This window comes from Nonomuraea sp. NBC_00507, from assembly GCF_036013525.1.
GTDB lineage: Bacteria > Actinomycetota > Actinomycetes > Streptosporangiales > Streptosporangiaceae > Nonomuraea.
In genome coordinates, this window is record NZ_CP107853.1 from 11,383,631 (window position 1) to 11,496,424 (window position 112,794).

Sequence of the window (112,794 nt, forward strand, 5' to 3'; positions counted from 1 at the left end):
GCGCACGCCAAGTGGTTCAAGGAGCAGGGAGCCTGGGGCAAGAAGCCCAAGCCCGGCGCATTCGTCTACTACGACTGGAGCGGGTCGAACGACGTCGACAACATCGACCACGTCGGTGTTGTCACCAGGGTCGAAGGCGACACGATCTTCACCATCGAGGGGAACATCGACGGAGGCGTCGCCAAACGCAAGGAACGTGACACCAGCAAGGTCGTCGGCTACGGGTATCCGGAGCAGATCAAGGCCCGCCTGGACGAGGACGCGGCCCGGGAGGCCTCGGAGGCCAAGAAGAAGGCTGAGGAGCAGGCGTCGCTGCCGCCCGGGCCCGGCACCGACGTGGGCGTGCTGCAGCTGCCGGGGGGCTCGCTCACGTCCCACCTCCCCCAAGGCGAGCGCGAAGAAGCCGCCAAGCCTCCGCTCGCGGCCCGCCCCGAGCCCACCCGGACCTCCGCCGAGAAGACCCAGGAGGCGGCTCCGGCACCTGCCGCGACCTCTTCCTCGTCCGCCGCGGGCAAGGGCGTCGCGAAGGGCAAGCACGCCAAGCCGTCCACCGCCGACACCACGTCGGCCACCGCCGAGCCACTCCCCACGCACGTCGACACCTCCGTCACCAGTTCGCTGCCCACGGTGGACTCCCCGACGCTGATCGGCTCGGCCCTGATCGCCGCACTGGCCCTGCTCGCCGTCGCCAAGACCCGCCATTCCCGGGTACGCCTGGCCACCGCCACGGCCGCCGACGCGGCCGCCCGCCCGGCCGCGAACCATCGACGCCGCCGCCGCAGGCGCCGTGCGAGCTCCGGCGCGCCCGCCGACGCCCCTCTGTGGACCACGCAGCTCCGTGACCCCCTCGAGCCCACCGCCGCCCCCGAACGACCTGCCGTCGCCGCCGACGCCGAGCTGATCGCCGGGCTCACTGTCTCAGGCGCCGAAGCACACGTGGCCGGCCGCGTCTCCGTGCCGTCGGGTGCCGGTCAGGCGTCCGAGCAGGTGCGGCGGCTGCTCGGCACCCGGCCCTTCGACCCGTTCGCGGACGCCGCGCCGCGCCGGACCGCCGACCGCCCCGCCGCCGACACGCGTCCACTCACGCATGCCTTCGACGCGCCCCTCGACACCGGCCCCTTCGAGCCCTGCTGGGAAACCGGCCCCATGCGGCGCATCCGCGACGCCGATCCGGTCGAGCCCGACTTCGACAGGAGCCGGTTCGAGTTCACCGACGAGACGGGGCCGTTGCAGCGCATCCGCGACGTCGACCCGTTCGCGCCGGCTCCTGGCGCGGGCCCGATCGGACGCGATGGGTGGCCGGGCCACGCCGTACGGCCCGATCGCGACGCCGGTCCGGTCATCGTCGACGCCGGGCCGTTCCAGCGGGTCGTCATTCCGGGGGCGACCAGCGCGTTCGACGCCTTCACGCCGGTCGGGAGCGCCGTCCCTGTCGGGGACATCCTCAACTCCTCGGACATCGGCACGGCGTCCTACCGAGGGCGTCGCCGGCGTCAGGGTCCCTCCTCCGAGGAGCGGTTCACCGCCCTCCCCACCGACCTCCCCCCGCGCGGCCGCCGCCACCGCACGACCGGGTTCCCACCGGCCTCTCCCCGGCACCACGACCGCGAGCTGGTAGGCGCGATCAGCGCCACCTCCTCCGGACGCCCCAGCAGGGGCCGCCATCGCGCCTGAGCCCCGGGCATGCCGTATCAGCCGTCGCCGCCGACCCCGTACCGCTCGGCAAAGGTGATCAGGCCGGCCACGGCGTCGCGGCCGCGGGTCCAGGGGCGGACGATGAGGCGTTCGACGCCCAGCGCCGCCCAGGCGGGCACCTCCTCGGGCGAGGCCAGCGCATAGGCGTGCGCGGTCACGGGAACGCCGGCCCCGAGCCGGTCGAGCTGAGGCTTGATCGACTCGAGGGTGTGCGGCATGCTGATCCACCCGTCGCAGAGCCGCGCCGCCCGGCGCAGCGCGGCCGGCGACTCGCCGCCCGCGAGCACGGGCAGCCGCCGCTGCACCGGCTTCGGCTCGAAGGCGACCTCGGGGAAGGAGTAGAACCTCCCGGAATGGGCGACCACGGGCTCGGTCCAGAGGCGCCTGACCACCTCGATCGCCTCGTCCAGCCGCGCCCCCCGCGTGCCGAAGGGAATCCCGGCCGCCTCCCACTCCCCCCGGTACCAGCCGGCCCCGACCCCGCAGACGGCCCGCCCGCCCGAGACCACGTCCAGGGTCGCGAAGGCGCGCGCGGACACGAACGGGTGGCGCAGGGCGAGCAGTTGCACCGCCGTTCCGAGTCTGACGCGCGAGGTGAACGCGGCCAGCCAGCACAGGTACGCAGGCGCGTCGAACAGCGGCGTCGCGGGCTTGATCGCCGGCGCGGACGTGCCCGGGTAGGCGGCCAGCGACAGATCCGTGGCGAAGACGAGGTGCTCGGGCAGCCACACCGACTCGAACCCCAGCTCGTCGGCGGCCACCGCGACGTCCTTCCACGCGGCGGGGTGCAGCAGCCCGAGCGGCACACCGAACTTCACCAAAGCCTCCCCGCACCGCCGCCGCGCCTCACCGGCACCTCAGCACACCGCCGGCCCCGCCTCACGGGTATCTCCGCACGTTGCCGTCCAGTACGGCGGCGCGTATGCACTCGCGGTGAGCGGCCGTGGTGCCGTACGCGGCCGACAGCGACCAGGCCCGGGCGATCCAGAACCGGAGATCCAACTCCTCGGTGTACCCGATGGCCCCGTGCACCTGCAGCGCCACCCGGGCGGCGAACGTGGCGGCCTCCCCAGCGGCGGCCTTGGCGGCGCTCACGTCCCGCTCGACGGTGGCGACGTCCCCATCCACCGCCAGCGCGGCCCGGTACACCAGCGGCGCCGCGAACTCCACGGCCACGGCCACATCGGCGAGCTGGTGCTTGACCGCCTGGAACGACCCGATCGCGGCCCCGAACTGCCGCCGCACCCGGGCATAGGCCACCGAGACCGCCAGCAGCTCCCTGGCGACCCCGATGAGCTGCGCGGCGGTCGCCACCGTGGCCCGCCGCAGCGCCGGTACCGCCGATCCGCCCAGCCGTTCGGAGTCCTCGAAGGCCACGTCGAACAGCGGCCGGCACGGATCGACGCCGGGCCGGGGCGTGAGGCGGGCCGACTCCCTGGTGACCAGCCGCAGGCCGTCGCTCCCGGCCACGACGATCAGGTCGGCGAGATCGGCGTCCGGCGCGTACACCTGCCCGGGCAACAGCACGCTCACGCACACGGCCCCTGAGGCCAGCTTCGGGGCCCCCGCCAGCAGGGACGGCGCCGCGACGGCGGTCTCCACGACAGGCCCGGGAAGGCACGCGCGCCCGGTCTCCTCCAGTGCGGGCACCAGGTCGGCCAGGCCGAGCCCCAGCCCGTCGCTCTCCGGCGGCAGGAGCAGCCCGAAGAATCCCAGCGCGGCCAGCTGCTCCCACCCCGGCCGCCGCTCCGACCGCAACGCGGCCGGCGGGCAGTGCGCCCGGAGCACGTCACGCACGGTCGCGGCGAGCGCGAGCTGCTCGTCGGTGAAGCCGAAGGTCATGGTCATCGCGGCAACCCCAGAACCCGCTCGGCGATGATGTTGCGCTGGATCTCGTTCGTGCCCGCGTAAATGGGCCCGGCGAGCGAGAACAGGAACCCGTCCAGCCACGGCGTCTCCCCCGCCCGCTCCCCCAGCAGCTCCATGGCCAGCGCGTGCATCCGCAGGTCCAGCTCGGACCAGAAGACCTTGCCCATGCTGGCCGCCGTGCCGACCTCCGCCCCCGCCATGATCGTGCGTGCGGTCCCGAAGGTGTGCAGCCGGTACGCCTCCGCCTCCACCCAGCACCGGGCGGCGCGATCGGCGAGCGCCGGGTCGCCGGCGTCCCGGGCCAGCGTGACGAGCCGGTCGGCCGTGGCCAGGAAGCGGCCGGGGCTGCGCAGCGTCAGTCCGCGTTCGGAGGAGGTCGTGGCCATGGCGATCCGCCACCCCTCTCCGACCTCGCCCAGCACCATCGACTCGTCGGCGAACACGCCGTCGAAGTGCAGCTCGGCGAAGCCGGGCAGGCCGTCGAGCTGCGCGACGGGCCGGACCGCGACGTCGTCCAGGTGGAACATGAAGTACGTCAGCCCCTTGTGCCGCGTCCCCGACGTGCGGAAGAGGCCGAACCCGTGGCTGGCGTACGCGGCCCGCGAGCTCCACGTCTTGTGCCCGTACAGCCGCCAGCCGCCGGGCACGGGCTCCGCCCGGGACGTCAGCGCGGCGAGGTCGCTGCCCGCCTCCGGCTCGGACCACGCCTGCGCCCACACGTCGTCACCCCTGGCCATCCGCGGCAGCCAGCGCGCACGCTGCTCCGGCGTGCCGAACCGCATCAGGCACGGCGCCAGCAGGAAGATCCCGTTCTGGGTGACGCGGGCGGGGGCGCCGGCGGCCCAGTACTCCTCCTCGAAGATCAGCCATTCGATCAGGGAGGCGCCGCGCCCGCCGTGCTCTTCGGGCCAGGAGACGACGGACAGCCGCGCGTCGGCCAGCCGCGCCTCCCACGCGCGGTGCGCCGCGAAGCCCTCGGGGGTGTCCATGGACGGGAGCGGTCCCGGCGCGTGCGTGCTCAGCCAGTCGCGAACCTCGGCGCGGAAGTCCCGTTCGGCCGGGGAGAAGTCGAGATCCACGACTACCAACCTAGCGCACGCTTGGTTTGCTCGCCAGGCCGCCGTTCACCGAACTACTCTGGTGGCTGTGCAGGGACTACTGCTGCGGCTGTCCACGCTGGACGCCGACGCGGAGAGCGCGGTGCGGGTCATCGCGTACTTCGACTCGCTGCTACGCGACCATGTGAGCGTGCCCGTGCTGCTGGCCGCCACGGCGCGGCTGGCGCAGTGCCCGGTCGGCCTGTTCGACGCGGCCACCGGCCGGCGCACCCGCACGTCGCCCGGAGGCGCCGTGGACACGCCCGCGACGTCCCCCGCCGAGGTCAGAGAGCTGAGCTCCGGGCTCGGGTCGGTCTGGATGGAACGCGAGGGCGCGGCGCACGGGCTCGACGAGATCGTGCTCGAACGGTACGCGGCCGCCGCCGAGGTCACGCTGGAACGAGCCGCCGCCCTGGCGCAGGCGGGTCAGGACCCGGCGCTGGTCGAGCTGGTGTTGTCGGCCGAGACCGGCGAGGCGGAGCGGGCCCGGGCGCTGCGCCTGCTCGGTTTCAGCCCTTCCGCCCCGCTGCAGGCCTTGGCGATCGCGCTGCCCTCCGGCAACGGGCTGGCGGCCGGGCTGCGCACGATGGGCCACCAGGTGCGCGAGGCCAGGATCGGAGACACCGAGGCCGTCCTGGTGGCGACCAACCTGTCGGATTCCGCGCTGCCCGACGGGGCACGGGTGGGCATCGGACCAGCGCTGCCCGGCACGCGGGCGGCCGAGTCGTGGGCCGGCGCGCGTACGGCACTGCGTTTCACCGGCCCGCACGACCGGGTGATGCGCTGGTCGGAGCTGGGCGCGCTGGCGTTGTTCGCCGACCTGCCGGAGGCGGCGCCAGCCGGGCTGGCCGACGTCCGGGCGATGGAACGGCTCGGCGACGAGGCGACGGCCGCGGTGCGGGCACTGTGCCTGGCCGGCTCGATCCGCGGCGCGGCCACCGCCATGCACCTGCACCACAGCTCGATGGCCGCCCGCATCGCCCGCGCCGAGGCGGCGCTGGGCTTCTCGCTCGCCGACGCGCCCGGACGCCTGCGCGCCCACCTGGCCCTCGCCCTGGTCCGGCTCCGCGCGAACTCCGCTACAGGCCGTACGCCCGCTTGAGCGCGGCCAGCCTGGCCGCCTTGGCCCGCTTGCTGAGCTCGGCGTCCGGCACCATGCCGTCGAACCCGTGGAAGGCGCCCGGGTAGAGGTGGAACTCGGTGGACACGCCGGCCTGCGACAACCGCAGCGCGTAGTCGAGGTCCTCGTCCCTGAACACCTCCAGCTCACCGACGTCGATGAACGCCGGCGGCAGCCCGGACAGGTCGGTGGCGCGGGCCGGAGCCGCGTACGGGGGCACGTCGTCGGTGCCGACCCGGTCGCCGAGCAGCGCGGTCCAGCCGAAGAGGTTCGCCGACCTGTCCCAGACGATGGCCTCGGCGAACTCGTGGCTGGACGGGGTGATGTTGCGGTCGTCCAGCATCGGGCACACCAGCAGCTGGAACGCCACGCCGGGGCCGCCCCGGTCGCGGGCCAGCAACACGGTCGCCGCGGCGAGCCCGCCGCCCGCGCTGGCGCCGCCGACGGCGATCCTCGCCGGGTCGATGCCCAGCTCGCCCGCCGCCTTGGCGGTCCACACCAGGCCCGCGTAGCAGTCCTCGACCGGGGCGGGATGGGGATTCTCCGGCGCCAGACGGTAGTCCACCGAGACCACGACGACGCCGAGCTGCTCGACGTAGCCGATCATCATCGCGTCGTCGATCTCCGGCACCCCGATGATCATTCCACCGCCGTGGATCCAGTAGAGCCCCGGCCGGTCGGCCCTGTCTCGGCCCTCGCCCGCCGGGCGGTAGATCCGGACCCGGACATCGGGCGCGCCGTCGGGTCCCGGCACGTGCCGGTCCTCGATCACCACGTCGGCGTCGACCGGCGGCGCGGCGGCCAGGAACGCGTTGATCTGCGCCCGGAACCCGTCGAGCTCCTCGTACGTCATGCTCGGCATGTCGAGCGCCGGCAGCGGCGTCCGCTCGATCGCGGCACGGATTTCCGGATCCAGGTTGGGGTGGTATGCCATGCGCTGCACCTTTCCACGGGGTCACGGAGCGCTACTCCTCGATAGTCGGAGCCCGTACCCGTGGTTCACAACCGCCATCCGGCGGTGTTTGTTCTCCTCACGCCCGCCGTTCGGCGAGGAGCTCGAGAACCCGCTCGGCGAGCGGGGCGGCGCTGGCGGGATTCTGGCCGGTGACGAGGCGGTCATCCACGACGACCTGGGCCTGCCAGTTCGGTCCCGGCTCGTGCCGGGCGCCCCGGTCCACCAGCTCGTCCGCCAGCAGGAACGGCACCACGTGCGCCACGCCGCGCAACTCTTCCTCCTCGTTGGTGAAGGCCGCCACCCGCTTGCCCGCCACCAGGTAGGAGCCGTCGGACAGCGTGAGGTTCACCAGCGCGGCGGGACCGTGGCAGACGGCGGCCACCACGCCGCCCTGCTCGTACACCGCCCTCCCGACGCGGATGACGCCGGGATCGCCGGGGAAGTCCCACATGGTGCCGTGGCCGCCGGCGTAGAGAACGGCGTCGTAACGTGCGGGGTCCACGTCCGCCAGGCATGCGGTGTCGCGTGCGTCCGGCGAGGCGAGGAAGGCCACCTGGGCGGGGTCTTCGGGGTCGAACCCGTCCTGCGGCGGCTCGCCGCCGCGCACGCTGGCGACGTCGACCGCGTGTCCGGCCTTACGGAAGATCTCCCAGGGGTGCGCCGCCTCGGGCACGTAGTATCCGGTCTTCTCCACGCCGCCGAGGTCGTCGTGGCGGGTCAATACGATCAGGATGCGCTTGCTCATGCCTGACAGCATCGCTCCCCGCGGCCATCAGCCACAAATAACCGGCCATGCGTCGAGCCATCAGAATAGTGATATGTCGCATCTCTCGCTCGACCTGCTCCGCACCTTCCTCGCGGTGCACAGGACCGGCTCCATCACGGCCGCGGCGCAGACGCTCAGCCTGTCGCAGCCGGCGGTGACCGCGCAGGTCAAGGCCCTGGAGTCGGCGCTGGACCGGCCGCTGTTCGACCGGCTGCCGCGCGGCGTCGCGCCCACGCCGGCGGCCGACGAGCTGGCCCGCAGGGTGGCGGCCGCACTCGACGCGCTGGACGAGGTGGTGGGGTCCGAGCTGCCCTCGGGCGAAGCCGTTCATCTGGGCGGCCCGGCCGAGCTCCTGTGCGAGGTGGTCATGCCGATGCTCGCCCCTCTGGTACGGGACGGCCTCCGCCTCCGCACGACCCTCGGCCTGGCCGACGACCTCCTCGCCGACCTGGCCGCCGGGCGCCTGGACCTGGTGGTGTCCACGATCCGCCCCCGGATGCGCGGCGTCCACGCGGATCCCCTCTACGACGAGGAGTTCGTCCTGGTCGCCGCCCCATCCCTGGGGGAGGCGTTGCGGGCGGCCGGGAGCGAGGTCGGCCCTCGCGCGCTGGCCGGGGTGCCGCTGGTGGCGTATGCGGAGGATCTGCCCATCGTGCGGCGTTACTGGCGGAGCGTGTTCGGCAGGCGGCCCACGATGGCCGCCCAGATCGTCATCCCCGACCTGCGCGGCGTGCTCAGCGCGGTCAAGGCAGGCATGGGCGTCTCGGTCCTGCCCGCCTACCTGTGCCGCGGCGACCTGGACGCGGGCACCCTGGTCACGCTCGCCGACCCGGAGGAGCCGCCGATCAATACCGGGTACCTCGCCGTCCGCTCAGGCGCCCAGTCCAGGCCCGCCGTGGCCAGAACGCGAGCCCACCTGCTCAAAGCCTTCCGGGCGAACCCGCTCTCCTAAGCGGGTGCCGAAGGTTCGAATCCTGCCGGGGGCACGCTTCTGACCAGGCGTTTCAGTCTCTGATGGCCTGCGGTTTTCCTGCCGCAGGTCTTTAGCTCGGTGGACCTTGATAGGCAGCCGAGGGCTTCCGTATGCAGCCGTAGGACCATGATCCGGGGATTCGGTCGGGATGATCTTGACGGTGTTTCCCCAGGTCGTGAAGGCTCTACCGCTGTAAACATGCATCGGGTCCTGGCAAGGGGCATACTCCCTCTCCTGAAGCGCCTAGCCCAACGCGCGACCTTCTCGACGTCGATAGACGCTCGATGATCTGGACGTGCCGTGCTCGGTGCCGCGGCGGGTTCGACCGGAGACGGCCTGTCTGTGGCCTCTCGATCACACCTCGGTTGCGCCAGCGCGCCCGTCCGGTGGAGCGTGCGCCGTTCCGCCTCGATCGTCGCCGCCCGCGTGCCATCGCCCCTCTCAAGGGCGTGCAGGAGGGCGGCGCGGGAGGCATCCAACTCATGCAGCAGATCGTCCTGCTCATCGTCATCCCGGCCGGCCATGCGTGACACGGAACACGATGAAAGCCCCCGATGCGGCGCACAACCCTGCTGAGCAGGCTTCGGGCATCGGCTCGGCCATGTCGCCGGGTTCCTCGGGCCTTGGCGAGACCACCGGCAAGGGCGCCGAGACGGACGTCGGCAAGGACGACGGGTCGGATGAGACGTGATCGGTTGGCTGAGAACGCAGATCGAGGCTGACAGGGCGACCGCGGACGAGGCGGGCGCACGTACTTGGCGCTATGTGCCCACGCTGAACGCCGAGGGAAAGCCGACCGCACACGGACTGGACCTGGACGAGCTGCTGATCATCACGGACGTCGGGCCCCAGGATGACGCTCTGCTCCAGCCCGCTGAGGCAATCCGCATCGCCCTGCACGATCCAGCAGACGTGCTCGCCCGCTGTGAGGCCGAGCTGGCCCTGCTCGATGCGCACGACCCGAAGGGTGGCGATGGGCTCCACTGCCCCGTGTTCATTGAGCAGACCGTCGATCCGGCGTCACCGTACCAGCCCGCAGTGCCGCCGTGCCGGACGCTGCGACTGCTGGCGTACGGCTACCGCCACCGGCCGGGTTGGGATGCGGCCTGGGTGCCTGACTGATGGGCGTCTGTGGCGGCACCCCACAACGAGCCTCCAACGAGGGCTGCCCGCCTGCGGCACGCGCAATTCATCCGCCGGACGCGCACTGATCAGCAGACTGGCCTCTGCCCAGGTGAGTCAGCCGCAGGCCTGCCGCAGATCCGTGTACGGAGGGAAGGCGTCGAGGAGGTCGGTGAGCGTGAGCAGCCGAGCCAGTGATCCGTGCACCCCGAGCAGGCGCAGGTAGCCGCCACGCCGCTCAGCCTCCCGCTGCTCGGCGATGAACGCGCTCAGGCCGCTGCAGTCGCAGAAGCCGAGCCCACTCACGTCCACCACGATCTTGACCTGGTCGCGGACGAGCAATTGGGCGCAGGCGCGTGTGAAAGCCTCCCCTGTCCCCAGGTCGAGCTCGCCGTTCAGGCGTAGGACGGTCACGCCGTGATAGTCATCGACCTGCAGCGCCAACCGCGGGTCCGACATCCTGCCTCCAACCACGAACCGAAATAGATGAACTTATCCTGTGCAGACCACCACAGAAGCGGACAAAAAGGTCTCCATACCTTATCCGCCTCCCTTTACCGGATCAGTCAACTCCTCACATGGGAATTGTTAAATACCTGCCTGCCTCATCTCTGTTCGGTCATGAGAGCAGAATGACGGACCACGAACAGCGTCTCGGCGATCAAAGCGGACGGGCATGGTGCATCGTGTGGAACCGCCTCGGATCCGTGGTCGCGGCCACGGGCAGGCGCGGCGGTCGAGTGCAGACTCAGGTGATCTTGGCCATCTGCAAGCCGCAGCAACAGGTCGGATCGTGGTCTCCGCCTTTGCCGGAGCGGCTCTCGACGTTGGGTCAGATTGCCATAAAACCGCAACAGCAGAATATTCTGCTCCCTGGCCGGAAGCGCATTGAGAAGTGGCTTGAGGGCGTGTTTGGCGACCAGCGCGGTCAGCGGGTCATCTTCGTCGGCCAGGAACTCCACCCAGGAGCCCTCATCTTCTTCAAACGGGAGCGTCCAGGGACTGGGCCCCGCTCACCGGGGTCATCTGCTGGGCCGTTCGTGTTCTCGGCGGACCGTCGGCTTCCTTCCCTTGATGGTGCTCCGCCGCAGAGCCCTGATCACCTCATCGGCGGCGTCTTCGGGCACCTCGACCAGAGAGAAACGGTCAGCGATCTGGATCGTCCCGATGTCACGCCCACTCATGCGGGATTCGCCCGCGATCGCACCGACCAGATCCTGCGGCCGCACTCCGGCCGTGCGCCCAAGACCGAAGAAGAGACGGGTCATCCCCCTTGCGGGCATGCGGCCACGCCGCTCCCGGCCTCCGGCCACCTCACGACGTCCCTGCCTGTCTGCCCCGGTCCGCAGAATGACCTCGGGAATCTCCTCCTCCTCAGCCACGGCGCCACCGGACTCATGCGCGAGCTTGACCGCGGCGAGAGCCACCTCCATGACCTCGAACTCATCCGTGAGCGACTCCACCACGACGCGGAAGGGCTCCAGGTCGTCTTGGAGAAGGCTCTCCTCCAATGCGCCGCGGGTCAGCTCAAGGCGGCGTGCGCGCAGGTCGGCGACGGTCGGCAGCCTTTCCACGCCGATCCGCTGCCCCGTCACCCGCTCGATCGACTTGAGCATGCGATGCTCACGCGGCTCGGCCAGAGTGAGGGCCACCCCCTCCCGGCCGGCCCGGCCCACCCTGCCGATGCGGTGGACGTACGACTCGGGTGCGGAGGGTACGTCGTAGTTGACGACGTGCGAGAGTTGCTCGATGTCGAGGCCACGTGCGGCCACATCGGTCGCGACGAGCAGCTCCGCCGTCCCGCTCCGCAGCCGCCCCAACACGCGATCGCGCTGCTCCTGGTCCATCCCCCCGTGCAGCGCCTCGGCACGGTAGCCGCGGCCGTTCAAGGTCTCGGTGAGCCGGTCCACCTCCTCGCGGGTGCGGCAGAAGACGATCGCGGCTGCGGGCGCTTCCACATCCAGCAGGCGCCCTAGCGCCGCGGGCTTGTGCGCCCGGGCGACCACATAGGCGCTCTGCCGCACCAATGGGGCCTCCCCGGGGGCCGCCGCCTCTCGCGCTATCTCGATCCGGACCGGGTCGCGCAGATGACGGCGAGCGATGCCGGTGATGCGCGGCGGAACCGTCGCGGAGAAGAGCACCGTCTGGCGATCCTCTGGAGTCGCCTGGAAGATCGCCTCGATGTCATCGGCGAACCCCATGTCGAGCATCTCGTCCGCCTCGTCCAGCACGACGGTCTGCACACCATGCAGGCGAAGCGTCTCCCGGCTGATGTGGTCGAGTACGCGTCCAGGGGTCGCGACCACGACATCGACCCCGCGCCTGAGCGCCTGCAGCTGTCGGCCGATCGGTGCTCCACCGTAGATCGGGAGGACGCGAGTGCCCATGTTGCGGCCGTAGCGATGGAAGGCCTCCGAAACCTGGATGGCCAGCTCCCGTGTGGGCACGAGCACGAGCGCCACCGGCTCACCGTCGTGAGCTTGGGGCATGCGCTGGAGCACCGGCAGCGCGAACGCCGCCGTCTTCCCCGTACCGGTCGCAGCCTGCCCGAGCAGGTCGCGGCCCTCCAGCAACGGCGGGATCGCCTCGCACTGGATCGGGGTGGGCTCTTCATATCCCAGATCGGACAGCGCACGCAGAAGCTCGGGCCGCAGCCCCAGGTCGGCGAAGCTCGACGCACCATCAGACGTGTTCAAGGCCATCGTCGGCGCCTCCTCCAGCACCCCCTACCTCCGGACGCAACCGGAAAACGCACTCCCCTCTGGTCGCGGGGGCCACGCTCGGCCCTCGTCCAGATATTCCTGCGCACGGGCGTGGGCCGCCTCGTTCTCAACAGGAGCGACGCGAGGTTACCCGCCACCGAGCCCGGCCGACGTGTCTAGTGACCCATCGCCGGTCTTGCCCCGGTGGCGGGGATCGGCAGATGCTCTCGGATGAGGAACCAGCTTGCGGCCAGCACCCACAACGCCGTGAGCACGCCGAGCACAATTGCCACCGGGCCGCCGGGCACCACGGCGCCGCCCGTGTTGACGATCGTGAACGCGCCCAGGACAGCGACCACAGCCACGACTATGGCGAGCCAGGCCATCCACAGTGGGAATATGTTCGTGCGCATGATGGCGGCGGCCGAGGCCCCGAATGGCACGGTCATCGCGATCCCGGTGATGGCATCCATCACGGTCAGCACGGTGTACGGCCCGGCGGCGATGGCCAGCAGAGGCGGATGCGTGGTGATCGCGTAGGTCATCCCGGCGAACATGGATATGCCGATGAATCCGATGGCAGCGAGGAGGACGTATCCCGCGAGAACCAGCGCCGGTGCGTCACTCGTCTCGTCCGCTCGGCGCATAGCGGTGGCCAGCGCCACGCCGAACCACAGGAGCAGCGCTGCCGCGACGGCGTAGAGCAACGCCGCCGCGAGGACTTGGACCCGGCGCTCGGTCAGGAATCCGGAGATCGTCATCGCGGGCTCCGTGAGCTGCGGCGCGCTCCCCATCACCAGGCGCCCGATGAGGGCCGCCAGTATGGAGGCGACGCCGGCCAGCCCGCCCCATCGGAGCTCATGGCTCTGTTTCATCGCCGCTCCCCTCCTCTTCCCATTCCGATAATTCGCTGTCCTTCGCGCTGGCCTCGTCAAGCGCCGAAGGTCCCGACTGTGAATCACACATAAGGGGTGACAAAGAGTGCTGCTGCCCAGCGTGGGCCATTCACCCCTTCAAGACGCTCATCTTCCCAGGACGTCGGTCGTTGAACGATTGCGCAGCGCGAATAGTGGGATAGACGGGAGACGTAACTCAGGCCTTGGACGCGCCCGAAGCGGCCTGCTAGCGGACCTGCGGACACAAACGGGCTCCGCCATTTGTCAGACCCGCCTGTCGCGGTGAAGGCATGCAGGACTGCGTGCCAGGGGTACGCCTACGCCTCGTGCACGGACGTGCTGTCACGGCGCTCGGGTCGGCGGCAATCCGTGTCCTGAAGCGGAGCAGACGCAGCCGGGCAACCGCGGGATGGCGGTTGCCCGGCCCTGGCATCAGCGTTTCATGATGGCGAACACGCCCCAGCCGAGCAGGGGCCGCTGGAACCTCGTATAGCGCAGAGGCTCGCGCGACAACTCGGCCCGCATCTCGGGCGCTAGCTCATCGTTGGGGTTGGCATCCAGCCAGGTCCGGATGTTCAGCCACTGGGCGGCGACGTACCGGTCCCAGCTGTCCTCATCGGCCAGGACCATCTCGACGACGTCGTAGCCCAAGCCGTCGAACAGAGTCACGAGGCCGGGCAACGTCTCGTGGTCCTCCCTCGTCCGCGCGTGGCAGGCCTCGATGGCTTCCTGACTGGGCGGCTCCGCGCGCCAGAACGGCTCGCCGATGAGGATCATGCCGCCTGGCCGCAGGCTGCGTTCCAGTAGCCTGACGGTCCCGGCGACGCCCTGACCGATCCAGGTCGCCCCGACGCATGCCGCGACGTCGACGGGCTCGGCCGCCACGTGCGTGGAGGCGTCGCCGTGCACGAACGTCACCTGGTCGGCGACGCCGAGCTCGGCCGCCCGCTTGCGCGCGGCGGCGAGGAAGACCGTGCTGATGTCCACGCCAGTGCCGGTGATGGCGTGATCGCGGGCCCAGGTGGCCAGCATCTCGCCTTTACCGCAGCACAGATCGAGCACGGAAGCACCCGGGCGCAAGCCGATCGCGGCGCCCAGGGTGGCGAGCTTTTCCGGCGTGTACGGGTCGAGAATCCGGTGGCTGCTCTCCCGGATGGTGAAACTACGTGGCAGATCCAAGGGAATGAGTCCTCACGTGCGATGGCCGAATAACCGAGCTGGGGAGATTACGCACGCGATCGACCCACATATAAAGCAACTCCTCCGTCACGAGATCGTGATCCGCGACCCTAGCCCGCGCTCAAGCGCGCGGTAAACCGAATTTGTGGCGGATGAGATCCAGGTCATACCTGGCGGCCGGCTACCGCGGGCGATGTCACACTCCCCGAGATGAGGGCTCTCTCAGAGCAACAACCAGGTGCCGACGAGTCACGCCGCCACCGGACGATTTCCCTGGAGCTCTCATGTCCACCGCCTACGCCGCCACCGCCCTGGTGACGATCGCCGCCAACACCTTTTCCGGCTTCGCCGCCATGACCCGCCTCAAGCCGATCATGCGTACCCTCGGTCCCGCGCTCGACCGGGCCGGGGTGCCGGAATCGTGGCTGGTCTTCCCCATCGGCGCGCTGAAGGCCGCGGGCGCCCTCGGGCTGGCGCTCGGTCTTCTCGGCGTGCCCTTGATCGGTACGGCTGCCGCGGCCGGTCTCATCCTCTACTTCGTCTGCGCCCTCTACACGCACCTGCGGGTCTACGACTTCTCACCGCAGTTCTTCCTGGCAATCGTGTTCCTCGGACTGGCAGTGGGCACCCTGGCTTTGGATCCCACACTGGCGCTGAACGTCGCCGGGTGACTGCGCCCTGTGCGGTCACCGCGGGAGCGCCGCCCGCGGTGACTGCGGCATGTCAGGCAGAGAAGGCGCCGGCCTGCTCGGCAGCCCATTGCGCGAAGGTGAGCGCGGGGCGGCCGAGGATGTTCTCGGTCGCCTGGGAGACCAGACCTGCCTGCAGGTAGGAGCTGGCCTGCAGCTTGAGGTAGCCGTCGAGGAGGTGCACCGGGAGACCTCCCCGCGCCATGGCCTCACGGGCGACCTCGTGCGGGACCTCTTCGAAACGCAGCGGTCGGCCGATGGCCTTGCCGATGGCGTTGACCATGTCGCTTTGGGTCATGATCTCTGGGCCGGTGAGCACGGGCTTCTGCCCGGCCAGATCGTCATGCAGGAGGGCGTGTGCGGCCACGGCCGCGATGTCGCGCTCGTGCAGAGGAGCCCATGCGGCAGCGCCGTACGCGCTGCGCACCACGTCGCCGTGACGGATCTGTGCAGCCCAGGACGAGACGGTGTTGGTCGCGAAGTAGCCGGGCCGGACCGCTGTCCACTGAAGACCGGACTCCTCGGTCGCGGCTTCCACCTCCTTGTTGTATTCGCCGCGCAGCCGAGACGGCTGCTGGTCGAAGGGGTGGTCGACGTTCAGAGCGGACATGACGACGGCCTTGGTCGCCCCGGAGTTCTGGGCGAGCCTGAGCAATTCACCGGTGGATTCACGGACGAGGCTCGGCTCGTGGCCCTGCCCCATGGCGCGCGGGTGGACGAACACGGCGTGAACGCCCTTCATGGCATCGGCGATGGAGTCCGGGTGGGAGGGGTCGCCTACTGCTCGTTCCACTCCCGCGGGGAGTGGGGCATCTGGATTGCGCGTGACCGCGCGGATCGGCACGCCGTCGGCGAGGAGCAGCTCGACCAGGTGACGACCGACGAGACCGGTTGCTCCAGTGACGAGAATCATGATCTTCCCTTCATGACGCCTGTCCAGGTAATATGAGTTTCGTAACGTATGGACAGCGTACCATGTGCTTTGTGATGGATAAAATATGAGTCTCATAACAGATGGCGACGGGCGTCAGCGGCGACGGCTGGCCAGTGCGGTGAAGGAGGAGCTGCGCGACCTGAACATTCAGTTGTCGCTGCTCAACCGGCGATTCGGGACGTCCGTGGATCTCAAGGACGTCGACTGGGACTGCTTGGACTTGATCAACAGGTCCGGCCCGCTCACCCCCAGCGCGTTGGCGGCCCGTGCCGGCCTGCATCCCGCTACGCTCACCGGAATCCTCGACCGTCTGCAACGCGCCGGCTGGATCACGCGCGAGCGGGACCCGGAAGCTGCCGACCGCCGGGCCGTGACCGTCCGGGCCAACCGTGACCGCAACGCTGAACTCTTCCGGCTCTTCGCGCCGATGAACGAGCGTATGGACGTCCTGTGCGCTGACTACAGCGAGGCCGAGCTCGAGCTGCTCGCGGATTTCCTCCGGCGGGTCACCGACGCGGGGCGCGAGGCCACGAGAGAGCTCGCCGGAGACTAGGACTACATCGATCCGCGCTGTCCTCGGCCGGGGCGCTGGGCCTCCCGGGCCCGGCGGGTCGAACGGGAAGCCCGTTACGCCGGTCGGCGAGCTCACGGGGCGGTGGTACGGAGGAATTCCTCGGCGAAGGCCTACGTAGCCTCGTCAACCGGGGGAAGTGCGTTCCCCAGCGAGTCCTGCAGGACGGGGCGCAGCAGCATGTGTCCTGCCATGAGGCCGATCATGAGCTGGATGAGGAGCGGCGGCGGGAGTGGCCGCAGCAGACCGGCTTGGATCTGCACGGTGCAGCAGGGCACCGAGGCTGGCCACCATCCTGGGCAGGTTGGCCTCCAGCATCCGGGCGGCCGGCGGCCAGCGCCTCCACGACTTGCCCCGACGGGCTGGTCACCCAGCCCTGCTCATGGCGGGTGATGTAGTCCACAGAGATCCCCGCCAGCAGTGCCAGCTCCTCCCGGCGAAGCCCTGGTGCCCGTCTGTGGCCACCTGCGGGAAGCCCGGCCGACTCCGGGCGACGTGCAGGGCCTGCCAGGCCGGGCAGGGGCGACGCCGCCAGCCTGATGGCCGTACCGTCAGCAGCGTACGCCTACCCGGGCATCGCGTATCCCGCCTGGATCAAGACGCCGCACTTAACTGGACAGGAGAACAATGCGCGCTGTGATGAACACCGACGACGGCATCCGCACTGTCGAGGTCGAGGAGCCGGGTGGAGCAGGGGTCCGGCTCTCGGTGGCCGCTGTGGGAATCTGCGGCACCGATGTCATGTTCGTTGGCGCCGGCGTGACCGGATTCATCTATGGGCACGAGTTCGCCGGAGTCGACGGCACCGGCAACCGCTATTTCGTCGAACCGACCATCCGTGGCGGGGAATGCGCGGAATGCCGCGCCGGTAACCCACAGCGGTGCACCGAAGCCGGCCACGGAACCCTCGGGATTTACCGCGACGGCGGCCTGGCCGAAGCGGTCGTGGTGCCGGAATACACGTTGTTGGCTCTGCCCTCGCAGCTGGACGTGAAGGACGCCTGCTTGATCGAACCTGGCGCCGTCGCCTGGCACGCGGTGCGCCGCGCGCAGGCGCAACCAGGAGAGCGCATTCTCGTGGTCGGTGGGGGGTCGATCGGGCTGCTGGCAGCCGCCGCGGCCCAGCACCAAGGATTGGACGTCGATGTGGACACCCGGCACAGCCATCAGCTGACCGCCGCCGAGCGACTGGGATTCGGCGGACCGAGCGGAACCTACGACGTGGTGATCGATGCGGCCGGCAGTGAGTCGAGCCTGGATCGATCCGCGGACGCCGCACGCCCGGGAGGCCGGATCATCTCCTTGGGCGTGTACCGGACCACGATGCCGATCCCGGCGACCAAGAGCCTGGTCAAGGAGCTGACCTACATCACCAGCATCGCCTACGGCAGGCACGAAGGGGTCCGCGAAGTCGAGGAAGTCGCCTCCATGTTGGCCAAGAAACCCGAAATCGCGCAGACGGTCATCACGCACCGGTTCCCGCTCGAAGAGGCACGGGAAGCGTTTCGCGTCGCGGCCGACCGCGGAGCCGGTGTGATCAAAGTGGTCATCGAGCCCTGATCAGGCGCCATGCCGAAGGCCGTCAGCGCGCTGACGGCCTTCGGCTCGAGGGCGGGCCGGCTGACCGTCACATGCCGGTGGTGAGGACCATGCGGTAGCGGGCGTCGCCGGACAGCATGCGCTTGTAGGCCGCCTCGACCTCGTCCAGAGGGCGGGTCTCGGTCATGGGGCGGACGCCGGTCAGCGCGGCGAAGCGCAGGGTCTCCTCGACATCGCGTGCGGTGCCGGACGGGTGGCCGTGCACGGTCCTGCTGGTCGCGATGAGCTGGAACGGGCTGACCTGGATGGGTTCCGGCGTGGCGCCCAGCACGATGAGCTCGCCGTTGTGACGCAGTCCGTCGATGGTGGCGCTCATGGCCTCGGAGCTGGCCGCGGTGGCGAGCACAACCTTCGCGCCACCCAGGGCCTGCAGCCGGTCGGCCACGTCACCGGCGTTGCCGTCGATGTAGTGGTGGGCGCCGAAGCTCTTGGCCGCCTCGGCCTTGTCCTCGCCCCGCGCAATGGACACGGTCTCAAATCCGAGCTTGGCGGCGAACTGCACGCCCAGGTGGCCGAGGCCGCCCAGGCCGAGCACGGCGACGAGGTCACCCGGCTTGGCCGGGCTGCGCCGCAACGCGTTGAACGTGGTCACCCCGGCGCAGCCCATGGGCGCGGCCTCGACGGCGGTGATCTCATCGGGGATGCGGGCCAGCGCGGACGCGGGAACGACCACGGCCTCGGCGTAGCCGCCCGGGTAGGCCCAGCCGGGAACCTGGATGCGCGTGCAGTGGATGAAGTCGCCTTCGCGGCAGGCCAGGCAGGCTCCGCAGTTGCCGCCGAACCAGCCGACGGCCACCCGGTCGCCGGCATCCCAGCCTTCGACACCGTCACCGACCGCGTCGATGCGTCCGGCGATCTCGTGCCCGGTCACCAGCGGGAACGGCACATGGGGGAAGGCGGCGTTGACGAACGCCGAGTCCGAACGGCAGACGCCACAGGCCTCGACCGTCAGGCGGACGTGGCCGGGGTGTGGCTCTGGCAGCTCGCGCTCGACCACGCTGAACGGACCGCCGGCCTCGGTGACCTGGGCGGCGCGGAAGGTCAGCGGCTTGGCAGAGGTTTCCGTGGACATCATGAACTCCTTCGAAGGAGGTGGATGGCGAAGGGGAACCGGTCGCGCCGGACCCCTTTCAAGTAGACGTGTCCTGTACCCTCCACAACCGCTCTGAGCAGGCCCTGAACGGGCAGGTACGGTGAAGGCAGGTACTGACAGGGCCACCCTCCTGCGGGCGCGTCGCCCGCAGCCGGATCACACTGGTGCTATGGACCGTAGGAGCGAACTCGCCGGCTTTCTGCGCTCCCGGCGCGCCCGGATCACCCCCGACCGGGCAGGACTGCCGGAGGACGCCCGCGCCCGGCGAGTGCCCGGACTTCGCCGCGACGAGGTCGCCCGCCTCGCCGGCGTGAGCACCGAGTACTACACCCGTCTCGAACAGGGCCGCGCCGGCACCCCGTCCCCGGAGGTCGTCGAGGCCCTCGCCCGCACCCTCCAACTCGATCCCGCCGAGCGCGAGCACCTCATCGACCTGCTGGCACGGCCCACACCCGCGCGCCGTGCCCCGTCCGCTCCGCAACGGGTCCGCCCGGGCCTGTATCTCACGCTTCAGACCCTGGAGCACGTCCCCGCCTTCATCGTCGGCCGACGCACCGACATGCTGGCCACCAACCGCCTGGCGCGCGAGGTCCTGACCGACTTCGACGCCCTCCCCGCCCCGCAGCGCAACCTCGCCCGCTACTACCTCCTGGACCCCGACGCCCGCGACCGCGTCGGAGACTGGGAGCAGATCGCCGCCGAGACCGTCGCCATGCTCCGCCTCGAAGCCGGCCGCTACCCGAACGACCGGCGGCTCGCCGATCTCGTCGGCGAGCTCACCCTGCGTTGTCCCGAATTCAGCACCTGGTGGAACGACCACCGCGTCCTGCGCCGCACCCACGGCACCAAGTGCTACCACCACCCCGAAGTCGGGGAACTCCACTTCTCCTACGAGAGTTTCCAGCCCCCCGGCGACCCCGACCAGGTGCTGTGCGTCTACAACGTCGAACCCGGCTCCCCCACCGCCGACGCGCTACGGCTGCTGAGCAGCTGGGCCGCCCCAGGCGCCCCTCCCCCTCCGCGGAGGCACGGTGACCGCCATGCTGATCGGTGAGTCGGCCTCGATACGCTCCGCGTGACGCAACAGCAGATCACGCTTCCCGCCCAAGTGGGCCCGGCCAGAAACGTGGCTTGATCTGCGCTGGTCCCGGCACTTGCGCGCCTCTGCGCGGCACACGACGCGATCGTGGTGCACCCCGCTCCGCGCATGGCGTCTGGCGCGTGGTGCTTCGACGCTCACTGACTTGTCAGGCATGAAGGTCAGTGCGCTGTGCACGATCAACGGAATGCGGCCAACGCGACCGGCTGCCACTTCCGCCATGTGGCAAGCCGTTCCTCGTACTCGGCCGCAACCTCTTCGAACGACGTGCCGAAGAAGATCCGCGCCGGCGGGTCGTCGGTGTCGGCCAACTCCAGGATCGGTCCGCGCGTCGCCTTCGGGTCGCCGAGATCCCACGCGATTTCGGCGGACGCGCGGACCTCGGCGTAGTCCGGGTGCTCGGCACTGATGCGGAGGCTGCCGCCCCCGAAGTCGGTCGAGTACGGCCCAGGCTCCAGGCAGATCACGTCGATGCCGAAGTGCGCGACCTCCTTGCGCAGCGACTCCGACAGCCCTTCCACCGCCCACTTCGACGCGTGGTAGGCGCCGATGCCGGGGAACGCCCGGACGCCGCCCTCGCTGGTGACCTGAATGATCCGGCCGTGCCCCTGCGCGCGCAGCACGGGCACGACCGCCTGCGTCACCCACAGCGTGCCGAAGAAGTTGGTCTCCATCATGGCGCGGATCTCGGACTCGGTCAGCTCCTCGACCATGCCGAACTGACCATAGCCCGCGTTGTTGACCACCACGTCCAGTGCGCCGAAGTGCTCGGCCGCCTGCCGTACGGCCGCGAACACGGCTGCGCGGTCGGTGATGTCGAGTCGCAGGGGCAGGACGGCGTCGCCGTGCTTCTCGGTGAGAGGACGCAGGTGGTCGAGGTCGCGTGCGGTGGCGGCGACCCGGTCGCCGCGCTCGAGCGCGGCCTCCGCCCACTCGCGGCCGAACCCCTTCGATGTGCCGGTGATGAACCACGTCTTGGACATCGTCTTCACCTCTCTTTGATCGATGCCTTTCATAGCAACAGTAGCATGGGCTGCATTAATTGCATGCGTGGTATCCTTGTCGCATGGAGGGCAGGCGAGATCGGAAGAAGCGGCAGACCCGCGAACGGATCCAGACTTCGGCGCTGGAGCTGTTCACGTCACGCGGCTACCGCAACACGACCATCGCGGCGATCGCCGAGCACGCCGACGTCGCGACGCGGACCGTCACGCTGCACTTCCCCACCAAGGAAGACCTGCTGTTCGCCGACGACCCGTTCGCCCCCGAGTCATTGGCCGCCCGCCTCGACACCCGGCACGGCACCGCCCTCGACGCCTTCGGCGAGTGGATGCGCGCCACGATGCGCGCGCTCGACGAACGCGACGCCGACCAGGGCCGCAAGCCCGGCGAGACCTGGTCCCTTCGCACCAAGCGCGCCACCCTGATAGCCGAGGACGAGGACCTCCGCGGGCGCGCCCGCGCGAGCTACTACGAGCTGGAGCGCCTGATCGCCGCCGCCATCGGCAAGGACCTCGGCCTGCCGCCCAACGCACTGGCCCCGCGCCTGACCGCGTACACCGTGGTGGGCGGCCTGCGCGAGCTGTACATGACCCATGAGGCCCGCCACCGCGAGGCCGCTACCGAAGAGCTGCTGCCGCTGGTCGACCGCGTGCTCGACTTCGCCCGCGCGGGCCTGGCGGAGCTCACGGCCGAACCCCCGCGCGTTCGGCACGAAGTGGCGCACGCAGGCCCCGAAGGTGGATCACATGGTCTCCAGGGCGGCCATCATGAGCAGCACGGAGAACGAGCACCCGCCGAGAAGAAGGACCCCCGAGGCGGCGAGCGCGATCCTGGCCGAGAACAGGCGCCGCAAGATCAGATAGGCCACTACGGTACCTAAGAAGGCGAACACGGGGAGATAGGGGACAAACAGGCAGGTAGCGCCCACAAGGAGGGCGCAGGCCAGAGGAACCACCGCCCTGCTTCCACCCCGTAGATCACGACGCGTGGCCACAAAGGCGACACCCCCGGCGAGTACGGCGCACACCGCGATCATCACGATGACGAAGTAGTCCACGAATAGCCTCCGACTCGGCGGACTTCACCACAAGGCATTGGTCACCACGTCTGATCCCGCCCGGAGCCAAAAGGTTCGATCTTGCGGACGTCGTCGGCTCGTTCCTGGGCGTCGCCCACGAGCACGTGGGTGTTGTCGCGGACGCCACCAGCATCTTCAGATGCCTGGATGACGGCCTTACCCGTCGGTGGCCAGGCGGTCGAGCCACTCGTCGAGGAGATGTCCCTCCGCCTCGCTGAGCGTTGTCTGCTGGGGCAGGACAGCGCGGAGTGCCCGGGCGGCACCGGCGGGGCCCGGGTCCTGCACGGCCGGCTTCTCTGTGGTGACGGCGGTGACCATGGACTCGCGCATGGCGGTCAGCAAGGCCGGGTCGCGCCGGTCCTCGGGGAGTGACAACCAGGTGAGCACGGCACCGCGCGCCGTGGCGTGGATGAGGGCGGCGGCGAGCGGTTCGTCGACGCGTAGCCTGCCCGCGGCGGCGAGGCGGCGGATGCGCCCGAGGAGGATCTCCATGCCGGTCCTGAACGCGGCCGAGTCCGTGCCGCGCCGGGGCTCGCCGTACATCATCGCGTAGAGCGCGGGGTTGGCGAGCCCGAATTCGACGGCGAGGTCCCAGCCCGCCCGCAGATCCTCCACAGGGTCGTCCGGGACGGGGACGGCGCGCTTGGCCTCGAGGAACTTGGCGTAGCCGTGCTCGGCCACCGCGCCCAGCAGCCCGTCCATGTCGTCGAAGTGACGGTAGATCGCCGGGGGCTGCACCCCGGCCGCGGCAGCGACCGCGCGGGTGGTGACCGCGTCGCGCCCCTCGCGCGCCAGGAGGTCGGCCGCGGCCTCGATCACCCGCTGGCGGGTCAGCTCTCGCCCGCCGGCCGCCCCCTCCGGCATGGAGCCGGAGGTGGTGTCCACCCTTGTTCTAGGCATGGATGCAATGATACGACCGAGACCGGATCGATGTGAGTATCGCTGATATCAGCTGCCAGGGCTCAGGGGCTTACCAGGGCAAGGGTCGTTGAGGTCCGTCTTGGTGAAATCGGGCTCCACCGCGTTGATCCGCAGGTTCGGGAACGCCTTCGCGTACTGCACGGTGATCATGTTGACCAGGGAAGCGGAGCGCTGCAGCAGCGCCGGCGTTGTTGATCAGCACGTCCAGCCCACCGTCGGTCTCGATGGTCTTGGCCGCGGCGGCGACGGAGGCGTCGTCGGTGACATCGAGCTGTACGGTCCGCTCGCCCGCTCCGCCGTCCCCATCGGAGTTCGACAACGTCAACGCCGGGTCACACGGTCTCGGCATGTGTCAGGTCGCTGATCGCTGCGAGTTCTTCGTGTTGCAGTTCGACCAGATCACGGGTCTCACTGGGCGCGTCGACCCACCGGACGAAGGCCGTTTTGAACACCAGAACGACCAGTTCACCGGCCAGGCAAGCGGTCACCTCGGCGACGCCGCGTGCGACGAGCGCGGCGGTCACGGCGTGGGAGAGCTTGGCCAGCTTGAGCAACTCGCGCTCGCGCAACTGCTCGTTCGCCGTGATGATCTCGTTCCGCACGCGGGCGAAATCCCGGCCCCGCATGTCCTGCAGGGTCCCGCCCCCGGCATCGAGTGCCGCGACGAGCAGGCCGGCCACGGACGCGTCCGGTGGCGCGTCGGCGATCGCGTCCACGAAGACAGCCTCGAGCTGCTCCTCGCCGGCGAACAGCACCTCGCGCTTGTCCGCGAAATGCCGGAAAAACGTCCGCTCGGTCACCCCGGCCCGCTCGGCGATCCCGGCCACGGTCGTCGCCTCGAAGCCGTCCTCGGCGAACAGCTCCATCGCCGCCCGCTGCAGGCGATCCGACGCCCCAGGTGCCCAACGTGCCATGTCCGGATCGTAGCCGGAAACAGAGTGATGACATAGCCTGACATCAGCGCTAAGCTGAGTGATGTCAGCATCTGACATCACTCAGTGGAAGCGAGCACACCATGCACGTCTTCGTCACCGGAGCGTCCGGATTCATCGGCCGCGCCGTCGTCGCCGAGCTCATCGCCGCCGGTCACGAGGTGACCGGCCTGGCCCGTTCCGAGGCATCCGCATCCGTCGTCAAGGAACTCGGGGCGGACGTCCACCGCGGCGACCTCGACGACCTCGAGCAGATCCGCCAGGGCGCGAACGCGGCCGACGGCGTCGTCCACCTCGCCAACAAGCACGACTGGGCCAACATCGAGGTCTCCAACCGCGCCGAACGGGCAGCCGTCCAGACCATCAGCGACACGCTCGCGGGGTCCGATCGGCCGTTCGTGCTCGCGTCCGGCCTCGCCATGGCGACCGGCCTCGGACGGCCGTTGACAGAGCAGGATCCCAATCCCGCCGCCGGCCCGGACTCACCGCGCGGCGGCGCCGAGAACCTCGCGCTGACCTACGCCGACCGTGGCGTACGCGTCATCCCCGTCCGCTTCGCCCCGACCGTCCACGGCGAAGGCGACCACGGCTTCATCTCCATCGTCGCCCAAGCCGCCCGGCAACGCGGAGCCTCCCTCTACCCCGGCGAGGGAGGCAATCACTGGCCCGCCGTCCACCGGTCCGACGCCGCACGCCTCGTCCGGCTCGGGCTCGAGAACGCCCCCGCGGGCACGATCCTGCACGCCGCCGCAGAGGAGGGCGTGCCCATCCGGCGGATCGCCGAAGCACTCGCCGACCGTCTCGGCGTGCCGGCGACGTCCGCCCCGGCAAAGCAGATCGCCGACGAGATCCCATTCGTCGGCTGGTTCCTGGGCGCCGACATCGTCGCCACGAGCAAGATCACGCAGGACCTGCTCGGCTGGCGACCCACCGGCCCCACCCTTCTGGAGGACATCGCCGCGGGCCACTACGACCAACCCTGAACCGCCATCGTTTCGACAACACATCCAAGCGGGATCCACCATGAGCAAGTACGACGGCAAGAGCGCCGTGATCACCGGAGGCAGCAGTGGGTTCGGCCTGGCCACCGCGCTTTCTGGCCGACGCAGGCGCACGGCATCGGCGCCCTCGCCGACCTGGTGAAGGCGGAGCTGGGCACCACCGGCGCCGAGCTGGTCGTCGACGGCGGGGCCCGCAGCTCTGACGCCGCGCCAACGCGGCGGCACCCACTCCCGGGTGCCGCCCGTCGGTGTCAGGTGTCGAAGCGGCGGCGGGCGCCCTCGACGTGACCGAAGTATTGGTGGGTCCAGCCGCAGATCAGATCGACCGTTGCGCGCAGGGCTTGGCCCGGCTCGGTCAGGGTGTACTCGACCCGCGGCGGCACGGTGGGGTGCACCTTTCGCTCGGCCAGGCCGTTGCGCTCCAGCATGCGCAGGTTCTGGGTGAGCATCTTGTGGCTGATGCCCTCGACCTCGTTCCGCAGCTCGCTGAAGCGCAGGGTGCGCTCACCGAGAGCCTCGATGATCAGGAGGGCCCACTTGTTGGCGACATCCGAGAAGATCTCCCGCGCCAAGGAGTCCGCGCGCCTCAGGTCCGCGTCGTCGGCTGATCCCCTGAACTGCTTGGTCACCATCAGGTTCCCCAGTCACTAAAAAGTGCGTTCTTCCACGTCAGCGAACACTCTCCTATGGTTTCTGAGTAACTGCAAGAGAGCACGGGTGTCGTGGTTCGGCAGAACGCGGGCCCACAGCTACCTGGACAAGGAGGTACGCGGCATGGCCATCACCCTGGTGAACCCCAGCGGATTGCCGGAAATCGAGGTTTACCGGCAGGTGTCGATCGCATCGGGATCGCGGCTCGTCTTCATCGCCGGGCAGGTCGCCTGGGACGCCGAGGGGGTCACGGTCGGCGAAGGCGACCTCGCCGCGCAGGTCGAGCAGTGCTACCTCAACATCGGCACCGCCCTGGCCGAGGTCGGCGCTTCCTTCGACGACGTGGCGAAACTGACCGTCCACGTCGTCGACTGGACCCCTGACAAGATGCCCTCGCTCCTGGAGGGGATCTCGCGGGCGGCGGCGAAGCTGGGGGTTACTCCGGTTCCCCCGGCCACGCTGCTCGGTGTTGCGGCACTCGACGTCCCCGACCACCTGGTCGAGATCGAAGCCATCGCGATCCTCGACTGAACAGAGCGCTCACCCCATCCAGACGGAAGACTGATCAGGAAATCTCATGGCTGTTTCGCTCATCAACCCTGACGGGCATGTCCGAGTCCCGATCTACCACCACGTCGCGGTGGCCACGGGGAGCAGACAGGTCCACATCGCGGGACAAGTCGCCTGGGACGAGAACGGCGACCTCGTGGCACCGGGCGACCTCGCCGGACAGGTTGCCCAGGTCTACCGCAACGTCGCCAAATCACTCGACGCGGTAGGAGCGACGTTCCACGACGTCGTCCGCTTCACCTGGTACGCCGCGGGCTGGAAGAGAAAAATGTACGACGCCTTCAACGCGGGCATTGAACAGGCGGCGCGCGAGTTCGATCTCGCTACGCCGCCGCTCGCGCTGATCGGGGTCGACATCCTCTTTGAGCCCGGCATTCTCATTGAGGCCGAGGTCACCGCAATCATCGATTGAGGCCTGGCGTCGGCGGGTGCGTCAGCCCGCGGCCTTGGCGTAGCGGCGGGCCAGGTGCGCGAAGGCGTCCTTGAGCTCGGCCGGCCCGACGACCTCGATGTCGGCGTCGAACTTACCGATGCCGGCGGCCAGACCAGGCCATGACCAGGAGCCCAGGAGGAGGCGGCAGCGGTTCGGCCCGAGTTCCTCGACGACTCCGTCGCGGGTGTGGCGGGACACGACGGCGGCGGGGAGGTCGAGGATCACCTCGCCGCGGCAGGGCCAGTCTCCAGAGTCGTGGGAGCCGCGGAACCTGCCGGCCACGAAGGCGGCCACATCGCCGCCGGGCAGCTCGCGCGGCGTGAAGCGGGGCCCGTTGGGGGTGCGCGGGGTGATCCGATCGGCACGGAAGGTACGCCAGTCCTCGCGGTCGAGGTCCCAGCCGACGAGGTACCAGCGCCCTCTCCAGGTGACGAGGTGGTGGGGCTGCACCCGGCGGGGCGGGGTACGCACGCCGTCGTCGTCCGCCTCTGGCGGGGCGGCGGGGGTGTAGTCGAAGCGCAGCACTTCGCGGGCGTGGACGGCGGCGCTGACGGCCACGAGCACGCTGCTGTCGACCTGTGGATCGGGCCGGGTCGCGGGCGGCTCGACGGCGGTGACCTGGAGGGTGTCGATGCGGCGGCGCAGCCGCGCGGGCATGACCTGCCGGACGGTGGCCAGCGCGCGTGCCGCGGCTTCCTCGATCCCGGCGCCGGTGGTGGTGGCCATCTGGAGCGCGACGGCCAGGGCGACGGCCTGCTCGTCGTCGAACAGCAACGGGGGCAGCTCCGTGCCGGCGTCGAGCCGGTATCCGCCGTCGGGCCCTTTGAAGGCCACGATGGGGTAGCCGAGCTCGCGCAGCCGGTCGACATCGCGGCGTACGGTGCGCGGGCTGACCTCCAGCCGCTCGGCCAGCAGCGCCCCGGGCCAGTCCCGTCGCGCCTGGAGCAGCGAGAGCAACGCCAGCAGTCGCGCTGATGTCTTCGGCATGACTCCATAGTGCCTGGAGAAGAGGACACATCCTGGCCGCTTCAGCTGCGATCGTCCTCCCGTACCCGAGAACAACCACCGGAAGGACCTTGAAGGCGATGACCACCACCACCGGCACTGCGACGTCCCCGACCCTCGACGCCGAGCGGGCCGACCTGCTCGACCAGCTCGGGGCCGCGCGGTCCGCCCTGCTCACCACCGTGCGCGGGCTCGGCGACGAGCAGGCCGGCGAGCGCCCGACGGTCAGCGCGCTGTGCCTGGGCGGCCTGATCAAGCACGTCGCGTCCATGGAGGAGGACTGGCTGAGGTTCGTGGTCGAGGGCCGCTCGGCCATGCGCTATGACCTGCCGGAAGGGGTGACCTGGGAGGACTTCGCGGCAGGCACCGCCCGTCAGTATCCGCAGTGGGCGATCGACCACCAGAACGGCTTCCAGATGCTGCCCGGCGAGACGCTGACCGGCATCCTCGAGCACTACGAGCGGGTCGCCGCCCGGACCGCGGAGATCATCGCGGCCGTCCCCGACCTGTCGGCCACCCATCCGCTGCCGGAGGCGCCGTGGAACGAGCCGGGGGCGGTGCGCAGCGTACGACGCGTGCTCACGCATCTCATCGCCGAGACCGCCCAGCACGCCGGGCACGCCGACATCCTGCGGGAGACGCTCGATGGGCAGAAGTCGACGTGACGGGCCTCCCCGCGGGCAGCCGACGAGCGCGCGGCGGGGTGACCCGATGACCGTCCTCGGCGCCAAGGCGCTCAACCGCGCGACACTCGCCCGGCAACTGCTGCTCGACCGCGCCGCCACCCCGGTTCTCGACGCCGTCGCCCACCTGTGCGGCCTGCAAGCGCAGGAGCCGCAGGAACCGTTCGTCGGGCTCTGGTCCCGGCTGCGCGCGTTCGACCCGGCGGTGCTGGACGACCTGCTGACCGGGCGGCGCGTGGTGCGGACCCACCTCATGCGCCGCACCGTCCACCTCCTCACCGCCGACGACGCCCTGGCCTGGCGGTCCCGCCACGACACCATGCTGCGCCAGCGGGTGCTGAGCACCTACCGCCGCGAGCTCGCCGAGATAGATCTCGACGAGCTCGCCGCGGCGGCCCGCGCCGTGCTGGCCGACGGCGAGCCCCGCTCGATGGCCGAGATCGCCCGGGCGCTCGCCGGCCGCTGGCCGGCGCCGGGCCTGCGGGCGCTGGGCGAGCTGGTGGTCGCCGCCCTCGTCCCGATGGTGCAGTTACCGCCACGCGGGATGTGGCGCGTGCGGTCGGGGGTGCGCAACACCCCGCTCTCCCTGTGGCTGAGCCGTGACATCGACCCGCCCGTCCCGCAGGGGACCGACCCGGTCGGCGAGGCGCTGGTGCGCCGCTACCTGGCCGCATTCGGGCCCGCGGCCTCCGCCGACCTGCGCGCCTGGTGCGGCCTGGCGGGACTGCCCGCCGCGGTGGCCGCCGTCCGCGGAGAGCTGGTCACCTTCCGCGACGAGCGCGGCCGCGAACTGCTCGACCTGCCGGACGCGCCGCGCCCCGACCCCGGCACACCCGCCCCGGTACGGTTCCTGCCGGCGTTCGACAACGCGATCCTCGGCTACCTCGACCGCAACCGGATCATCGACGACGCCCACCGCGGCCTGTCCGTCGCAGGCGCGCGGGTCGTGCTGGTGGACGGCCGGGTCGCCGCGACCTGGATCGTCGAGGCGGACATCGTGGTCGTCACCCCGCTGCGCGACTTCACCCGAGCCGAGCACACCGCCGTCACCGAGGAGGGCCAGTGCCTGGCGTCGTTCCTGTCCGGCAACGACAGCGACGGCGTACAGATCGCCGTGCCTTTCCGCTGAGCAAGGCCGCCAACCCGGCTAGTGCGTGTGCGAGCTGTTCGTGGTGACCGGCGGACCGGCGATCGCGGCGAGCCGCAGCTTGGTCTCGTCCTCGCTGCCGGGCACGGCAGACATGATCACAATCTTGAGCTCGGAGTCACCGTCGGTCAGCACGTCACAGTCCACCGTGACGGGCCCCCCGAGGGATGCTCGATCGTTTTGTGGTCCTCACGGTGGGCGGCCACCGTGCCGCTCGCCCACAGCTCGGCGAAGCGTTGGTTGCCCGCGCTCAGCACGCGGACCAGCTCCGCCAGGCGTGCGTCACGGGGGAAGCGGCCGGTGGCGCGGCGCAGGTCGGACACCACCGCGGCGTCGGTGGCGTCCCTGTCCACTTCGGTCACAGGCCACCGTGCGAGGCGAGCATGACCGGTATCGACCGGGAACCTGTCGCGGGCGAAATTGCGCAGCTGCGGGGCCGAGGAGGAGGGATCGCCCAGCAGCGCAGCCCAGCTGTGGTTCCACCAGATCAGCCGCCAATCCGCCGCGAACACGGCGACCGCGACGTCCCCGAGCCGGGAGAGCACACGGTGAACACCGGGTGGGATGTGATCGGAGACCGCGCCGTCCGCCGGCGGGATGAGGTGGGCCAGCCGGTAAAGATGATCCCGCTCGGCGGCCGACAGCTGCAGGGCGCGTGCCAAAGACGCCACCACCTGCGCCGAGGGGGTCGTGGCCCGCCCCTGCTCCAGACGCACGATGTAGTCGACCGACACACCGGCGAGTTCGGCGAGCTCCTCGCGGCGCAGCCCGGCCGCGCGGCGTGCCCGGCCCACCGGCAGCGCCGCGGCCGACGGGGGCAGCCGATCCCGCCACGTACGGATCATCGCACCCAGCCCGGCCCCGGGTGTCGTCGTCATGACGCCCATCCTCCCGCATCTTCGCTCATCAGAGGCGACGTGATGGTGGTACTGCTGCTCCTATGGCCAAGGCGTCCTGGTTCGGGAGTCACGGGCGGACGAACAATGAACGCGTGACGGCGAGGGCCGGCGGCGGGTGCTCTTCGGCCAGGAACTGGACAGCGAATGGTCTGGGAACTGGTCAGGCGAAGAACTGACAATCGGCAGGCTGGTCCTGCGACGGCGGACACCGCGCCGCCGGCGGCGCCGTCTCCGTGCCACTGAGGAAGGCTGATCGATTCGTGACTGAACGCGTGCGCGTGGCTGTGCTGGCGGGTGGGCCATCCGCCGAGCACGAGGTGTCGCTGCAGTCGGCGCAGGCCGTGCTCGATGCTCTGCCGAGGGATCTGTACGAGCCCGTCGCCATCATCATCGACCGGCAGGGCAGGTGGCCGGTGGAGCTGCGACGCGATCTGGCGGACGTGGTCTTCCCCGTGCTGCACGGGCCGTTCGGCGAGGACGGCGTCGTCCAGGGACACCTGGAGACGCTGGGCATCCCGTACGTGGGGTGCGGCGTCCTGGCCTCGGCCGTGGCCATGAACAAGGTCGCGATGCGGCGCGCGTTCCTGGCGGAGAACATTCCCGTCACCCCACATGTGTGGTTCACCGAGCACGAATGGCGCACCACCACCGACCACTGGGGTCTGGTGAAGTCGCTCGACTGGCCGATGTACGTCAAACCGGCCAACATGGGCTCCTCCATCGGCATCTCACGGGTCACCTCCATGGAGGAACTGCGCGCGGGCGTGGATCTGGCGCTGGCCTACGACCGGGTGGTCGTCGTCGAGCAGGGCGTGACCGCGCGCGAGGTCATCTGCGGTGTGCTCGGCGGCTATGACACGCCGGATGCTTCGGCGCCCGGCGAGCTCATCGTGCCCGGCGACTGGCTCGACTACGAGGCCAAATACCTCAGCCAGGCCGAGATCGCCACCATCCCTACCGTGCTGCCGGAACGGGTGGCCGAGGACGTGCGCGAGCTGTCCTTGCGCGCGTTCCGGGCGATCGGCGGCTACGGCCTGTCCCGTGTCGACTTCCTCTATGAGGAGGACACAGGACGCCTGTACGTGCTGGAGATCAACACCATGCCCGGTTTCACCTCCCGCTCCGTCTACGCCAGGGCCTGGGCCGCAAGCGGCGTCCCGTACCCGGATCTGCTGCGCCGCCTCATCGACCTGGCGCTGGCCAGGAGCGGCTCATGATCCCTCTGACGCTCAACGAGATCGCGCAGGTCGTCGGCGCGAGCCTGCATGACGTGCGCGACCCGCAGGCACTGGTGACGGCGCCCTCAGCGGTCGACTCCCGCGAGGTGGTGCCCGGCGGCCTGTTCGCCGCGACGGCCGGTGCCAACGTCGACGGGCACGACTACGCGGAGGCTGCCATCGCGCGCGGCGCCGTCGCCGTGCTGGCCTCAAGGCCCGTCGGCGTGCCCGCCCTCGTGGTCGAGGACGTCCAGTTCGCGCTCGGCCTGCTGGCCGGGCACGTGCTCGAACACATCAGCCCGACCGTGATCGGCCTGACCGGCTCCGTGGGCAAGACCACGACCAAGGACCTCCTGGCCCAGGTGCTCGAACGACACGCGGCGACGGTGGCCACCGACAGGTCGTTCAACAACGAGTTCGGGCTGCCGCTCACCGTGCTGCGGGCCGATGCCGGCACCCGATACCTGGTGCTGGAGATGGGTGCGAGCCGGAAGGGCGACCTGACGTATCTGACCGGACTCGCACCGCCCCAGGTCGGGCTGGTGCTCAATGTCGGCACCGCGCACGTGGAGCGTATGGGAGGCGGGCTGGCCGACGTGGCCGAGGCCAAAGGCGAGCTGGTCGAGGCACTGCCGCCGGACGGGTTCGCCCTGCTCAACGCCGACGACCCGTACGTCACCGGCATGGTCGGCCGCACCAAGGCCCAGATCCTGTTGTACGGCAGGTCGGCGATGGCGCCGGTGCGAGCCGAAGACGTGCGGATGGACGACCGGGCGCGGCCCGCGTTCGTGCTGGTGACGCCCTCCGGCCGTGCCCCGGTCGAGCTCGACCTCATAGGCGAGCACCAGGTGAGCAACGCCCTGGCCGCCGCCGCCGTCGCCACCGCACTCGGCCTGAGCGCGGCCGAGATCGCCGATGGGCTGAACGCCGCACAGCGGCGCTCCGCGGGCCGGCTCGAGATCGTCGAACGACCTGACGGCATCACCATCGTCAACGACGCCTACAACGCCAATCCCGAATCCATGCGGGCCGGGCTGCGGGCGGTGAAGGCCCTGGCCGGCACCCGTCGTACCGTCGCCGTGCTGGGCGCGATGGGGCAGCAGGCGGACGCCTCGCGCGCCCGGCACGCGGAGATGGGCCGGCTCGTCGCCAACCTCCGCTTCGACGTGCTGATCGCGGTCGGAGCAGGGGATCCGCTCGCGATGGCGGAGGCGGCGGAGTCCTCGAACCAGGGCGTGGCCGTCCACGCCGTCGAGGACGTGGCCGGGGCCCTCACGCTGGCCACGGCGCTTCTCGAGCCGGGAGACGTGGTGCTCGTCAAGGCCTCCAGCGAGATCGGGCTCAGTGCCTGCGCCCGCGCGCTGGCCGGCGCCTGACCGTATCGCCGAGGGGGCCGTACAACCGATGCAAGATCCCGGGGAGCAGATGGAGGCAACGGCGTGACGGCGACGTTCGACTACCGGTGGCATCTGCGCGCCGTGATGGCGAGCCGCGGCATGTATGCCACCACCGACCTGCGACCGCTCCTGGCCGAACGCGGTTTCAAGCTGTCGCAGAGCCAGGTCTACCGGCTGGTCGCCGAGCGGCCTGAACGGCTGAATCTGCGCCTGCTGATGGCCCTCCTGGACATTCTCGACTGCACGATGGAGGACCTGATCGAGCCGGTCCAGAATGCGGGCGGCCGGGAAGCCGCCGAGCGGCGTTCCGGTGCGGAGACCCGATTCGGCTCGCGGCCGACCCGGGCGCGCGTCCTGCCCGACTAGGTCTTCGTACGCCCCGGACAACTGAACAGTTTTTGGTCTCCGAAATGAGCAGGCACTCCGTCTAGCCTGCCGGAACAAGGCTGGCGAAACGGAGTTCCATGCGTACTATCGGGCTCATCGGCGGGTTGAGCTGGGAATCGACCGTGATCTACTACCAGATCATCAACCAGCGCGTACGCGAGAGACTCGGCGGCAGCCATTCCGCCAACAGCCTCATCTGGTCGGTCGACTACACGACCGTCGAGGACCTCATCTTCGCCGACCGCTGGGACGAGGTGAGCAGGCTGCTGGCCGGTGCCGGCGGGAAACTGGAGGATCTCGGCGCCGAGGTTCTGCTCATTTGCAGCAACACCTTCAGCCGGGTGAGCGACGACGTGGCGCGGGCGGCGAGCGTGCCCGTGCTGCACATCGCGGACGCCGTGGGCGCCGAGGTCCGCGCCAGGGGAATGCGCAAGGTCGGTCTGCTGGGCACTCAGTTCACCATGGAGCAGTCCTTCTACCGGGATCGGCTGGCCGCCCACGGCTTCGACGTGGTGGTCCCGCGGCGCGAGCAGCGGGAACTGGTCCATCACGTGATCTTCGACGAACTGATACGCGGGGTGCTCCGGGAATCGTCCAGGGACGCCTACGCCCAGATCATCGCCGATCTCGCGGACGACGGCGCCGAAGGCGTCATCCTCGGCTGCACGGAGATCGAGCTCCTGATCAGTGAGAAGGACACCGCCATCCCGGTGCTGCCGAGCGCCCGGCTGCACGCGGAGGCGGCGGCCGGCTTCGCGCTGGCCGACTGAGTCACCTCAGGCCGCTGGGTTGGCGCCATACAGCTCCCGGTGCCACAGGTCGGCGCAGACACGTTTGATGCCGGATGTCAGGTGGCGGCGGTAGGTGGTGAAAGGCAGGCCGAGGTGTTCGGCGGCCAGCTCCTGGGTGGGCGTGCCGCGCAGGAACGTGACCGACAGCACCCGGTGAAACTTGACCGCGCGTGGATCCTCACGCAGGTCCTCGATCGCCTGGCGGAGCAGGTCACCCAGTGCGGTGGCCGGATCCTGCCCGGCCCGCTCGGCCACCAGCCTGGTGCGGGTCAGGGGGGATGCGGCCAGCGCGTCCAGCCGTGACAGCTGGCGTAGCGCCGTGCGCACCGCCTCGGCGAACTCCGCCTCGGACAGCACCGCGAGTCCCGCCGTCGTGGCACTCGGGCCGTCGGCGGAACCCGCGACGAGCAGGCGGTTCATCCGCTCCAGCCACGCCTGCGCCGGCACCGCGCGCCAGTCGTGAGCGAACAAGGTGTAGGCGTCGTCCCCCAGCCGCGGCTGGGCGGAGATGTCACGCATCCCGTAATGCCGTAAACGCTCCACCCACCCGTGGTTCGGACGCCGGATCGCGATATAGGACCAGGCCATCCGCTCGGACCGCAAACAATTGCCGATCACCCGCCACTGGATCAAATCCATCACCGGCGAATTCCCGCAATACGGCGGCAGCGCCCAGAGCCGGCTGACCGCCAAATGTTCGCCGGCCCGCAACGGCGTGGTGGCACGCGCATGCGCCCACGCCTCGGCCACGATGGGATCGGCCGCCAGCTCCTCCTCATCGAGCTCCGTCAGACGCAACCACGCGGAGAAAGCCACGGGCTCGCCGGTCTCGGTCCGTCGATACACCCGGAACGCCTCCGGCTGACGCTCCGCCCAGAAGGCGGCGCAGCCCGCGGAGACCGCACCCTCCGCCGTCGTCGCCACCCGGAGCAAGGTGCCGACGTCCTCCTGGCGCAACGCCTCTTCCTGGAACTCGCCCTCGTCGTGGCTGCACTGGAAATCGGCCATCATCCGGTCGTCGCGATGGAGGTAGAGCAGTGCCGCCACCGCACCGAGCACATCCACATCGCTCGCCGTGCGCACCTTCTCCGCCAGATGAGCGTGAATGCGCTCGTGCATCACCGCATACCCCTCGGGATCGCGCCATCGCAGGTCCGCCTCCAGCAGCTCCCGCACCGTGTCATGCGGAAACAGCCCGAGACTGCTCGACTCCACGAACGGCAACCGCCGCAACCAGCCGAACAACGCCCCGGCGTCCTGCGGCAAGGCCGCCCGCAGCAGGTCTTCGGTGGTCATGTACGCGTGTGCGCAGATCTCCAGAGCATGCCGATGCGCCGCCGAAGGCAACTCGCCCACCAGCTGATCCAGCAACGTGGCCACCACGTCCTGATGCGGCACCCACCGCCTGCTGGCCCCGCCGTCCTTCACCGCCACGGCCGCCCCCAGCAGCAGCGCCAGCGGATGACCGCCGGCGAAGGCCAGCAGCGGCTCGCGCAGCTCGGCCGTCACCCCGCAGGAGTCCATCAAGGCCTGCGCGTCCTCGGCCCGCAGGTCGCGCAGCGGCAACACCTCCAGCGTCCCCGCCCATCCCGGATCCGCCTGCCAGCGCATATCCGGCGGGTATCGCCCCGCGATCACCACCAGCGCCCCCATGGGCACCCGCGGCAGGAACCGCTCGCGCAGCCATCCCTCCAAGCCCTGAATGCGTTCGAAGCCGTCGACCAGCAGCACCGCGTCCGCATCACGAAGCACCAGCTCGGCCTCGGCCTCGAACGCCGCCGGCGACGGCTCCAGCGTGCGCCCGTCGACCGTGGACACCGGCCGCCCGGCCAGCGTGGCCTCGTGCGCGAACCGCCGCAGCAAGGCCGACTTGCCGATACCGCCGGGACCGTGCACGTACAGAACGCTGCAGCCGCCGCCGTACAACGCCGCATGGAAAACCGCGAGCTCTTCCTCCCGCCCCACGAACACCCTCTCGCGCGCTGCTTGCAGGCGCGATCCCAGCAATGCCGACTTATTGCTACTCCCCGATGACATTTCCTAACCCCTCTCCGAACACCCGGTCGATGATGCTGTTGAGTGCCGGTCCGAACACTCGGACGCGCTGGTCGGATTTCTCCATGGTCCTTGTTTGACTATACGAACCTGTGGATGGTTCACCAGCACGCACCATGGCTCTTCGCCTTTTTTCTCCCGAAACCACGAAAGGCACCTTCACCCCCGCCGTAAAACGCGAAATCAATCCGCTCAATGCGCGAATCGTTCATCTGATGAATCCGCATTCCGTCCACGGTGAAAAGTGGATCAGGCGAGGGCTCGCCAAGGGCCGGGGTTCAAGGCTGGAGCGCGGGTATTCGGGAGCGCCGTGGGCATGCTGACCAGCATGTGCCATTCCACCGACAGCAGGCCGCCAGCACCGCCGATCCAGGGCGAGGTGGCCTCACATGAGCAGATAGAGCTGACCGCCGCCGACGGCAACCGTTTCCTCGCCTACCGGGCCGAGCCCGCCGAGTGGAACGGGCGCAGCGTGGTCATCATGCCTGACGTACGCGGATTGCACCCGTTCTACAAGGACCTGGCGGTGCGGTTCGCCGAGGCGGGGTTCCGTACGATCGCGATCGACTACTTCGGCCGTACGGCGGGCCTCGGCGACCGCGGCGACGACTTCGACTACATGACCCACGTCAAGCAGCTGAGCAGCGACCAGGTCAGGGCGGACGTGCGCGCGGCCACTGAGGCGCTGGACGGGCCGGTCTTCACGGTGGGCTTCTGCATGGGCGGCGCCCAGTCGTGGCGGCAGGCTTTCGAGGGCAACGGCCTGGCCGGCGGCATCGGCTTCTACGGCGCCCTCCGGGCGATCCAGGAGACCCCGACCGGTCCGGGCGCGCCCATCCTGCTGCTCAGGGGCGGGGCGGACACGGCGTCGACGCCGGCGGAGTTCGACGCGTTCACGGCCGCGCTGGACCGGGTCGGCACCGAGCACGAGACCCACATTTACGATGGCGCCCCGCATTCGTTCTTCGACCGCTCGTACGCCGAGTGGGCGGAGGCGTGCCAGGACGCCTGGCGCCAGATCCTGTCGTTCACCGAGCGCCACGCTCAGCCCAAGTAGGCGGCCCGGACGACCGGGTTCTCCCTGATCTCGGCCGGCGTGCCGGTGGCGATCACCTTGCCGAGGTCGAGCACGACGATCCGGTCGCAGGTGTCCATGACGAAGCCCATGTCATGCTCGACCAGCAGCACGGTCGTGTTCAGCGACCTGACGACCGCGCCCAGGCGGGTGGTCTGACCGGCGTCGAGTCCGGAGGTGGGCTCGTCGAGCAGGAGCAGCCTGGGCCGGTCGGCGAGGGCCCTGGCCAGCTCGACGAGCCGGCGCTGCCCGACCGGGAGCGCGGCGGCGTACGCGTCGCGCAGCCCGTCGAGTGCGCAGAGCCGCAGCACCTCGCTCACGCGCTCGCGCCGCTCGCGCTCGTGCCGCCGCCGGCCCGGCCAGCCGACCAGGTCGGCGGCGAGCCCGCCACCGCCGCCGTGCCAGTCGAGCGCGGCCAGCACGTTGTCGGCGACGGTGAGCCGGCCGAACACCTGGGTGCGCTGGAACGTGCGGCGCAGCCCGGCTCTGGCCCGCTTGACCGGCGACATCCTGGTGACGTCCCGGCCCGCCACGCTGACCCGCCCCGCGCTCGGCCTGCGCAGCCCGGACACCACGTCGAAGAGCGTGGTCTTGCCCGCCCCGTTCGGCCCGATGACGCCGCAGACCTGCCCGGCGGCGACCTCGAACGACACCTGATCGAGCGCCCTGACCCCGCCGAACGCCACCGACACACCGTCAACGGCCAGCATGGTCATCGCACCCCCAGGTAAGCGGCGGCCAGCCTTTCGCTGTCCACCTCGGAGCGGGGCCCGGCCCACGTGACCCTGCCCAGCTGCATGAACGCCACCCGGTCGGCGAGGGCGAGGGCCTCCGTGGCCTTCTCCTCGACCAGCAGCAGCGCCACCCCGCGCTCGCGCAGCTCGGCGAACACCTCGAAGATCTGCCGCACCACCAGCGGCGCCAGCCCGAGCGACGGCTCGTCCGCGATCAGGACGCGGGGTGGCCGCACCAGCGCCGGGGCGAGGGTGAGCAGTTGCTGCTCGCCGCCGGACAGGGCGCCGGCGAGCACGCCGCGGCGTTCGGCCAGCTGCGGCAGCCGGTCATAGACCGGTTCGGGGTCGGGCAGCCAGGTCCGGAGGTTCTCCTCCACGGTGAGTCCCGGGAACACGCCGCGTCCTTCAGGGGCCAGCAGGATGCCGACGCGGGCCCTGCGGTGGGCGGGCCAGGCGGTGACGTCCTCACCGTCCAGCAGGATCCGGCCGGCGGCGATCGGCAGGTCGCCGGCGGCGGCCGCGCAGGTGGTGGACTTGCCCGCGCCGTTGGCGCCGAGCAGCGCCACGACCTCGCCGGGGCGGACGGCCAGATCCACGCCACGCAGCACGGTGCAGTCCTGGTATCCGGCGACGACGCCGTCCAGCACGAGCAACGACCGCGCGCCACCGGCCGCCACCGGGACTGACGTCGCGCCGTCGGCCACCGCTGGGACCACCGCCGTGCCGTCGGCCACCGCTGGGACCACCGCCGTGCCGTCGACCGCCGCTGAGACCGCGGCCGCACCATCGGCCGCCGCTGAGACCGCGGCTTCCGTGCGAGGGCGGGCGGCGGTGGCCTTCGTACGGCGGCGGTGGCGGAGCTCGGCCATCTGGGCGAGCACCCCGTCGGGGTGCTTGGCGAGGATCATGCCGCCGAGCCCGAACAGGATGGCCCCGACGTGCGCGGACAAGCCCCAGGTGGACAGCAGCTCGGGCGTGACGACCGCGATGAGCCCGCCGAGCACCGCGCCGCCGATCCGGCGCACCCCCTGCAGCACCACCACGGCCAGCCACACGAAGCCGGCGAAGGCCGGCAGGTCGGTGGCGGTGATCGAGCCCTTCGCGACCGCGAACAACACCCCGCCGAGACCGGCGATCGCCGACGCCAGCACGAACAGCATGATCTTGGTACGCGGCGCGGACAACCCGGACGTCGTCGCGGCGGCCGGTGCCGACCGCACGGCCAGGATGGCCCGCCCGGACGCGGACCGCTCCAGGTTCCGCACCAGCAGCGCCACGAGCCCGATGAGCACGAGCAGCACCACCACCAGCACGCGCGGGTCGGAGGTGTCGGCGAAGCCGAAGCCGAGTGCGGGCAGCGGCCACCCGATGGTCCCGTTGCTGAACGCGTCCACCTGGAACAACACCTGGTCGGCCAGCAGCGCCAGGGCCAGCGTGGCGAGCGTCAGCACCCGCCCGCCCATCCGCAGTGCGGGCAGCGCCACCAGCATGCCGACGGCGGCCGCCGCCAGCACGCCCAGCAGGATCGCCGCGAAGAACGGCAGCCCGGAGGAGAACGCCCATCCGCAGGTCAGCGCCGCCATCGAGGCGAAGGCCGCCTGCGCCAGGTTGACCATGCCGCCGATCCCGGTCACCACCACGAACGAGCAGAAGATCAGCGCAAGCACGAGCCCCTGCGCGGCGATCCCCACGTAGTACTCCGGCGCCAGGAAGGTGAAGCCCACCAGGATGACCAGGCTCACCGCCCAGGGCAGGCGCCGCCGCCACGGTGGCAGCCCGGCCAGGTGGTCGGGGGGCGGGGCGTCCTCGGCCGCGCTGCCCGCGACCCGCTCGCGTGACCTGTTCAGCAGCACGAGCCCGGCGAACAGCAGGATCACCGGCACAGCGGTACGCAGCCCGGTGACCTCCTCCAGGAAGTCGGTGTAGCCGGCGACCAGGTTCTGGACCACGCCGAGCGCCAGCCCGGCGGCGAACGTCCAGGGGATCGACCGCAGCCGCCCGAACACCGCGGCCGTGGCCGAGGCGAACAACAACACCGTGTACGCCGTCGCGTCCAGCCCCAGCACCGACACCGCCAGCACCCCGGCCAACCCTGCGAGCCCTGAGCCGAGCATCCAGGCCAGCGCCGAGGTGGCGTCGGCGTCGATGCCCCGCAGCGTGGCCAGGCGGCGGCGGTCGACCGAGGCCCGCATGCGCAGCCCGTACGGGGTGTGCCGCATGAACGCCCACAACCCGGCCGCGGCCACCGCCGAGAAGGCGAACGTGATGAGCTGGTCGGTGTCCAGGCGCACGCTCTGGATGCCGAAGGGCACATCGAACGCCACGGCCGGGTGCGGCCCGACGCCGCGTGGCAGCGAGGTCGCGTCCGCGGGCGGCAGCCCGGTCAGGTCCACGACCAGCAGGCCCAGCGCGGGCAGCGCGATCGTCAGCCCGATCGTGGCGACGATCTGCGCCGTCTCCCCCGCCTGGGCGAGCCCGCGGAACATGGACTTGTGCAGCACGTACCCGAGCGCGGGCGCGAACAGCACCACCGCTATCAGAGCCGACAACCAGGCGGGCAGCCCGGCGGCCGTGGTGAGCTCGTAGAACAGCAGGGCGGACAGGAAACCGAGCGCGCCCTGGGCGAAGTTGAACACCCCGGTCGCGGCGTACGAGAGCGTCAGGCCCGACCCCATGATCGCGAAGATGGCGCCGGTGACCAGGCCGCTGAGCACATAGCCAAGGATCATTTGAGCGGCACGTTGTCGAAGCACTTCATGCTCTTGGCCACCTGGAAGGCGCCGTTCTCCAGCTTGACCAGGGCGCCGCAGCCGTTCGGCTCGCTGTGATCCTTGGGATATTGGATCCTGCCGAAGCCGGCGTTCTCGTAGGCGTACGAGCCGTTGCCGGTGGCCAGGAACTTCTCCCTGGTCAGGTCCTTGCCGGTCTTGTCGAGCATGTCGAGGAAGATGTCGGCGGCCCAGTAGCCGATCGCCAGGTGCTGGGTGAGCACCGTGCCGGGGGCGACCTTCTCGACGTCCTGCTTGAGCTGCGCGATCTCCGGCGCGCTCGACTCGAAGGGCTCGAACATCGGCGCCGCGATCACGCCCTCCAGCGCCTGCGCGCTCGCCGGGTCCTTGAGGATAGCGGCGTCGTAGCTGGTCGCGTCCGTGAGCACGCCCTTGTAGCCGGCCCGTTTGAGCGCCGAGTACAGGCCGACGTTGAACTTGGTGCCGGCGATCACCGAGACCACGACGTCAGGCGCCTTGCCGCCGTTGGAAGTCATGATCTTGTTGACGTACGGAAGCCAGTCGGGTGGCGGGGCGGCGGCCGGGAGGCCGGAGTTCACACCGGCCAGCTTGAAGCCGGCCGCGGTGAACGACTGGGAGATCGTCGTGCCGCCGTACTTGCTGCCGCTGGAGTCGCTGGTCTGCACATAGACGCTCTTTCCTTCGGCGCCGCCGAGCAGGTCGGCCATCTGGCGGCCCCACCAGGTCTGCGATCCGGCACCCTGCTTGGGCGCCAGGCAGCCGTTGTAGCCGAAGCCGGTCTTGGTGCCGCACCACTGCGGCCCCGTCGCCCAGCCGAACCACGGCACGCCCTGCTGCTCCAGGAAGGCGGCGCCGCCGAAGTTGGGCGCGTGCACCGGGACCAGGGCGAACACCTGGTCCTTCTGCACGAGCTTCTTGGCCGCCGCGTCGCCCTTGGCCGCGTCCTGCCCGTCGTCCTCGGCGCCGAGGAACTCGATCTTCCGTCCGTGCACACCGCCCTCGGCGTTGGCCCGCTCGAACCTGGCCTTGGCGCCGATCTCGGCGTCCTTGGTCGAATAGCCGCTGGCACTGGTCTTGGTCAGCACGCCGCCGACCTTGATCGTCGTGCCGGTCACGCCTGGCACGGCCGCACCCTCCTGCTGAGTCGCGGCCTTCTGCTGGGCCGCGCACCCGGTGACGAGCAGCGCCACCGTGAGCGCCGCCGCCCCACCCCGCCGTACGATCATGATTGCCTCGCGATTTGGCCTAGCGCTCGCTTGGTTTTCCGCCAAGCGTAAATTCGCCCAGAAGGGGCGTCAACGGGCTACCTAGCAATCGCTTGCTTACAATTCGGCACCGGGGTTACCGTGTGGCGCATGCTGATGCGCGCGGCGGTGCTGACCGGGTTCCACTCGCCCATGGAGATTCGCGAGGTGGAGATCGCCGATCCTGGACCCGGCGAGGTCCGCGTGCAGATCAAGGCGTCCGGTGTGTGCGGCTCCGACCTCAAGGCCATCGACGGCAAGAGCCCAGTGGTGAGCAGGCTGCCGTTCATCCTCGGACACGAGAGCTCGGGCGTGGTGGAGAGCGTCGGCGCGGGCGTCACCTCCGTCACGCCCGGGGATCACGTCATCATCTCGATGAACGGTCCCTGCGGCCGCTGCCGCCCGTGCGGCGCCGGCCGCTTCCACCTCTGCTCGGGTCCCGCCCGCCTGCCCACCATCATGGGCGGCCTGCCCAGGATCACCCTCGACGGCCAGGAGACGCGGCGCTTCATCGGCATCGGCTCGTTCGCCGAGTACGCGGTCGTGAGCGAGGCCATGTGCGTGCGGCTGCGCAAGAGTGTGCCGTTCGCCGCCGGATGCCTGCTGGCCTGCGGCGTCGTGACAGGCGTCGGCGCCGTCTTGAACGTCGCCCAGGTCCCGCCCGGCGCCTCCGTCCTCGTCGTCGGCTGCGGCGGGGTGGGACTCAACGTCATCCAGGGTGCGGTGCTCGCGGGCGCGACCACGATCATCGCGGCCGACGTGGCCGAGCCCAAGCTCAAGCTGGCGCTGCAGTTCGGCGCCACCGCGACCCTGCTCGCCGGGGACCTGCCCAAGCAGGTGGCCGAGCTGGTGACGGGCGGCGTCGACTACGCCTTCGACGCGACGGGAGTTCCCGGCGTGCTGGCGCAGGCGTTCGCGGCGACCCAGCCGGGCGGCACCACGGTCATGGTCGGCAGCCCGCCGGCGGGGCAGCCACTGGAGCTCGACCCGGGCCTGCTGTTCGCCTCCCGCCGCGTCATGGGCACCCAGGGCGGCGACGCCGCGCCGCATCGCGACCTGCCCATGCTGGCCGGTCAATACCTGAGGGGCCGCCTGGACCTCGACGGCCTCATCTCCGAACGCCTCCCGCTCGACCAGATCAACGAGGCCGTCGCCCACGTCCGTCAGGGCACCGTCGCCCGCACCGTGATCACGTTCTGACGCTATCCTGCCGACATGTCCTATCCCGAGCCCCGATACCTGGCTGAAACCGGCGAGCACAGCGGCGTCTTCCATGCGGCCAACAGGCCGCCTGACCTGAAAATTGGCACTGGGACGCAGGTGCACTACCTCGGCACAGGCGGCTCGACCAACGGCGCGTTCGGCCTGTACCGGTGGGAGATGGGCGGGGCCCCGTCCGGCCCCGGTGCGCACTTCCACCGGACGATGACCGAGTCGTTCTACGTGCTGTCCGGCACCATCCGCCTCTTCAACGGCGACAAGTGGGCCGACGGCAAGCCGGGTGACTTCCTTTTCGTGCCGGAGGGCGGCGTGCACGCCTTCCGCAACGAATCCGGCGAGCCCGCGTCGATGCTGATCCTCTTCACCCCGGGCGCGCCCCGTGAGGCCTACTTCGAGGAGCTCGCCGACATCGTGGCCACCGGCCGCCAGCTCACCCCTGAAGAGTGGACCGACGTGTACCTGCGTCACGACCAGTACATGGTGTGATCGCCCGCCAGCACCCTGTGGCACCACGGCCACAACGCGACCAACGGAGCCGTCGGCTGGGTCCCGGCCTGCCATCGAGCCTCGCCTGCCGCTGGGTGGGCGAGGCCCGAAGCGCGCTTCTTATCTATCGCCGAGTCTGAGCCGCGCCAGCTCGGCGCGGGAGGAGACGCCCAGCTTCGGGAAGGCCTTGTACAGGTGGGAGGCGACCGTGCGCGGGCTCAGGAAGAGGTGCGCGCCGATCTCGCGGTTGGAGGCGCCGGTGACGGCCAGCCGGACCACTTGGAGCTCCTGCGGGGTCAGCACGTCCAGCGGATCTCCGGCACCAGAGCGATCCGGCTGGGAGAGTCCGGTGGCGCGCAGTTCGGCGGCGGCGCGGGCAGCCCACGGGGTCGCGCCGAGCCGGTCGAAGGCGTCCATGGCGGCCTGGAGCTGGCCGCGCGCCTCGGCGCGCCGCCTGGTTCGGCGCAGCCACTCCCCGTAGACGAGGCGGGTGCGTGCCTCGTCGAAGGGCTGCTCCCCCTCGCCGTGCAGGGTCAGCGCCCGCTCGTACAGGCCCACGGCCGCGCTGCCCTTGGGCCAGCAGCGCACGGACCCGATGCAGGACGGCAAGCGGCCTGGCCTGACCTGTGGCCTCGGCCCACTCCGTGTAGCGACGGAGCTGGTCCCGGGCACGCTGCGGATCCCCGATCCGGACGGCGGCCTCGATGTAGTCGGGCCAGGAATACCGCCACGGGAAGGCATGGCGGGTGGGACCGGACATGGCGCGGTCCACCCGGTCGGGTATCGCTTCGTAGCGGCCCTGCCCGAATTCCAGTGCCGCGAGGGCGTACTCGGCCCAGCAGTATCCCGGCATCCACCGTCGGTGGCCGGCGTCGCGGATGGCTTGCGCGGCCATCGCCGCGCATTCCTCCTGCGCGCCGGCGACCGCGGACAGCCAGGCGTGCACGCCCGCCAGGTAGCTGCCCCACTGCGGCTGGCCGACGTCGGCGGCCAGGGCCAGACCCGCGGCCACCGTGGCGCGCGCGGAGCGGTGGTGTCCGTTGAGGAGCTGCGCGATGGTGAAGATCGTCATGGCCTGGGGCATGCGTCCTAGACGTCCCTCGGCCCGGTACTCCTGGACGATCTGGGCCGAGCTGACGCAACGGCGCTCACCCGCCTGCGGCCACGACGACGGAGAGGAGGAGGACTGACCGAGCCAATCTGGCTGGGATGGACGCGGTCAGGTGACGGATTGCGCCACCAAGGCCATGGCCTGCCGCATGGCGTTCCGTACCTCGTCGGGTCCGTCGCCGCGCTGCAGCGCGGTCAGTGCGGATGCGCTGACCGCGCCCACCATCGCGCCGACCAGGGCGGAGGCGGTGATCGTGTCGAGCCTGTCGGGGAATGCCCGATGCAGTGCCTGGGCCAGTTCGGTCTGCGCGGTGAGGTATCGCTGCAGCAGCCGGGCCTGCAGCGCCGGCACCGAGGCCGTCAGCCGTGCCCGAAGTGCCGCGAGTCCGCTGGGGAGGTCGCTGACCCAGGTGTTGGCGATCATCAGATCCATCGCCCGCACCAGCACGTCGGGCAGCCGTTCCTCGGGGCGGCGCTCGGCGATCGCCTGCAGCGCCAGGTCGACGCGCACGTCGGCGTTGGCCAGGAGCGCGTCCTCCTTGGCCTGAAAATGGAGGAAGAAGGTGCGGGGCGACACCTCCGCGGCGTCGGCGATCTCAGCCACGGTCACCTGGTCGTAGCCCTTGTCCTCGAACAGGCGAATCGCCGCCTCGATCAGTGCCTGCCGGGTGCGCTGCTTCTTACGCTCCCGCAATCCGTGTTTCTCCACCACGCAGGGCAGTCTATTTCATCTTCCGAATTTATGCATACTATGAATCGCTACATAGACTGCAGCCAATGAGGGACGATCACATGGGAAGTCTGGACGGACGCGTCGTCCTCATCACCGGAGCAGGGCGCGGCATTGGGCGCGAGGAGGCGTTGTTCTTCGCCGCCGAAGGCGCCAAAGTCGTCGTCAACGACCCCGGCGTCGCCATCGACGGCACGGGCGGCGACGCCGGCGTGGCCGCGAAGGTCGCCGAGGACATCACTGCCCGCGGCGGGCAGGCCGTGGCCCGCACCGACAGCGTCGCCGACTGGGACTGCTCAACCCGCTGCCCGCGCAGGTCTCCTACGCGGCAGGCAACGCCGGGGTCGCACCGGCGGGCCGTTTCGACCCGCTGCACCCAGCCGCCTGTGCGCCTGTTGCCACCTACCTGGCCGGGGCGGCCTGTCCGCTCACCGGCCAGATATTGTCGGTGCGGGGCGGAACTGGCCCTGCTGGACTGAATCTCCGGCGGCAGTTCAACGCGGTGATGTGGCGGTTTCGTACGGGCAGTCCGTACCGGCCCTAGACGCCCGCCCCGACGGGCTCCCGGCGCTCGGCGACCGGCTCGTCCTCCTCCTCCTCGTGCCCCTCCACGGACAGGTTCGGCAGGAGCCGGTCCAGCCAGCGCGGGCACCACCAGTTCCAGCGCCCGAGGATCACCATCGTGGCGGGCACCAGGAATCCGCGGATGATCGTGGCGTCCACCGCGATGGCCACCGCCAGCCCCACCCCGAACGTCTTCACCATGGCGTCCGGGTAGGCGATGAACGCCACGAACACGGCCACCATGATCAGCGCGGCGGAGGTGATCACCCGGCCCGTCGAGCCGAGCCCTTCCGCCACCGCCCGCGCGTTGTCCCCATGCCGCGCGTACGCCTGCCGCACCGCCGTCAGCAGGAACACCTCGTAGTCCATCGACAGCCCGAACAACACCGCGAACAGCAGCAGCGGCACATAACTCTCGACCGGCACGGAGAAGAAGATCGTCTGCAGGTAGGAGGCGTCCGCCGGCGGGTCCATGCCCACGAGCCCGCTGCCGAGCCCGAACGAGAACACCAGCGCCAGCGAACCGAACGCGGCCCCGAGTGAGACCAAGTTCATCACCGCGGACTTGATCGCGACGACCGGCGCGCGGAAGGCCAGCAGCAGGAGCAGGGCGCTGAGCAGCACCACCACGCCGATGACCAGCGGGGTGCGCTCGGCCATGCGATCGCCCGCGTCGGTGAGCCCGGCGACCTTCCCGCCGACGTGCACGTCGACGCCGGGCAGCGTGATGGCCCTGATGTCCCTGACGACGCCGGCGGCCCGGCTGTCGCTGGGGGCGTAGTCCGTGACGGTCTGCAGCAGGACCGCGCGGCCGGAGGTGTTGACCTTGGGGTCGGCCACGTGCGCGACCCCGTCGACGGCCTTCACCTCGCGGGCGATCTCCGCCACGAGCGGGTCCTTGGCGCTCTCGACCGTCGACGGCAGCTCGGCGACCACGATCAGCCCGCCGTTGGCGCCGGGGCCGAAGCCGGTGGCCATGAGCTCGTACGCGCGCCGGGAGTCCGAGCCCTGGGCAGCATACCCCTCGTCGAGCGGGCCCAGCTTGAGCCCGAGCGCCGGGGCGGCCAGCGCGCCCAGCACGGCGACGCTGGCCAGCAGCGTCCCCCAGGGGCGGCGCGCCACCCACGCCCCCAGCGCGGCCCAGCCCGTGCCGGAGGAGCCGCCGCCGCGCAGGAGCGGCACCTTGAGCGCGTTGACGCGGTGACCGAGCAGCCCGAGCAGGGCCGGGACGAGCGTGATCGAGGTCAGCACGGCGGCGACGACGGAGATGCCGGTCACCCAGCCGAGCGTGGCCAGCAGCGGGAAACCGGCCAGCATGAGCGCGCTCAACGCGATGATCACGGTGCCGCCGGCGAAGACGACCGCGCCGCCCGAGCTCGCCACGATACGCCGTACCGACTCCACGACCGGCACCCCTTGGGCCAGCAGGCGGCGATGGCGCGACAGCAGGAACAACGCGTAGTCGATGCCGACTCCGAGCCCGATCATGGTGGCCATGATCCCGGCCTGCTTGGGCATGTCCACGATCCAGCCGAGCAGCCCGATCACGCCGAGCCCCGACGCCACGCTGACCAGCGCGGCGAAGATCGGGATCATCGCGGCCACCAGCGTCCCGAAGGCGAACACCAGCACCAGCAGCGCGCAGACCACGCCGATGATCTCGCTGGGCCCGGTCTTGATCTCCTTGTCCGCGGGGCTCGAGGCGTCGGCGGGCACCACCTCCATCCCGGCGGCCCTGGCCGGATCGGCGGCCTTCGACAGCGCCTGCGTGGTCTCGGAGAGCTTGTCCGGGTCGTGGCCCTCCATACGGATGGTGATGAGGCCGATCTGCAGGTTGGAGGCGATGCCGCCCCTGCGGAACGGCGTGTCGACCTGCACGACGTGGTCCATCGTCCGCAGGCTGTCGATGGAGCGCTCCACCGCCTGCTGACGCTTTTCCTCGGTGAGGGGGCCGTCGGCGGAGTACACCAGCAGCTGGACCGTGCCACCCTGCGCGTAACCGGGGCCGAAGCCCTCCTTCATCAGGTCGTGCGCACGCTGCGCGTCGGTGCCGGGGATGCTCGCGTCGTTGCTGGTGGGGCTACTGAAGGCGAGGTTGGCGCCCATCAGCGCGGCGGCCGCGATCACCCATAACGCCAGTACGATCTTGCCGTTCCGCGCGCACCAGCCGCCCAGCCGTCCCAGCAACCGCGTCATCGCTCAGCCCCCACTCGACGGCCGTCCTGTACGGTCGTACAGGACATACGATAAGCCGGGTATGTTACGGAACGCGTACCCGGCGGGAAAATGAGACGATGACCACAGCCGACGACACCCGCAGCCGCATCCTGGCCGCGGCCAGAGAGCTGTTCGCCGAGCGCGGCTACGCGGCCACGTCCCTGGCCGACATCGCCGCCGCCGTCGGCCTGACCAAGACCGCCGTCGCCTACCACTTCCACCCGAAGGACCGCCTGGCCGCCGAGCTGCTCTCGCCGGCGGCGGACGACATGCTCCAGCTCCTCGGCGCCGACCACGCGACCCGGGACGACTTCGTCGAGGCCCTGGTCTCGTTCGCGGTGCGCTACCGCTCGGTGATCCGCCTGTTCATGGAGGACCTGTCCGCCGACGACTCCGTCTCGCCGGGCTCGAAGCGGGATACGGTCAGGACGTTCAGGGACGAGATCCACGCCAAGCTCGTGGGCGACGATCCCGGCCCGGACGTCCGGCTCAAGAGCTGGGCGCTGCTCGGCGCGCTGCTGTGGGGCGTGGTCAAGACCATGGACCTGCCCGAGGACCAGGTGCGCGCCGTGCTCCTGGAGTCCTGCCGCGCCTTCTAAAGACCGAGGATCTCCCGCTCTACGTGGTCGAGCGCGAGGCGTACCGCGCCCAGGGCCACCCCTTCGTCCCCGAAGGTGGACGCGACCACCTCGGGCGCGCTCACGCACAGCTCGGCCAGGTGCCGACGGAGCGGTTCTAGCAGCACGTCGCCGGCGCGCGAGTAGCCGCCGCCGAGCACCAGCAGGTCGGGATCGATGGCCAGGACGAGCGCCGAGGCGCCGATCGCGAGATTCTCCGCGTAGCGGTCCACCCGGCGCACGGCGTCCCGCTCGCCCCGCAGCGCCGCCTCGAACACCTCCGCCGCCGAGGCGTCCTTGACCAGCTCGCGGGCGGCGTCCTCCCACCCGACCTGGCGCAGCGTGCCGATCTCGCCCGCCGCCCCGCTGCGCCCGGGATGCAGGCGGCCGCCGATCAGGATGCCGGCGCCCGCCCGGTGGCCGATCAGCACATACACGACGTCGGAGGCATGCTGCGCGCTGCCGCGCCAGTGCTCGGCCAGCGCCGCGAGGTTGGCGTCGTTGGCGGCCAGCGCGGTGCCGCCGAACCAGCGCCCGGCCAGCCCCGCCAGGTCCACCCCGGTCCAGCCGGGCAACGTGATCGACAGTGACACCCGGCCGGTGCGGTCCACGATGCCCGAAGTCCCCGCCGCCACCGCCCACACGTGCTTGCGTGCCACGCCCGCGCTGTCCACGCACGTCAGCGCCGTGCGCCGGGCCACCTCCAGCCGCTCGTGCGCGGCGGCGTCACCGGAGACGCCGGCCCGCTGCCAGGCGATCACCTCGCCACTGAGATCGGCCAGCGCCGCGACGATGCCGTCGCCGCCGACCTCCACGCCCACCACGTAGCCGGCGTCCGCCCGGAACCCGAACCGCCGCGCGGGCCGCCCCATCACGCCCTCGTCGGGCGGCACCTCCTTGACGAAGCCGCGCTCGCTCAGCTCGTCGAGCACCGCCTCCACCGTCTGCCTGGACAGCCCGGTGACGCGGCCGAGCTGCGTCAGCGTGGCCACGCCCTCGCGCCGCAGGGCCCTGAGCGTGACCTGGGTGTTCACCTTGCGCAGCAGCGACGCGTCACCCGGCCGGAGCTCGGTCAACTTATGAGACCCTTTCTCATAACTGCCTCATAGCTGTCCATTGACGTCTATCAGCCAGGATCCTAGCATCGACCGACATACGTGAATTGGTTACATAAGTGGAGGCGCAATGGTGACTCTCGCCGTGGTCGGCGCGGGCTCTCGGGGGACCGGCTACGCCCGCCACGCCGTCGGCACCGGCCGGGCGCGCGTGGTCGCCGTGGCCGATCCGCTGGACAGCCGACGCGAACGGTTCCCCAAGGCAACGCACTACGCGGACTGGCGCGAGCTGGCCGCGCTGCCCCGCCAGGCGGACGCGGTGATCATCGCCACCCAGGACCGCGACCACGTCGAGCCCGCGGTCCGCTTCGCCGAGCTCGGCTACGACATCCTGCTGGAGAAGCCGATGGCGGTCTCCGAGGACGACTGCCGGGCGATCGTGGTGGCCGCCGAGCGGTCCGGCGCGGTCTTCGCGGTCTGCCACGTGCTGCGCTACACGCCGTACACGCGGGCGTTGAAGGCGCTGCTCGACGCCGGCCGGATCGGCGAGATCGTCAGCATCCAGCACCTGGAGCCGGTCGGGTGGTGGCACCAGGCGCACTCGTACGTGCGGGGCAGCTGGCGGCGTACGGACGAATCCACGTTCATGCTGCTCGCCAAGTCCTGCCACGACCTCGACTGGCTGGTCCACCTGACCGGCAAGCAGGTCACCCGCGTCTCCTCGTTCGGCGGGCTCCAGCACTTCCGCCCCGAGAACCGGCCCGCCGGCGCGGCCGACCGCTGCCTGGACTGCGTGGTCGAGCCCAGCTGCCCGTACTCCGCCAAGCGCATCTACCTGCCGCTGACCGGGCGCGCGGTGTGGCCGCTGTCGGTGCTCACCGACGACGTCACCGAGGAGGGAGTGCTGGCGGCGCTCAGGACCGGCCCGTACGGCAGGTGCGTGTACGCCTGCGACAACGATGTGGTCGACCACCAGGTGGTGAACATGGAGTTCGAGGGCGGCGCGACCGCGTCGTTCACCATGACGGCCTTCACCCCGTCGCTGCACCGGCAGACGCGGATCTTCGGCACCCGAGGGTGGATCGAGGGCGACGGCGACCGCCTGAACGTCTTCGACTTCGTCACCGGCCGGTCCGAGATCGTCGAGACCCGCCCCACAGGGGACGCGACGGCCAGGGGCGGCCATGGGGGCGGTGACGAGGCACTGGTGGAGGCGTTCCTGACCGCGGTCGCCACGAGAGACCGCGCGCCGATTCTCTCCTCGCCGGCCGAGAGCCTGCACAGCCACCTCATCGCCTGGGCCGCCGAGAGGTCGCGGCTGCACGGCGAAACCGTATCCCTGGAAGGAACCCCCCGATGAAGGCACGCCCGATCACGCTGCGCGGCAGGGCCGTCACTGGCCGGAGATGGCGCCGGTCGGGCCTTCCGACGGCTCCGTGGGGTCGGGGCCCGACTGGCCCTGGAGCCCGACGACGATCAGCACCGAGGTTCCCGGCGCCGCGCAGGTGCCTGGCGGGACGCTCTGGCTGAGGATCATCCCCACACGTGACTCGTCCTCCACGACCTGGCCTTGGAACCGCGCCCGGAACCCGGCCGCCGCCAGCGCGCCCTGCCCTTCCTCTCGGCTCTTGCCCACGACGGACGGTACGGCGGCGCCTCTGCGAGCCACCGTGAGCGCGACCGGGGTGCCGCCTGCCACCCGCTTTCCGGCCTGGGGTTGCGTGCTGAGCACCTGCCCGTTCGGCTGGTCGGAGCAGGCACGGGTGACGGTGCCGACGGCGAGGCCGGCACCGGTCAGGGCGGACTCGGCGGCCCTGCGCTGAAGGCCGGCGACGGAGGGCACGGCCAGCCCCGCCGACACCTGGAGCGTGACAGTGCTGCCCTTGGGCACGGCCGAGCCGGAGGCGGGTTTACTGCTCAGCACCTGGCCGATCTTCTGTGGCGAGTCGACCTGGGTCACCGTCCCGGCCACCAGTCCCGCCTGTTTGATGGCTTTGATCGCCTTGGCACGATCCAGGCCGGCCAGCTCAGGGACGGGGACCGTCACCGGCGGCGCCACTGAGGAGTCGACAGGCGGCTTGCGGGCCTCCTGCGTTTCCTTGGGTTTGGCGGGGGACGACTTCTCGGCGGAGGGCGTGGACGGCGCGGGCTCCGATTGCGCGGGCGGGGCCGGCCTTGCCACCTGTGCGGCGGGCTCGTTCTTGTTCAGGTTGGGGACGACCAGGGCGAACAGCACGGCGGCGGTCACCAGCAGGGCAGCGCAGACGGCGACGGCGGCCCCGGGCCACCTCCTCCCGTCATGGCCCTCCGTGTCAACGGTCCGCACGCCGTCGTCGCCCGCCCCGGACGCGGGGCCGGGCTCGGATGCCGTCGCCGGGTCCGAGGACTGAGCGCCCGTGGCCCGGCCCGGCAACAAGTAGCCTCCCGGCAGCCCGGTGGCCTCCGGATCGGCGACGGGAGTCCGGGGCTCGGGGACCAGGGGCGGGGTGAGCCGCAGGATGTGCGGCGGCGGCGTGCCGAGCACCTCGGCCGGCAACTCCTCCGACTCCCCCAGCAGCTCGAACAGCAACTCCCTGCTGGTCGGCCGATTCCTGGCGTCCTTGTCCAGGCAGGACTCCACCAGCCGCCGCAGCCGCCCCTCCAGCAGCCCCAGCTCCGGCGGCGCGGTCAGGATGCGGTGCAGCACCGGCGCCACCGAGTCCTGCCCGAACGGCGCCGTCGCGTTGGCCGCGAAGCACATCGTCGCACCCCACGAGAACACATCCGCCTGGCCCGTGACGGCCGACGCCGTGATCTGCTCCGGCGCCATGTAGGCAGGCGTCCCCACGCCCCTACCGCTCACCGTGGCCGCCGCGTCCAGCGCCCTGGCCAGGCCGAAGTCGATCACCCGCGGCCCGTCCGGCCCGAGCAACACGTTCTGGGGCTTGAAGTCCCGATGGACGATGCCGGCGCGGTGGATGGCCGTGATCGCGGTCGCGGTGCTGACCGCCAGCCGTTCCAGCGCCCCGCCGCGCCGCGGCCCGGTCAGCGCGACCTCCCTGGCCAGCGACGGCCCGTCGACGTACTCGCTCACGATGTACGGCCGGCCCTCGTCGAACCCGGCGTCGATCACCTGGGCCGTGCAGAACCTCGCCACATGCTTGGCCAGCTCGACTTCCCGTAAGAACGCCGCCCGCTCGTCGCCCACCGGTCCGTGCAGCAGCTTGACCGCGTACGTCTCCCCGCCCCGCGAACCGAGGAACACCGCGCCTTGACCACCCTCGCCCAGACGCCCGGAAAGCGCGTACTCTCCGAGTCGCTGCGGGTCCCCCGTTCTGAGCGGCTGTGCCGTTGGCACGGGGCGCCTCCCCTCGCCGCCACCCCACTTCTGCTCTCTACTGAAAGCAACGGATTGCCACCAGTCAACGGTGCTCAGGGCAATCGCGGCCTGACCGTGATACAGCGGGTCAAGAGGTACGGGTGACCGTGCCCGAATACGTCACTTCGTCCTTACCTTGGCGTGTCACCTTGATGGCCATCTGGTCGGCGTACGACGTCGGGAACATGCGCAACGTGCCCGGATAACATTCCTCGCCCACGACCTGATCGAGCGCGAAGACCATCCCGGTCCCCGTCCGCCCCAGCCGCCCGGAGCAGTGCAGGTCGGCCCCCCATCGCATGGCCCCGCCGTCGTCGCCCAGGCGCAGCTCGACGGGGAAGACCCGCTGGGCGGTGAAGTGCTCGGCCGAGCCCGTCCACGTGCCCTCCAGCCCGGGGCCCTGCGCGGCGCGCAGCCAGAACACGAAGCCGGCCACCCCCATGGCCAGCCCTGCCGCCGCCACCCCCAACTGCCAGGCGCGGGGCCGCCGACGGGGGCGCTCCGGCTGCGGCGAGGTGCGGGCGACCGCGGGGAAGCTGGTGGTCGGATCGGGGTCCGTGACCGATCCCCCTGTGGTGGTGACCCCCGCGCCCAGCCCGCCCGTCACCGAGCCAACGGCCGCGGACAGCCCGGTGCCGGAGGCTGTGGACACGTGTCCGGTGCCTGAGGCCGCGGACGCCGGTCCGGTGCCTGAGGCCGCGGGCGCCGGTCCGGTGCCGGAGGCTGCGGGCGCCGGTCCGGAACCGGAAGCCTCGGGCGCGGGGCCGGAGGCCGGGAGCGTAGGGGTGGAGCGCGGGAGGGCGGCCATCGCGCCCGACGACAGCACGTCCTCGCCTGCCGCGTCCTGCCCCAGCAACCACCGCAGCACTTCCTCGGCGTCCGGCCGGTCCCCCGGCTCGGGCGCCAGGCACGCCTCCACGATCTCGCGCAGCCGCCCGCTCAGCGGCCCCAGGTGCGGCTTCCCGTACAGGATCCTGGCCAGGACCTCCTGATAGGTGTCCGCCATGTACGAGTGCCGCCCGGTCGCGGTGTACGCGACGGTCAGCCCCCACGCCCACAGGTCGGCGGCCGGCCCGGCGGACTCGCCCTTGATGCGCTCGGGCGGCAGGTACGCCGGCGTCCCGACGGGGATCTGACTGGTGGTCGCGGTAGTGGTGGTGACCAGCCGGGACACCCCGAAATCGATCACCCGCGGCCCGTCGAGCCCGAGCAGCACGTTGCCCGGCTTGAAGTCCCGGTGCACGACGCCGGCCCGGTGGATGGCGCCGAGCGCGGTGGCGGTGCCGATGGCCAGGCGTTCCAGGGATCCGCCCTGCCGCGGCCCCTTGGCGAGCACGTGTTGCTGGAGCGACGGCCCCTCGACGTACTCGCTGACCAGATAGGGCCGGTCTCCTTCGAGGTCGGCGTCGAGCAGCTGGGCCGTGCAGAACGCGGCCACCCGCCGCACCGCCTCCACCTCTCCCAGGAATCGGCGGCGCATGTCGGGGTCACCGGACAGGCTGGCGTGCAGCAGCTTGATCGCGACCTGCGCCCCCTGCGGCGAATGGCCGAGGTAGACGACGCCCTGGCCGCCCTGACCGAGCCTGCGCGACAACCGGTACGCCCCAAGCTGACGTGGGTCATCGGTTCGTAGCTCGGACATATTTCGGCATTATGCCGTCCCTTAGATCAGTTGCGCGTAATCATCCAGGAGAGGCAGCAGGGTGTCGGCCGGCCCGCTGGGCAATGTGGCCACCGCCTCCTGGATGCCGAGCCCGGCGAAGTAGTCGAGTTTCTCCCTGGTCGGCCGCGTGCCGAACGGGATCACCTCGGCCATCGGCCGCTCCGCCTTCTCGCACGCCTCGCGCAACGCCGGCAGCGCGGCCTTGATGCCGGCGCCGCCGATCGGCATCCAGCCGTCGGCGTACTCGGCGACGTGGGCGAACAGCTTCGGCCCCGCGGCGCCGCCCACGTAGACCGGCGGGCCGCTGATCGGCTTCGGCCAGCACCAGGACGGCTCGAAGCCGTCGAAGGAGGCCACCTCGTCGCGCCAGAGTGCCCGCATCGCCAGCACGTTGCGCCTGGCCACCTCGCGGCGGCGGGCGTACGGGACGCCGTGGTTCTCGATCTCCTCCACGTTCCAGCCGAAGCCGACGCCGACCGCGACCCGCCCGCCCGACAGGTGGTCCAGCGTGGCGATGGCCTTGGCGGTCACGATGGGATCGCGCTGGGCGGCCAGCAGGATGCCGGTTCCGACGCGCAGCCGGCGGGTCGCGGCGGCGGCGAACGAGAGTGCGACCAGGGGGTCGAGCGTGCGCTTGTACTCCTCGGGCAGCTCGTCCTGCCCGGCGGCGGGCGGCGTGCGGCGCGAGACCGGGATATGGGTGTGCTCGGGCAGCCAGAGGGAGTCGAAACCGCGTTCCTCGGCCGCCCTGGCGAGCTCGTCGATCGGCATGGCCAGATCCGTGGCGAACATCGTGACGCCCAGTCTCATGCGCCCTCCTCGTAGTTAACCAAGCGATTGCTCGGCTAAGATTTCCAGAGTAGCTTGCAGAGGAACCGTCCGCGGAAAGAGGTCCCCGGTGAAGTTTTCCATCTTCCTGAATCCGCAGATTCCAGGCTCTGGATATGCAGCCGAGGAGAACGCCAAGGCCAAGCGCCCCATCGGGCGGGACACGGAGTCGTACCAGAGGCTGCTGCACGAGGTCCGGGAGATCGCCGTCCACGCCGACCAGGTCGGGTTCGACGCGCTGATGATGACCGAGCACCACTTCCACTCCGAGGGCATGGAGTTCTCGGTCAATCCACTGATGTTCCTCACCGACCTCGCCGCGCGTACAGAGCGGATCCTGCTCGCGCCGCTCGGCCTGGTGCTGCCCGCGTGGGACCCGATCAGGGCGGCCGAGGACGTCGCGCTGCTCGACCAGTTCAGCAAGGGACGGCTGCGGCTGGGCGTGGCACGTGGTTACCAGAACCGCTGGATGAACGTCCTGGGCCAGCGCTGGCACGCCGCCGCCGCCCGTTCGGACGGCTCGGCATCCGACACGCGTAACTTCGACGTCTTCGGCGAGGTGCTGAAGATCATGAAGCTGGCGTGGACCGAGGAGAGCCTCCGTTACAAGTCCGACGTGCTCGACTATCAGGTGCCCTACCCGTACGAGGGCATCGAGGGCTGGCCCGCCCAGGAGTGGACCCGGACCTTCGGCGCGCCCGCCGAGCTCGACGACGAGGGCAAGGTGGTGGCCGTCTCGGTCTGCCCGCGGCCCTACCAGAACCCGCACCCCGAGCTGTGGCAGCCCTTCACGATCTCCGACCGGTCGGTCATCAGGGCCGCGCAGGAGAACATCCTGCCGTGGATGTTCACCCCCAACCCGGACGACCATGCCGCCAAGGCCAAGCTCTACCAGGAGGAGTCCGCCAAGCAGGGCCGCCACTACAAGCTGGGCGAGCACACCGGCATCCTGAAGATCGTCGGGATCGCGGACACCACCGAGCAGGCGATCAACACCTTCGGCCGCAGCATCCCCAAGGACTTCGCCGCCTTCTTCGGCCCCTTCGGATATCTGGAGGTGCTGCGGAAGAAGGAGGACGAGAAGCACAAGCCGATCTCCCCGGAGAAGGGCGACGCCAAGCGCATGAACGACGTCGAGATGGCGCTGTTCGGCACGCCCGACGACGTCAAGCGCGGCATCCAGCGCATGCTCGACCGGATGCCGGACCTGGAGTGGTTCGGGCTCTACATGCAGGGGCAGCAGGGCGTGCTGCCGCTCGACACGGTCAAGCGCAACCTTGAGCTGTTCGCCACCAAGGTCGCCCCGGAGTTCCGATGAAGATCTGGCTGGGGGCCTCGTTCGTCGACGCCGGCCAGTTCGTGGAGCTGGCCCGGGCGGCCGAGCGGTGCGGGTTCGACACGCTGACGCTGTCGGACCACCTCTTCTACGCCGACTTCGCCACACCGTACCCCTATTCGCGGTCGGGACGGCCGCGCTGGGACGCCACGACGCACTGGCCGGACGTGTGGGTGACGATCGGGGCGATGGCGGCGGTCACCACGTCCCTGCGTTTCTCGCCGAACGTCTACATCGCCCCCGCCCGCGACCTGCTCACCGTGGCGAAGCAGGTGTCCACGGCGGCGGTGTTGTCCCGCGACCGGGTGACGTTCGGCGTGGGCGTGGGGTGGTGCAAGGAGGAGTTCGTCGCCACGGGACAGGACTTCCACACGCGGGGGCGGCGGCTGGACGCCATGCTCCCCGTGCTGCGCTCGCTCTGGGCGGGCGAGACGGTCAGCCTGGACGGCCTCCCACCCCTGTCGATCTCACCGACCCCCGCCCAGCGCATCCCGGTGTACGTGGGCGGCGACAGCGAGGCGGCCCTGCGGCGGGCGGCCCGCGCGGGCGACGGCTGGATCGGCAACCGCATCTACACCGAGGAGCAGCTCGACCCCGTGCTCGACACGCTGCGGCGGCACCTCGACGAGAACGGCAGGACGGGGCCGTTCGACATCATCGCGCCGCTCGCTGTGCTCCCGGATGCGGAAACCTACCGTCATTTCGCCGCCAAGGGCGTGACCGGCACGCTGGCCGCCCCATGGTGGCTGGCCAGCCCGGAGGAGAAGGCGCGGTACGGCGAGGGCACACTCGAGCTCAAGATCGCCACTATGGAACGCTTCGCCGAGGAGGTCATCGCCAAGCTCTGACGCTGCGGAGTCAGGCCGGCGGGAGGCCGAGCTCGGCCATGAGCGTGTCAACCAGGTCGAGAGGCGGCTCCGCCACCACCCCGACGCGGGCCAGCGCCGCGAGCCCCAGGTAGCCGCCGTACCCGGCCAGCACCCGCCGGCGGGCCTCCGCCGGTGGCTGCCCGGCCTCCTCCAACGTGGCCTGCATGTACGCCAGCCGCCGCTCGCTCACCCGCCGCACCACCGCCCCCACCACTGGATCGTCGGCCTCGCTGATCAGCCGGAACGAGATGGCCGCGTCCCGCCCGCTCCCCAGGGCGCCTTCGAGCAGCATCCGCATGCGCGCCACCGGATCTCGCACCGCCTCCAGCCCGGCGATGATCTCCTCGGTCTCGGCCTCCCAGCGCCACAGCGCCGCCTCCACCAGCGCATGCCGGTTGGCGAAGTGCCAGTAGAAGCTGCCTTTCGACACGCCCAGCCGCACGGCCACCGGCTCGACGGCGACGGCGGCGAGCCCGCCTTCCGCCAGCGCGTCCAGCGCGGCCCGCGCCCAGTCATCCGCGTTCAACCGGCCCACCCGTCCAGCCTGCCATACGGCACCGTATAGTCAGCACCATACGCATCCGTATGGAAGAGGTGGCCCATGTCCCAGCTCGCCGACCGGCTCATCCCCCGCCCCGACGCCGCCGAACGCCACTCCATCGTGATCAATGCCCCGCGCGAGCGCGTCTGGGACGCCCTCACCCACCTGCGACCGTCGGACGTCCGCCTCGCCAAGCCGCTCTTCGCCGCCCGCGCGCTGGTCTCGCGGTCACGCGGCGGCCGGCCCCATCCCGGCATGTCCGCCTTCACGCTCCTGGCCGAGGACCCGGGCCGCGAGCTGGTCTTGGGCACGGTCGGCCAGTGGTGGCGCCTGGGCCGCGCCGAGGACACGCCGTCCATCACGACCGCCGGTGACTTCGACGCCTTCGACCGCCCGGGCTACGCGAAGGGGACGTTCAGCTTCGTGCTGGAGGAGGCGGGCTCGGGGCGAGTGCGGCTGGTGACCGAGACCCGCGTCCTGGCCACGAGCCCGGCCGCACGACGGGCGTTCCTGCGGTATTGGGCGGTGATCCGTCTCGGCAGCGGCCTGGTCCGCCACATCATCCTGTCCGCCGTCCGCGCCCGCGCCACCCAAGCGCCCTAGGCGTCCGGCCCAGCGGCGAGATTCTTCATGATGCGCCGCAGCATGTCCGTCACCTGCGCGACCTCCTCGGGCGAGAACCCCGCGAAGACCTGGTGGCTGATCTTCCCGAAGACCGGCGGCAGCCGAGGCACCAGCGCGTGCCCGTCGTCCGTCAGCTCGATGACGATCGAACGCCGGTCCTCCGGATGCCGCTTGCGCCGCAGCAGCCCCTTGGCCTCCAAGCGGTCGAGCAACCTGGTCATCCCGGCGGTGTCCGTACCGAGCTGACTGCTGAGCGAAGTGCTCGCCGGGGCAGTGACAGGCGGGCAGCGGATCGGCGATGCGAAGGCCGGTTACGAGCGCCGCATGCTCGACTATGCCTTCGCCGCGGTCGAGGCCTCACGTGAGCACCCCTTCGCCCAATCCCGGCCCCCGCGGCCCACCCCCTGAGGTGGGCGATAACCTCGTGTCGTGCTGGATAAGATCGCAGCCACCCGATATGTGACCCCGCTGCGGGAGGGCGGGTCGCTGCCCGGCGTCGTCGAGGCCGACGACCTGGGCACCTACGTCGTGAAGTTCCGTGAGGCGGGTCAGGGCCGCAGGGTGCTGGTCGCCGAGATCATCGCCGGCGAGCTGGCCCGCCGGCTCGGGCTCAAGACCCCCGAGCTCAAGCTCATCGACCTCGACCCGCAACTCGGCATCCGGGAGCCGGACGAGGAGGTCCAGGACCTGCTCAAGGCCAGCACCGGGCTCAACCTGGCGGTGGATTTCCTGCCGGGCGCGCTGGGGTTCGATCCGCTGGCGTGGACGGCGGACCCCGTGTTCGCGGCGCGGGTGGTGTGGTTCGACGGCCTCATTCACAACATCGACCGGAGCTGGCGCAACCCCAACCTGCTGGTCTGGCACCGCGAGACCTGGCTGATCGACCACGGCGCGTCGCTCTGGTTCCATCACAACTGGCCCACGGCCGATCCGCAGCGCCCGTTCGACGCCGGTGACCATGTGCTCGCCCCGTTCGCCGGCGACGTGGCGGCCGCGGGCGACGACCTGGCGGGGAAGATCACGCGCGAGCTGCTGAAGACCGTGACGGCTCTGGTGCCGGACGAATGGCTCGACGACGAGCCGGGATTCGACGACCCGCAGGCGGTGCGGGAGGCGTACGTCGATCATCTGGTGCGGCGGGCGCACGGGCCGCGCGAGTGGCTGGTGCGCGGCGAGGGGCAGGCCACGCGGCAGTCCGGGCCGGGGTCCGTCGGCGAGTTCTGGCGGGGAGGCGCCCGGTGACCAGGGACGTGTACGAGTACGCGGTCATCCGCGTGATCCCCAAGGTGGAGCGGGGCGAGCAGATCAACGCGGGCGTGCTGCTCTACTGCCAGCCGCGCGGCTACCTGTGCGCACGGGTGGAGCTGGATCCGGCCCGGTTGCGCGCGCTCGACCCGACGGCCGACGTGGACGCGGTACGCCGGGCGCTCGGCGCGTACGAACGGGCCTGCGGCGAGGAGGCCGGACCGCTGGAGTCGGAGTCGCTGGGGGGCAGGTTCCGCTGGCTGACGGCGCCTCGCAGCACGATCGTGCAGGCGGGTCCGGTGCACGCGGGCCTCACCGCGGATCCGGACACGGAGCTGGCCCGGCTGTTCGACAAGCTCGTACGTCTCTAAAAGAGCACGGACATGAACGTGTCCACCTCGACGAAGCCGACCTTGCGGTAGACGGCTCGCGCCGAGTGGTTGTAGTCGTTGACGTAGAGGGTCACCACCGGGGCGAAGCACTGCAAGGCGGCCTCGACCACGGCGGCCATGCCCGCCACCGCGTGCCCCCTGCCGCGCAGCTCCGGGTCCACCCACACGCCCTGGATCTGGCAGGCCTGCGGCGTGACCGCCCCCACTTCCGCCTTGAAGACGACCTTGCCGTTGTCGATGCGCGCGTAGGACCGGCCGATCCTGATCAGCTCGGCGACCCTGGTGCGGTAGAGCGCGCCGCCGTCGCCGAGGTTGGGCGAGACGCCGACTTCCTCGGTGAACATGGCCACGCAGGCCGGCAGCAGGACGTCGAACTCCTCCGGCCGCACCCGCCGGACGAGCGGGTCGGCGGGCACCGGCGGTTTGCGCGAGGTGGCCATGACCGGCTGCGCCCAGCGGATCGCCCTGGCCCGGCCCCAGTAGGGCTCGAGCCGCTCCCACAGCAGGGAGACCGCATCCACCGGACCCACGATGGACGAGCAGCGCCGCCCCTGTTTCCGGGCACGGTCGGCGAACGCGTGCACCGCCTCGGGACCGGCGCTGACCGGCACCATGTTGGCCCCCGCGTAGCAGAGTGACACGAGGCCACCGCGCGGCCCGAATCCCCACATCTGCCCGCCGAGCCGCGCCGGATTGAGTCCGACGGCGCGCACTCTGGAGGAGACGAAGACGTTGGCGACCGGATCGGTGTCCAAAAGGGCGAGAACCTCGTCCCGGTCGCTGTCGTCAAGCACACGCGACGCCGATGTACGCAGCATCACACGGTCAGACTACGCGAAGGGTTACCGATTAGCTCATCACGCGCTCCTCACGGTAACCCTTTCTTGACGTCATCGTGCTCCAAGCAACCCCGTGAGCACCCCCAGGAGCTCGTGGTGCTGCGCCGGCGCCTGCGCCGCCATGCGGGCGGCCGCCGCCGCATGGGGCTGGGGCAGCGGGTCGCAGACCGCGTCACGCGGCGGCACGGACCCGTCCCGCAGGTACGCCGCCAGATGCCGGTCCACGCACTGGTTCCCCGCCAGCGACGCCCCATGGTTGCCGCCCTTGTCGACCACCATGCGCGCGCTGGGGAAGAGCCGGCGCATCCGCAGAGCCCCCGTGTACGGCGTCGCGGCGTCGCCACGGGTCTGGAGCATGAGAATGGGCGGCAGCTGCGGCGAGCCCTGCACCTGGACCGGCTTCCCCCCGGGGACCGGCCAGAAGGCGCAGGGGGCGTTGAACCAGGCGTTCGGCCAGGTCATGAACGGCGCCTGGCGATGCATCGCGGTCATGTCGGTCCGCCACGTCTCCCATTGGCGCGGCCAGGTGGCATCACGGCACTGGACGCCGAGGTAGACGGCGTAGCCGTTCTCCTTGGTGGAGTCGTTCTTGCCGTGCTTGGTGTAGATGTCGACCAGGCCCTTCACGTCGCCCTGGCGCACGTAGGACGACCACGCCTGGGCGAAGCGAGGCCACACCCGGTCGCTGTACCCGGCGACGGTGAAGGTGTCGTCGAGCTCACTCGGGCCCACGACCCCGCCCGCCGGACGCTCCCGCAGCCGCGTGCGCATCGCGTAGTAGGCGAACGACGTCTGCGTGGGCGTGGCGCCCAGCTTGTAGGTGGAGTGGTGCTTGGCCGTCCAGGCGAGGAACTGCCGGTGCCGGCGTTCGAAGGCCTCGTTCTGGGCCAGGTTCGATTTGTACCAGACGCCGGTCGGGTCCACGATGCTGTCCATGACCAGGCGCTTGACCCGGTGCGGGAAGAGCGTGGCGTAGACGGCGCCCAGGTAGGTGCCGTACGAGTAGCCCAAGTAGCTGATCTTCTCCTCGCCCAGGGCGGAGCGGATCATGTCCATGTCCCTGGCCGAGTTCTCCGTGGTCAGGTGCGGCAGCAGCCAGGACCAGAAGTGACCGCAGCGGGTGGCGTAGTCGGAGGCTCTGCCCAGCAGCGCACGCTCCTCGCTCAGCGTGCGCGGGACCGCGTCCGGTCTCGGGGCCTTGTAGTAGGCCTCCGGGTCCACACAGTGCAGCGCCGGCTCGCTGCCGCCGACGCCGCGCGGATCGAACCCCACGATGTCGTAACGCTCGCTCACGTTGGCCGGCAGCGTCGCGGCGACGTACGCGGTCATGCTCCGCCCCGATGCCCCGGGACCGCCCGGGTTGATCAACAGCGTGCCGAGGTGGTTGGCGTCACGCGACACCTTGGCCTTGATCCTGTTGATCGCCACCTTGATCGACTGCCCCATGGGCTCGCCGTAGTCGAGCGGCACCCGGACCGTGGCGCACTCGATGCTCGCGTTCACCGGCTTCCCCGCCACCGCCGGACAGGCCCCCCAGGCCACCGGCGCCTGTCTGGCGGCGATGGCCGGCGCCCCGCCGCCGGAGATCGCGACCCCTGCGATGAGCACCGCCATACCGGCGACGACCCTAACTACCCGCTTCACCCGGCCCCCTCACACGTCATAGGCCTTGCGATGCTCTCTGAGCGACCGGGCCGTGACGCTGGGTATGGGGAAATGCTTGCCAATCTGTAATCGGCTCGTGGCAAAGAGTAGCGCTACGACCACAGCGCCGACGCGGGCCGCAGGGTCGGGCTCATCCCGACCTGATCAGCTGACCGTGACCACGGGGCCGGAGTCGTCGTCGAGGTCGACCTCGACGCCCATCTCTTCGGCCAGCCGCAGCGCTTCCTCAATCAGGGTCTCCACGATCTGCGACTCCGGCACGGTCTTGATGACCTCGCCCTTGACGAAGATCTGCCCCTTGCCGTTGCCCGAAGCCACCCCGAGGTCCGCCTCGCGGGCCTCACCGGGGCCGTTGACCACGCAGCCCATCACGGCCACCCGGAGCGGGACCTTCATGCCCTCCAGGCCGGCCTGGACCTGCTCGGCCAGCGTGTAGACGTCCACCTGGGCGCGGCCGCACGACGGGCAGGAGACGATCTCCAGGCCGCGCTCGCGCAGTCCGAGCGACTCCAGGATCTGGGCGCCGACCTTGACCTCCTCGACCGGGGGCGCGGACAGCGAGACGCGGATCGTGTCGCCGATGCCCTCGGCCAGCAACGCGCCGAAGGCCACGGCGGACTTGATCGTGCCCTGGAAGGCCGGCCCCGCCTCGGTGACGCCCAGGTGCAGCGGGTAGTCGCACTTGGCGGCCAGCAGGCGGTAGGCGTTGATCATGACGACGGGGTCGTTGTGCTTGACCGAGATCTTGATGTCGCGGAAGCCGTGCTCCTCGAACAGCGAGCACTCCCACAGCGCCGACTCCACCAGCGCCTCGGGCGTGGCCTTGCCGTACTTCTGGAGCAGGCGGGGGTCAAGAGAGCCGGCGTTGACGCCGATCCGGATGGGGACGCCGTGGTCGGCGGCAGCGCGGGCGATCTCGCCCACCTTGTCGTCGAATTTCTTGATATTTCCGGGGTTGACCCGGACAGCCGCGCAGCCCGCTTCGATGGCGGCGAAGACGTACTTCGGCTGGAAATGGATGTCGGCGATGACGGGGATCTGGGACTTCTTCGCGATGATCGGCAGCGCGTCCGCGTCGTCCTGGGACGGCACGGCCACGCGGACGATCTGGCAGCCCGACGCCGTCAGCTCCGCGATCTGCTGCAACGTGGAGTTGACGTCGGCGGTCACCGTCGTCGTCATCGACTGCACCGAGACGGGCGCGTCGCCGCCCACGGGCACGGTGCCGACCATGATCTGGCGGGAGTGGCGGCGTTCGGCGAGCGGCTTGGGGCGGACGGTCGGGATGCCGAGAGCTACGGAAGACATATGAACCCTTACTGTGACGACGGTTTCAAGTTTATGTAGCTAGCGGGACTGCCCGGCTGTGAGTTCGGCCGCACGGGCACGGGCCCACGAGTCGGCGGCCAGCACCTCGTCCACCGAGTCCGCCGGGGTCACGGAATGCTCCTCGACGACCTTGGCCACGGTGTCGACGATCGCCGGGAACGGCAACTCGCCACGCGTGAACGCCTCCACACACGCCTCGTTGGCCGCGTTGTAGACGGCGGGCGCGGTGCCGCCCTCGGTGCCGACGTGCCTGGCCAGCGCCACCGCCGGGAAGGCCACGTCGTCCAGCGGCTCGAACGTCCACGTGTGCGCCTTGCTCCAGTCGATGGCCAGGGCCGCGCCGGGCACGCGGTGCGGGTGTCCGAGCGCGAGCGCGATCGGCAGGCGCATGTCGGGCGGGCTGGCCTGCGCCATGGTCGAGCCGTCCACGTATTCGACCATGGAGTGGATGATCGACTGCGGGTGCACCACCACCTCGATCCGGTCGAAGTCCAGGTCGAACAGCAGATGCGCCTCGATCACCTCCAGCCCTTTGTTGACCAGCGTCGCGGAGTTGATGGTGATCACCGGCCCCATGGACCAGGTGGGGTGGGCCAGCGCCATCTCGGGGGTGACGTCGGCCATCTCCTCGCGTCTCATCCCCCGGAACGGCCCGCCGCTGGCGGTCACCACGAGCCGGCGGACGCTGTCCGGGTCGTACGCGCCGGGCCCCGAGGCCCACAGGCACTGCTGCAGCGCCGAGTGCTCGGAGTCGACCGGCAGCAGCTGACCGGGCTTGGCCAGCCGCTTCACCAGCGGCCCACCGATGATCAGGGACTCCTTGTTGGCCAGGGCGAGCGTCCTGCCCGCTTCGAGTGCGACGAGTGTGGAGGTCAGCCCGAGCGCGCCGGTGATGCCGTTGAGCACGGTGTCGCACGGCCACGCCGCCACCTGCGCGACCCCGTCGTGGCCGCCGAACACCTCGGGCTGGGCGCCGTGCGCGGCCAGCGCCTCCTTCAGCGCGGGCACGGCCGCCTCGTCCGCCACCGCCACCGCCTCGACGCCGAACTCGGCGGCCTGCCTGGCCAGCAGCTCGACCCGGCCACCCCCGGCCGCCAGCGCCGCGACCTTGAAGCCGCCGGGGTTGGCGGCCATGACGTCGAGGGCCTGGGTGCCGATCGAACCGGTGGAGCCGAGCAGGACGACGGAGCGGAGGGTGTGTGCATGCACGCGTCCATTGTCCCCGCTGCGGGGGGCGGCCGAGCACCGGGTGGCGGACGTACCGAAATTCCCTTACGTATGTGACGCGAGATAACGGAGTCGATTTACGCCGGAATATCGCTATATCGGTATGCGCGAATCTTGAGAAATCTGGATATTGAGGCCGCTACCTTCCAACCCCAAGTCCGGTTTCGGGAGGTACGTAATGCACCGCAGAGTCGCCCTGCTTTCCACCCTCGTCCTCGCCACGGGAAGCGCCGTTTTGCTCCCCGCGACAGCGGCCCAGGCCAACGTCCATCTGCGGCCCAAGCCCGCCCAGCACGCGGCCGCGGACTCGGCGTCCGAGCAGCGGCAGGTCCTCGGGTACTGGACCGAGCAGAAAATGGAGTCGGCCGAGCCGCTGGCCGCCCCGGGTCCCAAGAAGGGCATGAAGCTCGCCACGGCGGCCGAGGGCGCCCCGTGGTCGGCGGCGCCCACCAACGCGTCCGGAGGTGGCCAGGTGTTGCAGGCGGCCAGGAGCGGCGGTGAGCCGTGGACCGGTGGCGGCGCGGTGGTGAAGACCACCGGGCGGATCTTCTTCACCACGCAGGGCCGCAACGCCTCGTGCTCGGGGTCGGCGGTGACCAGCGCCAACAAGAGCGTGGTCATCACCGCGGGCCACTGCGTGAAGCTGAACGGCGCCTTCCACACGAACTGGGTGTTCGTGCCGGGCTACGACAAGGGCAGCCGCCCCTTCGGCACCTGGGCCGCCACGAAGTTGCTGACCACGCAGCAATGGAACGCCAGGGAGGACATCAACTTCGACCTGGCCGCCGCCGTGGTGGCGCCGCTCGACGGCAAGACGCTGGTCGACGTCGTGGGCGGCCAGGGGGTGGCGTTCAACCAGCAAAGACGGCAGCAGATGTACGCCTTCGGCTACCCGGCCGCGGCCCCGTACGACGGTTCGAAGCTCGTCTACTGCAGCGGCCGCACCTTCGACGACTTCCTGATGTCCGACGATCTCGGGCTGACCTGTAACATGACCGGCGGTTCGAGCGGCGGTCCATGGATGCAGAGTTTCAACGAGTCCACCGGGCTCGGCACCGTCAATTCGGTCAACAGCTTCAAATACAACTTCGCCACCAACTGGATGTTCGGCCCCTATTTCGGGAATGAGGCCCAGGCGGTCTACCAAGCGGCGCAAACTACTGGCGCACTCTGATCGATTCACCGAAAGTAGTCACAAGAACACACGTTGTGGTGCACACTCGGGGGGCATGACCCTGAGCACCCCCCTGCTGGTGGCCGCCCCGCTCCTGGCGGGGCTGATGGGACCCGCGCTCCTCGGCGCGGCTCCCGCCCCACGGCAGGACGACGGCCTTGTGACCACGCCCGTCCCCACCCTTGAGCGCACCCGGGTAGTCGAGCACGTCGCCGCCCGCACCGCCGCCGAACAGCAGCGCGTGCTCGCCTACTGGACGCCGCAGCGCATGGCCCAAGCGCTGCCGATCGACCTGCTCGGCCTCGTGACGGACGGCCGGCGCCTGCTGCGCGGGCTGCCCGGCGGGGCGGCCCTGACCAGGACCACGCGGCACCTGATCGGCGCCCCGGCCTTCCCGCGGGCGGTCGCCTCCAAGCTGCCCATGCCGAGCCATCAACTGGGCCATCAAGTGGACCGTCAGCTGAGCCGTCAACCGGCGGCCAGGCCGGAGGCGAACACGATCGGCGCACGCTGGATCACCGGCGGCGCCGTGACCAGGACCACGGGGCGGGTGTTCATGACGGTGGGCGGCGCCGACTTCGTCTGCTCGGCCAGCACGGTCACGAGCGCCAACAGGGACGTCGTGGTCACCGCCGGCCACTGCGTCAAGGACGGCGTCGGCCAGTGGGCCGCGAACTGGACGTTCGTTCCCGGCTACGGGGCCGGTGGCGAGCACCCGTACGGCCGCTACGCCGCCCGCCGCATGTTCGTCGCCGAGCGGTGGTCGCGCGCGGCGGACGACAACTACGACGTCGCCATGGTGGCACTGGCCACGTCCGGCGGCACGCACGTGGCCGACGCGGTGGGCACGCAGGAGATCGCGTTCAACGCGCCGCGCGGCGGCCAGGCGTTCGGCTTCGGCTACCCCGCCGACCCTCCGTACAACGGCGGCCAGCTGGTCTACTGCGCCGGCCGCCTGCGGGACGACCCGCATGGCCAGACCCGCGACCAGGGCCTCGGCTGCGACATGACGGCGGGCTCGAGCGGCGGGCCCTGGATGACCGGATTCGACGCCGACACCGGCAAGGGCACGATCACGTCGCTGAGCAGCTTCAAGTACAGCGACGACCCGCGCACCATGTACGGGCCTTACCTGGGCGAGGCCGCCAAGACCCTCTTCGACACGGCACAACGCGCATAACCCGCCCTGGCCGAGGAGGTCACAGCGTCAGGCCGGTCAGGACCATGACCTTCTCGTACGTCAGGTCCTCCATGGCCGAGTGCAGGCCCTCGCGGCCGATGCCCGAGTCCTTCACCCCGCCGTACGGCATCTGGTCGGCCCGGTACGACGGCACGTCGCCGATGATGACGCCGCCCACCTCCAGTTCCCGGTTCGCCTGGAACGCGGCGTCCAGAGACCGGGTGAACACCCCGGCCTGCAGGCCGTACTTGGAGTCGTTGACCATCGCGTACGCCTCGTTGACCGAGGCGGCGGGCTGGAGGATCATGACCGGGCCGAAGACCTCCTCGCAGACCACCTTCGCGTCGTCCGGCACGTCGGTCAGGACCGTCGGCGCGATCACGGCGCCTTCCCGGGTGCCGCCCGCCAGGACCTTGGCCCCGGCCGCGACGGCCTCCTGGACCCACTGCTCGACCCGCTCCGCGGCGTGCTCCGAGACCAGCGGGCCCACCTGGGTCTTCTCGTCCGCGGGATCGCCGGTGACGAGGCCGGTCACGGCGGGGATGAGGCGGTCGACGAAGGCGTCGTAGACCGGCTGTTCGACGATCACGCGCTGCACGGCGATGCAGCTCTGGCCCGCCTGGTAGTTGGAGTAAAGAGCGATGCGCTGGGCGGCCCAGTCCAGGTCGGCGTCGGCCAGGACGACGGCGGCCGCGTTGCCGCCCAGTTCCAAGGTCACGTGCTTGCGCGGGATCTGATCGGCGATGGCGTAGCCGACGGGCGCGGAGCCGGTGAACGACACCACGGGGAGGCGGGGATCCTGGACCAGCGCGGAGGCACGCTCGTTCTCGATGGGCAGCACCGAGAACATCCCGGGGGGCAGGTCGGTCTCGGCCAGGATCTCGCCGAGCAGCAGCGCCGACAGCGGCGTGGCGGGGGCGGGCTTGATGACAACCGGCGCGCCGACGGCGATGGCCGGGGCGACCTTGTGAGCGACCAGGTTCAGCGGGAAGTTGAACGGGGTGATTGCCAGCACGGGCCCGTACGGCACACGCGACACGTACGCCAGGCGGCCGGTCGCGGCCGGCTCGGTGTCGAGCCGCTGCACGCCGCCCGACCAGCGGCGAGCCTCCTCGGCGGCGAAGCGGAACGTGGCGACCGCACGGCTGGTCTCGCCGCGCGCCCACAAGATCGGTTTGCCGTTCTCGGCCGTGATGAGCTGGGCGATCTCCTCGGCCCGCTCCGCGATCCTGCGGGAGACGTGGGCCAGGGCCTCGGCGCGTACGTGGACGGGCAGGGCGGCGGCCTGCCGCGCCACCGCGTGGGCGGCCGCGACGGCCTCCTCCACCTGGGCGTCAGTTGGCACGGAATGCCTGCCGACCACCCGGCCGTCGTGGGAGTTGGTCACAGTGAGCTCGGTGTCCCCGGTCGCGGGGCGGCCGGCCAGCCAGAAGGTACGCACGTCCATACCTCGACGTTATGCCAAGCCTAGGATCGGGGAATTACACCACGATGCACAAGAGCCTCATGAGCGCTCACCGTTAAGTACAAGCTCCTGGGTATACCCATGATGTAACAGAAGTAGACCTAATTCGGGATGTTTACCATGCGGAGTGGTTTGAGGGATCTCCGGCATGGCTAAGTCATCGGGTGCGGGTCTCCAGCGCGGTGGGCCCCCGACTGAGAAAGGCGTGGGCCCCGTGACCGAACAGCGTGAGGTCACAAGGACACAAAGGTCCTTGGGCACAGGGGGGGTCTCATGACCTCGGCGCCTTTGGGGCTGCAGGGCGCTTACCTTCTGGGTGAGCGCGCCAGCCACGACGAACTTCGTTCCCGCCTCCTCGACGTGGCGGTGAACCTTCTCGAGACCGACGGTCCCGACAGTCTGACCATGCGCAGGATCGCCGCCGAGGCGGGCTGTACGACGACCGTCATCTACACCATGTTCGGCAATCGGGAGGGCTTGGCGGAAGCGCTCTATCTGGAGGGGTTCGAGCGCTTCCGCCGCCTCCTGGAAGCCGTGCCGCAGCGGCGGAACCCGCTGGAGCACCTCCACGCGCTCGGGCCGGCGTACCGGCAGGCCTGCCTGGCCGAGCCCGGCTACTACAGCCTGATGTTCGAGCGGGCCATCCCCGGCTTCGAGCCCAGCGAGCGTGCCAGGACCCTGGCACGGGCGGCGCTGAACATCCTCGATCGGGTGATCGCCGACTGCATCTCGGCGGGATACCTGGTGCCGACCCAGCCCCGCAAGATCGCCGACGCGCTGTGGGCGGCGGCGCACGGGGCGATCAGTTTGGAACGCGCCGGTCACCTGCGCGATGGGCGCACCTATGAGGCGGTCACCACGGCGACCATCTGCTGCTACCTGGTGCAGAAGCCGTAGCTTGGAGCGCCAGCCACAGCTCGGCGCGCACGCCCGGGTCGTCGAGGTCGCGTCCCAGCAGTTCCGCGACCCGTTTCATGCGGTAGCGCAGCGTGTGCCGATGCACGCCGAGGCGCTGGGCGGCCGCGTCCCAGTGGCCGTTGCAGTCCAGGTACGCGCGCAGCGACTCGACCAGATCGGCCCGGGAGCCGTACTCGGTGAGGGGGGCCAGGAGCGCGGCCGAGAACGCCTGGGCGGCCGATGGGTCGAGCAGCCCGAGCAGACCCTGACCGGCCAGTTCGCCGAAGCGCACCGCCGTCGCCGGGCGGCTTCTGGCCGCATCCAAGGCGCGTCTGGCCTGGTCGAGGGCGCCTCGCAGGGACGCGGGGTCGTAGCCTGAGCGCAGGCTGATGCCCACCGGCCCATCCACCTCCAGCGCCACCAGGTCCGCCGCGGCCTCGGGCACGAGGGCGACGGCCATCGGCCCGGTGGCGACACCGGCGCCCACGGCGTCGTCGAGGATCGCCGTGAAGGCATGCGTTTCCAGCGTGTCGAGCGCGCCGGCGTCGGTCGCGAGCACCAGCAGCGGCGCCTCGGGCAGCCGGCCGCCGAGCGGCGTCAGCACGGCGTGCGCCTGGTCGGCCGCGCCGGCCAGCAGCAGCGCGAGCACCGCCGAGCGGGTGCGCCGCTCGGCGGCCAGGTGGGTTCTGCCCTGCTCCACCGCGAGGGTGAGCAGGGATCCCGCGGCGTTGATCACCGTGTGGGTGACGGGCGAGAACGGCTGCTCGGCCCCGACGGCGAAAAACCCGCGCGGCCGCACCCCACCGCCCAGCGGCTGCACCACAATGTGCTCCCCCGGCCCCGACAACGCCAGACTCGCCGGCACCCGGCCCTCTCCGGTGGGCCATCGCACCTCGGCCGGCGGGCGGCCCGTGCGGAGGCGGGTCAGCTCGGCGGTGACGGCGTGCGTGGGGGCGCCGCGGGTGGCGTGGCGCACCTCGCCGGTCTCGTCGAGCAGCGCCGCCCAGCCGCCGACCTCCTTGGCCAGCCGGTCGATGACCGCGTGCATGCCTTCCGGCCGGAGCGCCGCCCGCGTCAGACGGCCCTGGGCGGCGAAGGCGCGGGTGATCTCCTCGTACTGCTCGGCGGCCAGCAGCTCACTCACCGCCTTGCCGATCGCGATGAACGGCGTCTCGCGCGGCACTTCCAGCAGCGGCAGCCCGGCCTGGTCGGCGGCCTCGACAAGCGCGGGGGGCACCTCTTCGTGCGAGACTCCCACCCCAAAGCCGAGCCCGGCGACCCCGCGCGCCACAAGCCGGGCGACATATCCGGATACGTCGGCTTCCAGGCGCATCCCCGTCGTGAGCAGCAGCTCGTCGCCCTCCAGGTACGGCGTCGGGTCGGCGAGCTCGCTGACCGCCACCCAGCGCACCACCGCCGTCAACGACGTGGGACCGGCCAGAAGCCGCAGGCCCATGCGACGGACCACGGTCTGGAGCGTAGGCGGCATTACGGGTTTGTCCATTCCGGCAAAGACAACACCTCTAGTGTGACATATCGACGTATCGGCGCAGGTAGGTGGCCGCCGTAGCGTCGAAGGCATGAGCATTCCCCAGGAGCGGCGCGTCGTGACCGCCATCCCCGGCCCCAAGTCCCAGGAGTTGCTGGCCCGCAAGCAGGCCGCCGTGCCACCCGGTATCGGCACCACCCTCCCGGTCTTCGTCACCCGCGCCGGCGGCGGCGTGGTGGAGGACGCCGACGGGAACTCGCTGATCGACTTCGGCTCGGGCATCGCGGTGACGAACGTGGGCAACGCCGCTCCCAAGGTCGTCGAGCGGGTCCAGCGGCAGGTCGCCGACTTCACCCACACCTGTTTCATGGTCACTCCGTACGAGTCGTACGTCCAGGTGTGCGAGAAGCTGAACGAGCTGACGCCGGGCGACCACGACAAGCGCACATTCCTGGTGAACTCCGGCGCCGAGGCCGTGGAGAACGCGGTCAAGATCGCCCGCCACGCCACCGGCAGGCCGGCCGTCGTGGTGTTCGACCACGGTTACCACGGCCGCACGCTGCTCACGATGACGCTGACGGCCAAGAACATGCCGTACAAGCACCGTTTCGGGCCGTTCGCGCCGGAGGTCTACCGGGTGCCGCTGGCGTACCCGTTCCGCTGGCCGAGCGGGCCGGAGAACTGCGCGGAAGAGGCCGCCGCGCAGGCCATCGACATGATCAACAAGCAGATCGGCGCGGAGAACGTGGCCGCCGTGGTGATCGAGCCCATCGCCGGCGAGGGCGGCTTCATCGTGCCGGCCAAGGGCTTCCTGCCGCGCATCGCGGACTTCTGCGCACAGAACGGGATCGTGTTCGTGGCCGACGAGGTCCAGACGGGCTTCGCCAGGACCGGCACGTTCTTCGCCTGCGAGGACGAGGGCGTGGTCCCCGACATCATCACCACCGCCAAGGGCATCGCGGGCGGCCTGCCGCTGGCCGCGGTGACCGGCCGGGCGGAGATCATGGACAAGGTGCACGTCGGCGGGCTCGGCGGCACGTACGGCGGCAATCCCCTCGCCTGCGAGGCCGCGCTCGGCGTGCTGGAGACCATCGAGGAGGAGGACCTGGTCGCCAAGGCCCGCCGCATCGGCGAGATCATGATTCCCCGGCTCAAGGCGCTGCAGGAGCGCTTCGACGTCATCGGCGACGTACGCGGCCGGGGCGCCATGATCGCGATCGAGCTGGTCGAGCCCGGCACCAAGGAGCCGAATCCGACCGCCGTACAGGAGATCGTCAAGCGTTGCCATGCCGAGGGCCTGCTGGTGCTGACCGCCGGGACGTACGGCAACGTGCTGCGGTTCCTGCCCCCTCTGGTGATCCCCGAGCACCTCCTCGAGGAAGGCCTCGGCATCCTGGAGAAGGCCATCGCCGAACTCTAGAAACCCCCACATCTCGGGCATCCGGCTTGCGGTTGGATGCCCGATTTTGTTGGTGTAACGCCGGTCACCCGGGTAGAGAATTCACCCTGACTTGACGCTCAGCTGGACGATCACGCCCTCGGTCAGGGTTATAACGGATCCGGAATACGGATGGGCGAGGGCTTCTGGAACCGTGATGAACTGGGGTCCGACAAGAACGGCGCGGGATATGTTGACGTTCGACCCTGAGGGCCTGACCTGGGCCCAGCGCGACGGCGATGCTTGTGTTGTCTGCCACAAGAGGTGGCCGCGACCGCGCGTACGCGTGGGCCGGCTGCCCGACGACTCGGCGGTGCTGGCCTGTGGCGACTGCGCCGAGGCCCTGCTGCCTGCGCCGATGGCCACGGTGGTGGCGTTCCCGACCCGATAGCGAGGCGCCCCGGGACAGGGGGAAGGCCCGGGGCGCCTCTTCGGGCCGCGCCCAGCGGGGGGATGAGGGCGGACCCGTGGCGGGATCACGTGGAGGTCGGCGACCCCCACGCCCTTGGCTCACTTGACGAGTTCCTGCCACCATTTGGACCAGGCGGCATAGTCAGGGCATTCCCCGTCTTCCGCGCGGCAATCCCCGGGCGGCCGCACGGCGAAGGTCACGCGGTCGATGCGCTTGGGCTTGCCGACCCCGTACAGCTCGCACACGGACTTGGCCCGCCCCTTGCACGCCTTGTCATTGGCCGGCGCCAGCCCCGCCCACGCGGCGGCGTCGCGCTGCGCGTTGGGCGCGGTCATCCAGGTGAGCCACCGATAGGCGCAGGTGGTGTCGGGCACGCCGGCGCCGAGCATCCATGAGTCGACCCATCCGGTGGTCTCACGCGTGTCGAGGGCCTTGACCGGCAGGCCGGCCTTCTGCAGCAGCAGGCGATAGTAAGGAGTGGCCTGCGCGTAATCCAGCGAGCCGGTGGCGAACCCCTTGACCAGATCGATGGGGCTCGTCCAGTAGGTCCGCTCCTTCACCCCCTCCAGCAGCGCCGTCGCCCGGTCGAGCTGGTCCTTGCTCAGCTCGAACGGCTTCTCGTCGTCCCCGGTGGCCAGGGCGGCGTCGGCGATGGTCAGCGGGCTGTTCTTCAGTGCCGTCCGCTCGGAGGAGAAGGCCTCCTTCAGCTCGCCCTTGACCTTGGCCGGATCGTAGATGAACTCGTGGTATCCCCAAAGGTAGGGCACCCCGTAGACCTTGTCCGAGGTGCCCGAGCCCGACGTGCCCGAGCCCGACGTGCCCGGCACTGTCATCATGTCGCGGAAGCGCTCGTCGATGTCCTCGTAGCCGCTGACCTTGGCCGGGTCGATGGGCTGCACCTTTTTCTCGGCGATGAGCCGCCCGGCCAGCGCGGGCCCGGCGGAGACGAGGTCGTAGGGCCGTTTGTCGACCTGGTCGTCCATCTCTTTAGCGGTCTGCACGGTGTCGAGCTTGGCGATCCGGCAGCCGGTCTCCTTCTCGAACGAGCCCACCCAGTTGACCTGGGGGCTGACGCCGCCGTACTCGGCGTAGCCGCGGTAGGTGAGGATCTGCAGCGTGCCGTCGCTCTGCGTGGCCGTGGGAGTGGGCGTTGCCGTGGGGGTGGGGGTGGGGGTGGGCGTGGCTTTGGGGGCCGCCGCGCCCATGCCGGCGACCAGCGCCGATGCGGCGAGCGCCAAGGCATACGTACGGCGGCGATGCACGATGTCCCCCTCTGTCCGGTGCCTGGGAGCTTACCGGGGACTGGGGCCGCAAGGGCGTGCGCCTCCCGGCCGTTCAGCTGTTCGTGGGGAACCCCAGGCTCACCCCTCCGTGGGAGGGGTCGAGCCAGCGGGAGGTGACGACCTTGCCGCGGGTGTAGAAGTGCACGCCCTCGGTGCCGTGCACGTGCGTGTCGCCGAAGAGCGAGGACTTCCAGCCGCCGAAGCTATAGAAGGCCATCGGCACCGGGATGGGCACGTTGATGCCGACCATGCCGACCTCGACCTCGTTCTGGAACCGCCGGGCCGCACCGCCGTCGTTGGTGAAGATCGCGGTGCCGTTGCCGTAGACGCCGCCGTTGATGACCTCCAGCCCTTCCTCGTACGAGCCGACGCGCACGATCGACAGCACCGGGCCGAAGATCTCGTCCGTGTGCGTGCGCGAGCCGGCGGGCACGTGGTCGAGCACCGTCGGGCCGAGCCAGAAGCCGGGCGTGCCGGCCGCCTTGCCACCGCCGAGCACGGGCGTCTCGCGGCCGTCCACGACCAGCTTGGCACCCTCTTCGACGCCGAGGTCCAGGTAGGAGGCGACCTTGTCGCGGTGCGCCGCGGTGACCAGCGGCCCCATCTCGGACTTCGGGTCGTCGCCGGGTCCGATCACCAGCTTGTCGACCCGCTCCACGATCTTCTGGACGAGCTCGTCGCCGATCGGGTCCACAGCCAGCACGACGGAGATCGCCATGCACCGCTCCCCCGCCGAGCCGAACCCCGCGGACACCGCCGAGTCCGCCACCAGGTCGAGGTCGGCGTCCGGGAGCACGAGCATGTGGTTCTTGGCGCCGCCGAGGGCCTGCACGCGCTTGCCGTGCGCCGTGCCGGTCTCGTAGACGTATCTGGCGATCGGGGTGGACCCGACGAACGACACGCCCCGCACGTCGGGGTGCTCGAGCAGCCGGTCGACGGCGACCTTGTCGCCCTGCACGACGTTGAAGACGCCGTCGGGCAGCCCGGCCTCCTGCCAGAGCCGCGCCATGAGCAGCGACGCGGAGGGATCCTTTTCCGAAGGCTTGAGGATGAAGGTGTTCCCGCAGGCGATCGCGATCGGGTACATCCACATCGGCACCATGGCGGGGAAGTTGAACGGCGTGATGCCGGCCACGACCCCGAGCGGCTGGCGGATCGAGTAGGAGTCGACCCGGGTCGAGACGCCTTCGGAGTAGCCGCCCTTGAGCAGGTGCGGGATGCCGCAGGCGAACTCCACGACCTCCAGCCCGCGGGCGACCTCGCCGAGCGCGTCGGAGTGCACCTTGCCGTGCTCGGCGGAGATCAGGGCGGCCAGCTCGTCGCGGTGGGCGTACATGAGCTCGCGGAAGCGGAAGAGCACCTGGGACCGCTTGACCAGCGACGCGTCCCGCCAGGCGGGGAAGGCGGCGACGGCGGCCGCCACGGCCGCGTCCACGTCGGCCACCGAGGCGAGCGCGACGTGCCCGGAGACCTCGCCGGTGGCGGGGTTGAACAGCTCGGCGGTGCGGCCGGAGCCGTCCCCCAGCGCCCCGTTGATCCAATGGTTGACGGTCTTCACTGTGCTGCCGCCTCCGCGTTGATGGTCTCGAGGGCGGTGACGATGATGCCGAGGCCCTCGACGGCCTCGTCCACCGTGAGGGTGAGGGGCGGGGCCATGCGGATGGCGGTGCCGTAGAGGCCGCCCTTGCCGGCCAGCAGCCCGGCCCTCTTGGTCTCCTCCATGAACCTGGCCGCCTGGGCGGGGCTCTCCAGCTCGACGGCGAACATGAGGCCCTTGCCACGCACGCCCTTGACGATGGGCAGCCGATGGGCGGCCTCGCGCAGCCCCCGGATGATGATCTCGCCGGTCCGCGCGGCGTTGGCCTGCAGGTCGTGGTCGAGCACGTAGTCGAGGGTGGCGTTGGCGGCGGCCATGGAGATCGGGTTGCCGCCGAACGTGGACAGGCCCACCGCGTGCGGGCCGTCCATCAGGTCGCCCCGGGCCACGATGCCGCCCACGGCGAAGCCGTTGCCCAGCCCCTTGGCGAACGTGATCATGTCGGGGGTGACGCCGTGGTTCTCGATGCCGAAGAACGCGCTGCCGGTGCGCCCCCAGCCGGTCTGCACCTCGTCGGAGATGAACAGGATGCCCTGCTCGTCGAGGACCTCCTTGTACGCGGCGAACAGCCCGTCGGGCGCCATCGTGAACCCGCCCACGCCCTGGATCGGCTCGGCGATCAGCGCGGCCACGTCGTTGGAGACCGCGGTGGCCAGCACGTGCCGCAGGTCGTCCACGCAGGCGGCGATGTAGTCCGCGTCCGACAGGCCCTTGAACTGCGTCAGGTGGCGGTCGGCGCCGTGCAGGAAGTGCACGTTGAGCGGGGACAGCGAGTTGTTCTTCCACGACCGGTTGGAGGTGACGCTGATCGCGCCGAAGCTGCGCCCGTGGTAGCTCTGCCGCATGGCGAGCACCTGGTCGCTCTTGCGCGCGTACGTGGCCAGCAGCAGCGCCGTCTCGTTGGCCTCGGTGCCGGAGTTGGTGAAGAAGACCTTGGCGTCGGGGATGCCGGACAGCCGCGCGATCTTCTCGGCCAGCTCGATCTGGCCGCGCAGTAGGTAAACGGTGCTGGTGTGCACCACGCCGGTGGCGAGCTGGCGCTCGACGGCCTCGCGCACCTCGGGCACGTCGTAGCCGATCATGTTGGTCAGGATGCCGGCGAAGAAGTCCAGGTAGCTCTTGCCGTCGGCGTCGATGACCCGGTTGCCCTTGCCGCTGACGATCTCGATGGGCTCGGTGTAGTTGAGTGCCAACCAGTTGGGCATCACTGCCCGGTGGCGCGCGAGTAGCTCCGACATGTTATCGAGTATCCCGTCCCGTTCCTCGTCCTCCTATCTGCAAACTGTCGGCTTGCGGCGAAATCAGGTTACAACCCGTAAATCCTCCCCTTAGGGGATCTCCCGTGCGCCTGGCGATGTACGCCGGGCCGCTTGGCTACGCCGCCGGACGCATCGAAGATGACCACTGGCGGGCGACGACCCGGAGCATGTCTCTAGGCGACGATCAGGTCATCCGAACAGAAGGAGAGATCGAGATGACCATCACCGTCGACCACCGGCCCGAGGCCCCGTCCGGACCGCCCAAGCTCGACCGCGAGCACCTGCGCCGCGCCCAGCAGGACACCCTCGACACTCCGCGGATGAACTACAGCCTGCTGGCCAGGATGATGTTCAAGCCCGTGGACCTCATGTACGGCAAGAAGGGCTCGTACACGAAGTTCGCCATGCTGGAGATCATTGCCAGGGTGCCGTACCAGGCGTGGGAGCGGATGGGCTACTGGGCCGTGCACCGGCACGCCGGCCGCTCGGCGCTGGCCAAGCGGGTTTTCGAGCGGATCGTGGAGGCCCGCGCCGACCAGGACAACGAGCAGTGGCATCTGCTGATCATGCAGGACCTGGTGCAGCGCGCCGGGCAGCGGCAGACATGGCTGCTGCACAAGGCCGCGCCGTGGCTGATCGCATTCTTCTACTACCACGTGTCCTGGGTGTTGTTCCTGGTCAGGCCCGACTGGAGCTACCGGCTGAACGCGGAGTTCGAGGACCACGCCGAGCACGAGTACATGACGTTCGTGGCGGAGAACCCCGACCTGGACTTCGTGCCGGACCCCGGCACGTACGCCGCCGAGTACGGCCGCTACCGCTCGGTGGCCGACCTGCTCAGGCAGATCGGCCACGACGAGCGCACGCACAAGCTCGACAGCCTGGAGAGCATGCGGGAGCCCCGTGTCCGCTAGACCTTCTCGGGCTCGAGGACCGCGACGGGCCGGGCGGGGCGCAGCACGGTCATCGCGAGCAGCGCGGCGGCCACGCAGAACGCGGCGCCCACCCATGAGCCGAGGTGCATGGCGGAGGTGAAGGCCTCGTTGGCGGCCTCGGGGAAGCCCATGAGGTGGGCGGCCCCGATCGACTCCCTGGCCTCGGCGGGCAGTTCGGCCGGCATCTGCGAGGTGTACTGCCCGGCCAGCACGCTGCCGAGGATGGCGATGCTCAGCGCTATGCCGACCTGCTGGACGGTGTCGTTGAGCGCCGAGCCGACGCCGGCGTGCTCCATCGGGATCGCGCCCATGAGCGAGGCGTAGGCGGACGGGCCCGCCAGGCCGCCGCCGATCCCCATGAACACCAGCCCGGTGAGCAGCGGCAGGTATCCGGTGGTCATCGCCATGACGACGAAGCCCCCGGCCATCAGCAGCAACCCGGAGCCGATCAGCACCCGGTTGCTCACCTTCTGCCCGAGCCCGGCGCCCACGCCGTTGAAGACGGCCGCAGCCACGGCGTAGGGCAGCATGGCCAGGCCCGCCTGCATCTCCCCATAGCCCAGCACGAACTGGAGATACTGGGTGAGCATCAGCATTACGGCGCCCGCGCCGAAAGCCATCAGCAGGATCGAGAACGACGCGCCGCTGAAGTTGCGGTTGGCGAACAGGTGAAGCGGCAGCATCGGCTGCTCCCGCGTGCGCTCCCAGACCACGAAGGCGGCCAGAGCGATGACGGCCACCGCGATGACGGGGATGTTCCACTCGCGCTCGATGATCACGTAGACGGCGGCGGTGAGGCCGACGATCGACAGCACCACGCCGACCGGGTCGATCTTCCGCCCGGTGCTGCGGCTCTCGGGCATGAGGACGACCGCGGCCACGATGGCGACGGCCGCGATCGGGACGTTCAGCAGGAAGACCGAGCCCCACCAGTAGTGCTCCAGCATGAATCCGCCCAAGGTCGGACCCGACACCATGCCGACCAGGGCCACGGCGCTCCAGGCGGCCATGGCCTTGCGCCGCTCGGCCTCGTCGAACACGGTCATCAGGATCGACAAGGTGGACGGCATGACGAGCGAGCCGCCGATGCCCATCAGGCCCCGCGCGGCGATCAGCTGCCATGGCTCGGTGACGAGCACGGCCAGCAGGGACGCGCCGCCGAAGAACACCAAGCCGATGATGAGGAAGCGGCGGCGGCCGTACTTGTCGGACAGGCTGCCCGAGGTGAGCAGGAGCCCGGCGTAGGCCAGCACGTAGGCGTCGATGATCCACTGGATGTCTGACGGGGTCGCGCCCATTTCCTCGTTCAGGGAGGGGATGGCGAGGTTGAGCACGGTGTTGTCGACCACCAGGACCAGCAACGCCAAGCACAGGACGACGAGAATCCACCAGCGACGGGGGTCTCGTACAGTGTTCGAGTTCACTCGCACACTGTACGACAACTCTCGCACGGTGTGCGAGTACATTTATCCTGAGGGTATGAGCGCCAAGCAGTTCACCTCCGTCTGGACCCGCGATCCGCGGAAGACCACGAGCCCGGGCCGCAGCCGCGAGGAGATCGTCAGGGCCGCGATCGAGCTGCTGGACGAGGAGGGGCTCGGCGGCCTGAGCATGCGTAAGCTCGGCGCCAAACTCAGCGCCGGCGCCACCAGCCTCTACTGGTACGTCGCCAACAAGGACGAGTTGCTCGAGTTGGCCTACGACGAGATGTGGGGCGAGCTGAAGGTGCCCGACCCCAAGGAAGTGGGCTGGCGCGAGGCCACCTCGGTCCTGGCTTACAGCATGCGCGCGGCGATGCTGCGCCACCCGTGGTCGGCCGACCTGCTCGGCCGGATGCCCGCCCTCGGCCCTCAAGCGATCCAGGTAGCCGACCGGATGCGCAAGATATTCGCGGCAGCCGGATTCACGGGCATGGACGTCGACTACGCCGCCGCCACGGTCACCGCCTACGTCTACGGGACGACGCTCCCCGAGATCGCCTGGAACAACGCGATGGCCGGTCACGAATACGACCCGGACGAGATGCGCGCGACGCTCAGGAAGGCCGCCAAGGACTTTCCCGACATTCTCGAGCGCACCAACTTGGAAATTTACGACGATCCCACCACCGTCCGCGCGGTGGCTTTCGACTTCGGGCTGGTGTCGGTGCTCGACGGCCTTGAGCGACGGCTGGCGTCGTAGCAGGATCCGGGGCATGGACGATTTCCGTGCCGCCCGCGACTTCCTCCTCCACGCCGACCTCTCCACCGCCCGCCGCGACTTCCGCTGGCCGGAGCTCACCCGGTTCAACTGGGCGCTCGACTGGTTCGACGGGGTCCTGGCCGCCGAGACGCCCGACGCCGTCGCGCTGAAGATCGTGGGGTCGAGCCAGGCCGCCTACACCTTCGCCGGGCTGTCGGCCCGTTCCAACCAGGTCGCCAATTGGCTGCACGAGCAAGGGGTGCGCCGGGGCGACCGGATCCTGCTCATGCTGGGCAACCAGGCCGAGCTGTGGGAGGCGCTGCTGGCCGCGATGAAGCTCGGCGCGGTCATCATCCCCGCCACGACGTTGCTGACGGCCAAGGACCTCGTCGAACGCATCGAGCGCGGCGGCGTCTCGCATGTGATCGCGAACGCCGCCGACGCGGGCAAGTTCGGCGCCGGGGAGTTCACGAAGATCGCTGTGGGGGACGCCTACAACTGGCTGCCGTACCACGAGGCGTACGAGGCGCAGGAGGACTTCACCCCCGACGCGCCGACGTCGGCGGGCGACACGTTGCTGCTCTACTTCACCTCCGGCACCACGTCCCAGCCCAAGCTGGTCGAGCACACGCACGCGTCCTATCCGGCCGGGCACCTGTCGACCATGTTCTGGATCGGGGTGCGGCCCGGCGACGTGCATCTCAACGTGTCCTCGCCGGGGTGGGCCAAGCACGCGTGGAGCAACGTGTTCGCGCCGTGGAACGCCGGGGCGACCGTGCTGGTCCACGACTACCAGCGTTTCTCCGCCCCGGCGCTGCTGGAGGTGCTGCGGGACGAGCGGGTCACCACGTTCTGCGCGCCGCCGACGGTGTGGCGGATGCTGATCCAGGAGGACCTGGCGGCATGGAAAGTGCCGTTGCGGACGGCCGTGGCCGCCGGCGAGCCGCTCAACCCGGAGATCATCGACCAAGTGGCCAAGGCGTGGGGCATCACGATCAGGGACGGCTACGGCCAGACCGAGACCACCGCGCAAATCGGCAACGCGCCCGACGAGCCGGTCAAATCCGGCTCGATGGGACGCCCGCTGCCCGGCTATGACGTCGTGCTCCTCGACCCGGTCAGCGGTGAGCCGGGGAACGACGGCGAGATCTGCCTGCCGCTGGACGAGCGCCGCCCCCTGGGGCTCATGGCGGGATATGTCGGTGGATCTGCCGAAGCCACGCGGGGCGGTTATTACCACACCGGTGACGTCGCCACCCGTGACGAGGACGGCTACATCACCTACGTCGGCCGGACCGACGACGTCTTCAAGGCCTCCGACTACCGCATCTCGCCGTTCGAGCTGGAGAGCGTGCTGCTGGAGCACGCGGCCGTCGCGGAGGCGGCCGTGGTGCCCGCCCCCGACCCGGTGCGGCTGGCGGTGCCGAAGGCGTACGTGACGCTCGCACCGGGGTTCGAACCCGACGAGGAGACCGCCCGGTCGATCTTCGAGCACTGCCGGCGGGAGCTGGCGCCGTACAAGCGGGTGCGGCGGCTGGAGTTCGGCGAGCTGCCCAAGACGATCTCCGGCAAGATCCGCCGCGTCGAGCTCCGGGTGCGGGAGCCCCGGCTGGAGTACCGCGAAGAAGATCTTAATTCCTGACACAGCGTAAATGTCTGCATAACCGTTCTTACAGATTGATCGGCTAGGCTCTGCCCCGTGCTGCCCACCATTGCCGACGTCCTTGCCCTGGAGACCGTTCGCCGGGGCGGCCCGCGCGTGGTCGCGGGCGGGGACCGGCTGGACACGAAGGTGCGATGGGTGCACGTCGGCGAGATCGCCGACATCGCCAGCCTGCTGCGCGGCGGCGAGCTGGTGCTCACCACGGGTGTCGCGCTTCCCGAGGACCCGGAGAAGCTCGCCGACTACATCGGCGAGCTGTCCGCGGTGGGCGCGTCGGGCCTGGTCGTGGAGCTGGGCCGCAGGTTCGTACGGGAGCTGCCGCGCGCGGTGGTCAAGTCGGCCGAGGAACACGGGCTGCCGGTCATCGTGCTGACCAGGGAGACCCCGTTCGTGCAGATCACCGAGTCCGTACACGCCCGGATCATCGACATCCAGCTGGAGGAGCTGCGGGCCTCCGAGCAGCTCCACGAGGTCTTCACCGAGCTGTCGGTCGAGGGCGCCTCGCCGACCGAGGTGCTCGCCCAGGTGGCCCGGCTGTCGAACCGTCCGGTGCTGCTGGAGAACCTCGCGCACCAGGTGCTGGCCTGCGAGTCCGCGGGGCGCGACGCGGGCACTCTGCTGGCCGGGTGGGAGACCAGGTCGCGGGCGGTGGCCCCGGTCGAGCGCACCGCGTACGACCCGGCCTCGGGCTGGCTGGTCACCACGGTCGGGGCCCGGGGTCAGGACTGGGGCAGGCTGATCCTGATCTGCGACGCGGCGCCGTCGCCGCGCGATCTGGTGCTGGCCGAGCGGGCCGCCACCACACTCGCCCTGGGCCGGCTGCTGGAACGCCATCAGGAGTCGCTGGAGCGCCAGGCCCACGGCACGATCATCACCGGCATCCTGACCCATGCCTACTCTGACCCCGACGAGGCCGCCGCGCGCGCCCGCGCGGTCGGCGTGCCGCTGACGGGACGCAAGCTGGTCAGCGTGGTCATCAGGCCGACCGACCTCGCCGACCAGGCCCTGGACGGCCAGGCGCAGCTGGGCGAGCTGGCCGAGGCCACCGCCGGCGCCTGTCGTGACGCCCGCCTGCCCGCCCTGGTGGGGGCGCTCGATCAGGAACGTGTGGGCGTGTTACTGCCGCTGCCGCCGCGAACGCAGGCCGAGGCCGCCCTGACGGCGCTGGCCGAGCGGCTGCGCATGTTGTGGCGGCCAGGATCGGCGTTCGTGCTGGCGGCCGGCTCGGTGGTGGAGTCGATCAGGGACGTGCGCCGCAGCTTCCTCGAGGCCGAGCAGGTGGCCGACGTGGCGGTCCGCCAGCCGGACGGCCGGGCCTTCTACCGGCTGCCCGACCTGCGCCTGCGCGGCCTGCTGCACCTGCTGCGCGACGACGCGCGGCTGCAGACGTTCGCCGAGCGGGAGCTGGGACCGCTGCTGGCCCACGACGCGCAGCGGGGCGGCGACCTCACCCGGATCCTGCGCACCTATCTGGACGCGGGCCGCAACAAGGCCGTGGCCGCGCAGAAGGCTCATTTGTCCAGGCCCGCCTTCTACGATCGCCTGCGCCGCCTCGAGCGCATTCTCGACACCGACCTCGACGACGTCGAGTCGTGCCTGTCGCTCCATGTGGCCCTGCTGGCACTGGAGTCCTTCCGCCGGGAGAGCCGTTGACCGCGCAGATGTGTTGGAATGGGCGATATGTCTGACGTGTTGATGCCGGACCTGGCCGACCTCGGCCGCATGCTCGCCACCGCCGGTGCGTTCTCCGTGCCTGTCCATGACGTGCGGCTGACCCCGGATGAGCTCGATCCCGAGCAGATCGTCGCGGGCGACCCCGCCACGTCGTCTCTGGAGCTCGGTGGAGGCCGGGGCATCTGGGAGATCACCCCGGGCGTCGTCACGGACGTGGAGCGGGACGAGATCTTCGTGGTGCTGTCGGGCCGTGCCACGATTGCCGTCGAGGGCGGCACCACGATCGAGGTCAGCCCTGGAGACGTGTGCTTGCTGGCCGAGGGCGCCAGGACCACGTGGATCGTGCACGAGACGCTGCGCAAGGTCTATCAGACGCGTTAGGCCCCGTGCTCGACCTCCTGGACCTGAACAACCGGGTCGCGGCCGGCGGCAGGGTGCCACCGTCGTCAAAAGCCCATAGCCTCCCTGACCTCGTCGAGGGTACGGATCGCGCGTTCGCGAGCACGCTCGTTGCCCACGGCCAGGATCTGCCTGACGTCGGCCTCGGTGTGCTCGCCGCGGCGTCGCCTGATCGGCCGCAGGAACTCGTTGACCGCCTCGGTGACCAGGCGCTTGAGCGCGGCGGCGCCGCCGTACCCGATCTCGTCGGCGATGTCCTGCGGCGGGCGGTCCAGGCAGAGGCCCGCCAGCGTGAGCAGGTTCGCCACCTCGGGGCGGTGCGTCTCGTCGTAGGTGATCAGCCGGTCGGAGTCGGTGCGCGCCTTACGGATCAGCGCGGCCGTCTCGTCCTCGGTGGCCGCAAGGTCGATCGCGTTGCCGCGGCTCTTGCTCATCTTGCCCCCGTCGAGCCCTTTGAGCAGCGGCCGCTCGCCCAGCATCGCCTCCGGTATCGGGAACACCTCGGCGTAGCGCTCGTTGAAGCGGCGCGCCACCAGCCGCGTCACCTCGACGTGCGGCAGCTGGTCCTTGCCGACGGGCACGAGCGTGCCCTTGCAGAACAGGATGTCGGCCGCCTGATGCACCGGATAGGTGAACATCAGGCCGCTGACCGCCTGCTGCGAGCTGTGCGCGATCTCGTCCTTCACCGTGGGGTTGCGGCGCAACTCGGCCACCGACACCAGGCTCAGGAACGGCAGCAGCAGCTGGTTGAGCTCAGGGATCGCGCTGTGCTGGAAGATCGTCACCTTGGCCGGATCCAGCCCGACGGCCAGGTAGTCGAGCAGTAAATCGGTGATGTTGCGCTGGATCTGGCCGGGCAGGTCACGATCGGTGATCACCTGGTAGTCGGCGACCAGGACGTACATCGGGTAGGCGTGCTGCAGTTTCACGCGGTTGGCCAGCGAGCCGAAGTAGTGGCCCAGATGCAGCCGGCCGGTCGGGCGATCGCCCGTGAGCACCACGTCGTTCATGAGGGTCTTCTCCTTTGAGGTCGATGCCGTCTCGGAGAGGACCCGCACACATATCCGAAGGGCCGTCCCGGAGACGGCCCACGCATGCGAAATCAGCGGCCGTCTGTCGGCCGCCACCACATGCAGATGCGTGTCATACACAAATTGTATCCACAAGTGATGTCAATTCCGTAACCCCTGCATTTGTTTAGCGTGTTCGCCTGCCCCGGCGACCATGATCTCGCCACTATGGTGCGGTCCCTTTACTGCCCTCTGGAGAGTTCATGTCTCGACGCACCATCGCCGGCGGCCTGGCCATAGCCGCGGCGATCACTGTCACCACCCTGCCTGCCGCGTCGGTCGCGGCGGAGCAGGTGTCGGTGAAGTTCCCGTCGGCCAGGTTCCCGCTGGGCGCCCGGCCCGTGCCGACCAAGACCATGACCGCCGTGACGCAGGGGATCGACCTCTACGACGTGAAGGCCGGCACCTCGACCGACGGCTACACCCTGACCGTACTGATGCCGAACGGCCGCGACTCGGGCACGCTCCCGAACGCCGAGACCAAGGTCGCCGAGGTGGAGGCCATCGGGGAGACCCCCAGCCTGCAGGAGATCGTGCGGCCCGCCGTGGCCGACTCGCCTGCCAAGACCGAGTACATGGTCCGGGTCGGCCTCTGGCCGCTCAAGGACAAGAAGAAGGCCGATAAGGCGGCCAAGAAGTTCGCGGACGCGGGGCTGAAGGTCAAGGTCGACTACCTCGGCGACGACGGGTTCAAGACCACCGGCCCGTGGAACGTCAAGGTCGTCATGATCGACGCCGCGACCTTCCGCGGCTCGTACGCCGCCTCGCTCGGCACCAGCGTCGCCAAGCGGGAGACCGTCTCGTCCATGACCAAGGCCGCCAAGGCCGTGGTCGGGGTCAACGGCGGCTTCTTCAACATCCACACCGCCAAGGAGCTGCGCGGCGAGCCCCTCGGTGCCTCCGTGGTGGGCGGCCGGCTGCTGAGCGAGGCCGTGCCCGGCCGTTCGGCCGTGGTGCTCAAGGGCCGCACGGCCAAGATCACCGAGCTGGAGACGAGGGTCACGGCGATCTCACAGGACGGCGAGCGGTCGGTCATCGGCGGCATCAACCGGGCCGCCGCGGTGGACGAGCTGGTGCTGTACACGGAGGAGTACGGAGCCAACACGCCCGCCGGCGGGACCGACGTCGTCATGGACGCCAACGGCAAGGTCATCGGCGTGCGGGTCTCGGGCGCGGCGGTGGCCAAGGGCACGCGGGTGCTGCACGGCAACGGCGTGGCCGGCGAATGGCTCAGCCAGCACGCCTGGCAGGACTGGACGGTCAAGGTCGACACCAAGGTCGTGGACCTGCGTACCAAGAAGGCCCTCGAGCTGACCCCGGACCTGCACGTGGTCGCGGGCGGCGTCGGCCTCGTCAGGAACGGCCAGGTGAAGATCACCGCCAAGCTCGACGGCCACGACTCCATGAACATGATCCTGCGCCGCCACCCGCGTACCCTGCTCGGGGTCACCAGGAATGGCAGCCTGATCCTGGCCACCATCGACGGCCGGCAGCCCGGGGTCACCGTGGGGGCGAACTTCCACGAGGCGGCTCAGTTCATGCGGTGGCTGGGCGCGCGGCAGGCCATCAATCTGGACGGAGGCGGGTCGACGGCGATGGTCGTCGGCAACAAGCTGGTCAACCGGCCGTCGGACGGGGCGGAGCGCGCCGTGGGCGACGCTCTGCTGGTCCTGCCGCAATAATCCTGATCCACTAGCTCGCTCGAGCACGTTGGTACGGGGCCCGTGTGAACGTCAGCGGACCCCGTACCCCGCTCACGGAGTTATTGGCAGTCCCACGCGCGGGCCCCACCCGTTGCGACCCCGCTTACGGGGCCACCGGCAGTCCTGTGTCCGGCTTTATCGCCTTCATCGCTACATGAGAGGTCACCTGCGCCACGCCCGGCAGCCCGGAGAGCGTCTCGGAGTAGAACCGCTCATAGGCGGCCAGGTCGGCCACGGCCACGCGCAGCAGGAAGTCGGGGTCGCCGAACAGCCGATGCGCCTCCACGACCTCCGCCATGCCGGCCACCTGACGCTCGAACTCGGCCACCGTGTCATGATCTTCATATCTCATGACCACCGTCACGAACGCCTGGAATCCCCGCCCCACCTCGGCCCCGTTCAGCAGCGCCCGGTAGCCGCGGATGACGCCGGACTCCTCAAGCCGGCGCACGCGGCGCAGGCACGGCGAGGGTGTGAGCCCCACCCGGTCGGCCAGCTCCGTGTTGCTGAGCCGCCCATCCTGCTGCAGCTCCTGAAGTATCCTGCGATCAATCCGGTCCACAGCGCAATATTCTGCCACTCCGGGCCTCTCAGCAGCATGGATCCACCATCGGGTGCCAACCCGTCTGGGCTACCGTCGCAAGGGTCACAGGGAGGTGGACCTTGTGGATCCCCGATTGCTGCTGCTCTTCCTGGGCATGGACGTGCTGCTGATCTTCACGCCGGGCCCGGACATGTTGTACGTGATGGCCCGCTCTCTCGGGCACGGCCGGCGCACCGGACTGACGGCGGTGGCCGGCATCTGCTGCGGCTACGCGGTGCACACCGTGCTGGCCGCGGCCGGGCTGGCGGCCACGTTGCGCGCCGTGCCCGCCGCCTTGCCCGTGATGCGCTACGCCGGCGCGGCATACCTGATCTTCCTCGCCGTCCGGACCCTCATGTCGCTGCGTCAGGTGGCGGGGCGGCCCGGCGTCGGCCCCGCCCCGGAGCAACCGACCGGTGCGGTGTTGCGGCAGAGCATGCTGACGGCCCTGCTCAACCCGAAGGGGCTGCTGCTCTACCTGTCGCTGATGCCGCAGTTCATCTCACCGGGTACGGGCGTGCCGCTGGCCGTGCAACTGACCGCGCTCGGGCTGCTGCACGTGGTGAACTGCGCCATTCTGTACGGTCTGATCGCCGTGGCCACGGCACGAGCGAGCCACGCCCTGACCGGCACACCGAAGGCCGCCCGTCGCATCTCGGCCGTGTCTGGCACGATGTTGCTCGTGGTTGCGGCCGCCACGCTCGGCGCCCACTAGGCCGGAGCATCTTCCCGCAACGCGCTCTCGCCCGCACAACGCAGAAAGGGCCCCGACACGTGATGTGTCGGGGCCCTTTCTATAAAGATTGTCCGGCGGTGACCTACTCTCCCACACCCTCCCGAGTGCAGTACCATCGGCGCGGGGAAGCTTAACTTCCGGGTTCGGAATGTAACCGGGTGTTTCCTTCCCGCCATAACCGCCGTAACCCTGAGAAACAGCCTGTTTGCTGTCTCAGAATTGCGTAGTGGACGCGAGCAACGACTAGAAAAGTCTGCTTTGTGGTCAAGTCCTCGGCCTATTAGTACCGGTCAGCTCCACGCGTTACCGCGCTTCCACCTCCGGCCTATCAACCCGGTCGTCTACCGGGGGCCTTACCCACTCTCGTGGTGGGAGACCTCATCTCAAGGCGAGCTTCCCGCTTAGATGCTTTCAGCGGTTATCCCTTCCGAACGTAGCCAACCAGCCGTGCACCTGGCGGTACAACTGGCACACCAGAGGTTCGTCCGTCCCGGTCCTCTCGTACTAGGGACAGCCCCTTTCAAGTCTCCTGCGCGCGCAGCGGATAGGGACCGAACTGTCTCGCGACGTTCTAAACCCAGCTCGCGTACCGCTTTAATGGGCGAACAGCCCAACCCTTGGGACCTACTCCAGCCCCAGGATGCGACGAGCCGACATCGAGGTGCCAAACCATCCCGTCGATATGGACTCTTGGGGAAGATCAGCCTGTTATCCCCGGGGTACCTTTTAGCCGTTGAGCGACACCGCTTCCACATGCCGATGCCGGATCACTAGTCCCAGCTTTCGCTCCTGCTCGACCCGTCAGTCTCACAGTCAAGCTCCCTTGTGCACTTACACTCGACACCTGATTGCCAACCAGGCTGAGGGAACCTTTGGGCGCCTCCGTTACTCTTTAGGAGGCAACCGCCCCAGTTAAACTACCCACCAGACACTGTCCCCGATCCGGATCACGGACCAGGGTTAGACGTTCAAAACGACCAGAGTGGTATTTCACCAATGACTCCACCCGAACTAGCGTCCGAGCTTCCCAGTCTCCCACCTATCCTACACAAGACGCTCCAAACGCCAATGTCAAGCTGTAGTGAAGGTCCCGGGGTCTTTCCGTCCTGCTGCGCGTAACGAGCATCTTTACTCGTAGTGCAATTTCGCCGGGTCTGCGGTTGAGACAGCGGGGAAGTCGTTACGCCATTCGTGCAGGTCGGAACTTACCCGACAAGGAATTTCGCTACCTTAGGATGGTTATAGTTACCACCGCCGTTTACCGGCGCTTAAGTTCTCACCTTCGCCAACTTGCGCTGACTAAGCGGTCCCCTTAACGTTCCGGCACCGGGCAGGCGTCAGTCCGTATACATCGTCTTACGACTTCGCACGGACCTGTGTTTTTAGTAAACAGTCGCTTCCCCCTGGCCACTGCGACCCCCACCAGCTCACAGAGCTAGTCCGATCACCAGCAGAGGTCCCCCTTCTCCCGAAGTTACGGGGGCAATTTGCCGAGTTCCTTAACCACAGTTCACCCGATCGCCTTAGTATTCTCTACCTGACCACCTGAGTCGGTTTAGGGTACGGGCCGCCACAACACTCACTAGAGGCTTTTCTCGGCAGCATAGGATCATCCACTTCACCACAATCGGCTCGGCATCACATCTCACCCACAAGTGCTGCGGATTTGCCTACAGCACGGGCTACATGCTTACCCCAGGTCAACCATCGCCTGGGCTGGACTACCTTCCTGCGTCACCCCATCGCTTACCTACTACCCAATCAGGTCGAGCGTTCAGCCTCACCCACACTCCGAAGAGCGTTAGGGACTTAAGGACTCTTAGTATCAAGGGGTTCGATATGGGCGCATTGAAGCGGGTACGGGAATATCAACCCGTTGTCCATCGACTACGCCTGTCGGCCTCGCCTTAGGTCCCGACTTACCCTGGGCGGATTAGCCTGCCCCAGGAACCCTTGGTCATCCGGCGCGAGGGTTTCTCACCCTCGATTCGCTACTCATGCCTGCATTCTCACTCGCACAGCCTCCACAACTAGATCACTCTGCTGCTTCACCGGCTGCACGACGCTCCCCTACCCACCCAGACTACGTCTGAGTGCCACGACTTCGGCGGTGTGCTTGAGCCCCGCTACATTGTCGGCGCAGAATCACTTGACCAGTGAGCTATTACGCACTCTTTCAAGGGTGGCTGCTTCTAAGCCAACCTCCTGGTTGTCTCTGCGACTCCACATCCTTTCCCACTTAGCACACGCTTAGGGGCCTTAGTCGGTGATCTGGGCTGTTTCCCTCTCGACTACGAACCTTATCGCCCGCAGTCTCACTGCCACGCTCTCACTTACCGGCATTCGGAGTTTGGCTGACGTCAGTAACCTTGTCGGGCCCATCGGCCATCCAGTGCTCTACCTCCGGCAAGAAACACGTGACGCTGCACCTAAATGCATTTCGGGGAGAACCAGCTATCACGGAGTTTGATTGGCCTTTCACCCCTACACACAGATCATCCCCCAGGTTTTCAACCCTGGTGGGTTCGGTCCTCCACCCAGTCTTACCTGAGCTTCAACCTGCCCATGCGTAGATCACTCCGCTTCGGGTCTACAGCATGCGACTCAAACGCCCTCTTCAGACTCGCTTTCGCTACGGCTCCCCCACACGGGTTAACCTCGCCACACACCATAACTCGCAGGCTCATTCTTCAAAAGGCACGCAGTCACATCACACACAAGGCGAACCTCATGTAAGCTCCTACGGCTTGTAGGCACACGGTTTCAGGTACTCTTTCACGACCCCTCACCGGGGCACTTTTCACCTTTCCCTCACGGTACTCGTGCACTATCGGTCACCAGGGAGTATTTAGGCTTACCAGGTGGTCCTGGCAGATTCACACAGGATTTCTCGGGCCCCGTGCTACTTGGGATCCCCTCAAGAAGCCTTCAAGATTTCGCCTACCCGGCTCTCACGGTCTACGGCAGCCCTTCCCAGAGCTTTCAACTACCTCGAAGGTTTATCACTTCTTGCAGACTCGGCAGAGACTGCCAGAGGGTCCCACGACCCCGGACGTGCAACGCCTGCCGGCTATCACACACGCCCGGTTTAGCCTCATCCGCTTTCGCTCACCACTACTCACGGAATCACTCTTGTTTTCTCTTCCTACGGGTACTGAGATGTTTCACTTCCCCGCGTTACCACCAACCGCCCTATACATTCAGGCGGAGGCAACACCACATGACTGGTGCTAGGTTTCCCCATTCGGACATCCCCGGATCAACGTCTGGTTGGCGACTCCCCGAGGCTTAACGCAGCCTCCCACGTCCTTCATCGGCTCCTGATGCCAAGGCATCCACCGTGTGCCCTAAAAAACTTGGCCACAAAGATGCTCGCGTCCACTATGCAAATCTCAAACAACAAACAGCAACCGGATCCCAACCCGCAACCGCGAGCTGTTCACCGGTCCTGTGTCCGAAGAAACCGAGCGCAATGCCCGTTCCCTCAGGACCCAACAGTGTGTCCAGCCGGCACGCACCCCCACGATCCCCGTTCCCACTCCGCTGTCACCAGCGACGGTACTAACGGACGGACAATGCGTCCCTGCTGAGTAGCCAGTGCTCCACTAGTGAGCTGTCACCCCACCACACGTTCGGTGGCGATGGGTGAAGATGCTCCTTAGAAAGGAGGTGATCCAGCCGCACCTTCCGGTACGGCTACCTTGTTACGACTTCGTCCCAATCGCCAGCCCCACCTTCGACCGCTCCCCCCAGCAAGCTGGTTGGGCCACGGGCTTCGGGTGTTGCCGACTTTCGTGACGTGACGGGCGGTGTGTACAAGGCCCGGGAACGTATTCACCGCAGCGTTGCTGATCTGCGATTACTAGCGACTCCGACTTCATGGGGTCGAGTTGCAGACCCCAATCCGAACTGAGACCGGCTTTTAGGGATTCGCTCCACCTCGCGGTATCGCAACCCTCTGTACCGGCCATTGTAGCATGTTTGCAGCCCAAGACATAAGGGGCATGATGACTTGACGTCATCCCCACCTTCCTCCGAGTTGACCCCGGCAGTCCCCCATGAGTCCCCACCACCCCCGAAGAGGCGTGCTGGCAACATGGAGCAAGGGTTGCGCTCGTTGCGGGACTTAACCCAACATCTCACGACACGAGCTGACGACAGCCATGCACCACCTGTCACCCAGTCCGAAGAGGGCCCCATCTCTGGAGCTTTCCGGGTGATGTCAAACCTTGGTAAGGTTCTTCGCGTTGCGTCGAATTAAGCAACATGCTCCGCCGCTTGTGCGGGCCCCCGTCAATTCCTTTGAGTTTTAGCCTTGCGGCCGTACTCCCCAGGCGGGGCGCTTAATGCGTTAGCTCCGGCACGGAGATCGTGGAAGACCCCCACACCTAGCGCCCAACGTTTACAGCGTGGACTACCAGGGTATCTAATCCTGTTCGCTCCCCACGCTTTCGCTCCTCAGCGTCAGGTAAGGCCCAGCAAGCCGCCTTCGCCACCGGTGTTCCTCCTGATATCTGCGCATTTCACCGCTACACCAGGAATTCCACTTGCCCCTGCCTACCTCTAGCCGGCCCGTATCCACCGCAGACCCGCAGTTAAGCTGCGGGCTTTCACGGCAGACGCGACCAGCCACCTACGAGCTCTTTACGCCCAATAATTCCGGACAACGCTTGCGCCCTACGTATTACCGCGGCTGCTGGCACGTAGTTAGCCGGCGCTTCTTCTGCAGGTACACGTCAACTTCGTCCCTGCTGAAAGAGGTTTACAACCCGAAGGCCGTCATCCCCCACGCGGCGTCGCTGCGTCAGGCTTCCGCCCATTGCGCAATATTCCCCACTGCTGCCTCCCGTAGGAGTCTGGGCCGTGTCTCAGTCCCAGTGTGGCCGGTCGCCCTCTCAGGCCGGCTACCCGTCGTCGCCTTGGTAGGCCACTACCCCACCAACAAGCTGATAGGCCGCGAGCCCATCCCCAACCGAAAAACTTTCCACCACCACCCGATGCCGGAGGCGGTCGTATCCGGTATTAGACCCAGTTTCCCGGGCTTATCCCAGAGTCAGGGGCAGGTTGCTCACGTGTTACTCACCCGTTCGCCGCTCGAGTACCCCGAAGGGCCTTTCCGCTCGACTTGCATGTGTTAAGCACGCCGCCAGCGTTCGTCCTGAGCCAGGATCAAACTCTCCAAACAATGTCTGTCCGGATGAATCATCCAAGCAATAACCGTCAAAAATGACGGGGTCATACATGTGTGATGCACATGCACTGGCTTTTAACACACTGTTGAGTTCTCAAGAAACGGACGCGTTTTCCGGCGTTTCGTTTCGGTCTTGCGTTATGTCTTAATTCTTACATCCCCTCGAATTCCTGTCAAATTGACCGGACTCGCGAGAACTGCGGGAATTAAGTCGCGCCCCGTTTCCGGGACAACCCCTCTAACTTACCAGCCCTTGAGAGTGGACGCGAACGTCCACCGGAGTGGAGAAGTCTGGAGGCTGTCCCCGAAGCGAGGCCGGCGATCATGCCGTCCCCTCGGGACTGAAGAACTGTATGTGCGCCTCCCGGAACCGTCAAATCGGCGGTTCCGGCATCCGGCACCCGGGCATTCACACCGGGTAATCGCAAGGGAGCGCACGTGAACACTCTGCCCAGGGCACTCATCATCCTGGTGGGCATCGCCGGCGCGGTCATCACCCTGTTCGGGCTCCGGGAGGTCGCCTCGATCGCCGGCCCGGTCGTGCTGGCCCTTGTCCTCGTCATCGCCGTCGCCCCGGTGCGCGGCTGGCTCGATGCCCAAGGGTTGCCCGTCTGGGTGCAGGTCGCGGTGCCGTTCTCCGTCGTCGTGCTGGTGCTGCTGGCCATGGTGGGCATCCTGACGATCTCGGTCACCCAGCTGACGTCGCTGCTCCCGGCATACGGGAGCGAGTTCGAGCAGTTGCTCGCCGACGCGCAGCGGTGGGCGGCCACCTACGGGCTCGGCACCGATGTGTTCGACCGGGCGCTGGACGCGTTCGACCCGAGCCGGTTGTTCGAGCTCGCGCAGGGCCTGCTCGGGAGCTTGATCGGCGTGCTCTCGGCGAGCTTTCTCGTGGTGGTGTTGTTGCTGGCGATGTGTCTGGACGCGCCGGTGATGGCCAGAATTCTCACCGCAGGGGAAGAGAACAGACCCCAATTGGTGACGGCGCTCGCCACGTTCGCCCACAAGACGCGGCGCTATCTCATCGTCTCCACGGTCTTCGGGCTCATGAACGCGATTCTCGACGTGCTCGCGCTGTCGCTCCTCGACGTGCCGTTGCCGCTGCTCTGGGGGGTGCTGGCGCTGATCGCCAACTACATCCCGAACATCGGGTTCGTCATCGCGTTGCTGCCGCCCGCGATGCTCGCGCTGCTGGACGGCGGCGTGCGGACCATGGTGCTCGTCGTCATCGCCTATATCGTCATCAACGTCGTCATCCAGTCGTTCATTCTGCCCAAATTCCTGGGTGACGCGGTGGGACTCTCGACGACGATGACGTTCATCTCGTTGCTGGTGTGGACTCTGGTGCTGGGGCCGTTGGGCGCCATTCTGGCCATCCCGTTGAGTCTGCTCGCCCGGGCCTTGCTGATCGACAGCGACCCGAGCGCCAGGTGGGCCCAGGCGCTCGTGTCAGGCAGGCACCCGTAGGGGTGAGACCAGCCGTCCCATGGACACCCCGCTCAGCCGCTTGACGTCGTGGGACAGGTGGGCCTGGTCGGTGTAGCCGCTCGTGGCGGCGACCTCGGCGAGGGGCATGCCGGCGCGGGCGAGCCGCAGCGCGTGCTGGAAGCGGACGATGCGTTGCAGGGTCTTGGGCGCGTAGCCGAAGGCGGCCACGGCGCGGCGGTGCAGGTGGCGATCGCTGAAGCCGAGGTCCCAGGCCACTTCGGTCACCGTGCGCCCGGCCATGAGTGCCCTGGCGATGGCGGGCGCGGCAGGGTCGGCGGCGGCCGAACGGGACAGGCGCCGCTCGACGGCCGCGCGCATGGCTTCCAGACGCCATTCGGGCCGGGAGGCGCAGGACTCGTCGATCGGCAGACCGGGCAGAGCGGACAACGGGACCCGCTGGTCACGCAGCTCGTGGACCGGGGCCCCGAAGACGTCGCCGACCGCGCCGGGCTTGAACCGGATGCCGATGAAGGTGTCGCCTGCCGCCATGGCCGTGGGCATGGGGCCCGTGTCAGGTCCGGCCACGAACAGGCCCTCGGGGCCCCAGATGAGGTCGACGCAGGCGTCGGGCACCACGAGCTGGGTGGTGTCCGACTCGCTGACCTGGTGCCACACGCAGGCGACGCGCCCGGCGAGGTCCGGGCCGGGAGGCCGTTCCTCGTACATGGCTCCAACGTATGCCACCCCACCGACAGAACCTCAGGGCAGCCGCCCGTACGCGCGCAGCGTCTTCAGTCTCTGGACGGCGAGGTATCCGCCCCATTCGTGCTCGACCACCGGTGTCCAGATCAGCCAGTTGAGGCCCCACTTGTCGTCGTCGAATCGCGGGTCCATGAAGGCGTCGAGATGGGCGTCCAGGACGTCCTGGGTGAACAGCGGCAGCCGCAGCGGCTCCGGCGCGAAGTCCAGCGGGAAGTGCACCTCCCCCGGCGTGTCCGGATCCAACGCGACCGTGGCCAGGATGGCCTCGCGCAGCCGGGCGAACTCGGCCTCCGCCCGATCCCGCTCCGGGACCAGGTTCAGGAAGGTCACGATCGCGCGGGCTTCGTACGGGCTGGTCTCCTGAACGGCCGCGATGCGCGACCAGCAGAAGTCCGTGGCGGTGGCGAGCCAGGGGTGTGTGATGCCGTGCTTGTGCAGCAGTCCGGCGATCGACGCCGTGGGGATGAGGTTTCCAGGCGGATCGTCATCGGTCTGCCACCACGGCGCCCTCAAGGTGTCCCTGACCGACGGCAGGACGAACGGCACGCCTCCGTCGGCCGCCGTGACGCCGGCCAGGTAGTCGCAGGCGGCCGGCACCATCGGCGAGTCGAAGGCGGCGAGCTCGTCCAGGATCCAGAACGCGACCTCGACCGGTTCGGGCTGGCTGCCCGCGCCCCGCAGGTCGGGTTCGAGCGCGTGGCCGAAGCCGCCGTCGGGGTTCTGGTGGCAGCGCAGCACGTCCAGCGCCCGCTCCCGCGAGCCATCCCGGAACAGCGCCTCGAAGCGCAATCGGTCGATCAGCCTTCCGTGCAGCTGAAGATATGTCTCTGCCCGGTCCAGCACGTCCATGAGTCGCGGCCCTTCCCTCGTGGTCCCTCCGCGCGACGCTACCCTCGCCGCCCGGCGGCTCACTTGTAAGAATCGGACGCATGGAAGACGGAGTAGGTCGCCGGGGAGGTCACGGAGTGGCCAGGGCCTCGGTCGGCGACATCCTGGCGGCGCGTACGGCCGGGTAGAAGCCTGCGATGCCGCCGATCACGAGCGTGGCCAGCACGCCGCCGGCCATGGCCCAGACGGGCACGATCGCCGGCCAGCCCTGGAAACCCGCGTACGCCCCTGTCACTCCGATGCCGAGCAGCACGCCGCCGACGCCGCCGATGGCCGACAGCAGCAGCGACTCGGCCAGGAACTGGAGTCTGATCTGGCCCTTGGTCGCCCCCAGGGAGCGGCGCAGACCGATCTCGGCACGCCGTTCCAGGACCGAGATGACCATCGTGTTGGCCACGCCCACGCCGCCGACCAGCAGTGCGACGCCGCCGAGGCCGAGCAGGAGGGCGTTGAGCGTGGCGTCGGTGGCCTGCTTGGCGGCCAGCACATCGGAGGGCCTGGAGACCTCGACCTCGTTCGGCTTCTCGGGGTTGGCGGTGGCGCCGAGCACGTCGCTGACCGCCACGACGTGGTCTTCCTGCGCTCTGGCGTAAATCGTGGTCGCGTATCCGTCGAACTCCAGCCGTTCCTCCGCGACCGGCCAGCCGACGAGGGCGGCCGTGTCGAGCTCGGGCGCCAGCGGCGCGGGGGCGAGCACGCCGACGATGGTGAACCATTGGCCGCCGAGCCAGACCCGCTGGTCGGGGCCCGCCTGGACGACGCCGAGCCGGTCGGCGGCCTTGGCGCCGAGCACGGTGGCCGGGTAGCGGTGGGTGGCCGCGTTCAGCCAGGCGCCGCTGACCACGGTGACGCCGGTGTCCTGGAGCAGGTCGAGCCGGGCGGCGGTGACGGAGATGCTGCCGGTCTCGGCCGCGGGGATGTGGTCGTTGCGGTAGACCTTGGCGGGCGTCGTGCCGGTCGCGGTGACCGACGTGACAGGGGCGATCTGCCCGATCATGCCCTCGGCTTCGGCGGGCAGGTGGGACGCCTCACCGAACAGGGTCTGCCCCGGCGACACGGTGAGCAGGTTCGTGCCGAGCGCTTCCAGCTGCCGGTTGAGGTCCTCCTGGCTGGAGGCGGAGATGCCGACGACGCCGAGCATGGCGGCGATGCCGATGGCGATGCCCAGCGCGGACAGGAACACCCGCAGCGGTCTGGCCCGCAGTCCGGCCCCGCCGACTCTGACCACGTCGCGCGGGCGTAGGCGGGATGTTGTGAGCACTGTCATGTCCTGGCTCCCTCAACGAGTTCACTGCGCGCCTCCGGCACGACGCGGCCGTCGAGCATTTCGACCTGCCTGGGTAGGGAGGCGGCGATGCCGCGGTCGTGGGTGATGATGACCACGGTGGTGCCGGCCGCGTGCAGCTCGCGCAGCAGCTCCATCACACCGGCGCCGGAGCGGGAGTCCAGGTTGCCGGTCGGCTCGTCGGCCAGCAGCAGCTCCGGGTTGCCCACGACGGCGCGGGCGATGGCCACGCGCTGGCGCTCGCCGCCGGACAGCTCGTGCGGGCGGTGGTCGATCCGGTGCTCGAGACCGACGCGTTCCAGTGCCTCGTAGGCGCGCAGCCGCCGCTCGCGCAGCGACGGTCCCCCGTACAGCAGGCCGTCGGCCACGTTGTCCAGCGCGGGCACCCCGGAGGCGAGGTGGAACTGCTGGAAGACGAAGCCGATGGCGTTGCCGCGCAGGGCGGACAGCTGCTTGTCGGTGAGCGCGCTCACGTCGTGCCCCGCGATGCGGACGGTGCCGCCGGTCGGGCGGTCCAGGGTGCCGATCATGTTGAGCATGGTGGACTTGCCCGAGCCCGATGGGCCCACGATGCCGACGAGCTCGCCGTACTCGATGTCCATCGAGACGCCGCGGAGCGCGGCGACGCCGCCGTACAACTTGCTGACATCACGCAGTTCGACGATCACTTGGGCACCGCCACGGTCATGCCCTCGTCCACGCCGGTGACCTCGACCTTGCCGTCGGCGAACATGCCGGTCTCGACCGGGACGTAGCGCGTGGACGAGCCCTCCACGACCTGCACGCCGTAGCCGCCCTCGGCCAGCGCGACCAGCGCTCCGACGGGCACGGCCAGGACGTTCTCGCGCTGCTCCGCGACGATCGTGACGTCCACGGGGGCGGCGTCGAACGACTTCTTCAGCCCGCTCACCGACACCGTGACCTCGACCGTGGTGGCGGTGTCGTTGCCGCTGCCGGTCTCGGTGGCGACCTTGCCGACGCTCGCGACCTTGCCCTTCACGGTGCTGCCGTCGGGCAGCTCGACGGTGGCCTGCCGGCCCTTCTTGACCAGGTGCTCGTCGGCCACGTCGAGGTTGACGAGCACCTCGCGGGTGGTGCCGGTGGCGGTGAGCACGGGGCCGCTCGCGGTGTCTCCGAGAGCCTTCTTCAGCTCGGCGACGCGCAGGGGGCCATCGGCGACGACGACGTCGCCGGGCTGGACCACGCCCGTGACGTCGTGGCCGAGGTCCTCCTGCCAGTCCTCGACGGCCTCCCTGGTGGCCCAGGTGAACTCGTTGTCGACGTCGAAGCCGGTGTAGCCGAGCTTGTCGAGGTTGCGTTCCAGCAGCTCGACGTCACTGCCCGTGACGCCGTCCTGCAGGGTGCGGTAGAGGGGCATGTCGCCGTACAGGAGGGGGCGGCGGTCGGCGTCCTCGCTGTAGACGCCGCGGCCTCGGGTGATGGTGGAGCCCTCGCCGGGGAGCCAGGTGATCGTGCCCTGGGACTTGGCGGCGATGGTGATCGCGTCGCCGTAGCCGAGGCTGCCGTCCACGGTCGTGGTCTCGGTGAGGGTCGTACGGCTCACCGTGGCGGTGGCGGGGGGCGTGCGGGCGGCGGTGGTCGTACCGGCGACGTTGCCGCCGAAGCCCACGGCGGCAGCCGCGACGGCAGCGGCGAGCAGCGCGGCTCCGCCCGTCCAGGCCAGGACGCGCATCGGGCTGCGGCGGCGCGGTGGCAAAGCACGGGTGGCGCGCGCAGTCTTTTCCTCGATCTGGGTCACGTGGTCTCACCCGTTCTGGGGAACTTGTCCTGGCACGCGTCGAACGCCTTCTGGAACTGGGGGTCGTCGCGGTTGAAGTTGCGTCCTTCGCCGCTGCCCATGGTGCCGTCGGGGTTGGGGTCGGGCATGTCGACGCCGTTGTCGCGCATGCACTGGGCGAACTGCCGCATCTGCTCGATCTGCTCGGGGTTGAGCTGCGTGCGGTCCCTGGACGGCGCGTAGTCGCGGCAGGCCTCGATGGCCTTCTGGACCTTGTCCCTGTCGACGTCCTCGCCGAGCTGCCTGAGGCCGCCGCCGCCGTTGGGATCGGGGTCCTCCATGGGGATACCCTGCTCGCGCATGCACTGGGCGAACTTCATGCCCTGCTCCTGGGGGTCGGCGGTGCCGGTGGGCGTGGCGCCTGAGCTTGCCGGGGGCGGGGACGCGCTCCTGGATACGGAAGCGACTCCGGTGCTGCCCTGCTGGCCGGCGCAGCCGACGGCCAGTGCGGCGAGCAGGGCCGTCGCGACGATTGTCCGTTTCATGCTCCCGAATGTGCCGAGCGCGCTTCAATGCGAGCTGGGAGCCACCTCGGAGTCGGGTAGGAGCACGCGGAAGGCGGCGCCCTTGCCCGGCGCGGTGTCGAGTTCGACGCGGCCGCCGTGCGTGCGGACGATGGCGGAGACAATGGCCAGGCCCAGCCCGGCGCCGCCGTCGGCCCTGGATCTGCCCTGGCCGACCCGGTAGAGGCGGTCGAACAGGTGGGGCACGTGCTCGGGCGGGATGCCGGGCCCGGTGTCCGCGACCTCGAGCACGGCCATGCCGTCCGACCTGCCGACCTTGACGGTGATCGCGGCGTCGGGCGGCGTGTGGTAGAGCGCGTTGCCGATGAGGTTGGCGGCCACCTGGCGCAGGCGGGCCTCGTCGCCCACGATCGAGACGGGCGCGAGGGGGCCGCCGAACCCGCCGAGCCTGACCTGCCGCTCGGGCACCCGTACGCGGGCGTCCCTGATCGTGTCGGCGGCCACTTCGAGCAGGTCGACGGGGTGCCGGTCGAGCGGGCGTTCCTCGTCGAGCTGGGCCAGCGTCAGCAGGTCGTTGACGAGCACGCCCATCCTCGCGGCCTCGTCCTCGATCCTGCGCATCGCCTCGTCGGCGTCGCCGCCGCCCCTGCGGTGGAGCTCGGCGAAGCCGCGTACGGAGGTGAGCGGGGTGCGCAGCTCGTGGGAGGCGTCGGCGAGGAAACGCCGCATGCGGGCCTCGGAGTCGGTCCTGGCGGCGATCTCGGACTCCAGGCGGTCGAGCATCACGTTCATGGCCCGGGCCAGCCGACCCGGTTCGGTGTGCGGGTCGTGGGCGGGGGCGCGGCGGGAGAAGTCGCCGCGGGCGATGTGCCCGGCGGTGGCCTCCATCCTGGTGAGCGGGCGCAGGCCGAGGCGTACCACGGCGGCGGCCGCCATACCGAGCAGGAGCAGCACGAGCGCGCTCACCGCGACGGCGATGGCGATGGCCGCGGTGAGGTTCTGCTCCAGCTCGGCCAGTGACTGGGCGAACACCGAGACGCTGCCGTCGGCCGCCTCGACGGCGCGGATCCGCCACGACGGGCCCGAGGTGCCGGGAACGGTGTAGGCGACATCGGTCCTGATCTCATCGAGGACGGGACCGGGCTCGCCGGGTGCGGAGCTCCGGAACTGCAGCGTGCCGTCAGGGTTGTAGATCATCAGCTGGATGGCGGCGAACCGCCTGGCGAGCGTGTCGAAGTAGTCGTTCCCCGTGATCTGCCTCTGGGTGAGCATCGGGAGGCCCCTGACGGTGGCGGCCCTGGAGATCTGCGCCAGCTGCTCGTCCACGCGGCCGATCATGGTGTCGCGCAGCAGCGTGACGCCGACGACGTTGGAGAGCACGAGCGCGACCGTGGTGAGGCCGAGGATGGCCATGACCAGCCGGGTGCGCAAGGTCCAGGTGGCGGGTCTCATCGTGGGGTCCTCAGCGTATAGCCGACCCCGCGTACGGTGTGGATGAGCTGCGGCTCCCACTTGTCGATCTTCTTGCGCAGGTAGTAGACGTACGACTCGACGATGCTGGAGTCGCCGTCGAAGTCGTAGCGCCAGACGCTGTCGAGGATCTGTGCCTTGCTCACCACGCGGCCGGCGTTGGTCAGCAGGTATTCGAGGAGGTTGAACTCGGTGGGCGACAGCTCGACCGGCACCCCGGCCCGGCGCACCTCGTGGGCCTGCGGGTCCAGCTCCAGGTCGGCGTAGCGCAGGACGTCGTCGCGCGGTACGGTGCGGCTGCGGCGCAGGATGGCACGGATGCGCAGCACCACCTCCTCCAGGCTGAACGGCTTGGCCACGTAGTCGTCGGCGCCCAGTGTGAGCCCCTGCACGCGGTCCTCGACCTGGTCGCGGGCGGTCAGGAACAACACGGGGATCCGCTCGCCGAGCCGTCTGGCCACCTCGAACCCGTCGAAGTCGGCCAGCATCACGTCGAGCACCACGATGTCGGGCTTGAACTCCCTGGCGGCCGTCACCGCCTCCGCGCCCGTCTCCGCGGTCCGCACCTCGAAGGAGACCAGTCGCAGGGTCTGCGAGAGCAGGGCGCGGATGTTGGGCTCGTCGTCCACGACGAGCACCCTGGCGGGTCGATCCATGGTTAAAGGAATACCCGAGCCAGCTCAATGCCAGCTCAAAGGCATCACTTCACGAAGAACACGGGACCACGCGGTCTGAACGGCAGCGATGCGCCCTGCGGCACCAGGAACGCGTGCTCCCTTCGGACGCGCAGCACGTCGCACCCGCCGTCGGTGATCACCAGGATGGGCCCGTCCGGTGGGAAGTCGTCGGCCTGCTCGAGCATTCTGACGCCCGGCTGAAGAACGGTGCCGCCGCGGCCGCGCACTCTGACCTTGCCCGCGATGTCCTCGACCGGCAGGTAGCCGGCGTCGTAGGCGGCAGCGTCGCAGAAGACCACGCGGGCGCGGGGCACGTCGCGGGCCGCGGCGTAGGACGCGATCGCGCCTAGCGCCTTGCCGAGCAGCTTCACGTCCATGGAGCCCGAGGTGTCCAGCACGACCCCGAACGTGGCCCTGCGCACGACCTCCTCGGGGCGGATCCAGCCGGGGCGCGGGATGCCGGGACTCGACGCCTGCCGGCGCGATGCGCGGGCGTAGGAGCGACGCTTCTCCTCGGGCTGGAAGTGCTCGTCGAACCAGCGGGCCAGTTGGGCGTCCCAGGGCAGCGGCGGCTGGTCGAGCGCGCGGATCTCCTCCTCGAGACCTGCGGGCAGCAGGCCTCGCCCGTTGCTCTGGTGGTAGGCCAGGCCGGTGCAGAGCGCATTGCGGTAGTAATCGTCGAGGTCGACGTAACCGCCGATGCGGCGGGGCGGGCGGTCGAGCACGTCGCCGAGCCCGCGCCCGCGCAGGGTGGCGAGCTTGCGCAGGCGACGCAGGTCAGTGGCGATGTGGTCGTAGACCGCCTCGGCGGACATGCCGCTGAGCGACTGGTCGAACAGCAGCCCTTCCGGCATCTGGCCCACAGCCATCTCGGCCAGCCAGCCGTTGATCACGTAGTCGCAGGCGACGTTCCACAGGTAGGGGTCCCGCAGGCCGCACCGCTCCCCGTGGCGCAGCGCGGCGTGCAGCATCTCGTGGGCCAGCACGAAGCGCCATTCGTCCTCGGTGTGCTGGGCGAGCGGGTTGATGTAGATCTCCCCCGCCTCGGCGCTGACCGCGGCGATCGAGATGGACCAGCCCCTGGCCAGCTCCGCGTCGGAGACGATCTTCATGCCCGCGGCCAGCGCGCCGAGCAGCGGGTAGGAGGAGGTGAACCAGCGCAGCGCGAGGTCCCACGGCCCTTTGACGTGCCCTTCGACGGGGGTGCGCGGCTCGCCGGCCTGGTCGAGCGCGCTGGTGGCGGCCTCGGCGACGCCGATCGCGAACGACCGCTGGAAGTCCATGTAGTCGGCCAGCTTCGCCGAGCCGATGCGGAAGTCGGGCTCCCCCAGCGGCTTGAGCGGGGCCGGGACCCCGAGCCTGCGCCACTGCTCGGACAGCGTCACCTCGTCGTTCTCCGGCAGCTCGGCGGGCAGCAGCCAGGGACAACTCCCGATCTTCAGCGTGCGCAGGAACCGCTCCACGGCCAGGCAGCAGGCGGCGTGGTAAGCGGGATGAGGGCGGTCGCCGTCGACGTCCCTGGGCGCGCAGGTGCGCGGGTCGGCGTGGCCGAAGCCGAGGTGCAGCAGGAGGTGGGCGAAGACCCAGGTCCACTCCTCGGCCGGGGCGCGGCGCTTGGGGTGGAAGCGCACGTCGCCGTCGTCGGCGACGATCGCCCAGGTGTCGTTCGCCAGCTCACCCTCGTCGGCCTCCTCCAAGTGGGGGTAGAAGACGCGGAACAGCGGCTGCTTCGTGGTGGCCCGCCAGCCCTTCATGAGCTCGGCCCGCCACGGGTCGACCTTGGCCTTGCGGCGGCCGCTCATGACCGGGCCGCCATCAGCCGCGGCACGTCCCTGCCGACCTCGACGAGGAACCAGGTGGGCAGCGCGGGTGCGCCGTCGGCGTTGTTGGCGATGACGAGCTGGGCGCACTCGAGGGAGATCTCGGCCAGCTCGACCAGCAGCGTCTTGGCGCGGAAGCCGAGGTCGCGACCCCGGGAGGAGGCTCCGCGTTTGTCCGCGGGCAGCTCCTTGATCAGGCGGGCGCGGAACGCCTCGGCCAGGAAGTAGAGCAGGTCGCGCTCCTCGGGCGCGCGCGGCCAGGGCGCCTCGCCCTTGAGCACGGCCTCCAGGTCGTACGCGTGCCGCACGGTCTTGATGTAGGCGCGGAACGCCGAGGCGTGGGTGGCGGTGAGCGTGCCGAACGCGAGCATGGCGATCGTCTCGTCGGACACGTCGTCGCCGTAGGACAGGAGCACGTCGGAGAGCATGTGCCAGGCCCGGGGCGAGGAGAACGTCTCCTCGGTCTTCGGCGGCTGGCTCCACAGGTGGTCGGGCCGCTGCACGAGGTAGTCGACGATCCACGGGTGGATGCCGTTGGCCGCAGCCCACTTCAGCCAGTCATCGGCCGAGGCCCGCAGGTGGACGTGGACCAGCCGGTTGATCAACGCGGAGGCCATCGGGCGGGCGAGGGCGTTGTCGGTCGCCCGGTTGCCCGCGCCGATCACGACCGAGCCGGCGGGCAGCTCGTAGGTGCCGATCCTGCGGTCGAGGATCAGCGAGTAGAACGCCTTCTGCACCTCCGGCGCCGAGGCGTTGAGCTCGTCGAGGAACAGGCAGTAGGGCTCGTCGCGGGCGATCGACTCCGGCGGCGCGAACCGGCTGCGCCCGCCCACCAGCTCCGGCACGCCGATCAGGTCTTCGGGGGCGAGCTGGGTGCCGAGCAGCGTCACGCACTCCAGGCCGAGGGAGCCGGCGAACTCGCGGACCAGCGAGCTCTTGCCGATGCCGGGCGCGCCCCACAGGAACACGGGCCGGACCACGGCGACGTGCAGCAGCAACTCGGGGAGCTGCGCCGGGGTGACCGTGACCGTTGCCTGCACGCTGTCCAGAGTGACGAACCAGGCGCCGCTCGCGCATCACATTTAATTGCGTTGCCCGGGTGCCGGGCCGCTGCCTACTGTGGCGGGCATGACATGCATGTGCGCTTGCCCGATGTTCATTCGCATCCGTCACGGCCGGGCTCTGGCCCGCTAGCGGACGCGATCATCTGAGGCTGCGCGTCCGCACGCGTGCCCAGGGCCCTTCGAGACCCCATTCATCTCGAGGACCCGAAGGGGCAGCGCTGTGGCGCGGAATTTCGCACACGGTAACTATTCACACACCCAGAAGAACGCCAGGAACAGCGGTGGCGGCCGCACGCCCAGAGACCGGGCGCGGCGCACGCTCTCGCAGAATTTCCTGGTCGACAGGCATGCCGTCGACCTGATGGTGAAGGCCGCCGCGCCCGAAGGGCTCGTGCTGGAGCCGGGCGCGGGGGAAGGCGTGCTCACCTTGGCGCTGGCCGAGGCGGGCGCCAAGGTCGTCGGCTACGAGATCGATCCCCTGCTGGCCGGGAAGCTGAGCGCGCGGACCCGTAGCGATCCCCGGATCGACGTGGTCAGGGGCGACTTCACGGCTGCGCGGGCGCCGCGCGAGCCGTTCGCGGTCGTGGGCAACATCCCGTACTCGGTGACGTCGAAGATCGTGGACTGGTGCCTGCGGGCACCTGGCCTGACCTCGGCGACGTTGCTCACGCAGCGGGAGTACGCCCGTAAACGCACCGGCGACTACGGCCGCTGGAGCCTGGTCACGGTGGAGTCGTGGCCGTGGTTCGACTGGCGGCTCGGCGACACGATCGGCAGGGAGAGCTTCCGGCCCGTCCCGGCGGTCGACTCGGCGATCCTCCTGGTCAGGCGGCGGCCCGAGCCGCTGGTCCAGGGCCGTCGTTCCTATCAGGAGCTGGTCGAGCTGGGGTTCGGCGGCGTCGGAGGATCGGTGCGGGCCTCGCTGAAGACCCGTTACCCGGGGGTGGACGCCGCGTTGAAGGCCGCGGGCGTGGCCCGCGACGCCGTCGTGGGCCACGTGCACCCCGATCAGTGGATCACGTTGTGGGAGCGGCTATGCCGCTGAGGTGAGCTTGGCCTTCGCCGCGGTCTCCACGGCGGGGGCCAGGCCGGGGGCCGGTGCGACGCGCCGGCCCCAGGGCATGGCCAGGAACAGGATCGGCAGCAGCACGATCGACGCCCGCGACCAGTCCTGGTGCAGATACCACCACGTGGTGACGTCGAACTGGGTCATGTAGAGGTAGCCGTAGCCGGCCCAGAGCGAGACGCCGATGATGGCCGGCCAGGCGAACCTGGTGGGCCTGGCGATCAGGAACGGCATGAACCACAGCAGGTATTGGGCGCCCAGCCGGGGCGTCACCACCATGAAGATCAGCAGGATGGCCGTGGTCAGGTCGATCGGGTCGGCCCGCCGCCAGACGAAGAGCACCGCGATGACGCACACGTAGATGAGGTTGGTGCCGAAGGAGGCCAGCTCCGGGATCAGCGCCCAGTCGCCGCCGGTGAACCACGGCGTCCAGCCCCATTCGCCGATGATCGGCCGGATGTCCTGGATGGTGTGGATGACCGCGGGGATCTGGTCGAGCGACGTGCCCGCGAAGATCGGCAGCGTGACCAGGAAGAAGATCGGCACCATGCCGGTGGTGAACAGGGCCGCGACCCGGGAGCGCAGGTTGGGCAGGAGCAGCAGCATGCCGGGGATCAGCCAGATCGGCCAGCTCTTCGCGCACAACGCCAGGCCCATGAGCAGCCCGGCCAGCGCGCCGCGCTTGACGTGGGCCAGGTCGTCGGCGCCGGGCAGGAGGGCGCGGTGCAGCATGCCGCCACTGCCGATCACCCGCGGGATCGAGGCACGCACGCCGTAGGCCGCCAGGCCGCGGCGCACCTTGGCGATCACGTCGGTGGTCATGCCGGGACGCTCGGGCTCGCCGGGGCCGCGGGCGACGACGAACGCGGCCACGCCGAACACGAGCGCGACCGGCTCGACCTGGCCGTGGACGGAGGCGATGAGCAGGGCGAGCGGGTTGAGCGCATATTGGAAGGCGCGGAGCGACGCCTTCGGGCCGCCGGCCAGCTTGGCCACCAGCGGGATGAGCACGATGTCGGCGACGACGGTGACCAGGCGCCCGGCGTATTCCCACGGGATGCCGAGCCACAGCAGGATGCCGTACACGTAGGGGATGGTCGGCAGGAAGTGCCAGCCTCCCTCGCTGGCCAGCACCGGGTCCTCGCCCCGCAGCACGGCCTCGCCGGCCGGCTTGAAGCTCTCCATGAAGTCGACGGGCTGCCATGAATCGATCGCCGAGGTGTACATGATGAGCACGCGCACCGCCACGCCGACGACGATGGCGGCGATGAGCGGAGGCCGCCAATCGCGCCATTGGGCGATGAGAGCGAGCATGACACCGGCGACGAGGACTATCCCCGTGAGGACTGCGTAATCCATGGCGGGATCTAGCCTGCCGCATCCACCCGAGTGCCGCCACCTGGGGTTCCGATTCTTATCCCCGACATGCCGACACGTTTCGCGATACGGCACCACGGTCTGTGTTCAACTTTTTGCATGGGGGGATCGCAGGTCAACCAGGCACTGGTGAGGCTCTACTTCGAGGTGAGAGATGGGCTGCGCGACCCGGTCGCGGCCTGGGCGAAACTCACAGGGAACTCACAGCAATATGTCCGGGCGAGAGGCGAGCGGCGAGTGCCGCTCGACGACGACACCGCGGCCGAGCTCGCCGCGGCGGCGATCGTGCACACCACCGCGCGGCACGGCGCGGATCGGGTGGCGGCGCTGGCCACCTCACCGCTGGCGCGGATCGTCGGCGGGCTCGGCGGCGCGGTGCTGACCGAGCATCCGTGCGCGCCCGAGCAGGTGCTGGGACCGCGGTTCGCCGGTCCGCGGGCCGAGGACTGGGCGCGGGCGGCGTACGTGCTGCTCTGGGGCGAGAACAACCGGCTCGTCCGCACCGCCGACACGCCCTGGGTGATCGCCGGGCGGTACAAGGGGCAGAAGGTGGTCGCGATCGGCACCCATCCGACGCGGTTGTCGGACGAGACGCTGGTCGTGCGCCCGGGCACGGACGGCGCGCTGGCCATGGCCATGGGGCACGTGCTGCTCAAGGAGTTCTTCCTGGACCGCACGCCGTTCGCCGGGCATGCCATGGAGCGCACGGATCTGCCGTTCCTGGTGCGGCTGCAGCCCAGGAACGGCGCGTACGTGCCCGGCGGGGTGCTCGGGCGGGTCTGCGACCGGCTCACCGTGTACGGCGGCGAGGCGGTCGAGGTGCTGCTGCCGCGCTTCGACGACGGTCCTGGGGTGCTGCGGCGCGGCGTGCCGGTGGTGCGGGACGGCGACGACCTGGTGACGACCGTGTTCGACCTGCTGCTGGCCGTGTACGGGGTGGCGCGTCCCGGCCTGCCCGGCGCGTGGCCTGCCGGGTACGACGACCGCGCCGAGCCGTACACGCCCGGCTGGCAGGAGGCCTGCACCGGCGTGCCCGCCTCGCGCACCCTCAAGATCGCCCGCGAGCTGGGGGTGACGGCGGAGAAGACCGGAGGGCGGTGCGTGATCGTGCCGGGCCGGCTGGAGACCCCGCACGCCGACACCGCCTACCGGGCGATGCTGGCGCTGCTGGTGCTCACCGGGTGCGGCAGCGGGTGGGCGCAGGCGAGCGGTGTGGGGATCCCGCTGGTGCCGTACCTGTGCCTGCATGCCTGCGGCGAGGACCGCTCGGACGTGGGCGCGCTCAGCTGGGCGCTGGCCGAGGGGCTGTTCGCGCACCGCACGTCACGGTCGGTGCTGCTGGAGGCGGTGCGCGACGGCTGGCCGATGGCGCCGCCGCCGCGCGTGCTCGCCCTGCCGCGGCCGATCTACCCGCTGCCGCCGGACGTGGATCTGCTCATCGGGCCCGACGACCACTGCGACCTGTCGCCCCCGGACGCCGAGCTGGTGGCCGGCGCGGTGGCCAGGCTGACCGGCAGCCCGGCCGTGGCCGAGCCGGACGGCGACCGGGCGGCCGGGCGGATGCGGCTGCTGGTGGACCACGCCTGGATGCACGAGTACGGCGAGGCCCTGCCGACGTATCGTCCGCCGGGCCTCGGCGTCCCGCTCAAGCCCACTCAGCTCGTTATGTGAGCCCCCGCGCAGGCCGGGTCGTGGCTCAGAAGCCGGCGGTGATCCTGGTGAACTCCCAGTCGGACTGGGCGATGCCGCTGCAGTTCGACACCACGCCGCCGCCCGGGCAGGGACGGTCGCGGTTGACGGACCAGTACGCGAACCTGGTCAGGCCCCGGGCCTTGGCCCAGTCACGGATCTGCGTCCAGGTGGCCGGGGTGGTGAGCTCCTGCTGGTCGGACAGGCCGTTCATGCCGGAGATGCCCATGCGCGCGTACGCCTGCGCGTCGCTCCAGCCGAACGCGCTCTTCAACGCGTTCTTCAGCCCCTCAGAGGCGTTGACGGTGTCCTGGTAGATGTTGGAGCTGCCGAAGTCGAACGGCATGATCGTGTAGTTGTCGATCGGCACGCCCAGCGCCCTGGACTGGTTGATCAGCCGGATGCCGTGGGCGTTCGGGCCGGTCCTGGTAGTGCCGAAGGTGACGACGACCTTGACGTTCGGGTTGTTCTGCTTGACGATCTTGAGGCCGTTCAGGATGCGGTCCTGGACCGTGTAGTTCTCGAACTCGTCGGTGTTCTCGATGTCGAAGTCCACGACGGCGGGGCCGACGGCGTTGATGACCTGCTGCACCGCGTTGGCGAACGCCTGCGGTGTGGAGCAGTTGGGGCCGAGCTTGTTGCCCGACCAGCCGCCGAAGGAGATCTGGACGTTGCCGCCCTTGGACTTGATCGTGTTGATCGCCTGCTGGTCGGCGCCGCCGGTCAGCGGCCGGTTGCCGTCCCAGGCCGGGGTGCAGCCGCCGCTGGACAGGATGAAGGCCATCGTGAACGACCTGACGCCGGTCGCATCCATCACGGTGCCCGGGTTGGGCGGGTTGCCCCAGCCCATGTAGAGGTAGGGGGCGCCGGCCATCTTGGTGGGGTTGGTGGGCGGCGGGCCCGAGGAGGTGGTGGCGGTCACCGAGTTGCTCACGCCCGACAGGTTCCCGGCCGCGTCGCGGGCACGCACGGTGTAGGTGTAGCCGGTCGAGGGGTTCAGGCCGGAGTCGGTGTACGTGGTGCCCGTGGCGGTGCCCACGTGCGTGCCACCGCGGTAGACGTTGTAGCCGGTCACGCCCACGTTGTCGGTGGAGGCGTTCCAGGCCAGCGAGACGCTGCCGGAGGTGACGCCGGTCGAGCGGAGGCTGCCGGGCACCGACGGCGCGGCGGTGTCGCCGCCTCCCCCGGTGCCGGCCTTCCAGAGGGCGGGCACGTTCGGCGGCTCCCAGCCGGGCTGCGAGGTGTGGGCCTGGAGGCAGACGTAGTCGACGCCGTTGTGGGTGACGACCGCGCCCACGGCGTAGGAGGTCCACGGGGCCCAGGCGGCGGCCATCTGCTGCACCGCGCCGTGGGCCGCGGGCGCGGCGGTGACGAGGCCGGCGCCGGTCAGGGCAAGTGCGGTGCCGGCCAGTAACGCGGTCAGCTTGCTGCGAAATCTCATGGCATCCCCTGGAGGTGCGGCTTGACGGTCTTGGAGAACGACCAGTTGTTGCTGGCGTCCCAGTTGATGGACCAGGTCATCGCGCCCCTGATGTCCGGGTAGGCGCGCGGTGGCACGAAGGTCCCGCAGCTGGTCCGCTTGGCCAGGCAGTCGAGTGCCTGGTTGACGAGGGAGGGCGACACGACTCCGCCGCCCGCGGCGCCCGGCCCGGCCGGCAGGCCCAGCGCCACCTGGTCGGGGCGCAGGCCGTTCTCCAACTGGATGCAGGCCAGCGCGGTCATGAAGTTCACCGTCCCCTGCGCGTAGGCGAAGGACTGGTCACAGCCGAGCATGGAGCCGGAGTTGTAGAACTGCGTGTGGACGACGGTGAGGATGTCCTTGATCGACAGGGCGAGCTTGAAATACTCCATTCCGGTCGACTGCATGTCGATGGTCTGCGGGGCCATCGTGATGATCAGATCGGCGCCGGCCTTCGCGCGTAGCGCCCGGAGGGCCTGGGCCATATAGGTGGCGTTGAGGCCGTTCTCCAGGTCGATGTCCACGCCGTCGAAGCCGTAGCTCTGCATGATGGCGTACACGGAGTCGGCGAACCTGGTGGCCGCCGCAGCGTCGGCGACCTGCACCCGCCCGGCCTCGCCGCCGACCGACAGGATGACCTTCTTGCCCCGCTGGTGCAGGGCCTGCACGTCGGCCTTGAACTGGGCGTCGGTGTAGCCGCCCACCGCCGTGGCCAGGCCGGGATCGACCGCGAAGACGACCTCGCCGGGGGTGGCGGTGGCCTCGCCGAACGCGATCGCGACCAGGTCGTACTCGTTCGGCACGGCCGAGAGCTTGAGCTCGGCCGCGGCGTTGACGAAGTTGTGCCAGTAGCCGGTGAGGAAGTGCTTGGGCAGCGTCCCGCCGCCGCCCGTGCAGCCGGTGGTGGTGGCGGTGGCGTCCCGCCCGGGCGACTCACCCTGGGCGTTGTACGCCTTGACCGTGTAGGTGTG

Annotated in this window: 107 protein-coding genes and 3 rRNA genes (2 of these 110 only partly in view); 47 read left to right on the top strand and 63 right to left on the bottom strand. The window is 69.8% G+C overall.

The window, feature by feature from the left end:
* A protein-coding gene (locus OHA25_RS54160; RefSeq protein WP_327584638.1) for a CHAP domain-containing protein crosses the window boundary here: on the top strand, positions 1-1,674 show its 3' portion. The gene continues 204 nt to the left of window position 1, outside the view; only the last 1,674 of its 1,878 coding nucleotides appear in the window; its start codon lies off the left edge, out of view; it ends in the stop codon at positions 1,672-1,674.
* 17 nt (positions 1,675-1,691) lie between these two features.
* Here the strand turns inward: OHA25_RS54160 and OHA25_RS54165 are convergent, their stop codons facing one another.
* From OHA25_RS54165 to OHA25_RS54175, 3 genes are all read right to left on the bottom strand, one after another.
* A complete protein-coding gene (locus OHA25_RS54165) occupies positions 1,692-2,513 on the bottom strand; it encodes a TIGR03619 family F420-dependent LLM class oxidoreductase (RefSeq protein WP_327584639.1) in 822 nt (273 codons plus the stop codon).
* Between the two features lie 61 nt (positions 2,514-2,574).
* Positions 2,575-3,543 (bottom strand): acyl-CoA dehydrogenase family protein, encoded by a 969-nt coding sequence (locus OHA25_RS54170; protein ID WP_327584640.1) that lies wholly within the window; start codon positions 3,541-3,543, stop codon positions 2,575-2,577.
* A complete protein-coding gene (locus OHA25_RS54175) occupies positions 3,540-4,643 on the bottom strand; it encodes an acyl-CoA dehydrogenase family protein (protein WP_327584641.1) in 1,104 nt (367 codons plus the stop codon). The genes OHA25_RS54170 and OHA25_RS54175 overlap by 4 nt, the downstream gene beginning before the upstream one ends.
* A gap of 67 nt (positions 4,644-4,710) precedes the next feature.
* Here OHA25_RS54175 and OHA25_RS54180 point away from each other — a divergent pair, with 67 nt between their 5' ends.
* Complete coding sequence (locus OHA25_RS54180; RefSeq protein WP_327584642.1) at positions 4,711-5,763, top strand: helix-turn-helix domain-containing protein; 1,053 nt, start codon at positions 4,711-4,713, stop codon at positions 5,761-5,763.
* Here the strand turns inward: OHA25_RS54180 and OHA25_RS54185 are convergent.
* Positions 5,741-6,715 carry an alpha/beta hydrolase gene (locus tag OHA25_RS54185; RefSeq protein ID WP_327584643.1) on the bottom strand — a complete coding sequence of 325 codons (975 nt, stop codon included), beginning with the start codon at positions 6,713-6,715 and terminating at the stop codon, positions 5,741-5,743. The genes OHA25_RS54180 and OHA25_RS54185 overlap by 23 nt on opposite strands.
* 97 nt (positions 6,716-6,812) lie before the next feature.
* The gene (locus OHA25_RS54190) at positions 6,813-7,481 is read right to left on the bottom strand and encodes a type 1 glutamine amidotransferase domain-containing protein (protein WP_327584644.1); all 669 of its coding nucleotides are present in this window, start codon (positions 7,479-7,481) and stop codon (positions 6,813-6,815) included.
* A 73-nt stretch (positions 7,482-7,554) separates the two neighbouring features.
* Between OHA25_RS54190 and OHA25_RS54195 the strand changes: the two genes are divergently transcribed.
* The 4 genes from OHA25_RS54195 (at position 7,555) to OHA25_RS54210 (ending at position 9,597) form a co-directional block, all read left to right on the top strand.
* Positions 7,555-8,454 carry a LysR family transcriptional regulator gene (locus OHA25_RS54195; protein ID WP_327584645.1) on the top strand — a complete coding sequence of 300 codons (900 nt, stop codon included), beginning with the start codon at positions 7,555-7,557 and terminating at the stop codon, positions 8,452-8,454.
* A 386-nt stretch (positions 8,455-8,840) separates the two neighbouring features.
* The gene (locus OHA25_RS54200) at positions 8,841-9,005 is read left to right on the top strand and encodes a hypothetical protein (protein WP_327584646.1); all 165 of its coding nucleotides are present in this window, start codon (positions 8,841-8,843) and stop codon (positions 9,003-9,005) included.
* Between the two features lie 11 nt (positions 9,006-9,016).
* Positions 9,017-9,166 carry a hypothetical protein gene (locus OHA25_RS54205; RefSeq protein WP_327584647.1) on the top strand — a complete coding sequence of 50 codons (150 nt, stop codon included), beginning with the start codon at positions 9,017-9,019 and terminating at the stop codon, positions 9,164-9,166.
* Complete coding sequence (locus OHA25_RS54210) at positions 9,163-9,597, top strand: DUF6221 family protein (protein WP_327584648.1); 435 nt, start codon at positions 9,163-9,165, stop codon at positions 9,595-9,597. Before OHA25_RS54205 ends, OHA25_RS54210 begins: the two co-directional genes overlap by 4 nt.
* Before the next feature lie 117 nt (positions 9,598-9,714).
* On the opposite strand, the gene OHA25_RS54215 is transcribed toward OHA25_RS54210, so the two are convergent.
* The 5 genes from OHA25_RS54215 to OHA25_RS54235 all read right to left on the bottom strand — a co-directional run bounded on the left by OHA25_RS54215 (position 9,715) and on the right by OHA25_RS54235 (position 14,374).
* Complete coding sequence (locus tag OHA25_RS54215) at positions 9,715-10,056, bottom strand: STAS domain-containing protein (RefSeq protein ID WP_327584649.1); 342 nt, start codon at positions 10,054-10,056, stop codon at positions 9,715-9,717.
* Between the two features lie 146 nt (positions 10,057-10,202).
* Positions 10,203-10,559 (bottom strand): hypothetical protein, encoded by a 357-nt coding sequence (locus OHA25_RS54220; protein ID WP_327584650.1) that lies wholly within the window; start codon positions 10,557-10,559, stop codon positions 10,203-10,205.
* A 60-nt stretch (positions 10,560-10,619) separates the two neighbouring features.
* Positions 10,620-12,299, bottom strand: coding sequence for a DEAD/DEAH box helicase (locus OHA25_RS54225; protein WP_327584651.1), 1,680 nt, complete (start codon positions 12,297-12,299; stop codon positions 10,620-10,622).
* Positions 12,300-12,475: 176 nt separating this feature from the next.
* Positions 12,476-13,174, bottom strand: coding sequence for a hypothetical protein (locus OHA25_RS54230; protein ID WP_327584652.1), 699 nt, complete (start codon positions 13,172-13,174; stop codon positions 12,476-12,478).
* A 453-nt stretch (positions 13,175-13,627) separates the two neighbouring features.
* Positions 13,628-14,374, bottom strand: a complete 747-nt coding sequence (locus OHA25_RS54235; protein WP_327584653.1) for an SAM-dependent methyltransferase — start codon at positions 14,372-14,374, stop codon at positions 13,628-13,630.
* Positions 14,375-14,658: 284 nt separating this feature from the next.
* Here OHA25_RS54235 and OHA25_RS54240 point away from each other — a divergent pair, with 284 nt between their 5' ends.
* Entirely contained in the window at positions 14,659-15,045 is a 387-nt protein-coding gene (locus tag OHA25_RS54240) for a DoxX family protein (RefSeq protein WP_327584654.1), read from the top strand.
* Between the two features lie 52 nt (positions 15,046-15,097).
* Here OHA25_RS54240 and OHA25_RS54245 read toward each other — a convergent pair whose 3' ends face one another.
* Positions 15,098-15,976 carry an SDR family oxidoreductase gene (locus OHA25_RS54245; RefSeq protein ID WP_327584655.1) on the bottom strand — a complete coding sequence of 293 codons (879 nt, stop codon included), beginning with the start codon at positions 15,974-15,976 and terminating at the stop codon, positions 15,098-15,100.
* 85 nt (positions 15,977-16,061) lie between these two features.
* On the opposite strand from OHA25_RS54245, the gene OHA25_RS54250 reads away from it, so the two are divergent.
* Positions 16,062-16,550: a MarR family winged helix-turn-helix transcriptional regulator gene (locus tag OHA25_RS54250; RefSeq protein WP_327584656.1), complete on the top strand. Its 489-nt coding sequence runs from the start codon at positions 16,062-16,064 to the stop codon at positions 16,548-16,550.
* 131 nt (positions 16,551-16,681) lie between these two features.
* On the opposite strand, the gene OHA25_RS54255 is transcribed toward OHA25_RS54250, so the two are convergent.
* Both OHA25_RS54255 and OHA25_RS61725 read right to left on the bottom strand, forming a co-directional pair.
* On the bottom strand, positions 16,682-16,831 hold the full coding sequence (locus OHA25_RS54255) for a hypothetical protein (RefSeq protein ID WP_327584657.1): 150 nt from the start codon (positions 16,829-16,831) through the stop codon (positions 16,682-16,684).
* A complete protein-coding gene (locus OHA25_RS61725) occupies positions 16,771-17,109 on the bottom strand; it encodes a helix-turn-helix domain-containing protein (RefSeq protein WP_442942246.1) in 339 nt (112 codons plus the stop codon). The genes OHA25_RS54255 and OHA25_RS61725 overlap by 61 nt, the downstream gene beginning before the upstream one ends.
* Before the next feature lie 98 nt (positions 17,110-17,207).
* On the opposite strand from OHA25_RS61725, the gene OHA25_RS54265 reads away from it, so the two are divergent.
* Positions 17,208-18,128, top strand: coding sequence for a zinc-dependent alcohol dehydrogenase (locus OHA25_RS54265; protein ID WP_327591183.1), 921 nt, complete (start codon positions 17,208-17,210; stop codon positions 18,126-18,128).
* A 67-nt stretch (positions 18,129-18,195) separates the two neighbouring features.
* Here the strand turns inward: OHA25_RS54265 and OHA25_RS54270 are convergent, their stop codons facing one another.
* The gene (locus OHA25_RS54270; protein ID WP_327584658.1) at positions 18,196-19,242 is read right to left on the bottom strand and encodes an alcohol dehydrogenase; all 1,047 of its coding nucleotides are present in this window, start codon (positions 19,240-19,242) and stop codon (positions 18,196-18,198) included.
* Positions 19,243-19,429: 187 nt separating this feature from the next.
* Here OHA25_RS54270 and OHA25_RS54275 point away from each other — a divergent pair, with 187 nt between their 5' ends.
* Positions 19,430-20,314: a helix-turn-helix transcriptional regulator gene (locus tag OHA25_RS54275; protein WP_327584659.1), complete on the top strand. Its 885-nt coding sequence runs from the start codon at positions 19,430-19,432 to the stop codon at positions 20,312-20,314.
* A gap of 224 nt (positions 20,315-20,538) precedes the next feature.
* Here OHA25_RS54275 and OHA25_RS54280 read toward each other — a convergent pair whose 3' ends face one another.
* Complete coding sequence (locus OHA25_RS54280) at positions 20,539-21,342, bottom strand: SDR family NAD(P)-dependent oxidoreductase (RefSeq protein WP_327584660.1); 804 nt, start codon at positions 21,340-21,342, stop codon at positions 20,539-20,541.
* Between the two features lie 83 nt (positions 21,343-21,425).
* On the opposite strand from OHA25_RS54280, the gene OHA25_RS54285 reads away from it, so the two are divergent.
* Complete coding sequence (locus OHA25_RS54285) at positions 21,426-22,241, top strand: TetR/AcrR family transcriptional regulator (RefSeq protein WP_327584661.1); 816 nt, start codon at positions 21,426-21,428, stop codon at positions 22,239-22,241.
* A gap of 354 nt (positions 22,242-22,595) precedes the next feature.
* Here OHA25_RS54285 and OHA25_RS54290 read toward each other — a convergent pair whose 3' ends face one another.
* From OHA25_RS54290 to OHA25_RS54305, 3 genes are all read right to left on the bottom strand, one after another.
* Entirely contained in the window at positions 22,596-23,339 is a 744-nt protein-coding gene (locus OHA25_RS54290; RefSeq protein WP_327584662.1) for a TetR/AcrR family transcriptional regulator, read from the bottom strand.
* A 48-nt stretch (positions 23,340-23,387) separates the two neighbouring features.
* A complete protein-coding gene (locus OHA25_RS54295; protein ID WP_327591235.1) occupies positions 23,388-23,510 on the bottom strand; it encodes a hypothetical protein in 123 nt (40 codons plus the stop codon).
* A 182-nt stretch (positions 23,511-23,692) separates the two neighbouring features.
* Positions 23,693-24,274, bottom strand: a complete 582-nt coding sequence (locus tag OHA25_RS54305) for a TetR/AcrR family transcriptional regulator (RefSeq protein ID WP_327584663.1) — start codon at positions 24,272-24,274, stop codon at positions 23,693-23,695.
* Between the two features lie 101 nt (positions 24,275-24,375).
* On the opposite strand from OHA25_RS54305, the gene OHA25_RS54310 reads away from it, so the two are divergent.
* Complete coding sequence (locus OHA25_RS54310; protein WP_327584664.1) at positions 24,376-25,275, top strand: SDR family oxidoreductase; 900 nt, start codon at positions 24,376-24,378, stop codon at positions 25,273-25,275.
* Positions 25,276-25,544: 269 nt separating this feature from the next.
* Here OHA25_RS54310 and OHA25_RS54315 read toward each other — a convergent pair whose 3' ends face one another.
* Complete coding sequence (locus OHA25_RS54315; RefSeq protein ID WP_327584665.1) at positions 25,545-25,925, bottom strand: winged helix-turn-helix transcriptional regulator; 381 nt, start codon at positions 25,923-25,925, stop codon at positions 25,545-25,547.
* 142 nt (positions 25,926-26,067) lie between these two features.
* On the opposite strand from OHA25_RS54315, the gene OHA25_RS54320 reads away from it, so the two are divergent.
* Positions 26,068-26,475: a RidA family protein gene (locus tag OHA25_RS54320; RefSeq protein WP_327591184.1), complete on the top strand. Its 408-nt coding sequence runs from the start codon at positions 26,068-26,070 to the stop codon at positions 26,473-26,475.
* A 46-nt stretch (positions 26,476-26,521) separates the two neighbouring features.
* A complete protein-coding gene (locus tag OHA25_RS54325) occupies positions 26,522-26,926 on the top strand; it encodes a RidA family protein (protein WP_327584666.1) in 405 nt (134 codons plus the stop codon).
* A gap of 21 nt (positions 26,927-26,947) precedes the next feature.
* Here OHA25_RS54325 and OHA25_RS54330 read toward each other — a convergent pair whose 3' ends face one another.
* Positions 26,948-27,934 (bottom strand): helix-turn-helix transcriptional regulator, encoded by a 987-nt coding sequence (locus OHA25_RS54330; RefSeq protein WP_327584667.1) that lies wholly within the window; start codon positions 27,932-27,934, stop codon positions 26,948-26,950.
* Between the two features lie 98 nt (positions 27,935-28,032).
* Between OHA25_RS54330 and OHA25_RS54335 the strand changes: the two genes are divergently transcribed.
* Positions 28,033-28,617 carry a DinB family protein gene (locus OHA25_RS54335; RefSeq protein ID WP_327584668.1) on the top strand — a complete coding sequence of 195 codons (585 nt, stop codon included), beginning with the start codon at positions 28,033-28,035 and terminating at the stop codon, positions 28,615-28,617.
* A 46-nt stretch (positions 28,618-28,663) separates the two neighbouring features.
* Complete coding sequence (locus tag OHA25_RS54340; RefSeq protein ID WP_327584669.1) at positions 28,664-29,764, top strand: winged helix DNA-binding domain-containing protein; 1,101 nt, start codon at positions 28,664-28,666, stop codon at positions 29,762-29,764.
* Between the two features lie 18 nt (positions 29,765-29,782).
* Here OHA25_RS54340 and OHA25_RS54345 read toward each other — a convergent pair whose 3' ends face one another.
* Together OHA25_RS54345 and OHA25_RS54350 are read right to left on the bottom strand one after the other, a co-directional pair.
* Positions 29,783-29,917, bottom strand: a complete 135-nt coding sequence (locus OHA25_RS54345; protein ID WP_327584670.1) for a hypothetical protein — start codon at positions 29,915-29,917, stop codon at positions 29,783-29,785.
* The gene (locus tag OHA25_RS54350; RefSeq protein ID WP_327584671.1) at positions 29,911-30,660 is read right to left on the bottom strand and encodes a helix-turn-helix domain-containing protein; all 750 of its coding nucleotides are present in this window, start codon (positions 30,658-30,660) and stop codon (positions 29,911-29,913) included. Before OHA25_RS54350 ends, OHA25_RS54345 begins: the two co-directional genes overlap by 7 nt.
* Before the next feature lie 281 nt (positions 30,661-30,941).
* On the opposite strand from OHA25_RS54350, the gene OHA25_RS54355 reads away from it, so the two are divergent.
* The 4 genes from OHA25_RS54355 to OHA25_RS54370 all read left to right on the top strand — a co-directional run bounded on the left by OHA25_RS54355 (position 30,942) and on the right by OHA25_RS54370 (position 34,452).
* Positions 30,942-31,898, top strand: coding sequence for a D-alanine--D-alanine ligase family protein (locus tag OHA25_RS54355; protein ID WP_327584672.1), 957 nt, complete (start codon positions 30,942-30,944; stop codon positions 31,896-31,898).
* Positions 31,895-33,274, top strand: coding sequence for a UDP-N-acetylmuramoyl-tripeptide--D-alanyl-D-alanine ligase (locus tag OHA25_RS54360; RefSeq protein ID WP_327584673.1), 1,380 nt, complete (start codon positions 31,895-31,897; stop codon positions 33,272-33,274). The genes OHA25_RS54355 and OHA25_RS54360 overlap by 4 nt, the downstream gene beginning before the upstream one ends.
* A 63-nt stretch (positions 33,275-33,337) precedes the next feature.
* Entirely contained in the window at positions 33,338-33,661 is a 324-nt protein-coding gene (locus OHA25_RS54365; RefSeq protein WP_327584674.1) for a helix-turn-helix domain-containing protein, read from the top strand.
* A gap of 98 nt (positions 33,662-33,759) precedes the next feature.
* Complete coding sequence (locus tag OHA25_RS54370; RefSeq protein WP_327584675.1) at positions 33,760-34,452, top strand: aspartate/glutamate racemase family protein; 693 nt, start codon at positions 33,760-33,762, stop codon at positions 34,450-34,452.
* Between the two features lie 6 nt (positions 34,453-34,458).
* On the opposite strand, the gene OHA25_RS54375 is transcribed toward OHA25_RS54370, so the two are convergent.
* Positions 34,459-36,438, bottom strand: coding sequence for an ATP-binding protein (locus tag OHA25_RS54375; protein WP_327584676.1), 1,980 nt, complete (start codon positions 36,436-36,438; stop codon positions 34,459-34,461).
* Between the two features lie 406 nt (positions 36,439-36,844).
* Here OHA25_RS54375 and OHA25_RS54380 point away from each other — a divergent pair, with 406 nt between their 5' ends.
* Complete coding sequence (locus OHA25_RS54380; protein WP_327584677.1) at positions 36,845-37,585, top strand: dienelactone hydrolase family protein; 741 nt, start codon at positions 36,845-36,847, stop codon at positions 37,583-37,585.
* Here OHA25_RS54380 and OHA25_RS54385 read toward each other — a convergent pair.
* From OHA25_RS54385 to OHA25_RS54395, 3 genes are read right to left on the bottom strand one after another with little or no spacing between them, the layout of a single operon-like run.
* Positions 37,573-38,313, bottom strand: a complete 741-nt coding sequence (locus OHA25_RS54385; protein ID WP_327584678.1) for an ABC transporter ATP-binding protein — start codon at positions 38,311-38,313, stop codon at positions 37,573-37,575. The genes OHA25_RS54380 and OHA25_RS54385 overlap by 13 nt on opposite strands.
* Positions 38,314-38,315: 2 nt before the next feature.
* The gene (locus OHA25_RS54390) at positions 38,316-41,066 is read right to left on the bottom strand and encodes an ABC transporter permease subunit (RefSeq protein ID WP_327584679.1); all 2,751 of its coding nucleotides are present in this window, start codon (positions 41,064-41,066) and stop codon (positions 38,316-38,318) included.
* Complete coding sequence (locus OHA25_RS54395; RefSeq protein WP_327584680.1) at positions 41,063-42,313, bottom strand: ABC transporter substrate-binding protein; 1,251 nt, start codon at positions 42,311-42,313, stop codon at positions 41,063-41,065. Before OHA25_RS54395 ends, OHA25_RS54390 begins: the two co-directional genes overlap by 4 nt.
* Positions 42,314-42,442: 129 nt before the next feature.
* On the opposite strand from OHA25_RS54395, the gene OHA25_RS54400 reads away from it, so the two are divergent.
* Entirely contained in the window at positions 42,443-43,531 is a 1,089-nt protein-coding gene (locus OHA25_RS54400) for an alcohol dehydrogenase catalytic domain-containing protein (RefSeq protein ID WP_327584681.1), read from the top strand.
* Between the two features lie 15 nt (positions 43,532-43,546).
* On the top strand, positions 43,547-44,038 hold the full coding sequence (locus OHA25_RS54405; RefSeq protein ID WP_327584682.1) for a cupin domain-containing protein: 492 nt from the start codon (positions 43,547-43,549) through the stop codon (positions 44,036-44,038).
* A 120-nt stretch (positions 44,039-44,158) separates the two neighbouring features.
* Here OHA25_RS54405 and OHA25_RS54410 read toward each other — a convergent pair whose 3' ends face one another.
* Positions 44,159-44,626: a response regulator transcription factor gene (locus tag OHA25_RS54410; RefSeq protein ID WP_327584683.1), complete on the bottom strand. Its 468-nt coding sequence runs from the start codon at positions 44,624-44,626 to the stop codon at positions 44,159-44,161.
* Between the two features lie 467 nt (positions 44,627-45,093).
* Between OHA25_RS54410 and OHA25_RS54415 the strand changes: the two genes are divergently transcribed.
* The gene (locus tag OHA25_RS54415; RefSeq protein WP_327584684.1) at positions 45,094-45,228 is read left to right on the top strand and encodes a hypothetical protein; all 135 of its coding nucleotides are present in this window, start codon (positions 45,094-45,096) and stop codon (positions 45,226-45,228) included.
* 29 nt (positions 45,229-45,257) lie between these two features.
* Here OHA25_RS54415 and OHA25_RS54420 read toward each other — a convergent pair whose 3' ends face one another.
* Complete coding sequence (locus OHA25_RS54420; RefSeq protein WP_327584685.1) at positions 45,258-45,860, bottom strand: TetR/AcrR family transcriptional regulator; 603 nt, start codon at positions 45,858-45,860, stop codon at positions 45,258-45,260.
* A 65-nt stretch (positions 45,861-45,925) separates the two neighbouring features.
* On the opposite strand from OHA25_RS54420, the gene OHA25_RS54425 reads away from it, so the two are divergent.
* Entirely contained in the window at positions 45,926-46,357 is a 432-nt protein-coding gene (locus OHA25_RS54425) for a hypothetical protein (RefSeq protein ID WP_327584686.1), read from the top strand.
* Positions 46,358-46,418: 61 nt separating this feature from the next.
* Here OHA25_RS54425 and OHA25_RS54430 read toward each other — a convergent pair whose 3' ends face one another.
* A complete protein-coding gene (locus OHA25_RS54430) occupies positions 46,419-48,638 on the bottom strand; it encodes an MMPL family transporter (RefSeq protein WP_327584687.1) in 2,220 nt (739 codons plus the stop codon).
* Between the two features lie 98 nt (positions 48,639-48,736).
* Here OHA25_RS54430 and OHA25_RS54435 point away from each other — a divergent pair, with 98 nt between their 5' ends.
* On the top strand, positions 48,737-49,258 hold the full coding sequence (locus OHA25_RS54435) for a TetR/AcrR family transcriptional regulator (protein ID WP_305925156.1): 522 nt from the start codon (positions 48,737-48,739) through the stop codon (positions 49,256-49,258).
* On the opposite strand, the gene OHA25_RS54440 is transcribed toward OHA25_RS54435, so the two are convergent.
* Positions 49,255-50,352, bottom strand: a complete 1,098-nt coding sequence (locus OHA25_RS54440) for an ROK family transcriptional regulator (protein WP_327584688.1) — start codon at positions 50,350-50,352, stop codon at positions 49,255-49,257. The two genes, OHA25_RS54435 and OHA25_RS54440, sit on opposite strands and share 4 nt — an antisense overlap.
* A gap of 109 nt (positions 50,353-50,461) precedes the next feature.
* Here OHA25_RS54440 and OHA25_RS54445 point away from each other — a divergent pair, with 109 nt between their 5' ends.
* Positions 50,462-51,691: a Gfo/Idh/MocA family protein gene (locus OHA25_RS54445; protein WP_327584689.1), complete on the top strand. Its 1,230-nt coding sequence runs from the start codon at positions 50,462-50,464 to the stop codon at positions 51,689-51,691.
* A gap of 33 nt (positions 51,692-51,724) precedes the next feature.
* Here the strand turns inward: OHA25_RS54445 and OHA25_RS54450 are convergent, their stop codons facing one another.
* The 3 genes from OHA25_RS54450 to OHA25_RS54460 all read right to left on the bottom strand — a co-directional run bounded on the left by OHA25_RS54450 (position 51,725) and on the right by OHA25_RS54460 (position 56,162).
* Positions 51,725-53,668, bottom strand: a complete 1,944-nt coding sequence (locus tag OHA25_RS54450) for a protein kinase domain-containing protein (protein ID WP_327584690.1) — start codon at positions 53,666-53,668, stop codon at positions 51,725-51,727.
* A 109-nt stretch (positions 53,669-53,777) separates the two neighbouring features.
* Positions 53,778-55,331: a serine/threonine protein kinase gene (locus tag OHA25_RS54455; protein WP_327584691.1), complete on the bottom strand. Its 1,554-nt coding sequence runs from the start codon at positions 55,329-55,331 to the stop codon at positions 53,778-53,780.
* Positions 55,332-55,352: 21 nt separating this feature from the next.
* Positions 55,353-56,162, bottom strand: a complete 810-nt coding sequence (locus tag OHA25_RS54460) for an LLM class F420-dependent oxidoreductase (protein ID WP_327584692.1) — start codon at positions 56,160-56,162, stop codon at positions 55,353-55,355.
* A gap of 88 nt (positions 56,163-56,250) precedes the next feature.
* Between OHA25_RS54460 and OHA25_RS54465 the strand changes: the two genes are divergently transcribed.
* Both OHA25_RS54465 and OHA25_RS54470 read left to right on the top strand, forming a co-directional pair.
* Positions 56,251-57,498, top strand: a complete 1,248-nt coding sequence (locus tag OHA25_RS54465; RefSeq protein ID WP_327584693.1) for an LLM class flavin-dependent oxidoreductase — start codon at positions 56,251-56,253, stop codon at positions 57,496-57,498.
* A complete protein-coding gene (locus OHA25_RS54470; protein WP_327584694.1) occupies positions 57,495-58,364 on the top strand; it encodes a TIGR03619 family F420-dependent LLM class oxidoreductase in 870 nt (289 codons plus the stop codon). Before OHA25_RS54465 ends, OHA25_RS54470 begins: the two co-directional genes overlap by 4 nt.
* Before the next feature lie 10 nt (positions 58,365-58,374).
* Here the strand turns inward: OHA25_RS54470 and OHA25_RS54475 are convergent, their stop codons facing one another.
* A complete protein-coding gene (locus OHA25_RS54475) occupies positions 58,375-58,920 on the bottom strand; it encodes a TetR/AcrR family transcriptional regulator (RefSeq protein ID WP_305925148.1) in 546 nt (181 codons plus the stop codon).
* 66 nt (positions 58,921-58,986) lie between these two features.
* On the opposite strand from OHA25_RS54475, the gene OHA25_RS54480 reads away from it, so the two are divergent.
* The gene (locus tag OHA25_RS54480; RefSeq protein WP_327584695.1) at positions 58,987-59,529 is read left to right on the top strand and encodes a hypothetical protein; all 543 of its coding nucleotides are present in this window, start codon (positions 58,987-58,989) and stop codon (positions 59,527-59,529) included.
* Here the strand turns inward: OHA25_RS54480 and OHA25_RS54485 are convergent.
* Positions 59,526-59,843 carry a MarR family winged helix-turn-helix transcriptional regulator gene (locus tag OHA25_RS54485; RefSeq protein WP_327591185.1) on the bottom strand — a complete coding sequence of 106 codons (318 nt, stop codon included), beginning with the start codon at positions 59,841-59,843 and terminating at the stop codon, positions 59,526-59,528. The two genes, OHA25_RS54480 and OHA25_RS54485, sit on opposite strands and share 4 nt — an antisense overlap.
* A gap of 136 nt (positions 59,844-59,979) precedes the next feature.
* On the opposite strand from OHA25_RS54485, the gene OHA25_RS54490 reads away from it, so the two are divergent.
* Positions 59,980-60,792, top strand: coding sequence for a HipA family kinase (locus OHA25_RS54490; RefSeq protein ID WP_327584696.1), 813 nt, complete (start codon positions 59,980-59,982; stop codon positions 60,790-60,792).
* Entirely contained in the window at positions 60,789-61,166 is a 378-nt protein-coding gene (locus OHA25_RS54495; protein ID WP_327584697.1) for a DUF3037 domain-containing protein, read from the top strand. Before OHA25_RS54490 ends, OHA25_RS54495 begins: the two co-directional genes overlap by 4 nt.
* Here the strand turns inward: OHA25_RS54495 and OHA25_RS54500 are convergent.
* From OHA25_RS54500 to dxr, 4 genes are all read right to left on the bottom strand, one after another.
* Positions 61,163-62,005 (bottom strand): GNAT family N-acetyltransferase, encoded by an 843-nt coding sequence (locus tag OHA25_RS54500; RefSeq protein WP_327591186.1) that lies wholly within the window; start codon positions 62,003-62,005, stop codon positions 61,163-61,165. The two genes, OHA25_RS54495 and OHA25_RS54500, sit on opposite strands and share 4 nt — an antisense overlap.
* A gap of 72 nt (positions 62,006-62,077) precedes the next feature.
* A complete protein-coding gene (locus tag OHA25_RS54505; protein WP_327584698.1) occupies positions 62,078-63,670 on the bottom strand; it encodes an alpha/beta hydrolase in 1,593 nt (530 codons plus the stop codon).
* A gap of 165 nt (positions 63,671-63,835) precedes the next feature.
* Positions 63,836-64,999 carry a flavodoxin-dependent (E)-4-hydroxy-3-methylbut-2-enyl-diphosphate synthase gene (ispG, locus tag OHA25_RS54510; protein WP_327584699.1) on the bottom strand — a complete coding sequence of 388 codons (1,164 nt, stop codon included), beginning with the start codon at positions 64,997-64,999 and terminating at the stop codon, positions 63,836-63,838.
* A gap of 39 nt (positions 65,000-65,038) precedes the next feature.
* On the bottom strand, positions 65,039-66,154 hold the full coding sequence (gene dxr, locus OHA25_RS54515; RefSeq protein ID WP_442942248.1) for a 1-deoxy-D-xylulose-5-phosphate reductoisomerase: 1,116 nt from the start codon (positions 66,152-66,154) through the stop codon (positions 65,039-65,041).
* 271 nt (positions 66,155-66,425) lie between these two features.
* On the opposite strand from dxr, the gene OHA25_RS54520 reads away from it, so the two are divergent.
* Positions 66,426-67,421 carry a trypsin-like serine peptidase gene (locus OHA25_RS54520; RefSeq protein WP_327584701.1) on the top strand — a complete coding sequence of 332 codons (996 nt, stop codon included), beginning with the start codon at positions 66,426-66,428 and terminating at the stop codon, positions 67,419-67,421.
* Between the two features lie 55 nt (positions 67,422-67,476).
* A complete protein-coding gene (locus OHA25_RS54525; RefSeq protein WP_327584702.1) occupies positions 67,477-68,601 on the top strand; it encodes a trypsin-like serine peptidase in 1,125 nt (374 codons plus the stop codon).
* 19 nt (positions 68,602-68,620) lie between these two features.
* On the opposite strand, the gene OHA25_RS54530 is transcribed toward OHA25_RS54525, so the two are convergent.
* On the bottom strand, positions 68,621-70,048 hold the full coding sequence (locus tag OHA25_RS54530; protein WP_327584703.1) for an aldehyde dehydrogenase family protein: 1,428 nt from the start codon (positions 70,046-70,048) through the stop codon (positions 68,621-68,623).
* A gap of 291 nt (positions 70,049-70,339) precedes the next feature.
* On the opposite strand from OHA25_RS54530, the gene OHA25_RS54535 reads away from it, so the two are divergent.
* The gene (locus OHA25_RS54535; RefSeq protein WP_327584704.1) at positions 70,340-70,963 is read left to right on the top strand and encodes a TetR/AcrR family transcriptional regulator; all 624 of its coding nucleotides are present in this window, start codon (positions 70,340-70,342) and stop codon (positions 70,961-70,963) included.
* Here the strand turns inward: OHA25_RS54535 and OHA25_RS54540 are convergent.
* The gene (locus tag OHA25_RS54540; protein WP_327584705.1) at positions 70,920-72,431 is read right to left on the bottom strand and encodes a PucR family transcriptional regulator; all 1,512 of its coding nucleotides are present in this window, start codon (positions 72,429-72,431) and stop codon (positions 70,920-70,922) included. The genes OHA25_RS54535 and OHA25_RS54540 overlap by 44 nt on opposite strands.
* Positions 72,432-72,543: 112 nt before the next feature.
* On the opposite strand from OHA25_RS54540, the gene gabT reads away from it, so the two are divergent.
* Together gabT and OHA25_RS54550 are read left to right on the top strand one after the other, a co-directional pair.
* Entirely contained in the window at positions 72,544-73,872 is a 1,329-nt protein-coding gene (gene gabT / locus OHA25_RS54545) for a 4-aminobutyrate--2-oxoglutarate transaminase (RefSeq protein ID WP_327584706.1), read from the top strand.
* Positions 73,873-74,080: 208 nt separating this feature from the next.
* Positions 74,081-74,281, top strand: a complete 201-nt coding sequence (locus OHA25_RS54550; RefSeq protein ID WP_305925133.1) for a hypothetical protein — start codon at positions 74,081-74,083, stop codon at positions 74,279-74,281.
* Positions 74,282-74,400: 119 nt separating this feature from the next.
* On the opposite strand, the gene OHA25_RS54555 is transcribed toward OHA25_RS54550, so the two are convergent.
* The 3 genes from OHA25_RS54555 to OHA25_RS54565 all read right to left on the bottom strand — a co-directional run bounded on the left by OHA25_RS54555 (position 74,401) and on the right by OHA25_RS54565 (position 78,420).
* On the bottom strand, positions 74,401-75,564 hold the full coding sequence (locus tag OHA25_RS54555; protein WP_327584707.1) for an extracellular solute-binding protein: 1,164 nt from the start codon (positions 75,562-75,564) through the stop codon (positions 74,401-74,403).
* 73 nt (positions 75,565-75,637) lie between these two features.
* Entirely contained in the window at positions 75,638-77,143 is a 1,506-nt protein-coding gene (locus OHA25_RS54560) for a CoA-acylating methylmalonate-semialdehyde dehydrogenase (protein ID WP_327584708.1), read from the bottom strand.
* On the bottom strand, positions 77,140-78,420 hold the full coding sequence (locus OHA25_RS54565; RefSeq protein ID WP_327584709.1) for an aspartate aminotransferase family protein: 1,281 nt from the start codon (positions 78,418-78,420) through the stop codon (positions 77,140-77,142). Before OHA25_RS54565 ends, OHA25_RS54560 begins: the two co-directional genes overlap by 4 nt.
* 236 nt (positions 78,421-78,656) lie before the next feature.
* On the opposite strand from OHA25_RS54565, the gene OHA25_RS54570 reads away from it, so the two are divergent.
* Entirely contained in the window at positions 78,657-79,355 is a 699-nt protein-coding gene (locus OHA25_RS54570) for an alternative oxidase (RefSeq protein WP_327584710.1), read from the top strand.
* Here the strand turns inward: OHA25_RS54570 and OHA25_RS54575 are convergent.
* Positions 79,352-80,800 (bottom strand): MFS transporter, encoded by a 1,449-nt coding sequence (locus OHA25_RS54575; protein ID WP_327584711.1) that lies wholly within the window; start codon positions 80,798-80,800, stop codon positions 79,352-79,354. The genes OHA25_RS54570 and OHA25_RS54575 overlap by 4 nt on opposite strands.
* 55 nt (positions 80,801-80,855) lie before the next feature.
* Here OHA25_RS54575 and OHA25_RS54580 point away from each other — a divergent pair, with 55 nt between their 5' ends.
* The 4 genes from OHA25_RS54580 to OHA25_RS54595 are packed head-to-tail and all read left to right on the top strand — an operon-like array spanning position 80,856 to position 85,275.
* A complete protein-coding gene (locus OHA25_RS54580) occupies positions 80,856-81,557 on the top strand; it encodes a TetR/AcrR family transcriptional regulator (RefSeq protein WP_327584712.1) in 702 nt (233 codons plus the stop codon).
* 13 nt (positions 81,558-81,570) lie between these two features.
* Positions 81,571-83,199 carry an AMP-binding protein gene (locus OHA25_RS54585; protein ID WP_327584713.1) on the top strand — a complete coding sequence of 543 codons (1,629 nt, stop codon included), beginning with the start codon at positions 81,571-81,573 and terminating at the stop codon, positions 83,197-83,199.
* 57 nt (positions 83,200-83,256) lie between these two features.
* Positions 83,257-84,873, top strand: coding sequence for a PucR family transcriptional regulator (locus OHA25_RS54590; RefSeq protein ID WP_327584714.1), 1,617 nt, complete (start codon positions 83,257-83,259; stop codon positions 84,871-84,873).
* Positions 84,874-84,900: 27 nt separating this feature from the next.
* Complete coding sequence (locus OHA25_RS54595; protein WP_327584715.1) at positions 84,901-85,275, top strand: cupin domain-containing protein; 375 nt, start codon at positions 84,901-84,903, stop codon at positions 85,273-85,275.
* A gap of 65 nt (positions 85,276-85,340) precedes the next feature.
* On the opposite strand, the gene trpS is transcribed toward OHA25_RS54595, so the two are convergent.
* Positions 85,341-86,303 (bottom strand): tryptophan--tRNA ligase, encoded by a 963-nt coding sequence (gene trpS / locus OHA25_RS54600; protein WP_327584716.1) that lies wholly within the window; start codon positions 86,301-86,303, stop codon positions 85,341-85,343.
* A gap of 263 nt (positions 86,304-86,566) precedes the next feature.
* Here trpS and OHA25_RS54605 point away from each other — a divergent pair, with 263 nt between their 5' ends.
* On the top strand, positions 86,567-88,045 hold the full coding sequence (locus OHA25_RS54605) for a phosphodiester glycosidase family protein (RefSeq protein WP_327584717.1): 1,479 nt from the start codon (positions 86,567-86,569) through the stop codon (positions 88,043-88,045).
* A gap of 124 nt (positions 88,046-88,169) precedes the next feature.
* On the opposite strand, the gene OHA25_RS54610 is transcribed toward OHA25_RS54605, so the two are convergent.
* The gene (locus OHA25_RS54610; RefSeq protein WP_327584718.1) at positions 88,170-88,628 is read right to left on the bottom strand and encodes an Lrp/AsnC family transcriptional regulator; all 459 of its coding nucleotides are present in this window, start codon (positions 88,626-88,628) and stop codon (positions 88,170-88,172) included.
* Positions 88,629-88,731: 103 nt separating this feature from the next.
* Here OHA25_RS54610 and OHA25_RS54615 point away from each other — a divergent pair, with 103 nt between their 5' ends.
* Positions 88,732-89,364, top strand: coding sequence for a LysE family translocator (locus OHA25_RS54615; RefSeq protein WP_327584719.1), 633 nt, complete (start codon positions 88,732-88,734; stop codon positions 89,362-89,364).
* A 90-nt stretch (positions 89,365-89,454) separates the two neighbouring features.
* On the opposite strand, the gene rrf is transcribed toward OHA25_RS54615, so the two are convergent.
* The 3 genes from rrf to OHA25_RS54630 form a co-directional block, all read right to left on the bottom strand.
* Positions 89,455-89,571 (bottom strand): 5S ribosomal RNA (gene rrf / locus OHA25_RS54620).
* A 74-nt stretch (positions 89,572-89,645) separates the two neighbouring features.
* Positions 89,646-92,747 (bottom strand): 23S ribosomal RNA (locus tag OHA25_RS54625).
* Positions 92,748-93,047: 300 nt separating this feature from the next.
* A 16S ribosomal RNA gene (locus OHA25_RS54630) occupies positions 93,048-94,570 on the bottom strand.
* The 16S, 23S and 5S rRNA genes sit together here, the layout of an rRNA operon.
* A 444-nt stretch (positions 94,571-95,014) precedes the next feature.
* Here OHA25_RS54630 and OHA25_RS54635 point away from each other — a divergent pair.
* Complete coding sequence (locus OHA25_RS54635) at positions 95,015-96,043, top strand: AI-2E family transporter (RefSeq protein ID WP_327584720.1); 1,029 nt, start codon at positions 95,015-95,017, stop codon at positions 96,041-96,043.
* Here the strand turns inward: OHA25_RS54635 and OHA25_RS54640 are convergent.
* The 10 genes from OHA25_RS54640 to OHA25_RS54685 form a co-directional block, all read right to left on the bottom strand.
* Positions 96,026-96,730, bottom strand: coding sequence for a helix-turn-helix transcriptional regulator (locus OHA25_RS54640; protein ID WP_327584721.1), 705 nt, complete (start codon positions 96,728-96,730; stop codon positions 96,026-96,028). The genes OHA25_RS54635 and OHA25_RS54640 overlap by 18 nt on opposite strands.
* A 33-nt stretch (positions 96,731-96,763) precedes the next feature.
* Positions 96,764-97,615, bottom strand: a complete 852-nt coding sequence (locus OHA25_RS54645) for a hypothetical protein (protein ID WP_327584722.1) — start codon at positions 97,613-97,615, stop codon at positions 96,764-96,766.
* 109 nt (positions 97,616-97,724) lie between these two features.
* The gene (locus OHA25_RS54650) at positions 97,725-98,921 is read right to left on the bottom strand and encodes an ABC transporter permease (protein WP_327584723.1); all 1,197 of its coding nucleotides are present in this window, start codon (positions 98,919-98,921) and stop codon (positions 97,725-97,727) included.
* Positions 98,918-99,604, bottom strand: coding sequence for an ABC transporter ATP-binding protein (locus tag OHA25_RS54655; RefSeq protein WP_327591187.1), 687 nt, complete (start codon positions 99,602-99,604; stop codon positions 98,918-98,920). Before OHA25_RS54655 ends, OHA25_RS54650 begins: the two co-directional genes overlap by 4 nt.
* Positions 99,604-100,698: a peptidoglycan-binding protein gene (locus OHA25_RS54660; RefSeq protein WP_327584724.1), complete on the bottom strand. Its 1,095-nt coding sequence runs from the start codon at positions 100,696-100,698 to the stop codon at positions 99,604-99,606. Before OHA25_RS54660 ends, OHA25_RS54655 begins: the two co-directional genes overlap by 1 nt.
* A complete protein-coding gene (locus OHA25_RS54665; RefSeq protein ID WP_327584725.1) occupies positions 100,695-101,222 on the bottom strand; it encodes a hypothetical protein in 528 nt (175 codons plus the stop codon). Before OHA25_RS54665 ends, OHA25_RS54660 begins: the two co-directional genes overlap by 4 nt.
* Positions 101,223-101,246: 24 nt before the next feature.
* Positions 101,247-102,653 (bottom strand): sensor histidine kinase, encoded by a 1,407-nt coding sequence (locus OHA25_RS54670; RefSeq protein WP_327584726.1) that lies wholly within the window; start codon positions 102,651-102,653, stop codon positions 101,247-101,249.
* Entirely contained in the window at positions 102,650-103,327 is a 678-nt protein-coding gene (locus OHA25_RS54675; RefSeq protein WP_305918156.1) for a response regulator transcription factor, read from the bottom strand. The genes OHA25_RS54670 and OHA25_RS54675 overlap by 4 nt, the downstream gene beginning before the upstream one ends.
* 44 nt (positions 103,328-103,371) lie before the next feature.
* Entirely contained in the window at positions 103,372-105,150 is a 1,779-nt protein-coding gene (locus OHA25_RS54680; RefSeq protein ID WP_327584727.1) for a vWA domain-containing protein, read from the bottom strand.
* The gene (locus tag OHA25_RS54685) at positions 105,147-106,208 is read right to left on the bottom strand and encodes a MoxR family ATPase (protein WP_327584728.1); all 1,062 of its coding nucleotides are present in this window, start codon (positions 106,206-106,208) and stop codon (positions 105,147-105,149) included. Before OHA25_RS54685 ends, OHA25_RS54680 begins: the two co-directional genes overlap by 4 nt.
* 244 nt (positions 106,209-106,452) lie before the next feature.
* Here OHA25_RS54685 and erm point away from each other — a divergent pair, with 244 nt between their 5' ends.
* Entirely contained in the window at positions 106,453-107,277 is an 825-nt protein-coding gene (erm, locus tag OHA25_RS54690; RefSeq protein WP_327584729.1) for an ErmE/ErmH/ErmO/ErmR family 23S rRNA (adenine(2058)-N(6))-methyltransferase, read from the top strand.
* Here the strand turns inward: erm and OHA25_RS54695 are convergent.
* Positions 107,266-108,657, bottom strand: a complete 1,392-nt coding sequence (locus OHA25_RS54695; protein ID WP_327584730.1) for a hypothetical protein — start codon at positions 108,655-108,657, stop codon at positions 107,266-107,268. The genes erm and OHA25_RS54695 overlap by 12 nt on opposite strands.
* A gap of 117 nt (positions 108,658-108,774) precedes the next feature.
* Between OHA25_RS54695 and OHA25_RS54700 the strand changes: the two genes are divergently transcribed.
* A complete protein-coding gene (locus OHA25_RS54700; RefSeq protein ID WP_327584731.1) occupies positions 108,775-110,346 on the top strand; it encodes a molybdopterin-dependent oxidoreductase in 1,572 nt (523 codons plus the stop codon).
* Positions 110,347-110,371: 25 nt separating this feature from the next.
* Here OHA25_RS54700 and OHA25_RS54705 read toward each other — a convergent pair whose 3' ends face one another.
* Together OHA25_RS54705 and OHA25_RS54710 are read right to left on the bottom strand one after the other, a co-directional pair.
* A complete protein-coding gene (locus OHA25_RS54705) occupies positions 110,372-111,805 on the bottom strand; it encodes a carbohydrate-binding protein (RefSeq protein ID WP_327584732.1) in 1,434 nt (477 codons plus the stop codon).
* Positions 111,802-112,794, bottom strand: partial view of a chitinase gene (locus OHA25_RS54710; RefSeq protein WP_327584733.1) — the 3' portion only. 576 nt of this gene lie beyond the right edge of the window; the window shows 993 of its 1,569 coding nt (coding positions 577-1,569); the start codon falls outside the window, past its right edge — the gene reads right to left on this strand; the stop codon is at positions 111,802-111,804. Before OHA25_RS54710 ends, OHA25_RS54705 begins: the two co-directional genes overlap by 4 nt.

Coding starts and splice junctions, on each gene's coding strand:
- OHA25_RS54265 (WP_327591183.1), top strand. CDS start 17,208: ATGAACACCGACGACGGCATCCGCACTGTCGAGGTCGAGGAGCCGGGT.
- OHA25_RS54215 (WP_327584649.1), bottom strand. CDS start 10,056: ATGTCGGACCCGCGGTTGGCGCTGCAGGTCGATGACTATCACGGCGTG.
- OHA25_RS54340 (WP_327584669.1), top strand. CDS start 28,664: ATGACCGTCCTCGGCGCCAAGGCGCTCAACCGCGCGACACTCGCCCGG.
- ispG (WP_327584699.1), bottom strand. CDS start 64,999: ATGTCTTCCGTAGCTCTCGGCATCCCGACCGTCCGCCCCAAGCCGCTC.
- OHA25_RS54305 (WP_327584663.1), bottom strand. CDS start 24,274: ATGGCACGTTGGGCACCTGGGGCGTCGGATCGCCTGCAGCGGGCGGCG.
- OHA25_RS54285 (WP_327584661.1), top strand. CDS start 21,426: ATGGAGGGCAGGCGAGATCGGAAGAAGCGGCAGACCCGCGAACGGATC.
- OHA25_RS54700 (WP_327584731.1), top strand. CDS start 108,775: ATGGGGGGATCGCAGGTCAACCAGGCACTGGTGAGGCTCTACTTCGAG.
- OHA25_RS54400 (WP_327584681.1), top strand. CDS start 42,443: ATGCTGATGCGCGCGGCGGTGCTGACCGGGTTCCACTCGCCCATGGAG.
- OHA25_RS54360 (WP_327584673.1), top strand. CDS start 31,895: ATGATCCCTCTGACGCTCAACGAGATCGCGCAGGTCGTCGGCGCGAGC.
- OHA25_RS54665 (WP_327584725.1), bottom strand. CDS start 101,222: ATGAAACGGACAATCGTCGCGACGGCCCTGCTCGCCGCACTGGCCGTC.
- dxr (WP_442942248.1), bottom strand. CDS start 66,154: ATGGCCGCCAACCCCGGCGGCTTCAAGGTCGCGGCGCTGGCGGCCGGG.
- OHA25_RS54190 (WP_327584644.1), bottom strand. CDS start 7,481: ATGAGCAAGCGCATCCTGATCGTATTGACCCGCCACGACGACCTCGGC.
- OHA25_RS54315 (WP_327584665.1), bottom strand. CDS start 25,925: ATGGTGACCAAGCAGTTCAGGGGATCAGCCGACGACGCGGACCTGAGG.
- OHA25_RS54500 (WP_327591186.1), bottom strand. CDS start 62,005: ATGCTGCGTACATCGGCGTCGCGTGTGCTTGACGACAGCGACCGGGAC.
- OHA25_RS54230 (WP_327584652.1), bottom strand. CDS start 13,174: ATGAAACAGAGCCATGAGCTCCGATGGGGCGGGCTGGCCGGCGTCGCC.
- trpS (WP_327584716.1), bottom strand. CDS start 86,303: ATGAACGACGTGGTGCTCACGGGCGATCGCCCGACCGGCCGGCTGCAT.
- OHA25_RS54185 (WP_327584643.1), bottom strand. CDS start 6,715: ATGGCATACCACCCCAACCTGGATCCGGAAATCCGTGCCGCGATCGAG.
- OHA25_RS54570 (WP_327584710.1), top strand. CDS start 78,657: ATGACCATCACCGTCGACCACCGGCCCGAGGCCCCGTCCGGACCGCCC.
- OHA25_RS54415 (WP_327584684.1), top strand. CDS start 45,094: ATGGTGAAGATCGTCATGGCCTGGGGCATGCGTCCTAGACGTCCCTCG.
- OHA25_RS54310 (WP_327584664.1), top strand. CDS start 24,376: ATGCACGTCTTCGTCACCGGAGCGTCCGGATTCATCGGCCGCGCCGTC.
- OHA25_RS54460 (WP_327584692.1), bottom strand. CDS start 56,162: ATGAGACTGGGCGTCACGATGTTCGCCACGGATCTGGCCATGCCGATC.
- OHA25_RS54335 (WP_327584668.1), top strand. CDS start 28,033: ATGACCACCACCACCGGCACTGCGACGTCCCCGACCCTCGACGCCGAG.
- OHA25_RS54680 (WP_327584727.1), bottom strand. CDS start 105,150: ATGAGCGGCCGCCGCAAGGCCAAGGTCGACCCGTGGCGGGCCGAGCTC.
- OHA25_RS54170 (WP_327584640.1), bottom strand. CDS start 3,543: ATGACCATGACCTTCGGCTTCACCGACGAGCAGCTCGCGCTCGCCGCG.
- OHA25_RS54330 (WP_327584667.1), bottom strand. CDS start 27,934: ATGCCGAAGACATCAGCGCGACTGCTGGCGTTGCTCTCGCTGCTCCAG.
- OHA25_RS54270 (WP_327584658.1), bottom strand. CDS start 19,242: ATGATGTCCACGGAAACCTCTGCCAAGCCGCTGACCTTCCGCGCCGCC.
- OHA25_RS54525 (WP_327584702.1), top strand. CDS start 67,477: ATGACCCTGAGCACCCCCCTGCTGGTGGCCGCCCCGCTCCTGGCGGGG.
- OHA25_RS54650 (WP_327584723.1), bottom strand. CDS start 98,921: ATGACAGTGCTCACAACATCCCGCCTACGCCCGCGCGACGTGGTCAGA.
- OHA25_RS54535 (WP_327584704.1), top strand. CDS start 70,340: ATGACCTCGGCGCCTTTGGGGCTGCAGGGCGCTTACCTTCTGGGTGAG.
- OHA25_RS54645 (WP_327584722.1), bottom strand. CDS start 97,615: ATGGACGTGCTGGACCGGGCAGAGACATATCTTCAGCTGCACGGAAGG.
- OHA25_RS54605 (WP_327584717.1), top strand. CDS start 86,567: ATGTCTCGACGCACCATCGCCGGCGGCCTGGCCATAGCCGCGGCGATC.
- OHA25_RS54530 (WP_327584703.1), bottom strand. CDS start 70,048: ATGGACGTGCGTACCTTCTGGCTGGCCGGCCGCCCCGCGACCGGGGAC.
- OHA25_RS54430 (WP_327584687.1), bottom strand. CDS start 48,638: ATGACGCGGTTGCTGGGACGGCTGGGCGGCTGGTGCGCGCGGAACGGC.
- gabT (WP_327584706.1), top strand. CDS start 72,544: ATGAGCATTCCCCAGGAGCGGCGCGTCGTGACCGCCATCCCCGGCCCC.
- OHA25_RS54395 (WP_327584680.1), bottom strand. CDS start 42,313: ATGATCGTACGGCGGGGTGGGGCGGCGGCGCTCACGGTGGCGCTGCTC.
- OHA25_RS54275 (WP_327584659.1), top strand. CDS start 19,430: ATGGACCGTAGGAGCGAACTCGCCGGCTTTCTGCGCTCCCGGCGCGCC.
- OHA25_RS54705 (WP_327584732.1), bottom strand. CDS start 111,805: ATGAGATTTCGCAGCAAGCTGACCGCGTTACTGGCCGGCACCGCACTT.
- OHA25_RS54675 (WP_305918156.1), bottom strand. CDS start 103,327: ATGGATCGACCCGCCAGGGTGCTCGTCGTGGACGACGAGCCCAACATC.
- OHA25_RS54455 (WP_327584691.1), bottom strand. CDS start 55,331: ATGTCCGAGCTACGAACCGATGACCCACGTCAGCTTGGGGCGTACCGG.
- OHA25_RS54325 (WP_327584666.1), top strand. CDS start 26,522: ATGGCTGTTTCGCTCATCAACCCTGACGGGCATGTCCGAGTCCCGATC.
- OHA25_RS54595 (WP_327584715.1), top strand. CDS start 84,901: ATGTCTGACGTGTTGATGCCGGACCTGGCCGACCTCGGCCGCATGCTC.
- OHA25_RS54565 (WP_327584709.1), bottom strand. CDS start 78,420: ATGTCGGAGCTACTCGCGCGCCACCGGGCAGTGATGCCCAACTGGTTG.
- OHA25_RS54380 (WP_327584677.1), top strand. CDS start 36,845: ATGCTGACCAGCATGTGCCATTCCACCGACAGCAGGCCGCCAGCACCG.
- OHA25_RS54245 (WP_327584655.1), bottom strand. CDS start 15,976: ATGATTCTCGTCACTGGAGCAACCGGTCTCGTCGGTCGTCACCTGGTC.
- OHA25_RS54280 (WP_327584660.1), bottom strand. CDS start 21,342: ATGTCCAAGACGTGGTTCATCACCGGCACATCGAAGGGGTTCGGCCGC.
- OHA25_RS54670 (WP_327584726.1), bottom strand. CDS start 102,653: ATGAGACCCGCCACCTGGACCTTGCGCACCCGGCTGGTCATGGCCATC.
- OHA25_RS54350 (WP_327584671.1), bottom strand. CDS start 30,660: ATGACGACGACACCCGGGGCCGGGCTGGGTGCGATGATCCGTACGTGG.
- OHA25_RS54370 (WP_327584675.1), top strand. CDS start 33,760: ATGCGTACTATCGGGCTCATCGGCGGGTTGAGCTGGGAATCGACCGTG.
- OHA25_RS54295 (WP_327591235.1), bottom strand. CDS start 23,510: ATGATCACCGTGCAGTACGCGAAGGCGTTCCCGAACCTGCGGATCAAC.
- OHA25_RS54550 (WP_305925133.1), top strand. CDS start 74,081: ATGTTGACGTTCGACCCTGAGGGCCTGACCTGGGCCCAGCGCGACGGC.
- OHA25_RS54390 (WP_327584679.1), bottom strand. CDS start 41,066: ATGATCCTTGGCTATGTGCTCAGCGGCCTGGTCACCGGCGCCATCTTC.
- OHA25_RS54225 (WP_327584651.1), bottom strand. CDS start 12,299: ATGGCCTTGAACACGTCTGATGGTGCGTCGAGCTTCGCCGACCTGGGG.
- OHA25_RS54480 (WP_327584695.1), top strand. CDS start 58,987: ATGTCCCAGCTCGCCGACCGGCTCATCCCCCGCCCCGACGCCGCCGAA.
- OHA25_RS54240 (WP_327584654.1), top strand. CDS start 14,659: ATGTCCACCGCCTACGCCGCCACCGCCCTGGTGACGATCGCCGCCAAC.
- OHA25_RS54520 (WP_327584701.1), top strand. CDS start 66,426: ATGCACCGCAGAGTCGCCCTGCTTTCCACCCTCGTCCTCGCCACGGGA.
- OHA25_RS54425 (WP_327584686.1), top strand. CDS start 45,926: ATGAGGGACGATCACATGGGAAGTCTGGACGGACGCGTCGTCCTCATC.
- OHA25_RS54195 (WP_327584645.1), top strand. CDS start 7,555: ATGTCGCATCTCTCGCTCGACCTGCTCCGCACCTTCCTCGCGGTGCAC.
- OHA25_RS54290 (WP_327584662.1), bottom strand. CDS start 23,339: ATGCCTAGAACAAGGGTGGACACCACCTCCGGCTCCATGCCGGAGGGG.
- OHA25_RS54205 (WP_327584647.1), top strand. CDS start 9,017: ATGAAAGCCCCCGATGCGGCGCACAACCCTGCTGAGCAGGCTTCGGGC.
- OHA25_RS54445 (WP_327584689.1), top strand. CDS start 50,462: ATGGTGACTCTCGCCGTGGTCGGCGCGGGCTCTCGGGGGACCGGCTAC.
- OHA25_RS54580 (WP_327584712.1), top strand. CDS start 80,856: ATGAGCGCCAAGCAGTTCACCTCCGTCTGGACCCGCGATCCGCGGAAG.
- OHA25_RS54695 (WP_327584730.1), bottom strand. CDS start 108,657: ATGGATTACGCAGTCCTCACGGGGATAGTCCTCGTCGCCGGTGTCATG.
- OHA25_RS54385 (WP_327584678.1), bottom strand. CDS start 38,313: ATGCTGGCCGTTGACGGTGTGTCGGTGGCGTTCGGCGGGGTCAGGGCG.
- OHA25_RS54320 (WP_327591184.1), top strand. CDS start 26,068: ATGGCCATCACCCTGGTGAACCCCAGCGGATTGCCGGAAATCGAGGTT.
- OHA25_RS54405 (WP_327584682.1), top strand. CDS start 43,547: ATGTCCTATCCCGAGCCCCGATACCTGGCTGAAACCGGCGAGCACAGC.
- OHA25_RS54435 (WP_305925156.1), top strand. CDS start 48,737: ATGACCACAGCCGACGACACCCGCAGCCGCATCCTGGCCGCGGCCAGA.
- OHA25_RS54585 (WP_327584713.1), top strand. CDS start 81,571: ATGGACGATTTCCGTGCCGCCCGCGACTTCCTCCTCCACGCCGACCTC.
- OHA25_RS54640 (WP_327584721.1), bottom strand. CDS start 96,730: ATGTACGAGGAACGGCCTCCCGGCCCGGACCTCGCCGGGCGCGTCGCC.
- OHA25_RS54250 (WP_327584656.1), top strand. CDS start 16,062: ATGAGTCTCATAACAGATGGCGACGGGCGTCAGCGGCGACGGCTGGCC.
- OHA25_RS54470 (WP_327584694.1), top strand. CDS start 57,495: ATGAAGATCTGGCTGGGGGCCTCGTTCGTCGACGCCGGCCAGTTCGTG.